The organism is Streptomyces sp. NPDC056361, assembly GCF_042262805.1.
Classification (GTDB): domain Bacteria; phylum Actinomycetota; class Actinomycetes; order Streptomycetales; family Streptomycetaceae; genus Streptomyces.
Genome location: NZ_JBHJQI010000014.1, coordinates 1 through 97,535, shown reverse-complemented (window position 1 = coordinate 97,535; position 97,535 = coordinate 1). Strand labels below are relative to the sequence as shown.

Below are 97,535 nucleotides of genomic sequence, written 5' to 3'. Positions count from 1 at the left end.
CCCCGTGTCCGGGGTGCGGGCCCTCGTGCGTTCCGCGCGGGCTTACGCGTTCGCGCCGGCCTTGCGGCGGCGGGCGACGACCAGCGCGCCGGCGCCCAGGGCGACGGCCCCGGCGGCGGCGAAGCCGAGCGGCAGGGTGTCGTTCGCACCGGTGGCGGCGAGCGTGCCGTTCACCGGCGTGCGGGACGAGCCGCCCTGCTGCGAGGTGTTGCCGTTCCCGGTGGTGGCGCTCGGCGCCGGGGTGGGCGTCGACGGGGTCGGCGTCGGCTTGTCACCCTTGTCGGCGGCGACGATGGCGAAGTCGGCGTCCGGGTAGTCCGTGCCGAGGCCGCACGAGCCGTCCTTGTTCTCGTACTCGGCGTAGGAGAAGAGGACGCCCCGGCCGGCGGACGCCTTGGCGTCGACCGTGAGGCGCAGCTTCACGTCGTACGAGGCGCCCTTGGCGAGCTTGCCGACCTCGATGGACTCGTACTTGTCGGTGAACGGCGTCCACTCCAGGACGTCGGGGGACGACCACTCGATCGGGATGAGGCGGCCCGAGAGGTCCGTCTCCTCGTCGATCTCCTCGCCGGGCTCGGGGAGCCGCACGGCGGTCGCGAAGGCGTCGACGACGTCCAGGGCGTGGTCGGACGTGTTGGTGACGCGCAGCGAGAAGACGGCGGGCTTGCCGGCGGTGACCGTCTTCGGGCCGCTGAGCGCGACCTTGAGGGAGTCGTCCTCCTTGCACTCCCCCTCGATCTCCTCGGCGAACTTCAGCTCTTCCTTGGCGTCGGCGAGCTCCTGCTTGGTGGTCTTCTCGACCTTCTCGGCGAGCTTGACCACGCGGGAGGCGGCGTCCTTGGCTTCGGCGAGGGCCTTGGCGGCCTTGACCGCCTCGTCGTCGGCGGCCTTCTTCAGGGTGGCGGCCTCGGCCGCGGCCGTCTTGGCGGTGACGACGGCGGCGGCGGCGTCCGTCTTCTCCTGCTCGGTGGCGTCGGGCTTCGCCAGCACGTCCTTCTCGGCCTGCACGGCCTTGGCGAGCTTGTCGTCGGCGGCGGCCTTCGCGACGGCGGCGGCGTCGGCGGCCTTCGTGGCGTCGGAGACCTTCACCTGGAGCGGGTGGTCGGCCTTGTCCAGGGCCTTCAGGTCGCCCTTGGCCTTGGCGAGGTCGGCGACGGCCTCGTCGTATTCCTTCTGCGCCGCGGCGACGGCGGCCTTGAGCTCCTCGATCGACGGCATCTCGTCGTCGATGTCGTCCTCGTGCGACGTCGGCTTCTGCGACTGCGGGGCGGTCGGCTTGGTGTCGGCGAACGCGGGGGCGGCCGAGAGGAACACCACCGGGGTGGTCACGGCGGCGGCCACGGCGGTCGCGAGAATGCGGCGGATCTTCACGATGCGGACCTTTTCCTGGTCAGAGAAAGAGTGCGAAGTGTGGTGGCGGGCGTGCGCCTGCGGCTACTTCACGCGGCGCGACACCGGCTTGATCGTATGACCGGAAAGGCCCTGGCGGGAGCCCTGTTTCCGCGGCTCTCGGAGGTTTCCCGAGGCGCCGGGAACACAAAGCGCGCGAAGCCGGACAGTTGCTCACGGAGGCCGCGGTTTCTGTGTGATCCATGTCATCCGCGCCCGGCGGCCCGGCCCGTAACGTGTCCCCCACACACCTGGAAAGCGAGGCACGTACCGATGTCCGAGCACAGCCCGCTCGACCTGGCCGAGGGCGATCCCTTCGGCCCGCACAACCTCCCGTACGGCGTCTTCTCCACCGCGGACGAGCCCGGCCGGCGCCGGCTCGGCGTCCGGATCGGCGGGTACGTGCTGGACGCGGGCGCCGCGGCCCACGCCCTCGGCTCCCCGTACGCGAGCCTGCTCGCCCAGCCCTCCCTGAACCCGCTGCTCGCGGCCGGGCGGACCGCCTGGCGCGACGTGCGCCGGGCCCTCACCGCGTGGGTGACCGTGCCCGCGCACCGCGCCGACGTCGAGCCGCTGCTGCACCCGCTGGACGCGGTGACGCTGCACCTGCCGTACGAGGTCGCGGACTACGTCGACTTCTACGCGAGCGAGCACCACGCGACGAACGTGGGCCGGATCTTCCGCCCGGACGGCGACGCGCTCACCCCCAACTGGAAGCACCTGCCGATCGGTTACCACGGCCGCGCGGGCACCGTCGTGGTCTCCGGCACCGACGTCGTGCGCCCCTCGGGCCAGCGCAAGGCGCCGTCGGACCCGACCCCGGTCTTCGGCCCGTCGATCAAGCTGGACATCGAGGCGGAGGTCGGCTTCCTCGTCGGCACCCCGTCGGAGCTCGGCCGGCCCGTGCCGCTCGGCGACTTCCGCGAGCACGTCTTCGGCCTGACGCTGCTCAACGACTGGTCGGCGCGGGACGTGCAGGCGTGGGAGTACGTGCCGCTCGGCCCGTTCCTCGGCAAGTCGTTCCAGACCTCGGTCTCGGCGTGGGTGACGCCCCTGGAGGCGCTGGACGCCGCCCGGACCGCGCCGCCCGCGCGGGACTTCCCGCTGCTCCCCTACCTGGACGACGCGGACGCGGAGGAGCAGGGCGGCTTCGACCTGCGGATCACCGTGGAGATCAACGGCGAGGTCGTCGCCGAGCCGCCGTTCTCCTCCATGTACTGGACGGCGGCCCAGCAGCTCGCCCACATGACGGTGAACGGCGCCTCGCTGCGCACCGGCGACCTGTACGGCTCCGGCACGGTCTCCGGGCCCGAGACGAACCAGCGCGGCTCGCTCCTGGAGCTCACCTGGAACGGGCGGGACGCGATCGAACTGGCGGGCGGCAAGCGGACGTTCCTCGAGGACGGCGACGAGGTCGTCCTCACCGCCTGGGCGCCCGGCCCGGACGGCACCCGCGTGGCGCTGGGCGAGGTCCGGGGCCGGATCCTTCCGTCCTCCTGACTAGCGGACCCGCCACAGCGCGGGGACGTTCGGCGGCTCCCAGCCGGCCTGGGCCGTGTGCGCCTGGAGGCACACGTAGCCCAGGCCGCCGTAGGTGACGGCGTCATCCGCCCGGTAGGCGGTCCCGGCGGCCCAGGTGCCGCCGGGGGCGCCCGTGGACGTCGGGGTCGGCGTCGGCGTCGGCGTCGGCCCCGGGTCCTGCGGCACGTTCAGGACGAAGTCGAAGGCGGCCTCCCGGCCGCCGCCCGCGTCCCGGACGGTCATCAGGAGCCGCGGGTCGAAGATGGTGTCCGTGTTGTTGCGGGGCTCGTTCGGGAAGTACAGCTGAGTGGTCAGCACCGGCCTGCCCGGGGCCTGCAGCTTGACGTGGATGTGCCGGGTGCGGCCCGGGTAGAGGCCGGGCACGATCGTGGTGAGCTTGAAAGCGCCGCTCGCGTCGGTGAACTGGTGGCCGCGGAACCGGTATCCGGAGTTGTCGTAGGCGCCGTTGGTGTCGGCCTGCCAGAAGTCCAGCAGGACGCCGGATATCGGCTTGCAGGCCAGTCCGAAGACGTAGCCGCTGACGGTGAGCCGGACGCCGGCGGTGCCGGCGTCGACCAGGCTGGACCGCAGGGGCGAGTTGGGCTTGAAGTACGGGCCCTCGGTCTGCGGCGGGGTGGGGTCGTCGCCGTCGTCGCACGCCGGGGTGAGCGCGGGCGGCGCGTCGGTCGGGCCCAGGGTGCGGGCGAGCGCGGGGACGCCCATGAGGACCGTGGGCGCCGCGATGCCGGCCGCGAGCGCGGCGCGGAGCACCGCCTTGCGGCTGACGTGCCCGGTGCTGGTCTCGTTGTCCATGCCTGCTCCTCGGATGTGGGGGGCTGCGCGATCGGCACGAACCTAGGCGCGGGGGCCGTCGCCTTCGAGGGACGGAGCACGGCGGTCGTGGTGTTTTCGGAAGTCCCCCGGGCTCCGTCCGGTCTCGCGGCGGAAGAAGCGGCAGAAGTACGCGGGGTCGTCGAAGCCGACCCTGGTCGCCACCTGACGGATCGACAGCCTGGTGCCGATCAGGAGCCGTTGGGCCTCCCGGGTGCGGGCCGCGCGCAGGAGGTCGCCGGGGGTGCGGCCGGTGGCGGCCCGGACGGCCTCGGTGAGGTAGCCGGGGGTGACCCCGATCAGCTCGGCGCACTCCCGCACGGTCCTGCCCTCCGCTCCGGCGCGGGCGGCCAGTCCGGCGAACTCCTCGGCGACGGCTCCGGGCCTGCCCGGCGGGGGGCCGGACGGCGGGGCCCCGGCCTGCCCGGCGGGGCCCGGCAGGCGGGCCGTGCGGACCAGGAGGACGTGCAGCAGGGAGCGCAGCACGGTCGCGAAGCCGTCGGCGCCGTGCCGGTACTCCTCGACGAGTTCGGCCATCAGCCGGGTGGTACGCGCGTGCGTGGGCCCGTCGAGGGTGTGCCAGGGGTGTTCCCCGAGGCGGCGCAGGAGGTCCCGGTCGCCGAGGTGGCCGAGGAGGAAGTCCTCGGTGAAGAGGACGACGGTGCCGTCGAGGCCGTGCGCGTCCTCCCAGCGGTGCACCTGTCCGGGCAGGATCACGCCCAGGTGGGGCGGGCGGAGCGGCCAGCGGGCCAGGTCGACGACGTGGGTGCCGGTGCCGGAGGTGACGTGGACGATCTCGTGGAAGGTGTGCCGGTGCGGGAAGGCCGCCCGGGACAGCGGGCCGACGGCGTCGAAGCTCCCGGCGGCGAAGGGCACGTCGTCGGGCAGGCGCAGTTCCAGGCGGTGCATGGGCGGCTCGCCGGCTCTCGCGGCGGCGCAGGGGGTGCCGGGTAAGGAGGTGGTGCCACGCATCGTGCCGCTTCCCTCTCGACGACTGGTACAGACCATTCGGGGCGGCTCCCACGATGGCACGGGCACCTCCGACGGGTCACCCCCCGGTCGGCCCCTTCGCCCGCTGCCACCCGCGAAGGCCACCTGCCACCCGAAGGCCCGCTGCGCCCGAACACGGCGGAGGGGCCCGGCTCGCAGCGAGCCGGGCCCCTCACGCGTACGACCGCCGCTACCGGACGAACACGCTCGCCTGGTTCGCCAGGTTCAGGAAGTACTGCGGCGCGAGGCCGAGCACCAGCGTGACCGCCACGCCCACCGCGATGGTGAGCGACGTCAGCGCCGACGGCACGGCGACCGTGGGGCCGTCCGCCTTCGGCTCGCTGAAGAACATGAGCACGATCACCCGGATGTAGAAGAACGCGGCGATCGCCGACGAGATCACGCCGACCACGACGAGCGCGCCCGCGCCGCCCTCCGCCGCCGCCTTGAAGACCGCGAACTTGCCGGAGAAGCCGGAGGTCAGCGGAATGCCGGCGAAGGCGAGCAGGAAGACCGCGAAGACCGCCGCGACGAGCGGCGAACGGCGGCCGAGACCGGCCCACTTGGAGAGGTGGGTGGCCTCGCCGCCCGCGTCCCTGACCAGGGTGACGACGGCGAACGCGCCGATCGTCACGAAGGAGTACGCCCCCAGGTAGAAGAGGACGGACGAGACCCCGCTCGGCGTGGCCGCGATGACGCCGGCGAGCAGGAAGCCCGCGTGCGCGATCGACGAGTACGCCAGGAGCCGCTTGATGTCGGTCTGGGTGATGGCGACGATCGCACCGCCCAGCATGGTGACGATCGCGATGCCCCACATGACCGGCCGCCAGTCCCAGGTGAGGCCCGGCAGCACCACGTACAGCAGGCGGAGCAGCGCGCCGAACGCGGCGACCTTCGTCGCGGCGGCCATGAAGCCGGTGACGGGGGTCGGGGCGCCCTGGTAGACGTCCGGGGTCCACATGTGGAACGGCACGGCGCCGACCTTGAAGAGCAGCCCCGCGAGGACCATGGCGAAGCCGATGAGGAGCAGCGCGTCGTTGCCCATGGTGTCGGCGAGCGCCGGGTCGACGGAGGCGATCGTGCCGTCGACGACGTCGGCGATGGTGGCGTACGAGACGGAGCCCGCGTAGCCGTAGAGCAGGGCGATCCCGAAGAGCAGGAAGGCCGAGGAGAAGGCGCCGAGCAGGAAGTACTTGACGGCCGCCTCCTGCGACATCAGCCGCTTGCGGCGGGCGACGGCGCAGAGCAGGTACAGCGGGAGGGAGAAGACCTCCAGGGCGACGAAGAGCGTCAGGAGGTCGTTGGCCGCCGGGAAGACCAGCATGCCGGCGATGGCGAACAGCGCGAGCGGGAACACCTCCGTGGTGGTGAACCCGGCCTTCACGGCCGCCTTCTCCTGCTCGCTGCCGGGGACGGCGGCGGCCTCGGCGGCGAAGGAGTCGACCTTGTGGCCGTGGTCGGCCGGGTCGAGCCTGCGCTCGGCGAAGGTGAAGATCGCGACGATCGAGGCGAGGAGAATGGTGCCCTGCAGGAAGAGGGCGGGGCCGTCGACGGCGATGGCGCCCATGGCCGCGATGTGGGCCTTGGTGGAGCCGTAGCCGCCGGCCGCCAGGCCGACGACTGCGGCGAAGGCGGCGGCGAGGGCGAGGACGGACAGGAAGACCTGGCCGAGGTAGCGGCCCTTGCGGGGCACGAAGGCCTCGACGAGGACGCTGACGATCGCGGCGCCGATCACGATGAGCACGGGCGAGAGCTGCGTGTACTCGATGTGAGGGGCCGGGATCTTGTTCAGCGGATCGGCCGCTGTCGTCCACAAGCTGTGGACAGCCATGGAACTCACTTGGCGGCCTCCACTTCGGGCTGGGGGTCCTTCTGCTGGACGTCGGACATGGTGTGCTGCACCGCCGGGTTGACGACATCCGTCAGCGGCTTCGGGAAGACCCCGAGGAAGATCAGCAGGGCGATCAGCGGAACGACCACCGCCAGTTCCCGCGGCCGCAGGTCCGGCAGCGTCCGGACCTCCTCCTTCACCGGCCCGGTCATCGTCCGCTGGTACAGGACGAGGGTGTAGAGCGCGGCGAGGACGATGCCGGTGGTGGCGATGACACCGGCCACCGGGTAGCGGACGTACGTCCCGACCAGGACCAGGAACTCGCTGACGAACGGGGCGAGTCCGGGCAGCGACAGGGTCGCGAGACCGCCGATCAGGAACGTGCCGGCGAGCACCGGGGCGACCTTCTGCACACCGCCGTAGTCGGCGATGAGCCGCGAGCCGCGCCGGGAGATCAGGAAGCCGGCGACGAGCATCAGGGCGGCCGTCGAGATGCCGTGGTTGACCATGTAGAGCGTGGCGCCCGACTGGCCCTGCGTGGTCATCGCGAAGATGCCCAGGATGATGAAGCCGAAGTGCGAGATCGACGCGTAGGCGACCAGGCGCTTGATGTCCCGCTGGCCGACGGCGACCAGCGCCCCGTAGACGATGCTGATCAGGGCGAGGACGACGATCGCGGGGGTGGCCCACTTCGAGGCCTCGGGGAAGAGCCCGAGGCAGAACCGGAGCATCGCGAAGGTGCCGACCTTGTCGACGACGGCGGTGATGAGGACGGCGACCGGGGCGGTCGCCTCCCCCATCGCGTTCGGCAGCCAGGTGTGCAGCGGCCACAGCGGCGCCTTCACCGCGAAGGCGAAGAAGAAGCCGAGGAACAGCCACCGCTCGGTGCTGGTCGCCATCTCCAGCGAGCCGTTGGCCCGCGCCTCGGCGATCTCGGTGAGCGAGAAGTTCCCCGCGACCACGTAGAGCCCGATGACGGCGGCCAGCATGATCAGGCCGCCGACCAGGTTGTAGAGCAGGAACTTGACCGCCGCGTAGGAGCGCTGGGCCGCCGCGTTCTCGTCGGAGCCGCTGTGAGCGCGGTCGCCGAAGCCGCCGATGAGGAAGTACATCGGGATGAGCATGGCTTCGAAGAGGATGTAGAAGAGGAAGACGTCGGTGGCCTCGAAGGAGAGGATCACCATCGCCTCGACCATGAGGATCAGGGCGAAGAAGCCCTGCGTCGGCCGCCACCTCTTCGAGGAGGTCTCCAGCGGGTCGGCGTCGTGCCACCCGGCCAGGATCACGAAGGGGATCAGCAGGGCGGTGAGCGCGATGAGCGCCACCCCGATGCCGTCCACCCCGAGTTCGTACCGGACCCCGAAGTCCTTGATCCAGGAGTGGGATTCGGTCATCTGGTACCGCTCGCCGCCGGGCTCGAAGCGCCCGAAGACGACGCCGGCGAGCACCAGCGTGGCGAGCGAGACCAGCAGCGCCAGCCACTTGGCGGCGGTGCGGCGGGCGGCGGGGACGGCGGCGGTGAGGATCGCACCGACCGCCGGCACCGCGGCCGTCGCCGTGAGGAGCGGGAAGGACATGAGCGTTACACCGCCCTCATCAGCAGGGTCGCGGCGATCAGCACCGCAGTACCTCCGAACATGGAGACCGCGTAGGTGCGGGCGTAGCCGTTCTGGAGTTTGCGCAGCCGGCCGGAGAGTCCGCCGACGGAGGCCGCGGTGCCGTTGACGACACCGTCGACCAGGCTGTGGTCGACGTACACGAGCGAGCGGGTGAGGTGCGTGCCGCCCGTGACGAACACGGCGTGGTTGAAGTCGTCCTGGAGGAGGTCGCGGCGGGCGGCCCGGGTGAGGAGCGAGCCGCGCGGGGCGACCACGGGCACGGGCCGGCGTCCGTACTGGAGGTACGCGATGCCGACGCCGACCACCATGACGGCGACGGTGGCGGTGGTGATCGCTCCGGCGCCGATCGGCGGGTGGCCGTGCTCGAAGTTCGTCACCGGCTCCAGCCAGGCGACGAACCGGTCGCCGATCCCGAAGAAGGCGCCCGCGAAGACCGAGCCGAAGGCCAGCACGACCATCGGGACGGTCATCGACCTGGGCGACTCGTGCGGGTGGGGCTCGTGGCCCTCCGCGTCGGGCTGCCAGCGCTTCTCGCCGAAGAAGGTCATCAGCATCACGCGGGTCATGTAGAACGCGGTGATGGCCGCGCCCAGCAGGGTGACCGAGCCGAGGATCCAGCCCTCGGTGCCGCCCTTGGCGAAGGCCGCCTCGATGATCTTGTCCTTGGAGAAGAAGCCGGACAGGCCGGGGAAGCCGATGATCGCCAGGTAGCCGAGGCCGAAGGTGGCGAAGGTGACCGGCATGTACTTCCGCAGGCCGCCGTACTTCCGCATGTCGACCTCGTCGTTCATGCCGTGCATGACCGAACCGGCACCGAGGAAGAGACCCGCCTTGAAGAAGCCGTGGGTCACCAGGTGCATGATCGCGAAGGCGTAGCCGATGGGGCCGAGGCCGGCCGCCAGGATCATGTAGCCGATCTGCGACATCGTCGAACCGGCGAGCGCCTTCTTGATGTCGTCCTTGGCGCAACCGACGATCGCACCGAAGAGGAGCGTGACCGCGCCGACCACGGTGACGACCAGCTGGGCGTCCGGGGCGGCGTTGAAGATGTCGGCGGACCGGACGATCAGGTAGACGCCGGCGGTGACCATGGTGGCCGCGTGGATGAGGGCCGACACCGGGGTCGGGCCCTCCATCGCGTCCCCGAGCCAGGACTGCAGCGGCACCTGGGCCGACTTGCCGCAGGCCGCGAGGAGCAGCATCAGGCCGATCGCGGTCAGCGTGCCCTGGCCGGCCTTGTCGGTCTCCGCGAACACCGGCCCGAAGGCGAAGGTGCCGAACGTGGTGAACATGATCATGATGGCGACCGAGAGCCCGATGTCGCCGACCCGGTTGACCAGGAACGCCTTCTTCGCGGCGGTGGCCGCGGAGGGCTTGTGCTGCCAGAAGCCGATCAGGAGGTACGAGGCGAGGCCGACGCCCTCCCAGCCGAAGTACAGGAGCAGGTAGTTGTCGGCGAGGACGAGCAGCAGCATCGCCGCGACGAACAGGTTGAGGTAGCCGAAGAACCGGCGGCGGCGCTCGTCGTGCTCCATGTACCCGATGGAGTACACGTGGATGAGCGTGCCGACCCCGGTGATCAGCAGGACGAACGTCATCGACAGCTGGTCGAGCTGGAAGGCGACGTCCGCCTGGAAGCCCTCGACGGGGATCCAGGTGTAGAGCCGCTGGTACATGGCCCGGTCGTCGGCGCTCTTTCCGAGCATGTCGACGAAGAGCGCCAGGCCGATGAAGAAGGAGACGGCCGCGAGCAGCGTGCCGAGCCAGTGCCCGGACTTGTCGAGCCGACGGCCGCCGCAGAGCAGGACCGCCGCCCCGAGCAGGGGCGCCCCGACGAGCAGCGCAATGAGATTTTCCACGGTCAGCCCCTCACAGCTTCATCAGGCTGGCGTCGTCGACCGAGGCCGAGTGGCGGGCACGGAAGACGGACACGATGATCGCGAGCCCGACGACGACCTCCGCGGCGGCGACGACCATCGTGAAGAACGCGATGATCTGGCCGTCGAGGTTGCCGTGCATGCGGGAGAAGGTGACGAACGCGAGGTTGCAGGCGTTGAGCATCAGCTCGACGCACATGAAGACCACGATCGCGTTGCGCCGGATCAGCACCCCGGCCGCACCGATGGTGAACAGCACGGCGGCGAGGTACAGGTAGTTGACGGGATTCACCGGGTGGCCTCCTCTTCGTCCCGGTCCCGGCCGAGCCGCTCCTGGGAGCGCTGCTCCAGGGCCTTGAGGTCGGCCATCGCCTCGGTGGACACGTCCCGGATCTGGCCCCGCTTGCGCAGGGTCGAGATGACGGTGAGCTCCGACGGGGTGCCGTCGGGCAGCAGACCGGCGACGTCCACGGCGTTGTGCCGGGCGTAGACGCCGGGCGCGGGCAGCGGCGGCACGTGCTTGCCTTCCCGCACGCGCTGCTCGGAGAGCTCGCGCTGGGTGCGGGCCCGCTCGGTGCGCTCGCGGTGGGTGAGCACCATCGCGCCGACGGCGGCGGTGATGAGGAGCGCGCCGGTGATCTCGAAGGCGAAGACGTACTTGGTGAAGATGAGGGCGGCGAGGCCCTCGACGTTCCCGCCGTACGCCGAGTTGGCGGCGCCGAGGCCGGCGAACTCGGTGAGCGAGGCCTGGCCGATGCCGGCGATCAGCAGGATGCCGAAGCCGAGGCCGCAGGCCGCGGCCCACCAGCGCTGTCCCTTGATGGTCTCCTTCAGCGAGTCCGCGGCCGTGACACCGACCAGCATGACGATGAAGAGGAAGAGCATCATGATCGCGCCGGTGTAGACGACGATCTGGACGATGCCGAGGAAGTACGCGCCGTTGGCGAGGTAGAAGACCGCGAGGACGATCATCGTGCCGGCCAGCGACAGGGCGCTGTGCATGGCCTTCTTCATCAGGATCGTGGCGAGCGCGCCGACGACGGCGACGGTGCCGAGGACCCAGAACTGGAAGGCCTCACCGCTGGAGGTCGCGTAGGCCGCGAGGGTGGCGTTCATGCGTCCGCCCCCTCCGGCTCGCCCTTCTCGCCCTTGGAGGCGGCGACCTGCTGGACGGTGCCGGGCGCGGCCTCGGTGACGAGGCCCCGGTAGTAGTCCTGCTCGGTCATGCCGGGGAAGATCGCGTGCGGGGAGTCGACCATGGTCTCCTCCAGGCCCGCGAGCAGCTGCTCCTTGGTGTAGATCAGGTTCTCGCGGGAGGAGTCGGCCAGTTCGAACTCGTTGGTCATCGTCAGCGCGCGCGTGGGGCACGCCTCGATGCACAGCCCGCACAGGATGCAGCGGGCGTAGTTGATCTGGTAGACGCGGCCGTACCGCTCGCCGGGCGAGTAGCGCTCCTCGTCGGTGTTGTCCGCGCCCTCCACGTAGATGGCGTCGGCGGGACAGGCCCAGGCGCACAGCTCGCAGCCGACGCACTTCTCCAGCCCGTCGGGGTGACGGTTGAGCTGGTGCCGGCCGTGGAAGCGGGGCGCCGTCGTCTTCTGCTGCTCCGGGTACTGCTCGGTCAGCCGCTTCTTGAACATGGCCTTGAAGGTCACGCCGAAACCGGCCACCGGATTCTGGAAGTCAGACACCGTCCGTCTCCTTTCCATCATTCGCAGTAGCGGTATCGGGGGCGCCACTGGCAACGAGGTCCCGGTCGCGCCGGGGCCTGCGCCGCGGCACGGGCGGCAGCGTCTGCCCGGGCTTCGGCGGTACGGGGAAGCCGCCGGCCATCGCGTCGAAGGCGGGCGCGGCCTCGGGGGCGGCCTCGGCCTTCGCCTTCCGGTCGCGGAACAGGTCCACGAGGAAGGAGAGCAACAGCAGTCCGAGGACGGCGCCGGCCACGTACAGGACGATGTTCGAGAAGGCGATGTTCTCGTTCCGCATCGCCCGGACGGTGGCGACCAGCATCAGCCAGACCACGGAGACCGGGATGAGGACCTTCCAGCCGAGCTTCATCAGCTGGTCGTAGCGGACGCGGGGCAGGGTGCCGCGGAGCCAGATGAAGAAGAACAGCAGCAGCTGCACCTTGAGGACGAACCAGAGCATCGGCCACCAGCCGTGGTTCGCGCCCTCCCAGAAGGTGGAGACCGGGTACGGGGCCCGCCAGCCGCCCAGGAAGAGGGTCACCGACACGGCCGAGACCGTCACCATGTTCACGTACTCGGCGAGCATGAACATCGCGAACTTGATGGACGAGTACTCGGTGTTGAAGCCGCCGACGAGGTCGCCCTCGGACTCCGGCATGTCGAACGGGGCGCGGTTCGTCTCGCCGACCATCGTGATGATGTAGATGATGAACGAGACCGGCAGCAGGATCACGAACCAGCGGTCCGCCTGCGCCTCGACGATCTTCGAGGTCGACATCGACCCGGAGTAGAGGAAGACCGAGGCGAAGGCCGCGCCCATGGCGATCTCGTACGAGATCATCTGCGCGCAGGACCGGAGTCCGCCGAGCAGCGGGTACGTGGAGCCGGAGGACCAGCCCGCGAGGACGATGCCGTAGATGCCGACGGAGGCGACCGCGAGGACGTACAGCATCGCGATCGGCAGGTCGGTGAGCTGCATCGCGGTCCGGTGGCCGAAGATCGAGACCTCGTTGCCGGCCGGGCCGAAGGGGATCACGGCGATCGCCATGAACGCGGGGATCGCGGCGATGATCGGGGCGAGGACGTAGACGACCTTGTCGGCCTTCTTGACGATCACGTCCTCCTTGAGCATCAGCTTGATGCCGTCCGCGAGGGACTGGAGCATGCCCCAGGGGCCGTGCCGGTTGGGGCCGATGCGCAGCTGCATCCAGGCGACGACCTTGCGCTCCCACACGATGGAGAAGAGCACGGTGATCATCAGGAAGGCGAAGCAGAAGACGGCCTTGATCAGGACGAGCCACCAGGGGTCCGTGCCGAACATGGACAGGTCTTCGGCCGCCAGGACGTTCGCGGTCATGCCTGCGCCTCCTGCGGGGTCGCCGGGCCGATGCGGACCACGGCGCCGGGGCGGGCGCCGGTGTCGGAGAGGACGCCGCGGCCGGTCGAGTTGAGCGGCAGCCAGACCACGCGGTCGGGCATCTCGGTGACCTGGAGCGGGAGCGTCACGGAACCGGCGGGGCCGGTCACCTCCAGCGCGTCGCCGTCCTTGACGCCGGTGTCGGCGGCGGTGGCGGCGGAGAGCCGGGCGACGGCCGCGTGCCGGGTGCCGGCGAGCGCGGTGTCGCCCTCCTGGAGCCTGCCGAGGTCGAGCAGCAGGCGGTGTCCGGCGAGGACGGCCTCGCCGTCGCCGGGCCGGGGCGCCGGCTGACCGGGCTCGCCGGGCTCGGTGGCCCGCTCCTCGGTCCAGCCGCCGAGCCGGTCGAGCTCGCGCCGTGCGGACCGCAGGTCGGGCAGGGCCAGGTGGGCGTCGAGGGCGTCGGCGAGCATGTGGAGCACGCGCGCGTCGGACGGCGCGAGGGGCCGGGTCATCTGCTCGGGCTTGAGCGCCGCCTCGAAGAGCCGCGCCCTGCCCTCCCAGTTGAGGAAGGTGCCGGGCTTCTCGGCGACGGCGGCGACCGGGAGGACGACGTCCGCCCGCTCGGTGACCTCGGAGGGCCGCAGCTCCAGGGAGACCACGAAGGCGGCGTCGAGGGCCTCGCGCGCGCGGGCCGGGTCCGGCAGGTCGGCGACCTCGACGCCGGCGACGAGCAGCGCGCCGAGTTCGCCGGTGGCGGCGGCCTCCAGGATCTGGCCGGTGTCGCGGCCGTAGCGGTGCGGGAGTTCGCGGACGCCCCAGGCGGCGGCGACCTCCTCCCGCGCGCGGGGGTCGGTCGCGGGCCGGCCGCCGGGCAGCAGCGCCGGGAGGGCGCCCGCCTCGACGGCTCCGCGTTCGCCGGAGCGGCGCGGGATCCAGACGAGCCGGGCACCGGTGGCGGTCGCGGCGCGCAGGGCGGCGGTCAGCGCGCCGGGCACGCCCGCGAGGCGCTCGCCGACGGCGATGACGGCGCCCTCCTGGCGGAGGGCCTCGGCGGCGGCGAGTCCGTCGCCCGCCAGGCCGACCCGGGAGGTCAGCGCGTCCAGCCACTCGGTCTCGGTGCCGGGCGCGGCCGGCAGCAGGGTGCCGCCGGACTTCTCCAGGCCCCGGGTCGCGAAGGCGGCGACCGCGTACGTCTTCTGGCCGTGCTTGCGCCAGGCCTTGCGGAGCCGCAGGAAGACGCCGGGGGCCTCCTCCTCGGACTCCAGGCCGACGAGGAGCACGGCCGGCGCCGCTTCGAGCGAGGTGTAGGTGACGCCGCTGCCGTCCAGGTCGCGGCCGCGGCCGGCGACGGCCGAGGCCAGGAAGTCGGCCTCCTCGCCGGAGTGGATCCGGGCCCGGAAGTCGATGTCGTTGGTGTCGAGGGCGACCCGGGCGAACTTGGCGTACGCGTAGGAGTCCTCGACGGTCAGCCGGCCGCCGGTGAGGACGCCGGTCCGGCCGCGGACGAGGCCGCGGGCGGCTGCCTCCAGGGCCTCGGGCCAGGACGCCGGCTCCAGTTCACCGGTGTCGGCGTTGCGGACCAGCGGGGTGGTGAGCCGGTCGCGCTGCTGGGCGTACCGGAAGCCGAAGCGGCCCTTGTCGCAGATCCACTCCTCGTTGACCTCCGGGTCGTCGGCGGCGAGCCGCCGCATGACCTTGCCGCGCCGGTGGTCGGTGCGGGTGGCGCAGCCGCCGGCGCACTGCTCGCAGACCGACGGCGAGGAGACCAGGTCGAAGGGGCGGGACCGGAAGCGGTAGGCGGCCGAGGTGAGGGCGCCGACGGGGCAGATCTGGATGGTGTTGCCGGAGAAGTACGACTCGAAGGGGTCGCCCTCGCCGGTGCCGACCTGCTGGAGCGCGCCGCGCTCGATCAGCTCGATCATCGGGTCGCCCGCGACCTGGTTGGAGAAGCGGGTGCAGCGGGCGCAGAGCACGCACCGCTCGCGGTCGAGCAGCACCTGGGTGGAGATCGCGACCGGCTTCTCGTACGTCCGCTTGACGCCCTCGAAGCGGGACTCGGCCTGCCCGTGGGACATGGCCTGGTTCTGCAGGGGGCACTCGCCGCCCTTGTCGCAGACGGGGCAGTCCAGCGGGTGGTTGACGAGCAGCAGCTCCATCACGCCGTGCTGGGCCTTCTCGGCGACGGGGCTGGTCAGCTGCGACTTCACCACCATGCCGTCGGTGCAGGTGATGGTGCAGGAGGCCATCGGCTTGCGCTGGCCCTCGACCTCGACGATGCACTGGCGGCAGGCGCCCGCGGGGTCGAGGAGCGGGTGGTCGCAGAAGCGCGGGATCTCGATGCCGAGCTGTTCGGCGGCGCGGATGACGAGCGTCCCCTTGGGGACGGAGATCTCGGCGCCGTCGATGGTCAGCGTCACGAGGTCCTCGGGCGGCACCGGCGCGCTGCCGCCGCCACTGGGGGTGGACGCGATGACGGTCATGCGGTCACCTCCTTGTGGTTGTCCGCCCAGGCGGTCGACTTGGCCGGGTCGAAGGGGCAGGCCCGGCCGGTGATGTGCTGCTCGTACTCCGCGCGGAAGTACTTCAGCGAGGAGAAGATCGGCGAGGCGGCGCCGTCGCCGAGGGCGCAGAACGACTTGCCGTTGATGTTGTCGGCGATGTCGTTGAGCTTGTCGAGGTCGGACAGCTTGCCCTTGCCCGCCTCGATGTCGCGGAGCAGCTGGACGAGCCAGTAGGTGCCTTCGCGGCAGGGGGTGCACTTGCCGCAGGACTCGTGGGCGTAGAACTCGGTCCAGCGGGTGACGGCCCGGACGACGCAGGTGGTCTCGTCGAAGCACTGGAGCGCCTTGGTGCCGAGCATGGAGCCGGCGGCGCCGACGCCCTCGTAGTCGAGGGGCACGTCGAGGTGCTCGTCGGTGAACATCGGGGTGGAGGAGCCGCCGGGGGTCCAGAACTTGAGGCGGTGGCCGGGTCGCATGCCGCCGCTCATGTCGAGGAGCTGGCGCAGGGTGATGCCGAGCGGGGCCTCGTACTGGCCGGGCGAGGCGACGTGCCCGCTCAGCGAGTACAGCGTGAAGCCCGGGGACTTCTCGCTGCCCATCGACGTGAACCATTCCTTGCCCCGGTTGAGGATCGCGGGAACGGACGCGATGGACTCGACGTTGTTCACCACGGTGGGGCAGGCGTACAGACCGGCGACCGCGGGGAAGGGGGGTCGCAGTCGGGGCTGGCCGCGGCGTCCTTCGAGCGAGTCGAGGAGGGCGGTCTCCTCGCCGCAGATGTACGCGCCGGCGCCGGCGTGCACGGTGAGTTCGAGGTTCAGGCCGCTGCCGAGGACGTTCCGGCCGAGGTAGCCGGCGGCGTAGGCCTCGCGGACGGCCTCGTGGAGGCGGCGCAGGACGGGGACGACCTCGCCCCGCAGGTAGATGAACGCGTGCTCGGAGCGGATCGCGTAGCAGGCGATGATCATTCCCTCGATGAGGGAGTGCGGGTTGGCGAAGAGGAGCGGGATGTCCTTGCAGGTGCCGGGCTCGGACTCGTCGGCGTTGACGACGAGGTAGTGCGGCTTGCCGTCGCCCTGCGGGATGAACTGCCACTTCATGCCGGTGGGGAAGCCGGCGCCGCCGCGTCCGCGGAGGCCGGATTCCTTGACGTACGCGATGAGGTCGTCGGGGCTCATCGCGAGGGCCCGCTTGAGGCCCTGGTAGCCCTCGTGGCGCTCGTAGGTCGCCAGGGTCCAGGAGTCGGGCTGGTCCCAGAAGGCGGAGAGCACGGGGGCGAGGATCTTCTCGGGGCTGCTGTTGTCGATCTCGGCGGCCAAGGTCATCACTCCCCCTCCTGACCGGAGGTCTCACCGCGCGGGTGGACGATTCGGTGGTGCGGCTGCTCGCCCTTGGCGAGGCGGAGACCCACGAGCGAGGCGGGGCCGGCCCCGCCGGTGGCCTCGACGGCGCCGGGGCGCTCGTCGGGGAAGCCGGCGAGGATGCGGGCGGTCTCCTTGAAGGTGCAGAGCGGGGCGCCGCGGGTGGGTTCGACGGTCCGGCCGGCCCGCAGGTCGTCCACCAGCTGCTTGGCGGAGGCGGGGGTCTGGTTGTCGAAGAACTCCCAGTTGACCATCACGACGGGTGCGAAGTCGCAGGCCGCGTTGCACTCGATGTGCTCAAGGGTGATCTTGCCGTCGTCGGTGGTCTCGTTGTTGCCGACGGCGAGGTGCTCCTTGAGCTCCTCGAAGATGGCGTCGCCGCCCATGACCGCGCAGAGCGTGTTGGTGCAGACGCCGACCTGGTAGTCGCCGGAGGGCTTGCGCCGGTACATCGTGTAGAAGGTGGCGACGGCGGTGACCTCGGCGGTGGTGAGGCCGAGGAGGTCGGCGCAGAACGCCATGCCGGTACGGGTCACATGGCCTTCCTCCGACTGCACGAGGTGCAGCATCGGCAGGAGCGCCGAGCGGGAGTCCGGGTAGCGGGCGATGATCGCGCGCGCGTCGTCCGTCAGGCGGGCGCGGACCTCGGCCGGGTAGGCGGGGGCGGGGAGCTGGGGCATCCCCAGGCTGACGTTCTCCGTCATCGGTCGACGCCTCCCATCACGGGGTCGATGGAGGCGACGGCGACGATGACGTCGGCGACCTGGCCGCCCTCGCACATCGCGGCCATGGCCTGGAGGTTGGTGAAGGACGGGTCGCGGAAGTGGACCCGGAAGGGGCGGGTGCCGCCGTCGGAGACGACGTGCACGCCGAGCTCGCCCTTGGGGGACTCGACGGCCGCGTAGGCCTGTCCGGCGGGGACCCGGAAGCCCTCGGTGACCAGCTTGAAGTGGTGGATCAGGGCCTCCATGGAGGTGCCCATGATCTTCTTGATGTGGTCGAGGGAGTTGCCGAGGCCGTCGGGGCCGAGCGCGAGCTGCGCGGGCCAGGCGATCTTCTTGTCGCCGACCATGACGGGGCCGGGCTCCAGGCGGTCGAGGCACTGCTCGACGATCCGGAGGGACTGGCGCATCTCCTCCAGGCGGACGAGGAAGCGTCCGTAGGAGTCGCAGGTGTCGGTGGTCGGGACCTCGAAGTCGTAGTCCTCGTAGCCGCAGTACGGGTCGGTCTTGCGCAGGTCGTGCGGGAGGCCCGCGGAGCGCAGGATCGGTCCGGTGGCGCCGAGGGCCATGCAGCCGGTGAGGTCGAGGTAGCCGACGTCCTGCATGCGGGCCTTGAAGATGGGGTTGCCGGTGGCGAGCTTGTCGTACTCCGGCAGGTTCTTCTTCATGGTCTTCACGAACTCGCGCACGGCGTCGACGGCGCCGGGCGGGAGGTCCTGGGCGAGGCCGCCGGGGCGGATGAACGCGTGGTTCATGCGCAGGCCGGTGATCAGCTCGTACAGGTCCAGGATCATCTCGCGGTCCCGGAAGCCGTAGATCATGATCGTGGTGGCGCCGAGCTCCATACCGCCGGTGGCGATGCACACCAGGTGGGAGGAGAGCCGGTTGAGCTCCATGAGCAGGACCCGGATGACGCTGGCGCGGTCCGGGATCTGCTCGGTGATGCCGAGGAGCTTCTCCACGCCGAGGCAGTACGCCGTCTCGTTGTAGAACGAGGTGAGGTAGTCCATGCGCGTGACGAAGGTGGTGCCCTGCGTCCAGGTCCGGTACTCGAGGTTCTTCTCGATGCCGGTGTGGAGGTAGCCGATGCCGCAGCGGGCCTCGGTGACGGTCTCGCCGTCGATCTCCAGGATGAGGCGGAGCACGCCGTGGGTGGACGGGTGCTGGGGGCCCATGTTGACGACGATCCGCTCGTCGTCGGCCTTGGCCGCGGACTGGACGACCTCGTCCCAGTCGCCGCCGGTCACCGTGTAGACGGTGCCTTCGGTCGTCTCGCGGGGAGACGCTTCTGAGGTGGACATCAGCTGTACGACCTCCGCTGGTCCGGAGCCGGGATCTGGGCGCCCTTGTACTCGACCGCGATGCCGCCGAGGGGATAGTCCTTGCGCTGCGGGTGGCCCTGCCAGTCGTCCGGCATCATGATCCGGGTGAGGGCGGGGTGGCCGTCGAAGACGATGCCGAAGAAGTCGTACGTCTCGCGCTCGTGCCAGTCGTTCGTCGGGTAGACGGCGACGAGCGACGGGATGTGCGGCTCGCTGTCGGGGGCCGAGACCTCCAGGCGGATCAGCCGGCCGTGGGTCAGCGAGCGCAGGTGGTAGACGGCGTGCAGCTCGCGGCCCTTGTCGCCCGGGTAGTGGACGCCGGAGACGCCGGTACAGAGCTCGAAGCGGAGTGCCGGGTCGTCGCGCAGGGTGCGGGCCACGCGGACGAGGTGCTCGCGCTCGATGTGGAAGGTGAGCTCGTCGCGGTCGACGACCGTCTTCTCGATGGCGTTCTCGGGGAGCAGTCCCTGCTCCTCCAGGGCGCCTTCGAGTTCGTCGGCGACCTCGTCGAACCAGCCGCCGTACGGGCGGACGGCCGGGCCGGGGAGGCGGATGGAGCGGACGAGGCCGCCGTATCCCGTGGTGTCGCCGCCGTTGTTCGCGCCGAACATGCCACGCTGGAGGCGTACCTCCTCACCGTGGTCCCCGCGCTGGCCCGGCAGGTTCTGCGCGCTCAGCTCCTTCTCGGGGTTCGGAGTTTCGTCACTCACCGGAGCAGACCCTTCAATTCAATGGTCGGCAGCGCCTTGAGCGCCGCTTCCTCCGCCTCGCGGGCCGCCTCCTCGGCGTTCACGCCGAGCTTGGAGCCCTGGATCTTCTGGTGGAGCTTGAGGATCGCGTCGAGCAGCATCTCCGGGCGCGGCGGGCAGCCGGGGAGGTAGATGTCGACCGGCACGATGTGGTCGACGCCCTGCACGATCGCGTAGTTGTTGAACATGCCGCCCGAGGAGGCGCAGACGCCCATCGAGATGACCCACTTGGGGTTGGGCATCTGGTCGTAGACCTGCCTCAGGACGGGCGCCATCTTCTGGCTGACCCGGCCGGCGACGATCATCAGGTCGGCCTGGCGCGGTGAGCCGCGGAAGACCTCCATGCCGAAGCGGGCCAGGTCGTACCGGCCGGCTCCGGTGGTCATCATCTCGATGGCGCAGCAGGCGAGGCCGAACGTCGCGGGGAACACGGACGCCTTGCGCACCCAGCCCGCGGCCTGTTCGACCGTCGTCAGCAGAAAGCCGCTCGGGAGTTTCTCTTCGAGTCCCATAGGTGCCCCTCAGCCCCTCAGTCCCATTCCAGGCCGCCGCGCCGCCACACGTACGCGTAGGCGACGAAGACGGTGAGCACGAAGAGCAACATCTCCACGAGCCCGAAAAGCCCCAGGGCGTCGAAGGTGACGGCCCAGGGGTAGAGGAAGACGATCTCGATGTCGAAGACGATGAAGAGCATCGCCGTCAGGTAGTACTTGATCGGGAAGCGACCGCCTCCGGCGGGAGTGGGCGTCGGTTCGATGCCGCACTCGTACGCCTCAAGCTTTGCCCTGTTGTACCGCTTTGGCCCGATAAGCGTGGCCATGACCACGGAGAAGATCGCAAACCCCGCACCCAGGGCACCGAGCACGAGGACGGGCGCGTACGCATTCACGCTCCTCGCTCCTTCCAGTCGTCCTTGACCGTTGGACCGCACCGCCGGCGTGAAAGATCGCCCCCATGTGAGGCAGTTCACAAGCCCGGCTGCCCCGCATCTTATGCCCGCCCCTCTGTGATCTGCGACACGGGGTGCAGCAAGGACTTTGTGATCTCCACCACCTGACGAAGGATCATGAAGTCGGATGAGCGGTGATCTTGTCGCGCGAAGCGCCCAGGTGATCACCAGATGTGACATCCGGACCGGAAGTCGCTGCTCGGAGGGGGTGTCGCACTATCAAGTGTTGGCCCATGCAAGCAAATTGGTGGTGGACGCATCCGGGTGATAAAGGAACCGCCCATCGCCCGGTCGGGGGGTCCGGCGTACGAAGATGGACGCGTGCGCGCATTCACGAGCGTTCATGAGACGGAAGTGTGACCTGCACCACACCTCGAAGGCTCCGAAAAAGCGGGGCTTGGCCATCCGCGTCAAGAGGTGGTAAGCGTCGGGCAATTCGGACGTTTCATTGAAAACCCTTGATCAAGGGCCGGATGGGCCATGCCCGATTTGCCCGTTACGGCGTCAATAAGGGCGTCAGGGAAGCGGATTGGGTGGTTCCGAACGTAACTGTGGCGCAACCCACGTTTCTTGATGGGAACCACGAACCCCTGATAGCGGTTGTTCCCATGTCCCACACCGCTCACATACCCAGCCACCGGAAGCCCCGCCGCAGCGCCTCGAAGCTCGCCCTGCGGGCAGGAGTTGCCGGTGGCGTCCTCGGCACCATCGCGGTGGCCGGTGCTGCCGGGCCGGCCAATGCCGAGCCGGTGACCGAGACCATCGAGATGCCCACCCTGGGCTCGCTCGACGACGGCTCCGGCCTCGCGAGCGCCGTCGCCGCCTCCGCCGAGGCGTCGCAGCAGGAGGCCCTCGACCAGAGCCTCCAGTCGCAGGAGGACCAGGCCCTGCAGAAGGCCGCCAAGGACGCCAGGACGGCGAAGGCCGAGGCGGACCGCAAGGCCGAGGCCGAGCGCGCCGAGAAGGCCCGCGCCAAGGCCGAGCAGGAGCGCAAGGACGCCGCCGCCCGCGCGTCCCGCGACAACGTGCGCACCCAGCTCACCAGCACGGGCGGCGACTCGTCCGGCACCGGCTCGTCGACGAACGACGCCCCGACGCAGGCCCCCTCCGGCGCCGCCGCCGCGATCGTGGCCTTCGCCCGCGCCCAGGTCGGCGACGCCTACGTCACCGGCGGCACCGGCCCCAACTCGTGGGACTGCTCCGGCCTCGTCCAGGCCGCGTACCGCCAGGCCAACATCGACCTGCCCCGCATCTCGTACCAGCAGTCGAGCATGGGCACGTCCGTCTCCCTGAGCAACCTCCAGCCGGGCGACATCCTCTACTGGGGCAGCCGCAGCGGCTCGTACCACGTCGCCATCTACGTCGGCGGCGGCAAGTACGTCGGCGCGCAGAACTCCGCGACCGGTGTCGTCGAGCGCTCGCTGGACTGGGACATGCCCTCGGGCGCCGTCCGCCTCCTCTGATCGCTTCCGCATCCGCACGACGAAGGGCCGTCACTCCTCGGGGGAGGGACGGCCCTTCGGCGTGTCCGGGGGCGGTCGGAGGCGCCGCCCCCGATCGCCCAACAGGCAGTGAATTCAGGCCAGTTGCGGGTCGGATGGTTTGGGTTCTCTGTCCCAAAGAGCCGTAGACCGAAATCTCTTCATGACGTGTACTTCTCAATCTCGGTTCTCGGCCCCGAAAGGCAACGTCATGCAGAGCACGGTCATCCGGCGCGCCATCGGCACGGCGGTCGCCCTCACCGCCCTCGGCGCCGGCGTCGTGGCCGGCGGCGGAACCGCCGCCGCCGCGACCAAGGACGGCGAGCTGGAGTACCGCGAGTTCGGCCTGTTCTACAACTCCTCCCTGATGGGATCGATCTTCGACCTGTACCTGGCGGACTCCAACCTCGCCGACGACCGCTTCCCCGGCTACGGCTCGGGCCAGGGGGAGGTCGTGGACAACAACGCCGCCTCGTACTTCAACCGCGACCGCGTCACCTGGTACGTCTACACCGGCTCGTTCGCCGGCGGCATCGAGGGCAGCATCCCGGCGAACTACTACGGCAACGCCTCCACGACCTTCAAGAACCAGGTCTCCTCGGCGTACCACTACAAGGCCCGCTGACCCCATGCGTCCACCCACCCCGCGCCCCGCGGCCGCCGCCCTGCTGCTGGGCGCGGCCCTCCTCACCGCCTGCGGCGCCGGCGCCGGCCCCACCGGCCCCGGCGGCCCGCCCGCCCCCGCCGCGCCGCCCGGGGCGACGGACGCCGCACGGCTCGCGTACCCGCTGGACGGCTACAAGCCGACGGACGAGGAGAGCCGCGGCATCGAGCGGGCACAGGCGCTGCTGACCGCCGACTGCATGAAGCGGTTCGGCTTCGCGTACCGGCCGCCGGAGCAGCCGCGGCCCGCCCGCGCCGGCACCGGCTCCCGCTACGGGCTCACGGACGCCGCGAACGCCTCCCGGTACGGCTACGCCCCGCGCGGCGGCGCCGAACCGCCCGGAAAGGCCCCCGAGGCCGACCTCGGCCCCGCGGGCGAACTCGCCCTGGGCGGGCCACCGGTCAGGGGACCGCTCCCGATGAGCCTCGCGGAGTCGGAGCGCACCGACAGCGGCAGGAAGGTCAACGGCCGGAAGGTGCCCGTCGGCGGCTGCGGCCGCGAGGGCTTCCTGCGGATGTACGCGCCCCGGGACGGCGCCGTCGACGCCCTGTTCGTCTTCCGGCTGGAGGCGGAGGCCTTCGCCAAGGCCCGGCAGGACCCGCGGGTCGCCCGGGTCGTCGCCGAGTGGTCGCGCTGCATGGCCGAGCAGGGCTACCGGACCGACGACCCCGTCAGCCCCCAGGAGGACCTCGGGCTGGCCCAGGACACGACCGGCGGCCCCCGGGCCGTCGCCGCCGCCGTGCGGGACGTGGCCTGCAAGGAGCGCACCGGCCTCGTCGGCGTCTGGTACGCCGCCGAGGTCGGCTTCCAGAAGCAGGCCGTCGAGCGGAACGCCGAGACCCTGACCCGGACGAGGTCCGAACTCGACGCCCGGATCAGGCTGGCGGCGTCGCGGAACGACTGACCGCGCCCGCGCCCGGGACCCCGGGCGCAGGACCCCGGGCGCGGGACCCCGGCTCAGGCCTTCGGCGCGACCTTCGACAGGCCGTTGATGATCCGGTCCATGGCGTCGCCGCCCGTCGGATCCGTGAGGTTCGCGAGCATCTTCAGCGTGAACTTCATGAGGAGCGGGTGCGTGAGGCCGTGCTGGGTGGCGATCTTCATGATCTTCGGGTTGCCGATGAGCTTCACGAAGGCGCGGCCGAGCGTGTAGTAGCCGCCGTAGGTGTCCTTGAGGACCTGCGGGTAGTTGCGCAGGGCCAGTTCGCGCTGGGCCGGGGTGGCGCGGGCGTGGGCCTGGACGATGACGTCGGCGGCGATCTGCCCGGACTCCATGGCGTACGCGATGCCCTCGCCGTTGAACGGGTTGACGAGGCCGCCCGCGTCGCCGACGAGCAGCAGGCCCTTGGTGTAGTGCGGCTGGCGGTTGAAGGCCATCGGCAGCGCGGCGCCGCGGATCGGCGTCGTCATGTTCTCCGGGGTGTAGCCCCACTCCTCCGGCATGGACGCGCACCAGGCCTTGAGGACCTCGCGCCAGTCCAGCTCCTTGAACGCGGAGGAGGAGTTGAGGATGCCGAGGCCGACGTTCGACGTGCCGTCGCCCATCGGGAAGATCCAGCCGTAGCCCGGCAGCAGCCGGTCCTGCGGGCCGCGCCGGTCCCACAGCTCCAGCCACGACTCCAGGTAGTCGTCGTCGTGGCGGGGGCTGGTGAAGTACGTCCGCACCGCGACGCCCATCGGGCGGTCCTCCCGCCGGTGCAGGCCCATGGCCACCGAGAGCCGGGTGGAGTTGCCGTCGGCGGCGACGACGAGCGGCGCGTGGAAGGTGACCTCGCGCTTCTCCTCGCCGAGCTTGGCGTGCACGCCGGTGATCCGGCCCGTGCGGTCGTCGATGATCGGGGCGCCGACGTTGCAGCGCTCGTACAGCCGCGCACCGGCCTTCTGCGCCTGCCGGGCGAGCTGCTCGTCGAAGTCGTCGCGCTTGCGCACGAGTCCGTAGTCCGGGTACGAGGCGAGGTCCGGCCAGTCGAGCTCCAGGCGGACGCCGCCGCCGATGATCCGCAGGCCCTTGTTCCGCAGCCAGCCGGCCTCTTCGGAGATGTCGATGCCCATCGCGACGAGCTGCTTGGTGGCGCGCGGGGTGAGCCCGTCGCCGCAGACCTTCTCGCGGGGGAAGGCGGTCTTCTCCAGGAGCAGGACGTCGAGCCCCGCCTTGGCCAGGTAGTACGCGGTGGTGGAGCCGGCCGGGCCCGCCCCGACGACGATCACATCTGCGCTGTGCTCGGAGAGGGGCTGCTCGGTCACGGCGGGGTCTCCCGAAGATTCGACGATGAGGACGTATCGCAGTCTATGGCGGGCGGACGCGGCCGAAACGGAGGGTCGGCCGCCCGCCCGCCGACCCGGTGTGCGTCCCCGCGGACCGCCCGCGGACGGCGCTCCGTCAGGCGGCCTTGAAGCCCCGGTGGAGCGCGACGATCCCGCCGGACAGGTTCCGCCAGGCCACCTTCGACCAGCCGGCCTTCTGGAGCATGGCCGCCAGCGTCGGCTGGTCGGGCCACGAGCGGATCGACTCGGCGAGGTACACGTACGCGTCGGGGTTCGAGGAGATCGCGCGGGCCACCGGCGGCAGCGCGCGCATCAGGTACTCCTCGTAGACCGTGCGGAACGGCGCCCAGGTGGCGTGCGAGAACTCGCTGATGACGACCCGGCCGCCGGGCTTCGTCACGCGGTACATCTCGCGCAGCGCCTGCTCGGTGTCCTGGATGTTGCGCAGCCCGAAGGAGATCGTCACCGCGTCGAAGACGTCGTCGCGGAAGGGCAGCTTGGTGCCGTCGCCCGCCGTGAACGGCATCCACGGGTGGTTCTTCTTGCCGACCCGGAGCATGCCGAGGGAGAAGTCGCACGGCACGACGTACGCGCCGGCGCGGGCGAACGGCTGCGAGGAGGTCGCCGTACCGGCCGCCAGGTCGAGGATCCGCTGCGCCGGGCGCGCGTCGACCGCCTTCGCGACCTCCTTGCGCCAGCGGCGGTCCTGCCCGAGGGAGAGCACGTCGTTCGTGAGGTCGTAGTTCGCCGCCACGTCGTCGAACATGGTGGCGACTTCGTGCGGCTGCTTGTCCAGGGTTGCGCGGGTCACTGGCGTTCGGCCTCGCAGAATCGGGGGTGACGGGCGGGCGGGTTCATTGTCGCAGCGGCGGTGCCGGAAACCGCTCAGCGGGCCCGGTGGACGAGTCGGCCGCCGAGGACGGTGGCGACGCACGTCGACGCGCCGAGGCGGACCAGCGCCGCCCGGTCGGGCACGTCGAAGACGGCGAAGCGGGCCGGGGCGCCCGGGATCAGGCCGGGCAGCAGGATCAGCGGCACCGGCGAGAACGACGGGGGGCCCGGGACCTTCTCCGGGCGGCGGCCGATGGCGAGACCGGCCCGGCGCACCGCGTCCACGGCGGCCCGGTCGCGCAGTTCGCCGGCGACCGCGACCGTCCCGTGGGCGAGCAGCCGCTGCACGCCCCGGCGCGCGGACGCGCCGCGCCGCGAGGCGTCCATGCGGAAGATGCGCTGCGCCCGCTCCCCGGTGATCGGCTCGGTGCCGAACCCCTCGGCCTCCCGCGGGTCCGGGTGGTACATGCCTTCGAGCAGCTCGGGCGCGAACGGGTTGAGCAGCCCCGGGGTGAGGATGCCGGGCCACCGTCGCACCCGCGCCTCGGGCCGCACGGCGACCAGGTCGTCGAAGGGGCCGACGGCGGCGACGCGGTCGCCGTCGACCAGGACCGCGGTCTCGGGCGTCGCCTCGGCGACGTGGATGGTCAGCACGACGGCCTCAGTTCGCGTCCAGGAGCTTCAGCTCGGGGTGGGCCGTGCCGCCCTCGATCGCGGTGGACGAGATGTGCGAGGCGACGCGCTCGTCGACCGGGTCGTTCGCCGGGTCGTCGTGGACGACGATGTGCTCGTACGTCGTGGTGCGCTGCGCCGGGACGCGGTCCGCGGTGCGGATCATGTCGATCATCTCGCGCAGGTTGGAGCGGTGCTTCGCGCCCGCCGAGGAGACGACGTTCTCCTCCAGCATGATCGAGCCGAGGTCGTCCGCTCCGTAGTGGAGCGTCAGCTGGCCGATCTCCTTGCCCGTGGTGAGCCACGAGCCCTGGATGTGGGCGACGTTGTCGAGGAACAGCCGCGCGATCGAGATCATGCGCAGGTACTCGAAGAGCGTGGCCTGCGTGCGGCCCTTGAGGTGGTTGTTCTCGGGCTGGTACGTGTACGGGATGAAGGCCCGGAAGCCGCCCGTCCGGTCCTGCACGTCACGGATCATGCGCAGGTGCTCGATCCGCTCGGCGTTGGTCTCGCCGGTGCCCATCAGCATGGTGGAGGTGGACTCCACGCCCAGCTTGTGGGCGATCTCCATGATCTCCAGCCAGCGCTCGCCGCTCTCCTTCAGCGGGGCGATGGCCTTGCGCGGCCGCTCCGGGAGCAGCTCGGCGCCGGCGCCGGCGAAGGAGTCGAGACCGGCCGCGTGGATGCGGGTGATCGCCTCCTCCACGGAGACGCCGGAGATGCGGGCCATGTGCTCGACCTCGGACGCGCCGAGGGAGTGGATGACCAGCTGCGGGAAGTCCTTCTTGATGGCGGCGAAGTGCTTCTCGTAGTACTCGACGCCGTAGTCCGGGTGGTGGCCGCCCTGGAACATGATCTGGGTGCCGCCGAGCTCCACGGTCTCCGCGCAGCGGCGCAGGATGTCGTCGAGGTCGCGGGTCCAGCCCTTCTTGGTGTCCTTCGGCGCGGCGTAGAAGGCGCAGAACTTGCACGCCGTCACGCAGACGTTCGTGTAGTTGATGTTCCGCTCGATGATGTACGTCGCGATGTGCTCGGTCCCCGCGTACCGGCGCCGGCGCACGGCGTCGGCGGCGGCGCCCAGCGCGTGCAGCGGCGCGGAGCGGTAGAGGTCGAGCGCCTCCTCGGGGGTGATCCGGCCACCCGCGGCGGCGCGGTCGAGAACGGACTGGAGTTCGGCCTTCTCGGTCACCGGGTGCGTCCCTTTCGGAGGGGTTCTGATCGACCGAACCAGCCTACGCCAGCGCTCTTCGCCGCTTCAGCAGGGTGCCGTGCGAGGTTCCGCGCCGGGGCAACCACCCGGGCACCGGACCCCTCTCTCCCTTCGGAATCACCCGATCCGCCCCGAAGGAACCGGAGTCGCACCATGGCACGCCCGTCGTCCTGGAGGTCCCTCCGCCGCGAGCCCGGCGCGTCCGGAAAGCCCGGCGCGTCCGGACCACCCGGCGCGTCCGGCGGACGGCCCGGCGCGTCCCGGGCCGTCCGCTCCCTGGCGGTCGCCCTCGCGCTCGCCGCGCCGCTCGCCCTGCTCGGGGCGCGGGACGGCGGCGGGGGCGAGCCGCTCGTCTTCGGCGGTCCGCTCTCGGGTCCGAGGGCGGCGCCGGGGCAGCCCGTCACCGTGTACCCGACGGGCCCCCTGGCGCGGTTCACCGTCGCCGGGTCGGTGGACGACGGCACGCGCATCGGGGTCACGACGCTCACGGGCCGGAAGTCCGGATTCACGGGCAAGGTGTGGGTGTGGGCGCCGCCGCAGTATTTCGACCCCCGGTACGCGCACAGCGGGTTCCCCGTCCTCGTGGCGCTCCCGGGCGGGCACGGATATCCGGGGAATTACTGGCGCGGGACGGATCTCGGGCTCCAGGCGGGCATCTCCCGGTGGTCCCGGGCGGGAAAGAGCCTTCCGTTCATCGTCGCGATGCCCGTCCTCAATCCGGACTTCGACCACTACTACGACGGCAGTGATATTCCGGGCCGCCCGAGAATGGGGACGTGGATCGCGGAGGACGTGCCGGATTTCGTCCGCGCGAATTTCCGGACGTTCGCGTCGCGCGACGGCTGGGCGTTCATGGGGTCGTCGTCGGGCGGTTTCGTGGGCCTCAAGTCGGTGCTCCAGCACCCGGACCGCTTCAAGGCCGTCATCGCGTCGGGGCCCGACACCGTGCCGGACTCCCCGCTGTGGCGGGGGCACGAGCGCGAGCGCCGGGCGAACGACCCCGGGCGCCTCGCGGCGGCCCTGGGCCGCCGCCCGGACCTCCCCCGCAACGTCGTGTACCTGGCCTTCCAGCTCGGCTCCGGGGAGACCGGCCTCGGGCCGAAGGTGAAGCGGTTCATCCGTACGTACACCAAGGGCCCGGTGAAGAGCAGGCTCCAGGTGATACCGGGCGGCGGGCACAACGCCCGCACCTACATGAGGGGCCTGGAGGCCGGCTCGATCGAGTGGATCAGCAGGCATCTGCAGCCCCCGGTGCCGGACCGGGGCACGTCGTGGCGGGGCGACGCGTAGGCGGGCCCGGCCCTAGCGGTGGGCGGGCGGCAGGAGTTCGACGGTGACGTCCGCGGGGTAGCCGGTGGTGGCGCCGGTCCTGCGGGCGAACTCGCGGACCCCGGCGAGCTGCTCGGGGCCGAAGCGGAAGTCGAGCGTACGGAAGTACCGCTCCAGGAGTTCGGCGTCGAAGGTCTCCCAGCGGGCGGCCTGCTCCGCGACCTTGGCGACCTCTTCGAGGGAGAGGTCGCGGGAGGCCAGGAACGCCTGGTGCACGTCGTGGACGGTCTCCGGCTCGCGCGCGAGGAAGTCCTTGCGGGCCGCCCACACGGCGAAGACGAACGGCAGGCCCGTCCACTCCTTCCACATGAGGCCCAGGTCGTGGACCTGGAGGCCGAGCCGGGGCGCGTCGTGCAGCGAGGCCCGGAGGGCCGCGTCGCCGATCAGGACGGCCGCCTCCGCCTCCTGCATCATCAGGCCGAGGTCCGGCGGGCAGGTGTAGTAGGCGGGCTCGACCCCGTACCGCTCGGAGAGCAGCAGCTGGGCGAGGCGGACGGAGGTGCGCGAGGTGGAGCCGAGCGCCACGCGCGCGCCGTCCAGCTCTTCGAGGGGGCGCTGGGACACGATCACGCAGGACATGACCGGGCCGTCGCAGCCGACGGCGATGTCCGGGAGGGCGACGAGGTCCTCCGCGTTCCTGAGGTACTCGACGAGGGTGATGGGCCCGATGTCGAGGTCGCCCCGGACCAGCCGCTCGCTGAGCTTCTCCGGGGTGTCCTTCGTCAGCTCCAGGTCGAGGAGCGTGCCGGTGCGTGCGAGCCCCCAGTACAAGGGGAGGCAGTTCAGGAACTGGATGTGTCCGACGCGGGGCCGGCTGCGCTGGTGGTCGTCGGTTGCATTGTCCACATCGTGAGGCTAGACCCGTCTCGCACCGTGGGCATCGCCGGGGCGCCGCCGGGGCGTCGCCGGGGCGTCGCCGGGGTTCCGCGGGGGTCTCTCCGGAGGCATGTGCGTCAGCACGCGGAAGAAGATCAAACATGTGGGTGAAGTGATCTTTCCCTCTACCGCCCCGAGCGTCCTGCGTGCTACGCTCAACGCAAGTTGCAGTTTGGTTTCCCTTGCAGTACAGAGCCTGCGGAGCATGTGACCCGCAGGCTTTTGTAGTTTTCAGACTTGTTTGCAGGTTCTGGAGCAGGGCGACCCTTTGGCCCATAGGAGGGCTCATGGCTACCGGAACCGTGAAGTGGTTCAACGCTGAAAAGGGCTTCGGCTTCATCGCCCAGGACGGCGGCGGCCCGGATGTCTTCGTCCACTACTCCGCGATCAACGCGAACGGCTTCCGTTCGCTCGAGGAGAACCAGCTCGTGACCTTCGACGTCACGCAGGGCCCGAAGGGCCCGCAGGCGGAGAACGTCTCCCCGGCCTAAGGTGCCTGGGTCGGCGAACACGCACGACTAGAGCAGTACCCAAGGAGCCCCGCTCCGTGCCGCACGGCACGAGCGGGGCTCCTGCCTTTCCGCCCCCGCGCGGGGCCCGGTCAGCAGTTCGGGATCACGGTCCCGTTGTTGTCGCGGGCCTCGTCGTTGCCCCAGCGCGACAGGTAGTAGGCGGAGACGTACGCTCCGTTGCCGTTCTTCCCGGCGTAGACGGTGTCGAGGTCCGTCCTGAGCCACCAGTGGTTGTAGTTGCCGGAGCCGTCCCGGATCTCCTTGCCCCAGACCTTGCAGTAGACGTAGTTCGTCCCCGCGTTCAGCACGCCCTGCGGGGCGTTGGTGTTCGCCTGGGCGTAGCCGGTGGCGTTGGCGAACGTGTCCACCCAGTACTTGCCGCCCCCGCCGCCCGAGCAGCCGTTGTCGCTGGTCAGGGACTTGGAGCCGTACGAGCCCGGATAGGGCGCGAGGGAGGCTCCGTTGATCACGATCGACTGCCCGACGCCGTTGTAGAGCTGCTCGTAGTGGATGTGGGCGCCGGAGCTGTTGCCCGTGGTGCCGGTGGTGCCGATCTGCTGGCCCTGGGAGACCTGGGCACCGTCGGCGACCGCGTACGCGTTGAGGTGGAAGTAGTACGTCTTCCAGCCGCCGCCGTGGTCGATCACGATGTAGTTGCCCGCGCCGCTCGGCTGCGCGTAGCGGTAGGCGGTGCCGGACGCCGAGGCCAGGACCGGGGTGCCGGCCGTCGTACCGCCGTCGGACCGGATGAAGTCGAGCGCCTGGCGGACCTCCGCCGAGTGGTGGCTGTACGTCCAGGTCTGGCCGCACGGGAACGGCGCCTTGAACAGCGGCGCGGCCTGTGCGGGCGCCGCGGTGACGAGCGCGGTGAGCAGCCCCGCGACGAGCGCGAGGAGGGTGCCGAGCGGGGTGATCCGTGCACGCATGCGTCCTCCGGTGGGGGTGTGGGGCGAGACGGGACAAGGGGCGACGCGCGTTGAACGCACCACAGCGTGCCGGAAGATCGCAGGTCGCAGTAGCCCGCAAAGACCACACTCGTACCACCCCGGTTACGTAGGCTGAACACATGACCGAACGGAAACCGCCCGGCGTCGACTTCGAATCGTTCGTGGACCGGCAGATCCGCGAGGCCGCCGAGCGCGGCGATTTCCGGAGCCTCTCCGGCTTCGGCAAACCCCTCCCCGACGACTCCGCCCCCTACGACGAACTGTGGTGGATCAAGGGCAAGATGCACCGCGAGGGCGCCTCCGTCCTCCCGCCCTCCCTCACCCTCCGCAAAGAGGCCGAGGACGCGGAGGCCGCCGTCGCCTCCGCCGTGTCCGAACGCCAGGTCCGCCGCATCCTCGGCGACATCAACACCAAGATCGCCGAAGCCCTCCGCCGCCCGCCGGCCGGCCCGCCCCTGAACCTGACACTCTTCGACGTCGACGCGGCGGTCGAGCGGTGGCGGCGGGAACGGGCTTAGGGCTCTATGGAGGGGGCCGGGTCCATGGAGAGATCCGGCCCGGCGGAGCCTCCACCGAGGCCCCCCGCCCGGACGGCCTCCACCCAGAGGAGCCCCCATGAACAGCGCCGCCCTGCTGGTCGACTCCTTCGGCCGGATCCGCGAGGTCGTCCACGAGGTCGTGGACGGCCTCACGGACGAGCAGCTCGCCGCCCGCGTCGACCCCGACGCCAACACGATCGCCTGGCTCGTCTGGCACCTCACCCGCATCCAGGACGACCACCTCTCCGACGCCTTCGCCACCGACCAGCTCTGGACCTCCGACGGCTGGTCCACCCGCTTCGACCTGCCCTTTCCCCCTCTCGCCACCGGCTACGGCCACACCAGTGCCCAGGTCGGCGTGGTCCGGGCCCCCGCCGACCTCCTCCTCGGCTACCACGACGCCGTCCACGCCCGCACCGCCGACCTGGTCGCCACCGTCACCAACGCCGACCTCGCCCGCATCGTCGACACCTCCTGGGACCCCCCGGTCACCCTCGGCGTCCGCCTCGTCTCCGTCGTCGCCGACGACCTCCAGCACGCCGGGCAGGCGGCGTACGTGCGGGGTGTGGTGGAGCGGCGGGGCTGACCCCCCGGCCCGGCGTGTCGCGGCGTGTCGCGGCAGCCGACAGGCCCGGTCATCCCCCTGACGCGTGTCAGCAGTGGCTGGTAACCTCCGGTCGATCTTCATGCGAGGCGATGCTCCGGCGGGGGGTACCACCGGCCGCCTCCACGTGTCACGGCCGCGCGTCCACGACGCCGCGGCCGCCCCTGGGGAGGGACCGCTCGATGGACCGCTCGACGAACCGTTCACGCCTGTCCGGACGCCGCCTCGGCGTCGCCGTCCTCGTCTCGCTCGCCGTCACGGCGGGAGTACCGAGCGCCCTGCCGGCGGTGGCCGCGCCGTCGGCGGAGGCCGGAGCGGCGAACGCGACGGCGGCCGTGCCGTACGGGGCGGGTGACCGTCTCTGGGGCCTGGGCCGGACGGGCTTCCTCACCCTGGACGGAACCGATCCGAACACCGTTCGTTGGACCCGCCTCGTCGACGGCTCGGTGAGCACGTTCCCCGCGGGGCACTTCCTGCGCCGTTCCGTCGATTCGGACATCGTGGTCGACGAGTGGCGCGGGGACGGTTACACGCTCAAGGACATGGCTGCCGGAGGCAAGAACCTGCTCTCGGTCAGCCTGAGCCAGGTGGGTTCCGGCGCGCGGTACGTCGGGGCCGTCCGCTCGACCCTCCTCGTGTCGACCGCCAACAGCACCGGGGGCAAGGACCTCCACCTCTACGAGCCCGGCGAGGGCGCGCCGGCGAAGCGGACGGTGACCGGCCTGCCGGCGGACTTCACGGGGATGTACCCCGCAGGGGCGGCGGGCGACGACGTCGTGCTCTCGTACACGACCGGCTCGGGCGGGACACGCCATCACTGGGCGATCCTGAACCTGAAGAGCGCCACCGTCACCACGCACCGCGACCTCCCCGGCGCGAGCTCCGCACCGGCCGTGTCCGCCACCCACATCGCCTGGACCGAGTCCAACGCGAGCGGAGTCGCGACCGTGGTCGTCCAGGAGCGCGCCACCGGCAAGATCGTCCAGCGCACCCCGATGGCCGAGCCGGGGCAGCTCTCCGTCCATCTGGTCGGCAACTGGGTCACGTACTCCCGCCACGGCGGCCTGGAGGACTTCCCCGCCAGCCCGCTGCACGCCCTGACGGCCCGCAAGCTGACCGACGGCACGACCCGCAGGCTCCTCGACCACACGGTGTCGGACATCGACGCCCCCGACGGTGCGTTCGGCGTCCGAGGCGGCACGGTGGCGGGCGGCGAGGGCCTCTACAAGATCGCCCCCGGAGCCGACGGGGCCCCGGTCGTCACCCGCCTGGCCGCCACGGGCGAGCCGACGAAGGTCGCCCTGGTCAGCCACGACATCCCGACCGTGGTGGACCTCGACCGCAACGGCGGCCGCCTCGACATGGCGTGGCAGCTGAGCCGGAACAACGTGTCCATGACGGTCACGATCCGCAACACGCGCACGGGGGAATCCTGGACGGAGAACGCCCTGCCGTCCCTCCTCGGCGAGGACTACCCCCAGCCGATGCGCGCGACCTGGACCGGCGCCCTCCCCTGGAACGGCGTCCCCGACATCTGGACCGCCGCGCCCAGCGGCCCGTACACCTGGGAGATCACCGCCCAGCCGGCCAACGACATCGGCCCGGCCCTCAAGGCCTCCGGCTCGTTCACCGTCACCCGCAAGACCGGCCTGCACGACTACGACGCCGACGGCTCGCCCGACGTCCTCGCGCGGGACACCTCCGGGCGGCTGCTGATCGGCGACGCCTTCTACTCGCCGTACGGGGGACAGCTCGACCAGGCCCCGTTGCGGCAGGTGGGCACCGGCTGGCAGGTCTACGACCGGATCGAGGCCGCAGGGAACCTCGGCGGCTCGGCGGTCAGCGACGTCGTGACCCGGGACAAGTCGGGTGGCCTGTGGCTCTACAAGGGCACGGGTGTCGCCAAGTCCCCGCTCGCGGCCCGGGTGCGGATCGGCACGGGCTGGCAGGTCTACGACCAGTTCACCGGCGGCAGCGACCTCACCAACGACGGCCGCCCGGACGTCGTCGCCACCGACAAGACCGGCGGCCTCTGGCTCTACCCCGGCACCGGCAACGCCAACACCCCCCTCGGCGCCCGCAAGAAGATCGGCACCGGCTGGGGCACCTACAACCAGATCACCGCCACCGGCAACATCGCCGGCGCCCCCGCCGGCGACCTCGTCGCCCGCGACAGGAACGGCGACCTCTGGATGTACCTCGGCCTCGGCAACGGCACCTTCGCGCCCCGCACGAAGATCGGCACGGGCTGGGGTCCGTACGACCAGCTGGTCGGCATCGGCGACGCGAACCGCGACGGCCGTCCGGACCTGTACGCCGCCGGGCCGTACAACGGTGGCCCGGAGGCGTACCTCTACAACAGCACCGGATCCTGGAAGACCCCGCTCCGTGCACGGGAGATGGTCAGCGCGCTCGGATACGACCCCGAGCGCTTCTTCAACCTCTTCGCCTGACCGTATCGCTGTGACCGCACAGCCCACCCCGTACAACCACCTCGGCTGGTCATGAGTCTGACTACGCGATACGCACATGCGTCCGTATCGCTCGGTCCGTTGAAGGGAACACTTTGCCTTCCGCACGCCCCTCGCGTCGCCGCCTCGTCGCCGCCGCCACCGCCGTCCTCGCCGTCACCGCCGGCATCCCGGCCGCCGCCCCGGCCGCCTTCGCCGCCACCCCGGCCCTCGCCACCGTCACCACCGGTGTGAACGAGTCCGCCCCGGTCCCGTTCCCGGCCGACGCGAAGATCACGGGCGCCGGGACCACCGGTTTCCTGTCGCAGGGGCCCAACGACCAGTACGGCGATCAGCAGCTGCGCTGGACGCCGTACGACGGCAGCGCGCCGACCGACTTCACGTCGGCGAACGCCGGATACGACACCACGGGGACGGACGTCTTCGTGCGCGGGGACATGTCCCCGGCGCGGCAGTTCCGTTCGGTGACGCTGAGGGACCTCGGGAACCCCGGCGCCGGCTCCGTCTCCTTCGACCTGGGCTCGCTGTTCGCCACGTACGTCAAGGCGGTCGGACCCCGAACGGTCCTCGCCAAGACGAAGCCGGATGACCTCGGCAAAGAGCAGCTGCTGATCGTCACCGACGAGAACGGGACCAAGCACAGCCGGGCCGTCACCGGACTGCCCGGCATCACACACAGCTTCTTCACCAACGCGCCCGCCGTCGACGGCAAGGTGATCGTCGGCTACGCCGCCGGCACCTTCGAGGAGCCCACGGCCGGACGGGCCGTCATCGACCTGGAGACCGGCGCGGTGGTGGAGACGTACCCCGCCGCCACGGTCGGCTACCTGAGCAGCGCTCTCGCCCTGTCGGCCACCCATGTCGCCTGGATGGACTCCGACCCGAGCGGGACCGCCGTCGTCACGGTGAACCGCGCGACGAAGAAGGCCAGCCGGATCGCCGTGAACGCCGCGAGCGCCTCCGACGGGTACCACCTCGGCCTGGTGAAGAACTGGCTGGTGTACGGCGTGCCCAGCAAGCTCACCGAGCCCGGGAAGTTCCCCGACACACAGCTGACGGCCCTCAACCTGGCGGCCGGGGAGCTGGAGCCCGGCGATCCGGTTCCCGTCAACGACCCCGTCCAGCTGACGGACTACGCCTCCTCCACGGCGGCCGCGGCCGACGGCACCCTCCTGGTGCGCGGCGGCACGGTCGCGAAGGGCGAGGGCCTCTACCGGGTCTCGCCGGGCACGAGCCAGGAGCCCACCGTCGAGCTCGTCGCCACGACGAACCAGCCGACCGCGCTCACCTACCTCGACGCGCAGGTCCCGGCCACCATCGACCTCGACAGCACCCGCCAGATCGACCTCAAGTGGCAGCTGTCGCGCGGCAACGCCGACGTCACGGTCACGCTCACCCACCAGCGCACGGGCCGGACCTACACCCGCAAGCTGGCCGTCGCCCCCGGGACCGCCGGTACCTTCGGCATGCGCTGGGCGGGCGTCTTCGACGCACCGGTGGGGGAGGCCGCGAAGTCCGCCTACAACGGCGACTACACCTGGTCCCTCCAGGCGAAGCCGCAGAACGGCATCGGCCCCGACGTCGCCAAGTCGGGCTCCTTCAAGGTCACCCGCACCGTCAAGTCCCACGACTTCGACGACAACGGCTCGCCCGACCTCTTCACCCGGGACGGCGCCGGCGTCCTGCGCCGCATCGACACCGCCTACGACCCCGGCACCAAGCGCCTGCTCGCGGCGGGTCAGCCGGTCGTCGTCGGCACCGGCTGGCAGGTCTACGACCGGATCGAGTCCGTCGACAACGTGGCGGGCACGTCCGCCCCCGACGTCCTCGCCCGGGAGAAGAACGGCAACCTCTGGCTCTACCAGGGCAAGGGCGACGGCGGCTTCGCCACGCGGGCGAAGATCGGCACCGGCTGGCAGGTCTACACCCACATCGCCGGCGGCTCCGACCTCACCAACGACGGCAAGTCGGACATCCTCGCCACGGACACCACCGGCGGCCTCTGGCTCTACCCCGGCACCGGCAACGTCAACACCCCCCTCGGCGCCCGCAAGAAGATCGGCACCGGCTGGGGCATCTACAACTACATCGGCGCCACCGGCAACATCGGCGGCACGGCCGCCGGCGACCTCATCGCCACGGACACCACCGGCGCCCTCTGGCTCTACCCCGGCAAGGGCGACGGCACCTTCGCCGCCCGCACGAAGATCGGCACCGGCTGGCAGTCGCAGGGCGAGCTGGTCCCCCTCGGCGACGCCACCCAGGACGGACTCAACGACCTCTTCACGTTCCGCTCCGGCTTCTACGCCGGCACGGGCAACCTGAACGCCCCCCTGGCGCCGAACACCGGCACCGAAGTCCTGAACAACACCGGCGTGAACACGATCGTCTTCTGATCTGACCCGGGCGCGGCGGATCAGCCGCCGCGCCCGTACCCCCTGGAGAGGAACACCGCTTTGTCCCGAACCCGTACGACCAAGCGCCGTCTCGCCTTAGCCGTCACCGCCGCTCTCGTCGCCACCGCGGCTCCCCTCGTGGTCGCCCCCGCGGCCCTGGCGACCACGGCGACCGCCGCGACGACGCAGCAGGACGCCCTCACCGTGCCGGTCGGCACGGTGGTGCTCAGCAGTGGCCCCACGGGCTTCCTGACGCGCCACAGCGAGGCGTCGACGAGCGTCTACACCTGGACGCGGCGCGAGGACGGGGTGCGGACCAGGCTGCCGGGACAGTTCTACGCGGGAAGTCCCGGCACGGACATCGTCGTCAGGACCGACGGCGGCGCCTTCACGTACGTCGACATGGCCACGGGCGCCGAGCTGGTCAGCTACGACGAAAGCGCGCTCGGCGTGACCGCGTACCGGCACGAGTTCGCGGGCACGACGCTCGTCGTGTCGGAGGGTGGGGCCAACCGCCGGGCGATCCACCTGTTCAGCAAGGACGACCAGGGCCGGCTCGTCGACCGCAGGCCGACGGGCATACCCGAGGACGCCTCGTTCGGGCACTTCTCGGCCGGCTCGCCGGGCACGCTCGTCGTGCAGTACGACACCCGCGTGGACGGCACCTACCGCAGCCGTATGGCCGTCGTGGACGTGGCCTCGGCCACCGCGGTCGAGACGTTCGACGCCCTCCAGGTGAGGGCCGTGACCGTGTCGGCCGTGTCGGCGACCCACGTGGCCTGGATCGAGGGGCTCGGCGCCACCGGGCCGGACACGCTCGCCGTCGCCCGGCGAGGCGGGACGGACGTCGAACGCGTACCGCTGGAGTCGACCTCCGCCACGTACGTACGACTCCTCGGCGACTGGGTCCTCTACGGCGCGACCAACGGCGCCACCGCCACGCGCCCCGACCCCCTCCACCAGGTGACCGCCCGTTCCCTGAAGACCGGCGAGACAGTCAAGGTCCTCGACCAGGTCTCCACCGTCACCCAGGCCGACGACGGCACCCTCATCGTGACGGGCGGCGCCCTCGGCCAGGACAGGGGCCTCTACCGGATCACCCTGGACGAGACAGGCACCCCCACCGCATCCCTCCTCGCGACCACCGGCGTCCCGACCGCGCTCACCCTGACGGACGAGATCGTCCCCCCCGCGGTCGACTTCGACCGCAACCACGGGATCCAGCCCCTGACCTGGACGTTCAACCGCTCCCAGGTGGACTTCGCCCTCACGCTGACCCACACCGCGTCCGGGAAACAGCGCACCCGCTTCACGCCGCCCCCGCCCGGAACGGACTTCACCGTCGGCTGGGACGGCACCTTCGACGACGGGACCGGCGTCCCCAGCGGCACCTACACCTGGAAGATGACCGCCGAGCCCGCCAACGGCATCGGTCCCGCCGTCGAGCGGTCCGGCACCTTCACGGTCACCCGGACCCCGAAGCCCCACGACTTCGACGACAACGGCTCCCCCGACCTCCTCGCCCGCGACGGCGCCGGACAGCTCCTCGCCTACGACACCTCGCAGGCCCTCGCCGACGCCACCCCCACGCCCCTGAAGCCCACCATCCTCGGCACCGGCTGGAACATCTACGACCGCGTCCTCGCCCCCGGCAATCTCGGCGGCACACCTCACGCCGACGCCCTCGCCCGCGAACGCAACGGCAACCTCTGGCTCTACCCTGGCAGCGGCAAGGCCCTCGCCCCGCGCATCAAGGTCGGCACCGGCTGGCAGACCTACGACCTGATCACCGGCGGCAGCGACCTCACCAACGACGGCCGCCCGGACGTCGTCGCCACCGACAGGACCGGCGGCCTCTGGCTCTACCCCGGCACCGGCAACGCCAACACCCCCCTCGGCGCCCGCAAGAAGATCGGCACCGGCTGGGGCACCTACAACCAGATCACCGCCACCGGCAACATCGCCGGCGCCCCCGCCGGCGACCTCGTCGCCCGCGACACGAGCGGCGTCCTCTGGCTCTACCTCGGCAAGGGCGACGGCACCTTCGCACCCCGCACCAGGATCGGCGCCGGCTGGAACGCCTACAGCCACATCGTCGCCCCCGGCGACACCGACCACGACGGCCGCAACGACCTCGTCGGCTACGGCGACGCCGACGGCCAGCTCTACTCCTACAAGGGCACTGGCGACTGGCGCCGGCCCTTCACCGGCCGCACCCACCACTTCAACAGCACCCTCGGCAGGCAGCCCGTCACCCTGTTCTGACCCCCACCGGCACGGTCGCCCAGACCGTCTTTCCGACACACCGACCCTTCACCCCCCACGCGGTGGCGAGGGCGGCCACGAGCAGCAGCCCGTAGCCGCCCTCGTCGGGCTCGTGTGTCGGCTCGGGCCGCCGTTCGCCCCGCGCGTCGGACAGCTCGATGTGTACGTGCCCCTCGCCCCGTTCCAGCCGCACCTCGAAGTCTCTGCCCGCCACCCTGCCGTGGAGGGCCGCGTTGTTCGCGAGCTCGGCGACCACCAGCTCCGCCGCCTCCGCGGCGGGGCCGGTCACGCCCCAGTCGTGCAACTGCTGTACGGCCAGTAACCGCGCCAATCGCGCGCCCCGGCGCGTCGCCGAGAGCCGGAGCGTGAACTCACCGGTTGGGGTGGAGGTTTCGGATTTCATGCCCCCGACCCTGGCCCCCCAGCCGTACCCTGACCAGCAGCGACGCGACGACGCTGGGTAACTGTACGGGTGCGCCACGAGGGCGGTACGGATGTCGGGGAACGAGGAGGAGCGGCCGGAACGGCCCTCCGAGGTGGACGGGACGGCGCACCTCTTCCGTGCGCTCGGGAAGATCATCAAGGTGCTGCGGAGGAACGCGGGCCTGAGCCAGGCGGAGCTGGCCGAGATCACGCATTGCAGCGAGGACTTGGTGTCCTCGATCGAGCGGGGGGTGCGGACGCCGCAGCCGGACTTCTTGCAGCGGGCCGACCTGGCGTTGGGGGCAGGGGGCGTGCTGGCGGCGGCGGTGGATGACGTGCGGGAGGCGTTGGCGCGGGTGCGGGTGCGGCATCCGGATTGGTTCCAGGACTTCGCAAAGGCGGAGGCGGCAGCAGTGGCGCTGCACTACTACGCCGTGCAGGCGGTGCCGGGGATTCTGCAGACGCCCGCCTACGCCCGCTCGCTCTTTGAGCACCGTCGCCCGATGCTGGACGAGACGACCGTCGAGAAGCGAGTAGCCGACCGTATCTCCCGTCAGGCACTCCTGGATAAGTGGCCCGCGCCGACGATCAGCTTCGTTCTGGAGGCGGCCGTCGTGCTTCGCCCGTTCGGTGGGCCCGAGGTTCACCGCGAGCAGCTACGGCGCATCCTGGACGTTGCGCGGAGACGCACAGTCGACTTCCAGATCATGCCCTTGGATCGACATCAACACCCCTATCTTGATGGCACGTTCACCCTGCTCACACCCAAGGGTCGGCGAGAAGCCGCGTACACCGAGATCTACGGACACGCTCGACTGATCACCGACCCCGAAGAGGTCCGCCAGTACACCGAACGGTATGGAATCATCCGGTCGCAGGCACTCACGCAACACGAGTCGCTGACGTGGATCGAGAAACTGCTGGGAGAACGATGAACACCGAGCATCTGGCCTGGTTCAAGAGCAGCTACAGCGACGCCGAGGGCGGCAACTGCATCGAAGTCGCCTACGACTGGCGCAAGTCCAGCTACAGCAGCGCTGAAGGCGGCGAGTGCGTCGAGATCGCCGCCCACCCCACCCTCGTCCACATCCGCGACTCCAAGAACCCCCACGGCCCCCAGCTCGCCGTATCCCCCACCTCCTGGGCCAAGTTCCTGGACGTAGCATCCGGGGCGTGATCTCCAAGAACTTCGTTCTCTTCGACGTCGACGGCACTTTGATGGACGCCGTCGAGAACCAGCACCGCATGTGGCACGAGTGGGCCGCGCGGTACGGGCTCGATGGGGACGACGTGTACGCGGTCGCGCTGCGGACGCGGCCCGTGGAGACGTTCGCGACCGTCGTGCCGGACGCGGACCCGGACAAGTGCCTCGCCCTCCTGCACGAGTTGGAGGACGAGGACGTCCGTACGGGGACGTACGGAGCCTTCGAGGGGGCCGCCGAGCTGCTCGCGGGCCTGCCGGAGGACCGGTGGGCGCTGGTGACGTCGAACTACGAGCACCGGGTGCGGGGGCGGTTCGAGCGGACCGGGCTGCCGCTTCCCGGGCTGATCATCGACGCGGCTTCGGTGACGGAAGGGAAGCCGTCGCCGGTGCCGTATCTGATGGCGGCGGAGAAGTTGGGCGCGGATCCGGCGGACTGTCTGGTGATCGAGGACGCGCCGTCGGGCGTGCGGTCGGGGCTGGCTGCCGGGATGACGGTGTGGTCCGTGAACGGGACCGCGGACGTGGGCGCGCACCGGCACTTCGCGTCCCTGGCGGAGGCGGCACCGCACATCCTGGAGCGGGCCGGCGCCGTCTAGGTTTCCCTGGCGGGAGTCGCCGGTGGGCTTCTGGTGCGACCGCCCTCTTTCCGAGAGTCGCAGCTTCCACCACCGCGTCAAGGGCGAGTCGGCTCCGCCGATGGCCTACGACCACCCTTGACCCGGCGCCGGAAGCTGCGGCGACAACTCTCGGAGGGCGGTCCGGGGCCGGGGTCGCCGGGGCTCCGGGCAGTGTCCGGGGCCGGAGTGCGCCCGCCGGGCCGGTGGGTGGGGGCTTGGTTCGTGGCGGGGCCGGGTGGGACTCTTCGGTGAGTCCGGGGTACGCGGCCGTCGTGCGGGGCGGTCGGCTCGGCTTGGCGGCGATCCGCCGGGCGGGGGCTGGGGCGTGGATGTCCCCGCTCGACTCCGCGTACGGGATCGAACGCGTGGGAGGCGGCATGCAGTACGTGGTGGCGGGGGCGCTCTTCGCGTTGTCTCTGGCGGTGGCGATCAGCGGGGTGGTCGAGCTGCTCACGGGGTGGATTCACCCCTGGGAGCGAGCACGGGTGCTGCGGCCCGTGCCTCACGGGGTCGGTCAGGTACTGGTGGGGAGCGGCTTCTGCTGTCTCATCGGCGTTCTCGCCTTCGCACCGTCGGGAAGCGTCTTCGCGACGCTCATGGCGGTGGGCGGTGGGGTCTTCCTCGCCGGAACCGTCCTGGTCGGCGTGTCGCGGTTCCCGGATCGCTGAGGTCGGGCGGGGTGCGATCCGAGGTGGTCGGATCGTCAGTAAGTGCCGCGCCAGATGGTCAGTTTGAGCTGGACGAAGCCGGCGTCGCGACCGCCTCCGGTGAGTTCGGCCAGGGCGATGAGGCCGTTGGGGGCGATGACGCAGAAGCGGTCGCCCACGTCGCTCCAGACGCTGAACCGGTTCGTGAACCGGGTGACGGTGCTGCACGTCTCGTAGGTGCCGGGTTCCTTGCGGTCCAGGACGACGAACTGGGCCGTGTCGGTGTTCAGCCAGCTTGAGTACCAGTAGATCTCCTTCTGGTCGTCGCGGCTGACGGGGCGCGGCTTGTCGAGGGCGAAGCCGTAGTCCTCGGTGAGCTCCACGGTCTGGATCTTGTAGACGTCGGACGGCTTGCCGGTCGGCGTCGGCGTGGCGCTGGGGGTCGGAGCGGCCGTCGTCGTGGGGGGCGGCGTGCTCGCTGTCGTCGTCTCCGCAGCGGGTGTGGTGGTGGTGACCGTCGGCGCCGCTTTCGGGGCGGCCGTGGGCGAGTGGACGAAGACCGGCAGGCCGAGGAATCCGAGCAGGAGGCCGGCCACACCGGTGGCGGCGGAGATCCAGGCGGGGGCGTCGGAGAAGCGGCGGCGCCGAGGCGGATCGTCGGCGGGGACCGGCGGCGAAACCGGCGCCTGTGCCGGTGGCTGCGTGGGCGGTTCGGGCGTTGCGGTCATGGCTCTCCCCCCGGAGTCCGTGTGATCGTGCCGCATTCTCTTCCGGTTGAATCCGCACGGCGCCGCGAAAGTGCGACGTCGGCCGGATCGTTGCCGTCCGCGCGTGTCCGGGCGATCCCGGCTGGGTCGCGACCGCGCATGCCCGGAAAGCAGCGACAGGCACGTGCCCCACCCACCCCCGCCACAAACCCACACCCCGCAGAACCCACGGGCGCCCCTCCCCCACGGCCGCGCCGAGGCAGGAGCCCCCCACCCCCGGGAAGTTACTGCGGGAAACCCTCCCTTCCACCCACCGGGAGTGACCAGCGGGGCCTGAAGTCCGGCCAGGCGGCCGCCCCGAGACGCTCAGCGCCGCCGGGCCACCCCATTCAACGACCGCGCACCGCAACCAAGGGGAACGGCCCCACTCACCCCGCCACGAACCAAGCCCCCACCCACCCCGCCGCACACATCACACACACGCCCGACCGATGCCCGGCCTCGCCTTTCCCCGCCCACCGGCCGACGGCCGCCGAACCAAGCCACGCCGCCCTCGGTGCCCCCGCGCGGACCCGTCCCCCGGGCCGCCCTCCGAGTGTGAAAAGGCGGCCTCCGCCGCCGGGTCAAGGGTGGCCGTAGGCCATCGGCGGAGCCGACTCGCCCTTGACGCGGTGGTGGAGGCCGCCACACTCGGAAAGAGGGCGGCCGAACCAGAAGCCCGACAGACACGGCCGCATTGGGGCCCTCTTTCCACTGCCGGGGCGGCGCCCGGCGCCCGTCGCCCGGCGCCCGTCGCCGGAACGGGTAATTGATCTCCGTACAACCCCTGGTCACCCTCGTATGTCTGTTTGGGTGTGGCGCGCCTCGCGCCCTCACTCGACCACAGAGGAACCACGCCTTGTCCATCACGCGCCAGACCCTGGCCGCAGCCGCCACCACCGCCCTCGCGCTGACCGTCGCTGCCGTGCCCGCGACGGCCGCGACGGCCGGTGTGCCGGCCGCTGGTGTGCGGGCCGCCGTTGTGCCGGCCGCCGGTGTGTTGACCGCCGTGGCCGCCGTGTCGGCCGAGTCGATCCCGTTCCCGAAGGCGTCGGAGATCGTCAGCGCGGGTGAGACCGGTTTCCTCAGCGAGGGCGCCGGCCGCGAGTACCGCTGGACCCGTTACGACGGGACCTCGACGGTGCTGGCCAGTCCGGGAGGGCCGGTGCTCGGCGCGGCCTCGGACGTCGTCGCGACCACGACCGCCGACTACGTCCTGCAGATCCGGGACATGGCGACCGGCGCGGCCCCCGTCGAGGTCGATCTGAGGAAGCTCGGCCCCGGGGTCGACATCGCGATCGGTCTGGTCGGTTCCACCGTCCTGACCAGCGTCCACAGCATCACCGGTGCCGAGTTCCTGCACGTCGTCTCCCACGACGCCGAAGGCACCCTCCTGGACCAGGCCGTCACCGGGCTGCCCGCCGACGCCTCGCACTTCCGGGTCCGCTCCGCCGTCCCGGGTGCCGCGCTCGTCGCCTACTGGTCGGGGGGCAAGACCCGGTACGCCGTCGTCGACCTGGCGGCGCACGCGGTCGTGGAAACGTACGAGAACCCGAAGCCGAGCGGCGACTCCCCCTCCCTCGCCCTCTCCGCCACCCACGTGGCCTGGGTCGAGCAGACCACGGGCACCGACGGCCGGCCGGCGAAGGCCGTGGTCGTCGCCGACCGGACGCGGCCGGGCGTCATGGAGCGCTTCACCGTCGGGGACGCCACCGGGGTCACGGTCGGACTGACCGGGTCCTGGGTGGTGTTCGGGGAGGACGCCACGGGCCCCCTCGGCGAGCGCCTGCCGCTCGTCGCCAAGTCCCTTGCCGCCGGCACCGGCACCGGCACCGACCCGGGCAAGGAGCTCCTGGAGCACGCCACCAGCCTCACCGGCGCGCCCGACGGGACGCTTCTCGTCCGGGGCGGGTCGCTCGTGGAGGGTGAGGCGGAGGGCCTGTTCCGCGTCACGGCCGGCGCGGACGGTGTGCGCCGTGAGCAGGTGGCGCGCAGTGGTGAGGCGACGCAGCTCGCGGTCACCGAGTACGACGTCCCCGAGGTGCTCGACCTCGACAAGAACCGCCCCACGGCCGACTTCACCTTCAAGGTGAACAGGCCCAACGTGGCCGTGGACATGGTGATCTCGGGGGAGGGGCAGATCGACCACCACCTCTTCATGTGGAGGGGTGGCGGCAGCGACCACGGCAAGGAGCCGGGCACGCTCGTCACCAAGTGGGACGGCACCTACGACTACGGCAACGGCGACTACGGGCAGAGCGGGGTCACGCCGAACGGGACGTACGAGTGGCGGGCGCAGATCAGGCCGACCGACGGCGTGGGGAAGCAGGTGGAGCTGCGGGGCAAGCTGACCGTGACCCGCGCGCCCCGCACGCACGACTGGGACCACGACGGCGACCCCGACGTCCTCAGCGTCAACGCGAAGGGCGAGCTGATCTGGAACGAGGACGGGAACGGCTGGGACATCCCCTGGGGGACCGGCTGGAACGTCTACGACCGCGTCTCGGTCCCGGGTGACCTCGGCGGCACGAACCAGCCCGACATCGTCGCCCGGGACCGGAACGGCTACCTCTGGCTGTACCAGGGCGGCACGTGGGAGCAGGAGCTCTCGCCGCGCAGCCGGATCGGCACCGGCTGGCAGATCTACGACAAGCTCGTCGGCGGCAGCGACGTGAACGCCGACGGCAAGGCGGATCTCCTCGCCACCGACAAGACCGGCGGCCTCTGGCTCTACCCCGGCACCGGCAACGCCGACTCCCCCTTCTCCGCCCGCAAGAAGATCGGTACCGGCTGGGGCACGTACAACCAGATCGTCGCCACGGGCGACATCGGCGGCGCCCCCGCCGGGGATGTCGTCGCCCGCGACAAGGACGGCGTGCTCTGGCAGTACCTCGGCAAGGGCGACGGCACCTTCGCGCCCCGCACCAGGATCGGCGGCGGCTGGAACGCGTTCAGCCGGATCCTCGCCGTCGGCGACCACGACAACGACGGCCGCAACGACCTCATGGCGTACTCCCCGACCCCGATCGCCTACGGCAGGAACGTCTACATCTACAAGGGCACGGGCGACTGGCGCGCGCCCTTCGGGTCCCGGCTCGTGCAATGGGCGGGCGGCGAGAAAGCACCCCTGCTCTTCTAGCGCCCCCGCCCCCGCCCCCGCCCCGGCCCCGGCCCCGGCCCCATCGCACCTTCCCGCACTCTCCTGACGAAGGAATCAGACTTTGCCTCGTACACAGCACTACACGCCGTCCCGGTCGCGACTCCTCACCGCCGCCATCGCCGCGTCCCTGGCCGTCACCGCCGGGACCCTCGTCGCGGCCCCCGTGGCCGTCGCCGGGACCCCGGCCGTGGTGTCGGCGGTCACCGCCGAGGCCCCGATCGCCTTCCCGCTCGCGTCCGAGGTCGTGAGCGCGGGTGAGACCGGCTTCCTCAGCAAGAGCGACGCCGGGGAGTACCGCTGGACGAAGCTGTCCGACGGCACGACGAGCGACCTGGGGTCGGAGGAGGTGCTCGGTGCCGCTTCGGACGTGGTCGTGACGCGGCCCGGGATCAACACGGTCCGGCTCAGGGACATGGCGACGGGCGCCGCGCCGGTCGACATCTGGATCAACATGCTGGGCGGGGGTACGCACACGCCGATCGGCGCGGTGGGCGGCACCGTCCTGACGAGCGTGGCCCCTGCCGACGGCGGGACCCTGCTGCACCTCGTCACGCACGAGGCGGACGGCAGCACCGGGAACCACGCCGTCACCGGGCTGCCGGCGGACGCGAGCTCCCTCACCTTCGCCGCGGGCATCCCCGGTACGGCGCTCGTCGGCTACAAGTCGGCCGGGACGAGCCACTTCGCGGTGGTCGACCTGGCGGCGCGCGCGGTGACGGGGACGTACGACAACCAGGGTCCCGTCGCGTACGCGCAGTCCGCGGCGGTGTCCGCCACGCACGTGGCGTGGGTGCAGCACAAGCCCCGCTCGGACGGCTACTTCGACGAGCAGCTGATCGTCGTGGACCGGGCTTCGGGTCAGATCAAGACGCTGAACACCGGCGGCGGCGCGGTGAAGGTCGGTCTCGTCGACGGCTGGGTCGTCTACGGGGAGGACGAGACGGACCCGTTCCAGTACCGCGAGCGGCCCCGGGCCGTCAGCCTGACGGGGGCGTCCAGGTGGACGCCGTGGATCGACCACGTGACCAGCTTGACCGCCGCCCCGGACGGTTCGGTGCTCGTGCGCGGCGGGTCGGTGACCGCGGGCGAGGGCGAGGGGCTGTACCGGGTGCGGGGCGGCGCCTCGGTCACGCGGGAGTTCGTGGCGGGGACCGGGGAGAAGACCGGTGTCTCCGTGACGAGCGGCCCGGACATCCCGGCGGTGCTCGACCTCGACAAGAACCAGGGCGTCGTCCCGTTCACGATCGGCGTGAGCCGCCGCAACGTGCGGGTGACCGTCATGATCTCGAAGGCGGAGACGCCCACGGTCACGGAGTGGACGAGCGAGCTTCGCCCCACGGAGGGCCCGACCGGCCCCGGGACGATGACCCTCACGTGGCAGGGCAACCGCTCGGCCTGGGAGGGTGGGCTCACCCCGTGGGGCGACGTCCCGAACGGCGACTACGTCTGGCAGATCGGCGTCCGCCCTCTCGACGGGGTCGGACAGGGCGTGGGGCTGAGCGGCACGATGAAGGTGGTCCGCGCCCCGAAGTCGCACGACTTCTCCGACAACGGTTCGCCGGACCTGTTCGCGGTCGACTCCGTGAACGGCGACGTGTCGGTCTTCGAAGGCTCCTACCTGCCGCTCCAGCAGGGCTTCAACTGGTTCAAGGGCGCCACGCTCTCCGGCTGGGGAGGCGTCTACGACCGGTTCGTCACCCCTGGTGACTTCGGCGGGATGAGCACGGCACCCGAGCTGATCACCCGCGACAAGAGCGGCGGCCTGTGGATGCACCCGGGTACGGGGAGCCTCGCGTTCGCCCCCCGGGTGAAGATCGGGACCGGCTGGCAGATCTACGACAAGATCGTCGGCGGCAGCGACCTGACCGGTGACGGCAAGCCCGACGTGCTCGCCACGGACACGGCCGGCGGCCTGTGGCTCTACCCCGCCACCGGCAACTACAACACGCCGCTCGGCCCCCGCAAGCAGATCGGCACCGGCTGGGGCATCTACAACGAGGTCACGGCCACCGGGAACATCGCCGGAGCCCCCGCCGGGGACCTCGTCGCCCGCGACAAGGACGGCGTCCTCTGGCAGTACCTCGGCAAGGGCGACGGCACCTTCGCGCCCCGCACGAAGATCGGCACCGGCTGGAACACGTACGCCCGGCTCGTCGGCACCGGGGACATCGACCGCGACGGCCGCAACGACCTGGTGGCGTTCGACAAGTCCGACCCGACGGCGCGCATGTACTGGTACGGGGGGACGGGCGACTGGCAGGCGCCCTTCAAGCCGCGCGTCGAGAACTACTTCCAGAACTCGATGACCGACCGGGACTGGTTCTAGTTCCGGAAGGTTCCAGGACAACCCCCGCCAACTCGGCCCGTTTGATGTGAAGTTGATGTCGAGCCCCCTTCACCTGATCGATATTCAGATCGGAAGGGGGCTCGGCTACTGTGTGGCCCATGGGGGAACTGGAACAAGACTCTAGTTTTGACGGTCTGACCGGCAGCGGGGCCATGCCGCTGGAGCCGGGGGATCCCCGACGGATCGGGGCGTTCAGGCTGCTCGGGGTACTCGGGTCCGGGGGGATGGGCCGGGTGTACCTCGGCGCCGTGCCGGGCAAGTTCGCGGCGGTGAAGCGGGTGCTTCCCGTGCTCGCCGAGGACCCCGACTTCCTGAGCCACTTCGGGCACGAGCTGGACAACCTCGCCCGGCTGCCCGCCGGGGCGAACACCAAGCTCCTCGCGAGCGACCGGACGGCCAAACCCCCGTGGTTCGCCACCGAGTTCATCCCGGGCATCACCCTCAACGAGGCCATCCGGCTCAACGGCGGCCCGCTCACCGGCGCCGCCCTCTGGCGGCTCCTCCGGGACGCGGCGGCCGGGCTGCGGGTGGTCCACGGCGCCGACATGGTGCACCGCGACCTCAAGCCGTCCAACATCATGCTCACCGACGACGGCCTGTCCCTCATCGACTTCGGCGTCGCCCGGGCCGCCGACCAGAGCCGGCTGACCAAGACCGGCATGGTCATCGGCACGCCCGCCTACATGGCCCCCGAGCAGGCCGTCGCCGACCGCCGCCTCACCGGCGCGGCCGACGTCTTCGCCCTCGGCAGCCTCCTCCTCTACGCGGCGAACGGCCGCCCCCCGTTCGGCGACGGCTCCGGCCCCGACCTCCTCTACCGCGTCGTCCACGGCGAGCCCGACTTCGGCCGGCTCACCGACGACGAGCCCGAACTGGCGGAGCTCGTACGGAAATGCCTCGCGAAGGACCCCGAGGACCGACCGACGGCCGAGGAGCTCGTCGGGCTCACCGAGGAGCGGGCCGCGGGCGCCGCCTGGCCCGCGGCCGTGGCCGAGCGCATCGGCGAGCGCGCCGCCTTCGCCGCCGAGACGCCGACCGCCGAGCACCTCACGGAGCTGGAGGAGGCCGAGCCCTCCCAGGACGTCGCCACCGCCTCGCTCACCCCGCAGCTCGGGAAGGAGCCCGCGACCGCCTCGCCCGACCCGCTGGCCGCCACCGGCCCGTCCGCCCCGGGCGGGCAGCGCAAGCGCCGCAACCGCTTCGTCATGCTCGCCGTCCCCGTCGTCGTGGCCACCGGCACCACCCTCACGGTCGCCCTCGGCCCGTACGAGATCGGCCGCCTCGGCGCGGGCCCCAGCACCTCGCCCTCCGCCTCCGCGACCGTCTCGCAGCCGGCCGCCGTGCCGCCGTCCAGCGCCCCCGGCTCGCCCTCCTCCAAGACCCCGTCCTCGAAGCCGCCGACCTCCACCCCGCCCGGCTCCTCCCCCGGCGCCCCCGTCCCGCCCCCGCCCGGCGACGGCGGCGCGGTGGGCGGCGGGGCCGTGGGCGGTGGTGCCGGTGCCGGTGGCACGGGGACGCTGCCCGGGGGATCGGGATCCGGCTCGGGTTCGGGTTCGGGTTCGGGCTCCGGATCGGGCTCCGGCGGTGGCTCCGGCTCCGGCTCCGGCGGTACGACGACCAACCGGCCCGCACCCCCGCCGACGCAGACGACCACGAAGCCCGCACCCCCGCCGTCCACCGGCAGCCCGACGCCCTCGGGGACGTACTCGCTGGAGAACGCGAACACCGGCAACTGTCTGGCGGAGTACAACGCGGGCTTCGGCGACATCGTCACCTCGGCCGAATGCGGCTCCAAGGGCAACGGCGGCACGACCTTCTGGTACGCCTGGACCTACTCCCCCGGCGCGAACGGAACCTTCCGGCTCGTCAACAGGCACTCCGGGCGCTGCCTCCAGCCCGGCGGCAACACCGCCGTCACCACCGCCGCCTGCAACGGCGCGAGCGCCCAGGCCTGGAAGGTCGCCTCCAGCACCTCGTCCGGGCGGACCTTCAAGAACATGAGCAACGGACAGTGCCTGACGGCGGGCAACTTCGCCATGACCTACGCCTGCGGCTTCGGCAGCACCCAGCAGCTCTGGCGGAACATCTCAGCCCTGTGAGCCCGGCGGGCCGAAGACGGGGACGGTGACCTCCCCGTCCGGGCCCTCCGGCCGGAAGGCGACCTCCAGATCCATGCCGATCCGGAGGTCGCCCTCCGCCACGCCCACGACCTCCGTCATCATGCGCGGGCCCTCGGCGAGGTCCACCACGGCGGCGACGTACGGGACGCGCTCGCCGAACGGCGGGAGGTCGTTCCGGTGGACGACCGACCAGGTGTAGAGGGTGGCCCGGCCGCTCGCCGGCTCCCAGCGGACGTCCTCGCTCCAGCAGTGCGGGCAGAACTCGCGCGGGTAGTGGTGGGCGCGGTCGCAGGCGGCGCAGTGGCGCAGGAGGAGTCGGCCCTCGGCCGCGGCGTCCCAGTAGGGGCGGGTGAAGGCGTCGATGTCGGGGGTGGCGGCCGTCGTGGGTTTCGCCGTCATCAGAAGAGTCCGATCGCGTGGTCGAGGGACCAGGTCTGCCAGGACACGGCGAAGAGGGCTACGAGGGAGATGAGCGCCATCATCGCGTTCTGCCCCTGCTCGGCCCAGTCGTGGATCATCAGGACGAGGTAGAGGAGGTTGAGGAGGAGGCCGCCGACGAGGGCGACCGGGGTGAGGAAGCCGGCGATCAGACCGAGGCCCAGGGCGAGTTCGGCGTAGACGACGACGTACGCCATGAGCTTGGGGCGGGGGGCGACGACGGTGTCGAAGCCCTTCTTGACCTGGGGCCAGCGGTGCTTGCCCGCGACGTCCGCGGCCCAGGCGATGCCGGTGCCGCGCTCGAACCAGCCCTTCTTGTCCTTGTGGCGCCAGCTCTCCAGCCACCACAGGCCGAGGCCGATGCGGAGGACGGCGAGCCATTCGGCGCCGGTGAGCCAGACGGTCTGCATGAGCGCCCCCTCGGAGAGCTTGATCTGACGGTACGTCAGTTCAGCGCAGGGTGGGCGCGGAGCGCAAGAGGCGGGGCACGGAGGGGTGCGGCCCGCGCGGACGTGACCGATTCGCAACCGAAATCCCTCTTGACCGAGACCCACTGCGTGTACACGTCATTACGCTCAGCATTCATGGCCATCACCACCCCCCATCAACCCCCCGTGCACCCCGTGTACGTCATCGGCGGCGGACCCGGCGGACTCGCCGTCGCCGCCGCCCTGGGCGCACGCGGAGTCCGGGCCGTCGTCCTGGAGAAGTCCGACGCCGTCGGCGCCTCCTGGCGCGCCCACTACGACCGGCTGCGGCTGCACACCACCCGGCGGCTCTCCGCGCTGCCCGGCCTGAAGATGCCCCGCTCGTTCGGCCGCTGGGTGGCCCGCGCCGACGTCGTGCGCTACCTGGAGAAGTACGCCGAGCAGCACGAGCTGGAGGTCGTGACCGGGGTCGAGGTCCACCGCGTCGAGCGGGACGGCGCCGACTGGATCCTGCACGCCACGGGCGGACGTCGGCTCACCGGCCGCGCGGTGGTGGTGGCGACCGGCTACAACCACACCCCGCACGTCCCCGACTGGCCCGGCCGCGACGCGTACGAGGGCGAGCTGAACCACGCGCGGTCCTACCGCAACCCCGGGCCGTACGAGGGCAGGGACGTCCTCGTCGTCGGCGCCGGCAACACCGGTGCCGAGATCGCCGCCGACCTCGCCGAGGGCGGCGCCGCCCGCGTGCGCCTCGCGATCCGCACCGTCCCGCACATCGTCCGCCGCACCACCGCCGGCTGGCCCGCCCAGCGCACCGGCATCCTGGTCCGCCGGCTCCCCGCCCCGCTCGTCGACCGCATGGGCGCCCTGATGGCCAAGGTCGCCGTGCCCGACCTCTCCGCCCACGGCCTCCCCCGCCCCACGACCGGCCTCGCCACCCGCCAGCGCGAAGGCGCCGTACCCGTCCAGGACGTCGGCCTCATCGACGCCGTCCGGGCGGGCAAGGTCGAGGTCGTCGCCGCCGTCGAGGCCTTCGACGGCGCCGAGGTCGTCCTCGCCGACGGCACCCGGATCGCCCCGGACGCGATCGTCGCCGCGACCGGCTACCGGCGCGCCCTCGAACCGCTCCTCGGCCACCTGGACGTCCTCGACGAGCGCGGACGGCCGGTCGTCCACGGGGCGCGCTGCCCGCGTGAGGCGCCGGGTCTCTACTTCACCGGGTTCACGAACCCGATCAGCGGCATGTTCCGGGAGCTGGCGATCGACGCGGAGAGGATCGCGCGGCGGATCGCGAAGTCGAAGTAGGCCCGCTTCCCCCCGGGGGAAGGCCCCCCGAGGGAAAGCCCCCGGGGGGAAGGGGTCAGAACAGGTTCAGGCCCTTCCAGCCCCAGCCCGCCTTGATCCTGGGCTTCATGCCGCCCTTGCCGTCGCCGTCGTACCGCCACAGGACGCCGTTGGTGTCGAGGGCGAGGACGTCGGTGACGCCGTCGCCGGAGAGGTCGCCGGCGCCGGTGAGGGTCAGGCCCTTCCAGCCCCAGCCGACCTTGTAGGCGGCGCCCCGCTCGTACCGGTAGAGGGTGCCGTCCGGGAACAGGCCGAGGTGGTTCTGGTAGCCGCTGGACGTGAACGCGCCGACGCCCGTCAGGCGCTGGCCGGTGTAGCCGGTGCCGACCCGCTGGCGGGCCTGGAGGCCGCCGCGGCCGTCGCCCGGGTACTGCCAGACGGCGCCCACGGCGTCGACGGCGAGGATGTCGGCGTAACCGTCCTCGGTGAGGTCACCGACGCCGGTGACCTTGAAGTCCTTCCAGCCCGTGCCGACCTTCACCTTCGGCGCGAAGCCGCCGCCGGTGGTGCCGTCGAGCCGCCAGAGGCCGCCGGTGGCGTCCTGGGCGAGGGCGTCGGGGCGGCCGTCGCCGTTGAGGTCGCCGGCGGCGGTGAAGCGGTAGCCCTTCCAGCCCCAGCCGGTCTTCTGGCGGGGCTGGAAACCGCCGGTGCCGTTGCCGTCGTAGCGCCAGAGGACGCCGTCTGTGCCGGCGGCGAGGAGGTCGGGCCGGCCGTCGCCGCCGTAGTCGCGGCGGAAGGAGCCGTGGGGGTTCCAGCCGCGCGGCGGGGCCCAGGAGACGGCGAGGGCTCTGGTGCCGGGGGCCGAGAGGAGTTTGGGGGTGGCGCCGGGCGTGGTGGCGCTCACGACGTAGAGCGCGTCGCCCCCCGATTCGGTGTACACGAGCTGCGAACCGTCCGGAGACCAGTCGAGCTGGGAGGCGTTCACACCCTCGGACAGGGTGTACTCGCCGCCGGCGTCCAGGACACGGATGCCGCCCTGGCTGCCGCGGAACGCGATCCGCCCGTCCGTCGGCGAGAACGTCGGGGAATAGCCGTCGGCCACGACCTCCGGCTCGCCTCCCTTGCGCGGGTCCCAGACGCTGATGTGGGTGTTGGTACCGAAGGCGATGCGCCCGTCCCAGGCCACGTCGAACTCAGCGCCCGGGAGGCGCGCCTGGTCGAAGACGAAATCGAGCCCGGAGCCGTCGACTCCGACCCGCATCATGAAGCTCGTGTCCGTGTGGGGGTACGACTCGTTCCAGAGGCCGAAATAGAGCGCCCTGCCGTCGGGGGTCCACCCGATCATGTCGTTGGGACGGCCCTCGGGGTAGTAGAAGCCCTGGTGGACGAGGCGCGCGTTGCGTCCGTCCGCGTCGGCGATCCAGATGCTGTGGTTGTCGCTGTTGATGAAGGCGATGTGCGTGCCGTCGGGCGAGAAGACGACCTCGTTGATGTCGGGCGCGTTCAGGCCCGGGCCGGTGGGCGTGAGGACGCGCCGGTCGGTGCCGTCGGCGTTGACCGTGACGAGGGCCCTCTGCCCGACGCCGTCGACGTCCTTGTACTCGGTGAAGACCAAGCGGGGCTTCGACGGACCCTCGGCGGCCTGGGCCGGGGCCGTCGTCGCCGTGGTGAGCGCGGCGGAGGAGGCGAGGACGGCCAGGGCGGCGCCGAGTGCGCGGCGGCGGCCCCGGAGGCGGGTGGAGCGGGTCAAGGGATCCCCCATTGCGGTTGACGTCGGACGTTTCGGGCACGTCCCCCGAGAGGTGAGACCCGCCATCGGACCGAAGGGTTGTACGGGTCCCGGCGGCCGGTTCCGGGACGGGCGCCGCACACCCATTCCTGACTGGCCGTCAGTTCTGTAATCTGACTAAGCGTCAGCTGTATACGGATGGGCGAAGGGGCGGGCGGAACACATGCTTGGATCGACTCACGGCACCTTCACCACCGATCTCCGCGCCCGCGTGGTCGCCTGCGGCGAATCGCCCAGGACCGCCGTGCACGGCGTCACCGCCGCACCCGGCGACCACGACGTCAGCGGGCGCCCGCTGCACGCCCTCGTCCCCGACCTCGACCGGTTCTTCCGGCCCGAGTCGGTCGCCGTGATCGGCGCCTCGGACGCCGAGGGACGGCCGAACACGGGGATCACCCGGCAGCTGATCGCCTGGTCGGAGCGGGTGGGCGCGCGGCTGGTGCCGGTCCACCCGACCCGGGAGAGCGTGTTCGGGATCGACTGCGTGCCCTCGGTCGGCGCGCTCGCCGAGCCCGTCGACCTGGCGGTCCTCCTGGTCGCGGATCCGCTGCCGGTGATCGAGGAGCTGGCCGAGGCGAAGGTGCGGTTCGCCGTCGCGTTCGCCTCCGGGTTCGCCGAGACCGGGGAGGCCGGCGCCGAGGCACAGGAACGTCTCGCCGCCGCCGTGCGCCGCTCCGGGCTGCGGCTGCTCGGCCCCAACACCAACCTCAACGCCTTCGAGCGGTTCCGCGAGGACCTCGACGGACCCGCCGTCGCGCTCATCACCCAGTCCGGCCACCAGGGGCGGCCCGTCTTCACCCTCCAGGAACTCGGGGTCCGGCTCTCGCACTGGGCGCCGACCGGCAACGAGGCCGACCTGGAGACCTCGGACTTCATCTCGTACTTCGCGGGACGGCCCGAGGTCGGGGCCATCGCCTGCTACGTGGAAGGGCTGAAGGACGGCCGGTCCTTCCTGCTCGCCGCCGACCGGGCCGCACGCCAGGGCGTGCCCGTGGTCGCCGTGAAGGTGGGACGGACCGAGACCGGGGCCCGCACCGCCGCCTCCCACACCGGGAAGCTGACCGGCGCCGACCGGGTCGTCGACGCGGCCATGCGCCAGTTCGGCGTCATCCGGGTCGACGGACTCGACCAGCTCCAGGACACCGCGACGCTCCTCGCCCGCGCACGGCGGCCGGTCGCGGACGGCGTCGTCGTCTACTCGATCTCCGGCGGCACGGGCGCGCACTTCGCCGACCTGGCCACGGCGGCGGGGCTCGGACTCCCCACCCTCCCGCAGGCCAAGCAGGACGAACTGCACCAGTGGATACCGGAGTACCTGAGCGTCTCGAACCCCGTCGACAACGGCGGGCACCCGGTCGGCGACTGGCGGGGCCGGAAGATCATCGACGCGATCCTCGCGGACCCGTCGGTCGGCGTGCTGATCTGTCCCATCACCGGCCCCTTCCCGCCCATGAGCGACAAGCTCGCGCAGGACCTCGTCGACGCGGCCGAGGCCACCGACAAACTGGTCTGCGTGATCTGGGGCTCACCGCTGGGAACGGAGGACGCGTACCGCACGACTCTCCTGGGCTCCTCGCGCCTCGCCACCTTCCGCACCTTCGGGAACTGCATCGGAGCCGTCAAGGCGTACCTCGACCACCACCGCTTCACCACCGGCTACCGCTCCCCCTTCGACGAGGCCCCCCGCACCCCCTCCCCGTCCTTCCGCAAGGCCCAGGCCCTCATGCGGCCCGGCCGGCGGCTCAGCGAGCACGCGGCGAAGCAGCTGCTCCGGGCGTACGGGATACGGGTGCCGCGCGAGCAGCTCGTCACCAGCGCCGCGGCGGCCGTCCGGGCCGCCGGGCTCGTCGGCTACCCGGTGGTGATGAAGGCGTCGGGCGCCCAGCTCGCCCACAAGACCGAACTGGGCCTCGTGAAGGTCGGCCTCACCTCCGCCAGCCAGGTGCGGGACGCCTACCGCGAGCTCACCGACATCGCCCGCTTCGAGTCGATCGACCTCGACGGCATCCTCGTCTGCCAGATGGTCGGACGCGGCGTCGAGATGGTCGTGGGCGTGACCCGCGACGACCTGTTCGGCCCGACCGTCACCGTCGGCCTCGGCGGCGTCCTCGTCGAGGTCCTGAGCGACACGGCCGTCCGCGTCCCGCCGTTCGACGAGCACGAGGCCCGCTCCATGCTCGCCGAGCTCCGCGGCCGGGCCCTCCTCGACGGCGTGCGCGGCGCCCCGCCCGCCGACGTCGACGCCCTCGTCGAGGTCGTCCTCCGCGTGCAGCGCATGGCCCTCGAACTCGACGGCGACCTCGCCGAACTGGACATCAACCCGCTGATGGTGCTGCCGCGCGGCCAGGGCGCGGTCGCCCTCGACGCCCTCGCGGTCTGCCGATAGGAGCCCCCCGTTGTCCGACGTCCTCCACACCGTCGAGAACGGCGTCTCGTGGATCACCCTCAACCGCCCCGAGGCGATGAACGCCGTCACCTGGGACCAGCGCGAGCGGATCATCGCCCTCCTCGCCGACGCGTCCGCCGACCCGGACGTCCGGGCGGTCGTGGTGACCGCCACCGGCCGCGGCTTCTGCGCCGGCGCGGACCTCCGCGGCGCCCCGGCCACCGGCGAACGGGTCGCGGGGGACGTGGCCCGCATGATCCGCCTCGGCGCCCAGCGCTTCATCGGAGCCGTACTGGACTGCGAGAAGCCCGTCATCGCCGCCGTCAACGGCACCGCCGCCGGCATCGGCGCCCACCTCGCCCTCGCCTGCGACCTGGTGATCGCGGCGGACTCGGCCCGCTTCATCGAGGTCTTCGTCCGCCGCGGCCTCGTCCCCGACGGCGGCGGCGCCTACCTCCTCCCCCGCCTCATCGGCCCTCAGCGCGCCAAGGAGCTCCTGTTCTTCGGCGACGCGGTGGGCGCGGCCGACGCGAAGGACCTGGGCCTGGTGAACCGGATCGTCCCGGCGGCCGACCTGGAGAAGACCGCCCGCGAGTGGGCCGAACGCCTCGCCCAAGGGCCCACCCGCGCCCTCGCCCTCACCAAGCAGCTCGTCAACGCCTCCCTCGACTCCGACCGCACCACCGCCTTCGCCGCCGAAGCCGCCGCCCAGGAGCTCAACATGACCACCCGCGACGCCCAGGAGGGCGTGGCGAGCTTCGTCGAGCGCCGGGAAGCGCGGTACGAGGGGCGCTAGCCGGGCCTGTCCCCCCGGGGCCCTATGGTGTGCCGTGCATATGCCACACCGTGCCGCTCCGGGGGGAACGGAATGCTCAACTCCGCGCGCTCGCGCACAAGAACCCGAAGATCCGAAAGATCGGGAAGATCCGGAAGACCCGGAAGATCCCTCTTCCTGATCCCCGCCCTACTGACGGCCCTCATGGGCCCCCTGCTCCCGACGGGCACGGCACTGGCCGCGACGCCCCCGCCGTCCGCGAGCGCGGCACCCGCCCCTGACCCGACACCGCCCGCGCCCGAGCCGTCGGCGACGCCGGACCCGACACCGGATCCCACGACGGACCCGACGCCCGCGCCGACCCCGACGGTCGAGCCGACCCCGGACCCGACCGCCGGCACCTGTCCCGTGCTGCCGCTCGCTCCCTTCGGCGACCCGGGCGACGCGGTCGGGCGGGTGACGCTGGGGCCGCGCGGCTCCGCCTGCTTCACGGTGACGGTGGAGAAGCCGGGCCTGCACCAGGTGCAAGGCGGTGAAAACCTGTCCCTCTCGCTCTCCTCAGGCGGGACGCCCGTCGGGTGCAACGCCCTGAGCCACGCCCAGCCCTGCGACCTGGCCGTCGGCACGTACAGGCTCGACGTCGTCCGCCCCGACGACTACTCGGGCGAGGCGGCGATCACCGTCATCCCGCTGATGACGGGCCCCGGCTGCACCGGCCCCGACAACACCGACATCGGAGCGGCCCCGGCGACCGGCACCGCCGCCGGCGAGCTCGGCATCGTCTGCCACTCCTTCACGGCCCCGCCCGGCGCGCTGGTCAAAGCGGATATCCGGCCCACCGCGTTCGCCAACGTCCATGCGTGGATCACCGACGGCACCGGCAAGTGGCTCTGCAACACCGGCTACACCTGCGTGCTGCCGGACGGGACCGACGACTATCGCGTCCTCGCAGACCTGGACGCCCCCGTCCCGTACACCCTGAAGGTCCGGCGCCTCTCCGATCCCGTCGGCTGCGCGGTCGCGTCGGTGACGGCGTACGGCTCCGCGCCCGTCAAGGCCTCGCCTCCCTGCAGTACGTTCACGCCCGCCACCACCGGCTCGTACGAGGTGAAGGCCGTCAGCGCGAACGGCGGCAGGGCACCGGTCGAGACGTACTCGCCGGACGGTCAGGTCTGCAAGTACTACGACGCCTGCACGTTCACCGCCGGCATCACGTACACCCTGATAACCGACGACGCCCTGCAGATCCTCGACCTGCGCTCCCCCGAGGGCTGCGCGGACGTGGTGCTCGCGCAGCCGCGCTGGACCTCCCTCGCCGCACCCGGTGTGATCGACTGCGTGAACCTGCCGGTGCCCCAGGGCTCCCAGGTGGCTGTTCTGACAGGTCCCTCCGCCGGCGAGAGCGTGTGGACGAACGTCAGGGTTCTGGACGCGACGGGCGCCCTGCTCTGCTGGACCGAGGAGGAACTTTCCGCGGGTGCCTGCTCCCTCGGCGGCACCGCCCCCTACCGCGCCCTGGTGGAGCGGGGAAGCACGAGCGGCACCGGCTCCTACGGGCTCATCGTCCACCGCACGGACGTCGCGAGCGACTGCCGGACCTTCCCGGCCGGTGGTTTCGGCGTGAACCCGGCCGGAGCGGCGGTGACCACCGAGAGCGACTCCTTCGCCGACTGCCTGACGATCCCGGCGGACAGCCACTCCGGCCGCGAGCTGCTGCAGATCGACAGCGCCTCGGGAGGCAACTCCCTCGGATTCGCCGTCCTCGACGAGAACGGCCACCGGGCCTGCCGGCTGGGCGCCTTCGCCGACGACGTGGTGGACTGCGCCCTGACGCCCGGCCTGTCCCACACCGTCCTCCTCCGCGGCAAGAGCAGGCCCACCGAGCACACCCTCGTGCGCCGTGACGTCACCGGCACCGCGCGCGGCTGCGTCGAGACCCCGGCCACCCGGGTCGGCGACCCGGCCCTGGACGGTGTTCCGGCCGAACCCGGCACGCTCCTGTGCCACCGGGTGACCACCGCCGACGCGCGGGACACGCTGCACCTGAACGCCCGGTACACGGCGGCGGGGCTCGCGACCGGGTTCAACGCGTACTCCGCGAACGGCGAAGTCGCGTGCACCGAATTCGCCGCGGGCTGTGCCGTCACCGGCTCCACCGCCTACCAGGCGATCGTCCGCGTCGAACGCGGCGACACCACCGCCCCCGCCTACCGCTTCGACGCGCTCCGGATCGGCACCGCCGCCGGGCCCGCACCGGAGTGCCTCAAGGGGCCCGACGTCACCTACGGCTTCGGCCTGTCCGTCGGCACGCTGACCGAGCAGAAGCCCGCGCTCTGCGTCGTGCTGCCGACCGGTGCGGGCGACTGGTTCCGGCTGGCGTTCACGCCCAAGCTGGACCTCAAGAGGTCGCCGACTCCCTGGTTCTACGACCCGGCGACCCGCCGGAACGGCTGCCCCCGGGCCGGGAGCTACTCCTCCTACACCTGCAAGGTGCCGGAGGCGGAAACCTACGGGCGGTACTCCCGGCCGACGACCCTCGTCATCGGGATGCCGTCGCTTCCCACGCAGGCCCCGACCGAGACGAGTGCCACGGCCACCTGCCAGTACCGCTGTGGCCCCGTGCTCCGAAGCGTCACGTCCGTGAGCCCCGGGACCGTGGGCGCCGGGAAGATCACCATGGAGGTCACCGGAGCCGCGCTGCACGAGAACGACGTGGTCGAGGTCTCGGGCGGGACCTACCGTGCCCGGTCGACGACGGTCTCCATCGCCCCCGACCGGCAGAGCATGGAGGTGTCGCTCGACCTGACGGGCGCCCCGCGCACCGCGCTCAGCCTGAGCGTGCTCACGCACGACAGCGTGCGGTACCCCCGTGGCACCGTCACCGTCGTCGCCCCGCTGAGCGCCACCGTCGCCCCCTCCGTCACCGGCACCGCCGTCCTCGGCGGCACGGTGGCGGCGTCGGTCGGCACGTGGTCACCGGTACCCGACGCGTACGCGTACCAGTGGCGGGCGAACGGCGTCGCCATCGCGGGCGCCACGGCCGCCACGTACGCACTGCCGCCGGAGCTGTTCGGCAAGCAGCTGTCGGTGGAGGTGACCGCGCGGAAGGTGGGGCACCCGGTCGTCGCGGCGACGAGTGGCGGTGTGGTGGTGAAGGGCGTCGCGCCCAAGCCCGTCAAGGTCCCGGCGATGTCGGGCGCCACCCGGGTCGGCGGCAAGGTGACGGCCGTGGTCGGCACGTGGTCGCCGGCGCCGACGTCGTACGCGTACCAGTGGCGGGCGAACGGGGTGGCCATCGCGGGGGCGACGGGGTCGTCGTACGTGCCGGTCGCGACCGTCCTCGGCAAGAAGCTCACCGTGACGGTCACCGCGCTGCGGACGGGGCATCTGAACGGGGCGTACACGACGGTGGGGTACACGGTCGCCGCGGGTCTCGCGCCGAAGGCGACGAGCGCGCCGTACGTCTCGGGCACGGTGCGGGTCGGGCGGACGCTGACCGTGGGCAAGGGCGTGTGGACGCCGGCGCCGGGCTCGTACACGTATCAGTGGTACGCGAACGGGCGGGCGATCGGCGGGGCGACGAAGTCGTGGTTCACGCTGACGAAGGCGCAGCGGGGGACGCGGATCACGGTGAAGGTGACGGCCTACCGGACGGGTCACGCGGCGGGGGTCGCGTGGACCCGGTCGACGGGGGTCGTCGCCGGCTGATCCTCGCGGGTGGTACGACAGGGAGCCCCCGGGGCGACGGTGTGTCCGTCGTGTCGGGGGCTTCCCATCTGACGAACCGTCAGTTTCAATGGGCGGTGTGATGGGACACGCGGGGATGGCGGCCACCGTCGTCCGACACCTGAGAGCGGCCGGTTCGCCGACGGCCGTGGAACCACTGCCGAGGCCGGTGCTGCGCGCGGTACGGGAGGACGAGCGGCCACCCGTCGATCCGGCGGAGTTCCGCCGGGTGCTGGGGCACTTCGCGAGCGGGGTGACGATCGTGACGGCGCGGGACGCGGAGGGGCCGGCGGGGTTCGCCTGCCAGTCGTTCGCGTCGCTGTCGCTCGATCCGCCGCTGGTCGCGTTCATGGTGGCCCGTACGTCGACGACGTGGCCGAGGATCGCGGGGGCGGGCGGCTTCTGCGTCAACGTGCTGGGGGCCGACCAGGGCGGGCTGTGCCGGTCGTTCGCCGTGAGCGGCGCCGACAAGTTCGCGGGGGTGGAGTGGGAGCCGGCGCCGGTGACCGGCTCGCCGCGGCTGCCCGGTGCGCCGGCGTGGATGGACTGCGTGATCAGCGCCGTGCACACCGGCGGCGACCATCTGATCGTGGTGGGGCGGGTCGACGCCCTGGGCGCGGCGGAGGACGGGGATCCGCTGCTGTTCCACCGGGGGCGGTTCGGGCGGTTCAGCGCGTAGGGACGCGTCCGGGGCTCGGCGCCCCGGGCGGTTCGGCGCGTGAGGAAGCGTCCGGGGCTCGGCGCCCCGGGCGGTTCAGCCGCCCGTCGCCGGCGCCTTGGTCCGGTGGCGGGTGAGGCGCGGGAGGCGGGCCGCGCGTCGGGTGGCCAGGGCGGCCACCGTCAGGACGACGATGCCGGTCAGCCAGGCGCCGGCCGCGCCCACGGGGCCGGCGAGCTCGGAGAGGGCGCGGGGAAGGACGGGGACGGACGCGGCGAGGGCGGCGACGGCCGGGATCCAGGCGTCGGCACGGCCACCCAGGCGGCGTTCCAGCTCTTCGCTGAGCCAGACGGTGGGGAGGACGAGGAAGACGGCGGCGAGGAGCAGGCCGAGGACGCCGATCGTCGCCAGCGTCGGGTGGGTGAAGATCGGCAGGAAGCGGGCCGGGCCGTCGTCGGGCCCGGCGAGGACGGCCTGGGCCGCCATGGTGACGGCCGCCTCGACGACCAGGACGAGTACCGCGACCCGCAGCATCCGGGCGGTGCTCCGCCCGCTTTCAGGACCGCCCATCTGCGATCACCCCCTGGCGCTCATCATGCTCCTGCCGGGGAGGGTGCTTCCGTCCGGGGTCGCCTGATGACGAGGGCCATCAGGGCGGCGGCGGCGCACAGGGCGCCGGAGGCGTACCAGACGACGTCGTAGCTGCCGAAGAGGTCGCGGGCGACGCCGCCGGCGAAGGCGACGGCGGCGGCGCCGACCTGGTGGGAGGCGAGGACCCAGCCGAAGACGATCGCCGAGTCCTCGCCGTAGTGCTCGCGGCAGAGGGCGATCGTCGGCGGGACGGTGGCGACCCAGTCGAGGCCGTAGAAGACGATGAAGAACAGCATCGGCGGGTGGACGGCGGGGGCGAGGAGCATCGGCAGGAAGAGGAGGGAGATCCCGCGGAGCGCGTAGTAGACGGCGAGGAGGCGGCGGGCCGCGAAGCGGTCGGTGAACCAGCCGGAGGCGATGGTGCCGACGACGTCGAAGACGCCGATGACGGCGAGGAGTCCGGCGGCGGCGGTGACGGGCATGCCGTGGTCGTGGGCGGCGGGCACGAAGTGGGTCTTGACCAGGCCGTTCGTGGAGGCGCCGCAGATCGCGAAGGTGCCGGCGAGGAGCCAGAAGGGGCCGGTGCGGGCCGCCTTGAGGAGGACGGTGACGGCGCGGCGGGCGGCGCCGGTGACGGGCGCGGGCTTCTCGGCGTACTCACCGCCGTACGGGGCCAGGCCGACGTCCGCGGGGTGGTCGCGGAGCAGCAGCCACACGAAGGGGACGACGGCGAGCGCGGCGAGGGAGACGGTCACGGCGGCGGGGCGCCAGCCGTGGTGCTCGACCAGCCAGGACAGCAGCGGCAGGAAGACGAGCTGGCCGGAGGCGCCGGCGGCGGTGAGGATGCCGGTGACCAGGCCGCGGCGGCCGACGAACCAGCGGTTGGTGACGGTCGCGGCGAAGGCGAGGGCCATGGAGCCGCTGCCGAGGCCGACGAGGACGCCCCAGTAGAGGACGAGTTGCCAGGCGGCCGTCATCCACACGGTGAGGAGCGACCCGGCGGCGATGACCGTCAGGGCCATGGCGACGACCCGGCGGATGCCGAACCGGTCCATGAGCGCGGCGGCGAAGGGGGCGGTGAGCCCGTAGAGCGCGAGGTTCACCGAGACGGCGAAGCCGATCGTCCCGCGTGACCAGTCGAACTCGCCGTGCAGCGGCTCGATCAGCAGGCCCGGCAGCGAGGCGAAGGCCGCGGCGCCGATGATCGTGACGAAGGTGACCGCCGCGACGGACCAGGCGCGGTGGACGCGGGGCGTGCGGGCGGGAGGACGGACGGGGGGACGGTCGGGTGCGTGACCGGCGGGGCGCTCGGTTGTCTGGGCCATGCCACTGAGCATCCCGTCCGGGCCGTGCCCCGACCATTGGCCCGAACGACAGCTTTCCAAAGGATCGGGACACGCCTCCGTGTCCCGGGCCGCGCCCCCGGGCCGCACCTCGGACGTCCCCCCCGCACCCCGGACGCCCCCACGCCCCTACAGCCGCGGCAGTGTCCTGATCGGCCGTACGGCGAGCAGCGCGGCCACCACCAGGACCGCGATGCCCGCGCCCGTGAGCAGCACCTGCTGCGCGCCGACGGCGGCGGCGACCGGGCCCGACAGGGTGCGGCCGACGCCCATCATCAGGAGGGAGCCGGCCACGTCGTAGGCGTGCATGCGGTTGAGGGCCTCCTGGGGGACGTGGGTCTGGACCGAGGTGGACCACATGACGAGCCAGAAGGCGAAGGCCGCGCCGGCGATGAACTGGCCGGCGCCGAGGAGGGCGACGGGTGCGCCGAGGCCGAGCAGGGCGAGGTTCACGGGGAGGCCGAGGAGTGCGACGGCGCCGGAGGCGAGGGGGCGGCGGGGGCGGAGCCGGAGGGCGAGCAGGCCGCCGACGGCGCTGCCGGCGCCGTTGACGGCCATGAGCACGCCGTACGCGGCCGAGCCGTGGTCCTCGGTGACCAGGCTCGCGGTGAGCGGCACCATGGGCCCGGCGACGGTCAGCCCGTACACCGTCCAGATGGATATGACGCCCCACAGCCAACTCCGGGACCGGAACTCGCGCCAGCCGCCCGCGAGTTCGGCGCCGAGGGAGTCGCGGCGCGCGGAGTCGGACGGGAGCGGGGCGATCCGCAGGAGGGTGAGGCAGAGGGCGCTGACCGCGAACGTCACGCCGTTGACGGCGAAGGCCGCGCCCGCGTTCCAGACGGCGACGAGCAGGCCGGCGGCGGCCGGTCCCGCCATGGTCATGAGGGCCTCGACGACCCGCAGGACGGCGTTGGCGCGCTGCACGTCGGGGGCGATGCGGGGGATGGTGGAGGCGACGCCGGGCTGGAAGAGGGCGGCGCCCATGCCGGCGGCGACGGAGAGGGCGTACACCGCCCAGAGCGGCGGGCTGCCGAGGGTGAAGGAGACGGCGAGGACGGCGGCGCCGGGCAGTCGCAGGAGGTCGGCGAGGATCATCATGCGGCGGGCGGTGAACCGGTCCGCGAGGACGCCGCCGAAGAGCACGAAGAGCGCGAAGGCGGCCGTCCAGCCACCGAGCGCGTACCCGACGGTGGAGCCGGGGTGGCCGGCGCCGAGGAGTCCGGCGGCGAAGGCGACCGGGACCATGCCCTCGCCGAAGACGGCGACCGCGCGGGCGACGAAGAAGAGCCGGAAGTTGCGGTTCCAGAGTGCGGGCGGCTCGACCGGGGCGGGAATCCGCTCGGCGGCCTCAGACTTGTACGTGTTGTCCGTCACGGACAAGCAGAACTACCGGAAAGTGGTCTGGACCACCAGTCCTTTTTCTCCGCCGCCCGCCGAAGGGAGCACGCCCGTGCCGTCGCAGTCCGGCCCCACCCCCCACCGCGTCGCCGTCCTCGCGCTGCCCGGGCTCCTCCCCTTCGAGCTCGGCATCCCGCACCGGATCTTCGGGCGCGCCAAGGACGCCGAGGGACGGCACCTGTACGAGATCGTCACCTGCGCGCCGGCCGCGGGCGCCGTGCCCACCGACGCCGACTTCTCCGTGTACGTGGAGCACGGGCCGGAGGTCCTCGCCACCGCCGACACGGTCGTCGTCCCCGCCTCGTACGAGCTGGGGCCCGTCCACGAGGAGGGCAGGCTCACCGAGGAGCTGGCCGCCGCGCTGGCGCACATCCGGCCCGGCACCCGGCTCGTCTCCATCTGCACCGGCGGGTACGTGCTGGCCGCCGCCGGGTTCCTCGACGGGCGCCCGGCCACCACCCACTGGTCCTCCGCCGAGCACTTCCAGCGGCTCTTCCCGTCCGTACGGGTCGACGCGGACGTCCTCTTCGTCGACGACGGCGACGTCCTGACGTCGGCGGGCGTCGCCGCCGGGATCGACCTGTGCCTGCACATCGTGCGCCGCGACCACGGCACGGCCGTCGCCAACGACGTCGCCCGCAGGACCGTCGTGCCGCCGCACCGCGACGGCGGCCAGGCCCAGTACATCGAGCGCCCGGTGCCCGAGGCGGGCACCCACACCACGACCACCGCGCGGGCGTGGGCGCTGGCCCACCTGGACGAGCCGATCCAGCTGCGGGACCTGGCCGAGAAGGAGTCGATGAGCGTGCGGACGTTCACCCGCCGCTTCCGCGACGAGGTCGGCATCAGCCCCGGCCAGTGGCTCACCCAGCAGCGCGTCGAACGCGCCCGGTACCTCCTGGAGTCCACCGGCCTCCCCGTCGACCGCGTCGCCCGGGACGCCGGCTTCGGCACCGCCCAGTCCCTGCGCGTCCACCTGATGACCGCGATCGGCGTGACCCCGACCGCCTACCGCCGCACCTTCCGCACGGGCGCGGACGCCGTCTGAACGTCCCCCGCCACCGCGGCGCGGCGGATCAGCCGCCGCTCCCCCACGAAACCGGCCCCGGTGAGCAGCACGGTCAGGACCACCCCGCACAGGATCGCCGTCGACGGCGCCACCACCTTGAGCAGCGCGCCCGCGAGGGTGCCGCTGACCGCGTAACCGGCGCCCACCGCCGCGTACATCACCGAGTACCCGGCGGCGAGCGCGGACGGCGGCAGGACCTCCCGCAGGGCGAGGTTCCGGGACAGGCCCGAAGGCGCCTGAAGGATCCCCGCGGCGACCAGCGCCACCGCTATCGCGGCGGTCCACGGCAGTACGGCGACGAGCGCGACGCCCGAGGCCACCGCGAGCACGAGCACCGTCGACTGGGCGGACAGCGACCCCGGCCAGTGCCCCCGCAGGCCGTACACGAACCCGCCCGCCGCCGAGCCGATGGAGAACCCGGCGAGCAGCGGCCCCGCCCACCCGATGCCGATCCCCCGCTGTTCGAGCAGGGCGGGCAGGACCAGCTCGGCCAGCGCGAGCAGCGTCAGGCCGGCGGCCCCCAGGACGTACACCGGCCAGGCCCGCAGCAGCATCCGCCGCATCGACGCGCCCTCCTCCTGCGGCTCCGCCGCCCACCCGGCCGGCAGCATCCGCAGCCCCGCCACCGACACGGCCAGCAGCGCCCCCATGAGGAGCAGCGGCACGGCCGGGTCGACGCCGAGCGCGAGTCCGGTCGCCAAGGCGGGCGCGGCCGCCCAGATGGCGAAGGTCAGCACCGACTCCATGCTCATCGCCTGGGTGACGGCCCGCTCCGGCACGAGGCTGGTGAGCAGCGCCCGCAGCCCCCCGGGCACGGCGGCGGGCCCGACGCCCGCGAGCAGCGCGAGGGCGCCGAGCACCACCGGGTGGGCGCCCGGCAGCAGCCCTAGTCCGGCGAACCCGGCGGCGCCGACGGCGAGTCCGGCGGCCAGCTGCGGCCTGGCCCGCTCGGCGTTCATCCGCAGGCCGAGCACGGGCGCGCCGACGATCTCCCCGAGCACGTACACCGCCGCGAGCACCGCCCCGAGCGAGTACCCGCCGGGTCGCTCCCGCACCAGGAACACGACCGCGAGCGGCGCCATGGCGATGGGCAGCCGGCTGGTGACCATGACGGTCGACCAGGCCAGGACGGGTCGGGTGGCGAGTTCGCGGTAGGACATGGCCGTGACCGTAACCCGCCGACGGTCCTGTCCCCCAGGGAAATACGGCGGGCTCGCACGCCCCCGCGACCCGCCGTGTTTCCGCCCCCCCCTGCCCGCTGTTCCGTACGGCTCAGAACGTGAGCACGCCCCTGGCCACCTTCCCCCGCTCCGCGTCCTCCACCGCGCGCGCGAAGTCCTCCACGGGGTAGGTGGCGGTCACGAGCTCGTCGAGGAGGAGGCCGCCCGTCCGGTACAGCTCCGCGTAGAGGGCGATGTCCTTCTGCGGGCGGGAGGAGCCGTAGCGGCAGCCCAGGATCGACTTGTCCAGGAACATGGCGGCGGGCAGGAACGTCGCCTCCGCCTTGGGCGCGGTCATGCCGAGGAGGACCGCCTGGCCGTGGCGGTCGAGCAGGTCGACGGCGGTACGGACGAGGCCCGTGTGCCCGACGCACTCGAAGACGTGGTCGGCGCCGGTGGGCAGGACCTCCCGGACGCCGTCCGCGGAGTCGAGGAAGTGGGTGGCGCCGAACCGCCGTGCCACGGCCTCCTTCTCCGGGTTGGTGTCGACGGCCACGATCGTCAGGGCGCCCGCGATCCGGGCGCCCTGGATCACGTTGAGCCCGATCCCCCCGGTGCCGATGACGACGACCGTCTCGCCCCGGCCGACCTTCGCCCGGTTCAGCACCGCGCCGACGCCGGTGAGGACGCCGCAGCCCATCAGGGCGGCGGAGGTGAGCGGGATGTCCTTCGGGATCCGTACGGCCTGGACGGCCTTGACGACGGTCCGCTCCGCGAACGACGAGTTCGACGCGAACTGGTAGACCGGCCGCCCGTCCCGCGAGAACGGCTGCCCCGGCATCCCGATCGCCTTCTGGCACATCGTCGGCCGTCCCCGGTCGCAGTCCGCGCACGCCCCGCAGTTCGCCAGCGTAGAGAGGGCCACGTGATCCCCGGGCACGACGTGCGTCACGCCGGCCCCCACGGCCTCCACGACCCCCGCGCCCTCGTGGCCGAGGACCACGGGCGGGGGGAACGGGATCGTCCCGTCCACCACCGACAGGTCGCTGTGGCAGAGCCCCGCCGCCGCGATCCCGACCAGCACCTCGCCCGGCCCCGGGTCCCGCACCTCCAGGTCGTCGACGACCTGCACCGACTTCCCGTCGAACACGACGCCCCTCATGACCCGTTCTCCTTCGCGGCGTTGGGGCGGTCGCCCGCCGCGGCGGCGCGCGCCATCTCCTCCAGCCGGGCGAGCATCGGCATGGGGTCGGTGCCGACGGTCCCGGGGAGGAAGTCGGCGATGCGTTCGGGGGTCCAGGCGGCGCCTTCGGCGTAGCCGGCGCGCAGTTCGCGCGGCTGGGCCCAGACGGCGATCTTGGGTCCGGCGATCGTGTAGACCTGGCCGGTGATCTTCTCGGCTCGGGCCCGCTCGGAGAGGAGGTAGACGACGAGGGCGGCCACGTCCTCGGGCTCGCCGATCTCCTTGAGCTCCATGGGGACGTTGGCGGACATGCGGGTGCGGGCGACCGGGGCGACGGCGTTCGCGGTGACGCCGTACTTGTGGAGGCCGAGCGCCGCGGAGCGGACGAGGGAGATGATCCCGCCCTTGGCGGCCGAGTAGTTGGCCTGGGCGACGGAGCCCTGGTGGTTGCCGCTGGTGAACCCGATGAGCGTGCCCGTGCCCTGCTTGCGCATGACGGCCGACGCGGCGCGGAAGACGGTGAACGTGCCCTTGAGGTGGGTGGCGACGACGGGGTCCCACTCCTCCTCGGACATGTTGAAGAGCATGCGTTCGCGCAGGATGCCGGCGACGCAGACGACGCCGTCGATGCGCCCGTACTCGGCGAGGGCGACGTCCACGATCCGCTGTCCGCCCGCCATCGTCGAGATGTCGTCGGCGACGGCGACGGCCGCGCCGCCCGCCGCCTCGATCTCCTTCACGACGGCGAGGGCGACCTCGGAGGTCGGTTCGCCGCCCTCGATCGACACCCCGTAGTCGTTGACGACGACCTTCGCGCCCTCCGCCGCGCACGCGAGGGCGACGGCGCGGCCGATGCCCCGCCCCGCCCCCGTCACCGCGACGACCTTGCCAGCCAAGAAGTTCCGCACGCCCGGCCCCTTCCCGCACTTTCTGACGGTCCGTTAGATTCGTTCGTCGTCAGGATTCTACGGTCCGTCAGATACCGGAAAACAAGACCCCGGAGGCCCCGATGTCTCTCCCCGCCGCATTTCACGAGATCGCCAAACGCGTCAACAACTGGGGCCGCTGGGGCCGGGACGACGAGATCGGCACCCTCAACCTCGTCACGGACGAGGTGGTGCGCGAGGCCGTCGCCACCGTCCGCACCGGACACCGCGTCCCCCTCGCCGTCGACCTGAAGCAGGACGGCGTGCAGACCGGGATGATCCCCGGCCGGGTGAACCCGCTACACGTCATGGTCCAGGTCAACCAGGAGCTCTTCGGCCCCGGCACGGTCGCCACCAGCGACGACGCCGTGACCCTGGGCCTCCAGGCCGGCACCCACTGGGACGCCCTGACCCACGCCTCGCACTCGGGCCGCATCTACAACGGCCGCCCCGCCACCACCATCACCCCGCACGGCCGCTCCGAGTTCAGCGGCATCCACACCGCCCGGCACCTCGTGAGCCGCGGGGTCCTCCTGGACGTCGCCGCGGCGAAGGGCGTCGACCGGCTGCCCGGCGACCACGCCGTCACCCCGGAGGATCTCGACGAGGCGGCCGACTTCGGCGGCGTCACGGTCCGCGCCGGCGACATCGTGCTCGTGCGGACGGGTCAGATGCGGGCGTACCTGGCCGGGGACAAGCACGGGTACGCCTTCCCGTCACCGGGGCTCTCGATCCGCACGCCGGAGTGGTTCCACGCCCGTGACGTCGCCGCCGTCGCCAACGACACGCTCACCTTCGAGATCTTCCCGCCGGAGATCGACGACCTGTGGCTGCCGGTGCACGCGCTCGACCTGGTCGAGATGGGGATGCTCCAGGGGCAGAACTGGAACCTCGAAGGCCTGTCCACAGCCTGTGCACAAGAACGGCGCTACGCCTTCCTGCTCTCCGCCATGCCCGAACCCTTCGTCGGCGGTACGGGCACGCCGGTGGCACCGGTCGCCATCCTCTGAGGCACGGGGTCACGGGCGGCGGCGCGCTCGCGCGCGCCCCGAGCACGGCACGGCCGCCGCCACCCGGCCACGACCCGCACACGCCGAGGGCACACGGCCCTCGGCTCCCCTCGCCACGAATCGCTCACACCAGAGTGGGCAAAACGCCACGAACCGTCAACAGTGCACCCGACCGGGCGACACCGCGGCCTGCCCGTGCGACGGGCCCACCGGAGCCCGGTCCACCTCGCACCAGATGCTCTTGCCGGCGCCCTCCGACTGCCAGCCCCACCGGTCCGCGAGGCCGTCCACCAGCTCCAGGCCGCGCCCGTTGGTGTCGTCGCCCTCGGCGTGCCGGGGCCTCGGCGGACGGTCGCTCGTGTCGGCGACCTCGACCCGCACCCCGCCCTCCGCCGCGAACAGCATCCGCAGCACCGCCGGGCATCCCGTGTGCACCACGGCGTTGGTCACGAGCTCGGAGATGAGCAGGACCAGCGTGTCGGTCAGCGGCTCGTCATCCCCTATGCCCGATCCGGCGAGCCGCGAGCGGGCCCACCTCCGAGCTCGCCCCACCTCGGCCGGGTCGGGCCCGACCTCCAACTGCACCTGAAGCACCTGCACCGCTCACACCATCCGAACCGGCGGACAACACACCTTCACGGAACGTGATTCCCTTGTGGGACAGCATGGTTGACGTACAGTCACCGCAACAAGCGCTTCGGGCATATTCCAGCGCGAAGGAGTACGCATGGTCCATACTGTGCGACGCACGCTGCGGGTAGTCGAACGCCGGGTGCGAGCGGCGGGCATTCCCGGACACGGGGTCGCCTCAGGGGCGACACCGGGACGATCCGGGCCAACGAGCACTCGCATCCCACGGAGAGTACCGGAGCCGGAGGCCGACTCCGGGCCGTGACGACCCCGCCGAAGGACACAACCCGGTATCGACATTCCGTCACCCTTCGAACACGCAGCGCTACAGCGCCGCCGCCACCACCTCCTCGGCCCGCGCCCCCGTCATCCCCAACCGCGCCCGCACCCACGCCCGCTTCAGATGCAGGTGCACGTCCGCCTCCCAGGTGAACCCCATCCCCCCGAACACCTGCAGGCAGTCCCGCGCGTTGCCCGTCGCCGCCTCGTCGGCCAGCATCTTCGCCCCCGCGATCTCGACGGGATCCCCGGTGACGGCGGCGGCCCACACCGCCGCCCGCGCCAGCTCCGTCCGCACGAGCATCCCGGCACACAGGTGCTTCACCGCCTGGAACCCCCCGATCACCTGCCCGAACTGCTCCCGCTCCCGCGCGTACGCCACCGCCGCGTCGGTAGTGGCCCCCGCGCTCCCGACCTGTTCGGCGGCGAACAGGAGGGCCCCGGTCGTGGGCGATCGCTCCTCCCCCGGACTTCGTCCGGGGGGACCCCCAGGGCGGAACGGGTGGGCACCACGGACGGCGCCCCCTGCCCGGCCGAGGCTCCCCGCGCCCCCCGCGCCCGCCGGCCCCGGCACCCTGTGCAGCGGCGTCAGCGGATCGACCGACCGCAACGGCACGGCGCCGGTGACGTCCCCCAGCACCACGTCGGCCTCGTCCATCCACGGCACCAGCCCCTCCGACGCGGACGTCACCACCGCGGCCCCCTCCGCCGCCCCCGGCACCACCCCCGCCGCGAGATGCGTCGCCACCACCGGCCCCGGCAGCAGCACCCTCCCCGCCTCCTCGAAGACGAGCACCGCCTCGGGAAGCCCGAGCCCCACCCCGCCGTCCTCCTCCGGGAGCCGCAGCGAGAAGAACCCGGCGGCGCCGAGCTCCCGCCACAGCGCCCGGTCCAGCCCCGGCGAGTCCACCGCCGCCCGCAGCGCCGCCCGGTCGAAGAGCCGCGCGAGCAGCTCCCGCACGCCCTTCCGCAGGGCCCGCTGGTCCTCGGTGAGTCGGAAGTCCATGGCGGGGGTCACCGGCCCTTCGGCAGGCCGAGGATGCGCTCGGCGACGATGTTGCGCTGGATCTGCGAGGTGCCGGCGGCGATGGTGTACGAGAGGGAGGACAGCCGGTCGAGGGTCCAGTCGCGGTCGAGGTCGAGCGCGTCGGGACCGAGGACGGTGGCGGCGGCCTCGTACAGCTTCTGGCGGGCGTGCGAGTAGTGGAGCTTGAAGACGGACCCGCCGGCGCCCGGGACGCCGCCGGTCGCCTGGGCCTCGCTGACGTTGGCCTGGGTGAGCCGCCAGAGCGCCTGGAACTCGGCGGCGAGCCGGCCGAGCCGGCGGCGGAGGACGGCGTCGTCCCAGGTGCCGTTCTTCCGCGCCGTGCGGGCGAGTTCGCCGAGCAGGCGGCGGCAGGCGACGACCTCGCCGACGAAGGCGGTGCCGCGTTCGAAGGAGAGGGTGACCATGGTGACCCGCCAGCCGTCGTTCTCGTCGCCGACCCGGTTCTCGACCGGGACGCGCACCTCGTCGAGGAAGACCTCGGCGAACTCGGTGGAGCCGGCGAGGGTGCGGAGCGGCCGCACGGTGACGCCGGGCGCGTCCATGGGCAGGGCGAGCCAGCTGATGCCCTTGTGCTTGGGGGCCGCCGGGTCGGTGCGGACGAGGAGTTCGCACCAGTCGGCGACCTCGGCGTGCGAGGTCCAGATCTTCTGCCCGGTGACGACGTACGCGTCCCCGTCCCGCACGGCGCGGGTCCGGAGGGAGGCGAGGTCGGAGCCGGCACCGGGTTCGCTGAAGCCCTGGCACCAGACCTGGTCGCCGCGGAGGATCGGCGGCAGCCAGCGTGCGCGCTGCGCGGCGGTGCCCTCGGCGGCGATGGTCGGTCCCGCGTGGAGGAGGCCGACGAAGCCGGCGCCGACGTAGGGGGCGCCGGCGAGTTCGGTCTCCTCCAGGAAGATCAGCCGCTGGGTGGGGGACGCGTCCCAGTGGACGCCGGCGTATCCGGCGTCGTGCAGCCTGCGCTGCCAGCCGCAGTCGTACGCCCGCCGGGCCGGCCAGTCGAGCGGGTCGGGTCGCGGCGGGAGGGCGGGCAGGGTGGCGGTGAGCCACGCGCGCAGCCGGGCGCGGAACTCCTCCTCCTCGTCGGTGCAGGTGAGGTCCATCAGGCGCGTCCGCGGTCGAGGTCGAGGTCGAGCATGCGGATGGCGTTGCCGCGCATGAGCTTGTAGACCGTCTCGTCGTCGAGGCCCCGGACGTGGTCGAGGGCGACCTCCTTGGTGTGCGGGAAGGTCGAGTCGACGTGCGGGTAGTCGGTCTCGAAGGTGGCGTTGTCGCGGCCGACGACGTCGAGCGAGGCGATGCCGTGCTTGTCGCGGAAGAAGCAGCAGAAGATCTGCCGGTAGTAGTACGTGGACGGCGGCTCGGGGACGATGTCCCGCACGCCGCCCCAGGCGCGGTGCTCCTCCCACACGTCGTCGGCGCGTTCGAGGGCGTACGGGATCCAGCCCATCTGGCCCTCGCTGTAGGCGAGCTTCAGCCGCGGGAACTTCACCAGCACCCCGCTGAAGAGGAAGTCCATCATCGAGGCCATGGCGTTGTTGAAGCTGAGCGAGGCCTGGACGGCGGGCGGGGCGTCGGGGGAGGCGGCGGGCATCTGGCTGCTGGAGCCGATGTGCATGTTGACGACGGTGCCGGTCTCCTGGCAGACGGCGAAGAAGGGGTCCCAGTAGCCGGAGTGGATGGAGGGCAGTCCGAGGTGGGTGGGGATCTCGGAGAAGGTGACGGCCTTGACGCCGCGGGCGGCGTTGCGCCGGATCTCGGCGACGGCGAGGTCGATGTCCCACAGCGGGATGATGCACAGCGGGATGAGCCGGCCCCCGCTGCCCCCGCACCATTCCTCGACCATCCAGTCGTTGTAGGCGCGGACGCAGGCGAGGGCGACCTCCTTGTCGTGCGCCTCGGCGAAGGTCTGGCCGCAGAAGCGGGGGAAGGTGGGGAAGCAGAGGGAGGCCTCGACGTGGTTGAGGTCCATGTCCTTGAGGCGGGCGGCCGGGTCCCAGCAGCCGCGCCGCATCTCCTCGCGGGTGATGCCCTCCAGGGTCATGTCGTCGCGGTCGAAGCCGACGGCGGCGATGTTGCGCTTGTACGGGAACTTGAGGTCCTCGTAGATCCACCAGTCGGTGGGCGGACCCTCGGGGTCCATCGTGATCTGGTACTTGCCGGCGACGTAGGCCAGCTCGCCGATGCCGGCGGTGAGCGGCCGGGGGCCGCGGTCGCGGTACTTCTTCGGGAGCCAGGTCTCGAAGAGGTGGGCCGGCTCGATCACGTGGTCGTCGACGCTGATGATGCGGGGCAGTTCCGTCATGGAGCCTCTCCCGGATTGGGCGGACCGCTCCCGGCCCGTTTCTGATGACCCGTCAGATCTGACGGGATCAGGCTAGCTCCGCACCCCTGGACCGACAAGCGTCGGACCTCTACGCTCACCGGACTATCTGACGGAACGTCAGCCATGAGGAGTACGGGATGAACGAGACCGCACACGCCCTGGGCGAGTCCCGCACGCTCTGGGAGCTCGTCGAACACCGCGCCGCACTCACTCCCGACCGGCCCATCCTGCTCCAGGGCGACCGCGTCCTCACCTTCGGCGGCCTCCGGGACCGGGCCGAGCGGTGCGCCGCCGGACTCCACGAGAGGGGCGTGCGCGCCGGAACGGTCGTCGCCTGGCAGCTCCCCACCCGCATCGAGACGGCCGTGCTCTCCTTCGCGCTCGCCCGCATCGGAGCCGTACAGACGCCGGTGATCCCCTTCTACCGGGACAAGGAGGTCGGCTTCGCCCTGCGCGCCTCACGCGCCGAGCACTTCGCCGTCCCCGGAGTCTGGCGCGGATTCGACCACACGGAGATGGCCCGGCGGCTCGGCGCGCACGGGATCCTCGAAGCGTACGAGGACCTTCCGGACGGCGACCCCGCCGTCCTGCCCCCACCGCCCTCGTCGGGGACCGACGTCCGCTGGATCTACTGGACCTCCGGCACCACCTCCGACCCCAAGGGCGTCCTCCACACCGACCGCTCGCTCCTCGCCGGCGGCTCCTGCCTCGCCCACGCCCTGCAACTCACCGAGGCGGACGTCGGCTCGATGGCCTTCCCGTACGCGCACATCGCCGGACCCGACTACACGGTGATGCTGCTCCTGTACGGGTTCCCCGCCGTCATGTTCGAGCAGTTCGCGCTGCCCGACGCCCTCGACGAGTACAACCGGCACGGCGTGACCGTCGCCGGCGGCTCCACCGCCTTCTACTCCATGTTCCTCGCCGAGCAGCGCAAGCAGCCCGACAAGCCCGTCATCCCCACCCTCCGGCTGCTCGCGGGCGGCGGCGCGCCCAAACCGCCCGAGATCTACCACGCCGTGCGCAAGGAACTGGGCTGCCAGCTCACCCACGGGTACGGCATGACCGAAGTCCCCATGATCACCATGGGCGCGCCCGACGACACCCCCGAGAACCTCGCCACCACCGAAGGCCGCCCGCCCGCCGGCATGGAGATCCGCATCACCGGCGACGGCGAGGTCCGGCTCCGCGGCGAAGCCGTCTGCCGCGGCTACCTGGACCCGGCGCAGACGGCCGCCGCCTTCGACGAGGACGGCTTCCTGATCACCGGCGACGTCGGGCACCTCACCCCGACCGGGCACCTCGTCCTCACCGGACGGATCAAGGACATCATCATCCGCAAGGGAGAGAACATCTCGGCCAAGGAGATCGAGGACCTCCTCCACCGCCACCCGGACGTCGGCGACGCGGCCGTCATAGGCCTCCCGGACGCCGAGCGCGGCGAACGCGTCTGCGCCGTCGTCGAGCAGCCCCCCGGCGCCGCCCCGCTGACCCTGCCCGCGGTGACGGCCTTCCTGCGGGAGGCGGGCCTCTCCGTCCACAAGCTGCCGGAGCAGCTGGAACTGATGGACGCGCTCCCCCGCAACGAGACCCTCCGCAAGGTGCTCAAGTACCGGCTCAGGGAACGCTTCGGTCCGGCCCCCCGGTGAGCGCCTCCGGCACGTCCTCGTACACCTCGAAGAGGCGCCGCACACCGAGCGCGGACAGCACCCGGTCGACGTGACCGTCCCCGACGCCCTCGTCCTCCCCGACCCGCCCGGGGAGGATCAGGCGCAGCCGGCCGCCGCACGAGCGGAGCAGGCGGCGCGCCGCGATGAGGACGCCGACGCCGCTCGAGTCGCAGAACCGCACGCCCGACAGGTCGACCACCAGGTCGTGCCGGCCGCCCGCGACGGCGTCGTGGACGCTGCGGCGTATCCGGGGGGAGGTGACCAGGTCCAGTTCTCCCCGGACCCGCAGAACCGTCCAGGAGCCGTACTCGTCCTCATCGACCTCGATCGCTGTCACGGACGCCGCCTGCCCCACCGGGACGTGCCGAAACCCCGGGATCCGGGGATGACGCGTTCCTTACCATCCACACCGGCGTCAAGGGCGTACTTGCGGCAAACGGGCGTGCGTCCCCGGTGCCGCGCACTACTTTGGACGGGGAAGGGGCTGGACCGGAGACCGGGAGGGGCGGAGGGCCGGATGGCGACGGACACACCACTGCGCTGGGACCGCAAGATGCAGCAGCGGCTCGCGCGCGGGGAGGCCGCCGCGCTCGGCGAGCTCTACGACCGGTTCGCCGCCCTGGTGCACAGCCTCGCCCACCGCGTCCTCGACGACGACGCGGCCGCCGACCAGATCACCCGCGAGGTCTTCGGCTACATCTGGGAGAACCCCGACGCCTACGACCCCAAGCAGGGCAGCATGCGCTCCTGGGTCGCCCGGCTCACCCAGCGCCAGGCCGTCCACCGGCTGCGGCAGGCCGAGACGACGGCCTACGCGGAGACCGGACTCGGCTCCGCCGAGGAACTGGAACAGAAGGTCCGCCGCGCCAACGTCGCCGCCCGCGCCGACTACATCGTCACCTCCATGCCGGCCCCCCTGCGAGCCGCCCTCGAACTCGCCTACTTCCAACGGCGCGACTACCGCCAGACCGCCGCCGACCTCGGCGTCACCGACGACGAGGCCCGCCGCCGCCTCCGCCTCGGCCTCCAGCTCCTCTCCAACGCCAACACCCGCCCCCTCGGCGGCTCCTCCCCGCCCGGCTACGGACCAGCCCTGTGAGCGAGGCCGACAACGACGCCGACGACGTCGCCCGCACCCCCTGGATACCGGGCCCCCGACAGTCGGCCGACGACCACGCGAACCTGGACACGCCACCACGCCCGTGGCCGAGCACACCCGAGGACGAGACGGGACGCGAGGCGGGCGAGCCGGAGCTTCGTGCAGGTGGGCCCGAGCCCGAGCCCGAGGTGCTCGTCCTGACCCACGCGGTGCTCAAGTCCCTCCTCGGGGCTTGGGCGCTCTCGGCATGCTCCAGCGGGGAGACCAAGGCCGTGGAGGACCACCTCACCGCGTGCGCGCCCTGCGCCGACGAGGCACTTCGGCTCCGCGACGCGGTCGCACTGCTCCACGAGGACCGCGACCTCGACCTCGACCCGCTGCTCCGCTCCCGGGTCCTGGAGAACTGCCTCGGCCGCCGCCCCGCCCGCATCCCCGTCCCCGACTGGGTGACCCCGTACGACGCCGAGACCGCCCGGCTCGACGCGCTCCTCCGGGACATCGGCGAGTCCGAGTGGCACGCGCCGGTACGGCTCAAGTGGTACGAGGAGGACCGCGTCGTACGGCGCAAGGCCACCGTCGCCGGTGTCATCGGCCACCTCTTCGCGGTCGACGGCCTGGTGTCGGCCGCACTGGGCCTGGACGACCCGCTCGGCACGGGCGTGCCCGAGCTGTCGCCCGCCGAACGCACCGAGGCGTTCTGGACGGGGCTCGACCGGCCCCCGAACCGGGCGCTGCGCGACCCCTGGCGTGAGCAGAGCCACACCCTGATCCGCACGGTCTCCTTCGCGGGGCGGGGCGTCGCCGACCTCACCGTCACGTACAAGGACTTCGCGCTGCCGCTGCGCGACTCGCTCCTGGAACGGGCCTTCGAGTGCTGGGTCCACGCGGACGACATCGCCAACGCGATCGCCTACCCGTACGCCCCGCCCAGCGGCGCCCACCTCCACGGCATGATCGACCTCGCGGCCCGGCTCCTCCCCGCGGCCCTCGCCACCCGGCGCCGCACCGGGCTCGCCTCCCCGGCCCGCCGCCTCGTCGCCGCGGGCACGCCCGGCCGTTCCCTCCACCTCGAAGTCGAGGGCGCCGGGGGCGGCCACTGGTACATCCCCCTCGACTCCCCCGCCGCGATCGGCTCCCCCGACCAGTCCGTTGCCCAGGTCGCCATGGACGGCGTCGAGTTCTGCCAGCTCGTCGCCGGCCACATCTCCCCCGAGGAAGCCGCCGCCGGGCAGGACGGTGACCGCGAAGCCATCCGCGACGTCCTCTCCGCCGCCGCCTCCCTCAGCCGCCTCTGACCCCACCCGCCACCTTTCGCAGGCTTCCGCGGCCGCGCCACCCGTTGCAGGTACCCGTTCCACTGGGACGGTGCCCACCCTGTTGTGGGCATTCGTTCCTCCCCCAGACTTCGTCCGGGGGGACCCCCAGGGCGGAACGGGTGGGCACAACGGACGGCGCCCCGCCCGTTGTGGGCAATCGTCCGCCAGGGGCGGAACGGGTGGGCACAACGGACGGCGCCCCCTGCCGGGCCTAGGCATCCGCGCCCGAACCCGCACCGGATGCACGCCGAGCAATGGGTGCGGGTCCAGGCACAAGGGGCGGAGGCGCCGCCAAGGGCGCCGTCCCGTGTGCCCACCCGTCCCGCCCTGGGGGTACCCCCGGACGAAGTCTGGGGGAGGGACGATTGCCCACACGGCGGTGGGGGCGACGGGTGGCGGCCGGAGCCGCGGCGACGGCGGGGGGTCGTGTTGGGGGTCAGGCGAAGACGACGGTGCGGCGGCCGTTGAGGAGGATGCGGCGTTCGGCGTGCCATTTGACGGCACGGGCGAGGGCCTGGCACTCGACGTCGCGCCCGACGGCGACGAGCTGGTCGGGCGTGACCTCGTGCCCGACGCGCTCGACTTCCTGCTCGATGATCGGACCTTCGTCGAGGTCGGCGGTGACGTAGTGCGCGGTGGCACCGATGAGCTTGACGCCCCGGGCGTGCGCCTGGTGGTACGGCTTGGCGCCCTTGAAGCTGGGGAGGAAGGAGTGGTGGATGTTGATGATCCGGCCGGACAGCTGCTTGCAGAGGTCGTCGGAGAGCACCTGCATGTAGCGGGCGAGCACGACGAGCTCGACGTTCTGTTCGCGGACGAGTTCCAGGAGCTCGGCTTCGGCGGCGGCCTTGGTGTCCTTGGTGACGGGGATGTGCCGGAAGGGCAGCCCGTAGGAGCCGACGAGTTCCTCGAAGTCGGTGTGGTTGGAGACGACGGCGACGATCTCGACGGGCAGCGCGCCGATGCGCGAGCGGAACAGCAGGTCGTTCAGGCAGTGCCCGAACTTGGAGACCATGAGCACGACCCGCATGGGCTGGTCGGCACGGTTGATCTGCCAGTCCATCTCGTACGCGTCGCCGACCGCCGCGAAGCTGGCCCGCAGCTTGTCCACGTTCACCGGCGCCTCGGCGGAGAAGTGGACGCGCATGAAGAACAGCCCCGTGTCCCGGTCTCCGAACTGCTGGCTGTCCTCGATGTTGCACCCGGTGATGAAGAGGTAGCTCGACACGGCGTGCACGATGCCCTGCTTGTCGGGGCACGAGAGGGTGAGGACGTACTGATCGGTCATTCCGGCAGCCTGCCACACCCGGATGCGCCGGGTGTGCCTCTGTCCGTCAGGCGGAACGGCTCGCGGACGGTTCGCGAGCACCGCGCGGGCGGTGCGCGAGCCGGGGCGCGAGCGGTGCGCGAGCCGGGCGGCAGCGGGTCAGGAGCGGGTCATGATGCGGAGGACGTCGAGGGTGCGCGGGGGCGCGTCGGGGTCCTCGCCGTCGGCCTGCGCCATCCGCACGTGTGCCTCGCGGGCGGCGCGTACGGCTTCGGGCCAGCCGTGGTGTTCGAGGTAGGCGGAGACGGGGGCGTCGGGGCCGACCTGGTGCATGATCCGGAGGACGCGGAGGACGGCGACGTCGACGAGGGCGGCCTCGCCGGTGTCCCGGAAGACGGCGCCCACGTATTTCTCGGCGGACCAGTTGTCGAGCCAGGTGTCCTCGACCAGGCGGTAGACGGCGTCGGTGACGTCGCCGTACCCGTCGAGGCCGGCCAGCCAGGTCGTCTCGTGGAACCCGGGGTCGGAGAGCATGTGCAGCGCCGAGCGCACGTTGATGCGCCAGCGCCACCACGGCATGTCGTTGAGCGGCATGCCGCCCATGGTGGAGGAGCGACGGCCGCGACGGGAAGAGTTAACCGAACCGGAGACTGGACTGGACACGTTTCGATCGTACGTTCCCGTGCGGCATAAGCGGACTCGACCCCTCCTCATCTGGGCCCGGCCCCCGTAATTCACCTTCACGTCACCCATCGTTGAACCGTGCTCACTCCCGCGTTACCCGTGAGGCGGAAATGTGCATGCCCATGACCGGTAGGCGACTGACCTCACTCCTCGCGTACGTCACGACCGCGGCGACCGGAGCGTCGCTGCTCACCGGGTGCGGCGTGCTCCCTGGGGCCACGGGGGGCTCCAGGGAGCCCCTCACGGTGATGACCTGGGCTCCCGACCAGACCCGAGCGACCAACATGCCCGGCATGCCCGCCATGGCACAGGCCTACGCACGGTGGGTCAACTCCCAGGGCGGCCTCGACGGCCACGAACTCCGCGTCCTCACCTGCAACGAACAGAACACCTCCGCCGGCGCCGCCGACTGCGCCCGCCGGGCCGTCCGCGAGAACGCGGTCGCGGTCGTCGGCTCGTACAGCCAGAACGGCCGCGCCTTCATGGCCCCCCTCGAAGCCGCCGGCATCCCGTACATCGGCGGCTACGGCATCTCGGAGGACGAGTTCACCAGCCCGCTCTCGTACCCCGTCAACGGCGGGCAGGCCTCCCTGATCGCCGGGCACGGCATGCAGCTGGCCGAGTCGTGCCGGAAGGTCTCGCTCGTCCGGCCCGACACCATCGCCGGGGACAAGCTGCCCGGGCTCCTCAACTCCGGCCTCCGCAAGGCCAGTCACCGCAGCGCGATCGACATCCCGGCCCTGGAGGACGCCGCGGAGTACTCGAAGCAGGCGGACCGGGCCCGCAGCAAGGCCGGCCACGAGGACGGCTGCGTCACCGCCGTGCTCGGCGAGCGCACCCAGACCTTCTTCGACTCCTTCCGCCGCCTGCCGGACGGCGGGCGGCGGGACGACGCGAAGGGCGGGGACGAGGCCGCCGTCCGCATCTCGTCGGTCCTCGGCAGCGTCGGCCAGCCCGTGATCGACCGGACCGGCGGCGCCCACAGCCCCTTCGAGGGCGCGTACGTCACCGGCTGGTACCCGGAGGCCGGCGACAAGAGCTGGGCGCCGATGCGCAAGGTCATCCAGGAGCACGCGTTCGCCGACAACCGGGTCGACCCGGCCGACGCCGGCGTCCAGACCACCTGGATCGCGTACACGGTCCTGAGGGAGGTCGTCGAGGGCCTCGACACGGACACGGTCACGGCCGCGAAGATCAGCCACGCCCTCGACCGGGGCGCGCGCATCGACACCGGCGGCCTGACGCCCGTCCTGCGCTGGAAGTACGAGGACCTGCTCGGCGCCCCCGGCTTCCCCCGGATCGTCAACCACGAGGTGACGTTCCAGGTGGTCCGCCAGGGACGCCTCGTGGCGCAGAAGCCCGGCTTCGTCGACGTCGGCGAGACCGTCCTCAGCGCCCCGTAAGCCCGCTCAGAGCTGCGTGTAGGTCCGCTTCTCCAGTCCGTACTTCGCGGCGGTCGGGTTCCACAGCCCGGCCGCCGTCTTCTTGGCGGTGGTGGCCTCGCCGCTCTTCGCGTCCCCCGCGACCCGGTTGCTGGTCGAGCGGGCCTTGCCGCCCTTGCAGGCCTTCTTGCCCTTCATCTGGTCGGCCCAGGCCGCGTAGTGGTCGTCGGCGGCGGCCGAGGCCTGCCAGGCCTTGGTGAGTGCCGCCGTCAGCGCCGCGTTGTCCGGGATCTTGTCGACCGAGAGCGCCTGGAGCTTGGTGATCAGCCCGCGGCGCTGCTCGGCGGCGCCCCGCAGATCGTTCGCGGCCTGGTCGAGGTTCTTGCACTGGTTGATGGAAGCGACCGAGCTGATCACCGTCTCACGGCTGCTGCTGCTGGTCGCGAGCAGCTTGCCGAGCTCCTGCGCCTGCGCCTCCGCCGGGTCGGCCGGCTTCTCCGCGGGCGCCCCGGTGGAGGGCGCGGCGGAGCTCGCCGCCACGTTCTGGCCGCCCCCCTTGGGGTCCTTCTTCTCGTCCCCGCCGCTGAGCAGCGCGCCGGCGCCGAGGCCGACGACCGCGCAGCCGATGACGACGGCGGCAATCAGCGCGACCGGCGACTTGCGGCGCGGCTCGGGCTCCTCGTCGTAGTAGGCGTCCTGGTAGCCGTACTGCTGGGACTGCGGCGGCTGCGGCGGCTGGAAGCCCTGCTGCTGGTGCTGCGGGGCCTGCTGCTGGTGCTGCTGCTGGTACGCGGGCGCCGCCGGCTGCTGGTAGCCCTGGGGCGGCTGCGGGTGCTGCGGGGCCCTGGGCGCCTGCGGGGCCTCGGTGCGGAAGAGGCTGTCGAACTCCGCGGGAGGCTGCCGCTCACCGGACGCCTGCCCCGGTACGGGGGCGATGAACTGGGTCGCGTCCGACGCCCCCGCCGGCCCGCCGCCCTGCCCGCCGCCCTGCTGCGGCAGCGGGCCCGTGCCGAGGAACTGGGTCGCCGAGCCCCCGCCCTGCTGCGGCGGCACCGGGGCGATGAACTGCGTGGCCTGCATGTCGCCGGCGGCCTGAGCGGCCGGCGGCGGGTACCCGTAGCCGGGCTGCTGCGCCTGCACCGGCGGCATCGCGCCCGGGACCGGCGCGATGTGCTGGGTAGCCTGCATGTCCGCGCCGGCCGGACCGCCGGGCTGCGGGTAGCCGTACCCGGGCTGCGGCGGCGCCTGCTGCGGGAAGGCCTGGGGAGCCTGCGGGGCCTGGGGCGCCTGCTGCGGCGGGATCGGCGGGAGGTACTGCGTCGACTGCATGTCCGCGGCACCCGGCGCCGCCTCCGGGGGCAGCGGCTGCGCGGGCGGCAGCGGCTGACCGCCCGGCTGACCGCCGGCGGGACCCCAGGCGCCGCCCCACGGCTGCGCTCCCCCGTGGGCACCGTCGTGCGCGGGGGGCACCGCCGGGTACTGCGGCTCCGGACCCTGTCCGTTCTGCGTCACCGGGACTCCTACTGATAAACCTACGGAATCGTCGGCTCACGCTACCGGGTGCGCCCAGGGCTCCGCACACACGTGTGAGCCCGGTTACACAACCTTCTCGACGCAACCTTCCCGACCTGGCCTCCCCGACGCAACCTTCCGACGTGGCCTCCTCGCCGCAGTCTTCCGAAGCGGCCTTCCCGACCTGGCCTCCTCGCCGCAGTCTTCCGACGCAGCCTTCCCGACGCAGCCTTCCCGCGCGACCCGCGCAATCGACTCCCCGACCCACGAGCCGGACGGCCCCACGAGCCGGACGAGCCCGCGAGTCGGACGGTCCTACAGGCCGGACGGGCCCGCCGGCCCGACGGGCCTACGCCGCCGCGAGGTCCATCCGCGCCCCGAACTCCCGCACCACCGCCTCGCCCGCGTACGGCTCCAGGCGCTCCCTCAGGTCCTCCAGGTACTCCGCGCCCCGGGACGACCGCAGCGTGCCGAGCAGTTCGAGGGCGCGCGTCCCCGTGCGGCAGGCCTGCTCGATCTCGCGCTGCTGGACGCGCGCCGAGGCGAGGAGCGCGAGGCCGATGGCGCGCCGCCGCGTCCGGGTCTCCGGGTGCCCGGCGATCGACTCCTCCGCCGCCCGCGCCGCCGCGTCCGCCTGCCCCAGGTCCCGGTGGCAGTGCGCCAGTTCGTCCGCCAGGTAGGCGTGGTCGAAGTGGGCGATCCACGCCGGGTCGTCGCCCGCCTCAGGATCGGCCTGCTCCAGGGCCCGTACGGCCCGGCCGGCCGCCGCCTCGAAGGCACCGACGTCGCCGAGCAGGGCGTGGCCGCGCGCCTCGGCCGCGAAGAACATCGCCTCGGCCCGCGGCGGCACCTTCCCGCGCGACCCCTCCTGCGCGGCCCGCGCCAACTGGGCGATCTCCCGGGGGTTTCCGAGCTGGGCGGCGAGGTGGCTCATCGACGCGGCCAGGACGTATCCGCCGTAGCCCCGGTCGCCGGCGGCCTGCGCGAGGCGCAGCGCCTGGATGTAGTAGCGCTGGGCCAGGCCCGGTTCGCCCGTGTCGACCGCCATGTACCCGGCGAGTTCGGTGAGTCGCGACACCGCCGCGAACAGCTGCCGGCCGACGGCCTCCCGGTAGGAGCCGGACAGCATCCCCGACACGACGCTGTTGAGGTAGTGGACGACCACCGGTCTGACGTGCCCGCTGCCGAACCGCCGGTCGAGGTCGACGAGCGCGCTCGTCATCTCCCGTACGGCCGCCACGTCCGCGACGCCGACGCGGGCGCCGGCGAGCCGGGCCACGTGCGTGTCGGGGACGGTGATCAGCCAGTCCCTGCTGGGTTCGACGAGCGCGGAGGCCGCCACCGCGGAGCCCGAGAGGAAGTCCCGGCGGCCCACGTCGCTGCGCCACAGCTCGCAGACCTGCTCGATCGCCCCGGGCACGGTCGGCGCGAACTGGAGGCCCACCCCGGCGGCGAGGTTCCGGCCGTTGGCCATGCCGACCTCGTCGATCGTGACCGTGCGCCCCAGCTTGCGGCCCAGCGCCTCCGCGATGATCCCGGGCGCCCGGCCGCGCGGCTGCTGCCCGCGCAGCCAGCGCGCCACCGACGTCTTGTCGTACCGCAGGTCGAGGCCGCGCTCCGCGCCGACCATGTTGACCCTGCGGGCGAGGCCGGCGTTGGAGCAGGCCGCCTCCTGAATGAGCGCCTGGAGCCGTTCGTTGAGCTGACGCGGAACGAGTGGCCTGGCTGCCATGTGTACCCCCTGAGGCCGTGCGGTGATCACCGGAGAAGTGATCACTGCCCGGTGGATATCCGGTCAATGCCGATGTGAACACGCGAAACCGGACACGTCTGCCGCGAGGATGAGCCACCCCGCCGCCGACGCCCCCACCTGTGCGTACCCACCCCCGCTCCCCGGCCCTCCGCGCGCCCCCGCGAGTGCACCGATGCGCCCCACATGCAGGATCGATGCGTCAACACGCCCGCCACCGCGCCCGTAACCCCAGGTGGCGGGGGCAGTTGTGCTCACCGTGGAAGAGACCATGGGAGTCACGGAAGCCGCACAGATCCCCCAGCAGCGAGGCGAGCAGCTACTGGACAGCGCCGTGCGGTACGCGGAAGAGCGGCACTGGGACGTGTTCCCCGGGACCTGGCTTGAGGCCGTCGAGGGCAGGGAGCGCTGCTCCTGCGGCGCGGAGGCGTGCGCCGTCCCCGGCGCCCACGCGGTCAAGCCCGACTGGTCGACCCAGGCCACCGGGAGCGGGGTCGGGGCTCGGCGCATGTGGTCGAAGACGCCGAAGGCGTCGATCCTGCTGCCGACCGGCCGGACCTTCGACGCGATCGAGGTGGCCGAGTCCGCCGGGTTCCTCGCGCTCGCCCGCATGGAGCGGATGGAGCTGACGCTCGGCCCGGTGACCTGCACCCCGGACCGCCGGATGTACTTCTTCGTACTGCCGGGTGCCGCCGCCAAGGTGCCCGACCTCGTCCGCAAGCTGGGCTGGACACCGGCCGCCATCGACCTCGTGACGCGCGGCGAGGGGCACTACGTGGCGGCCCCGCCGACCCGGATCGGCGGCTGCGGCGCCGTGCAGTGGGCGCGCCGCCCCACCCCGGCCAACCGCTGGCTCCCGGACGCCGAGGAACTGATCAGCGCCCTCGCGTACGCGTGCGGCCGGGAAGCGGCGGAGGCGAGGAGCCGCACGTCGTGACCCTGGGGGCCGATCGACCCCGCCCTTAGGGTGGTGCCCGTAAGGATGACGGGGACGACCGAGGGGTTGACGTACATGCCTGACCAGGCATTTGACGGAGCGTTCGACAAGGCGGGTGCCGCACCGGGCACCGCACCGGAAGCCGGTGCGGTGCCCGCGGTGCGCATCGAGGGACTGTGGAAGCGTTTCGGCCAGCAGATCGCCGTGAACGGGATCGATCTCGTCCTGCCCGCGGGGAAGTTCATCGGGCTCGTCGGGCCCAACGGAGCCGGCAAGACCACCACGCTCTCCATGATCACCGGCCTGCTCCGTCCCGACCACGGACGCATCCTGGTCGCCGGGCACGACGTCTGGGCCGACCCGGAGTCGGTCGCCGAGGTCAAGGCGCGCATCGGCATCCTCCCCGAGGGCCTGCGGATGTTCGAGCGGCTCTCCGGCCGTGAACTCCTCGCGTACAGCGGGCGGCTGCGGGGGCTGCCCGGTGCCGAGGTCGACAAGCGGGCCGCGCAGCTCCTCGACGTGCTCGACCTGACAGGTTCGCAGAACAAACTGGTCGTCGACTACTCGACCGGCATGCGGAAGAAGATCGGCCTCGCCGCCGCGCTCCTCCACAACCCCGAGGTCCTCTTCCTCGACGAGCCCTTCGAGGGCGTCGACCCGGTCTCCGCGCAGACCATCCGCGGCGTCCTGGAGCGGTACACCTCCTCCGGCGCGACCGTCGTCTTCTCCAGCCACGTCATGGAGCTCGTCGAGTCGCTCTGCGACTGGGTCGCCGTCATGGCCGCCGGCCGGATCCGCGCCCAGGGCCCGCTGTCCGAGGTGCGCGGCACGGCCCCCTCGCTCCAGGCCGCGTTCCTGGAGCTCGTCGGCGCGAACGGCCGCACGGCGGCCGGCGACTCGCTGGACTGGCTGGGCGGCGGTGCGGTGCCGGGCGCGACGGGCGCCACCGGTTCCACGGGCGGCGCGAACGGGGCCGCGGGATGAGCGCCGCCACCTCGACCACTCCCGCACCCCCGGTGTCCCCCGCCCCCCCCGTACCGTCGCTCACGTCGGTCTTCGTACGGCTCAAGCTGTCGCTGCTGCGCAACGGGCTGCGGCAGTCGGGCGGGCGGACCGCCGCGTACCTCTCCACGATCGTCTTCGGCACCGTCTTGGCCGCGGCGATACTCCTGGCGTTCGTCCTGATGAGGGGCAGCGCGGACGCCGACAGCATCGCGATCCTGGTCACCGGGTTCCTCGCGCTCGCCTGGACGGTGATGCCGCTGTTCATCCCGAGCGGCGACGAGACCCTCGACCCGTCCCGGCTCGTGATGCTGCCGCTGCGGCCCCGGCCGCTGGTCCGGGCACTGCTCGTGGCCTCCCTCGTGGGCATCGGCCCGGCCCTCACCCTGATCCTGGTCCTGGGCGCCGCCCTGGCCGTCGCGCACGGCGCCGCCGCCACCGTCCTCGCCGTCCTCGCCGTACCGCTCTCCGCGGTGACGTGCGTGGCCCTGTCCCGGTCCGTGGCCGCCGCCAACGTCCGGCTGCTCACCTCCCGCAAGGGCCGCGACCTCGCCCTGCTCAGCGGCCTGGTCATCGCGGTCGGCATGCAGCTCGTGAACTTCGGCGCCCAGCGCCTCGGCCAGGCCGGCGGCCTGGAATCGCTCGAACCCGCGACGGCCGTCGTCGCCTGGCTGCCGCCGGCCGCCGCGATCGGCGCGGTGGACGCGGCGAGCAACGGCGACTACGCGGTGGCCGCGGCCCGGCTGCTCCTGACGGCGGCCACGCTCGCCGGGCTCGTCCACTGGTGGCAGCGGAGCCTCGTGCGCCTGATGGTCGAGCCCGACGGCTCCACCATCGGCGCGGCCGCCGACGCGGGCGTCCGCGAGAAGGCCGACGGTACGGGCCGGCTCGCGCGGCTCCTGCCGGGCGGCCGCACGGGCGCCGTCATGGACCGCAGCCTGCGCTACATCTGGCGCGACCCGAAGACGAAGGCCGCCTGGGTGACCTCGCTCGCCATCGGCCTGATCGTCCCGCTCTTCAACGCCTTCCAGGGCGCCGGCTCGATCTACTTCGCCTGCTTCGCCTCCGGCATGCTCGGCATGCTGATGTACAACCAGTTCGGCCAGGACGGCTCGGGCTTCTGGATGGTCGCGCAGACCATCTCGACGACCGCCGACGCCTACGCCGAACTCCGCTCCCGCGCCCTGGCCATGCTCACCATCACCCTGCCGTACACGGCCCTCGTCACCGCCGTCACCGCCGGCGTCCTCGGCGACTGGTCACGGCTCCCCGAAGCCCTCGGCCTCGCCTTCGCCCTGCTCGGCGCCATGATGGGCACCGGCGCGATCACCTCGGCGAGCTTCCCGTACTCCATCCCCCAGGACAGCGGCTACAAGAACGTCGCCCCCGGCCAGGGCGCCCTCGCCTGGATGTCGATCCTCGGCGGCATGCTCGCCGGCGGCCTCATCTGCGCCCCCCTCATCGCCGCGACGGTCTACCTCCACCTCTCCGACCACCAGTCCCTCCTCTGGCTCGTCCTCCCCCTCGGCGCCCTCTACGGCGGACTCCTCGTCCTCGCGGGCCTGAAGCTCGCCGCCCCGCGCACGGCGAAGCGCCTGCCGGAGATCCTCGCGGCGGTCAGCAAGGGCTGACCCGCCCCCGCCCGACAGCCCGGGCTCGCCCGTTCCTCCGCACGACCCCGATGGCCCGCTCGCACCGCCCGAGCGGGCCATCGGCGTACGGCCCGCGGATCCGGTGCCGGCGACGGGGTCCCTCAGTGCCCCCCGAGCCCCGGAATGCACGTACCGTCCAGGGTGCGTCCGGTGACCTCGGCCGTGGCGACTCCCCGCCTGTCGATACGGCCGATGACACAGACCTTGCCGTGACCGCCACCGACAAGGAGGCCCGGCCGGGCCTCCGCCCGGTACTCGATCCTGTCCGGCGCCAGGCCGAGTGCCGCGGCGGCCGCCGCCCGGACCTCCGCCTCGCCGGCCCCCTCGCCGGTCGGCTCCCCTATCGGCTCTCCGGTCGGCTCTCCGGTCGGCATTTCTTTCGGTTCGCCTTCCGGCTTGCCCTCAGGCCTGCCCCCCGACAGGGCCCGCAGGGCCTTGGCGAGGGCCTCCGCCTTGCCTTGCGCACCGGCGCGCTGCTCGTCGGTGATCTCCATCTCCTGCTGGAACGCGTGGTTCTCCCGATACCTGTCGTTGGGGTCCTGCGAGATGCACGGCGTACCCGGCGGGAGCCTCGGCTCCTCGGGGCTCGGGCAGTACCGCATCGTGTCGCGCGGCTCGCCGCCGACGGCCACGGCGTAACCACCGGCCAGTACGGCGAGGGTGACGAACACGAGCGAACCGACGACGGTTTTACGGGAACGGTGACGGCGCATGCCCCTCATCCTGTGCGACGGAGCCGAACTCCCGGCCGGCCGGACGGAGATGTGACCGAGCCGTAGCCGCGCGCGCCGGCCCGTCGTGGACGCGTACGGATCGTCGCCGACGACCGTGCCGACGCCACGGTCGAGGTCCGGCCGGCGGAACCCGGCAAGAAGCGGGACGTCCGCGCCGCCGAGCTGGCGGTCGTCTCGTACGCCGACGGAGTCCTGGGGATCCACGCCCCGCAGCCCGACGGCCAGTTGACCGGCTCCTTCGGGGCCGTGGAGGTCACCGTCCACCTGCCCGCCGGCTCCAGCGTCGCGGCCAAGGCCGCCGCCTGCGAGTTCAGCGGCGTCGGGCCGCTCGGCGAGATCGCCTTCGAAGGCACGTACCGCCGGATCACGCTCGACGAGGCCGCCGCCGTCCGCCTCACCGCGGTCGAGGGCGACGTCGAGGTCGGCCGGCTCACCGGCCCCGCCGACATCTCCACGACCCGGGGTGACATCCGCATCGCCGAGGCCGTGCGCGGCACGCTCGTGCTCTCCACCCAGAGCGGCGACATCACCGTCGGCGTCGCCGCCGGAGCATCCGCCGTACTGGACGCCGGCACCACCCTGGGCCGGATCACCAACTCCCTCCGCAACAACGGCACCACCGACCTCGACATCCGCGCCACCACCGCACACGGCGACATCACCGCCCGCAGCCTCTGAGCGACCACGACCGTCGGCGGTGGACCGCAGCCCACCGCAGCATCGTCGAGGATCCCCGCCGACCACCGATGAGTTCGGCGGGGCAGCCACGTCCTACTCAGTGAAGCAAGTGCGACGCACGACCCACGGCCCACGGCCCACGGCCCACGAAGAAGGAAACCCAGATGCGCACCCTGATCAGCACCGCCTTCATCTCGCTCGACGGTGTCGTGGAAGGCCCAGGCGGCGAGCCCGGCTACCGCAACTCCGGCTGGACCTTCAAGGACATCGACTTCGTCGCCGAGGCCTACGACATCAAGGCCCGCGAACAGAAGGAATCCGCCGCGATCCTGCTGGGCCGCGCCAGCTACGAGGCGTTCAGCCCCGTCTGGCCGGACATGGCGGACTTCGCCGACTACAAGGTCATGCCCAAGTACGTCGTCTCCACCACGCTCTCCGAGGACGACCTGGTGTCGAACTGGGGCGAGACCACGATCCTGCGCTCCCTCGACGACGTCGCCGCCCTCAAGGACACCGAAGGCGGCCCGATCATCGTCCACGGCAGCGCCGCCCTGAACCACAGCCTCTCGGACGCCGGCCTGATCGACCGCTACCACCTCCTCGTCTTCCCGCTCCTCCTCGGCGCGGGCAAGCGCCTGTTCAGCACCACCGACAAGGACACCCAGAAGCTGAAGCTGGTCGAGCACGAGGTGTACGCCAACGGCCTGCAGAAGAACGTCTTCGACGTCGTCCGCTGACGCGCGGCCGCAGCCCCGCGAGGGGCTTACCCGTCCGCCAGTACGCGCGCGAGTGCCGCCCGGCCCGCCGGACCCCAGGTCGGTTTGCCACCGGGCAGGCCCTGGTCCCCGGCGCGGCCGATGTCGATGAGCCCGGCGGCACGGAGGAGGGCCCAGCCCCGGGCCCGGCGGACAGTGGCCTCGTCCAAGTCCACGCCCACGGCGCCGTCCACGGTGCCGTCGTCACGGGCGCGGTCGCCGGCGCCGTCGCCGTCGCCGTACGCCTCGAAGAAGCGCGAGGCCGCTCCGGCGGGGAGGAGGAGCCACGCGGCCGAGAGGTCCGTGGCCGGATCGCCGGAGCAGAGCTCGCCGAAGTCGAGGACGCCGGAGAGCGTCCCGTCGGTCACGACGACGTTCGCGGGGTGCAGGTCCCCGTGCAGCCACACCGGCGTTCCCCGCGCCTCGGGCGCGGCGAGGGCGTCCTCCCACACCCGCCGTACGGCCGCCGCGTCGGCGAACTCGGACAGGAGCCGCAGCCCCCGCTCGGCCTCACCCGCATGAGCGGACAGGGGCACCCCCCGGTGCGGGTTGACGGGCGCATCCTCCGGCGCCGCACGGTGCAGAACCCGCAGGAAGCCCGCCAACGCCTCGGCCGCGTGCTCGCCCCGCGTGACGGGCGCCGCATCGGCGGGCTCTCCGGCAACCCACCGGGCCACCGTCCAGAACCGCGGGAAACGCTCGGACGGCTCCCCCGTACGCACCGGAACGGGCACGGGCAGCGGAAGCGGCGGCGCCAGGACGGGCAGCCAGCGGTACTCCTTGCGCAACAGGTCCGGGGCCCGTTCCGTACGGGGCATCCGCACGGCCAACTCATCGCCTACCCGCCACAGTTGGTTGTCCCATCCGCCCGGCACCTCCCGAATGGGCAGCTCCGCGAGATCCGGATGCTGCTCCCGGAGCAGCCCTCGGATCAATCCCTCGTCGATCTCGATCCGCACGTCCATGGCATCACCCGTCCTGTTCCGGCGGACCTTCGGACCGAGGCCCCGGGGCCGCTCGTGTCAGCCGTCTTTCGGCAGTGGACCCTCGTCGCCGCGTCTCGGGCCATACGATCACGATCGCGCTCCCGCTCGCGTCGGGAACGCCGGGACGTCGGGACGTCGTCGGAACGCCGGGGGGCGCCGCAGGTTCGGTCCCCACTCCTCCGTGCCGCGCCGCCCCCGCGCGTCCCCCCGGCCCGCTTCTCGGCCTGACGGAAATCCCTTGCGGCGCGGCGACCACGCGAACGATCCTCGCCGCATGGACCTTCCGCAGCCGCAGCCGCAGCCCGAGCCTCTGCTCCGGGCCGAGTCCCGACTCCCGGACGAGTCACCGGACCTGCCGCAGACCCGTATCGAGCTCGACGGCGGCCTGACGCTGCGCGCGTTCGAAGGCGAGGCGGACCTTCCGGAGTTCTTCCGGGTCATCGAGGAGTCGCTGGAACACCTGCGGCCATGGATGCCCTGGGTCTCCCAGCACAGCCTCGCCAGCACCAGCGCCTTCCTCACCGGTCGCGCCGAACTCTGGGCCGACGGCGTCCAGTACAGCTACGCGATCGTCCTCGACGGCGCCATCGTCGGCAGCTGCGGACTGCACCGCCACGACGAGGAAACCCCCGCCGACACCCTCGAAATCGGCTACTGGCTCCACCCCGCCGCCACCGGCCTCGGCATCGCCACCCGCGCCGCCCGGGCCCTCATCTCCCAGGCCTTCCGCCTCCCCACCATCCACGCCGTCGAAATCGTCCACGATTCCGCCAACCACCCCAGCGCCGCCGTCCCCACCCACCTCGGCTTCACCCTCCACCTCCACCGCCCCCACACCCCCACCGCCCCCGCCGAAACCGGCACCGACCACATCTGGCGCCTCACCCGCACCACCTGACCCTCCCCCCCTGTAACCCGCCTCCCCTAGCTGCTTGCACGGCCCGCACGGCCTGCACCTCCCGCCGCCGCGCGCCCGCGCCGTGTACTGCGCCTGTGTCGTGAGCTGGGCCCGCGCCGTGCTGCGCCCGCGCCGTGAGCGGCGCCCGTGTCGGCATAGCGCCCGCCGCGTTAGCTGAGCCTGTGCCCGTCTGACCTGACACGTGGGCTGCGCCCCACCGCCGTGTGAGCCCGCGCGGCCATCCGCGGCCCTGCCACCCACCGTCGACTGAGCCCGCGCGCCCGGCCGTCGCCCTGGCCCACCGCCGTGTGGGCAATCGTCCTGCTGGGGCGGGACGGGTGGGCACACGGGACGGCGCCCTCGGCGGCGCCCTCGCCCCTAGTGCCTGGACCCGCACCGGTAGTGAGCCGTACCTGTGGTGCGGGTTCAGGCGCGGAAGCCTAGGCCCGGCAAGGGGCGCCGCCGCACCGGTCGCGCACACCCCCCACCCGATCCCCCCTCGGGTCGTGTCATCCGCCCCGGGTCAGTTCCGTCGGGCCGTAGAGGGCGGAGGGTGCGTCGGTTGTCAGGGCCCAGTAGCGGTCGCCGTAGGACCAGTGCCACCACTCGGTGGGGTAGTTGACGAGGCCGGCGGTGGTGAGGGCGGTGGAGAGGAGGTGGCGGTGGGTGCGGGCTTGGGGGGTGATGTGGGGGGCGTGGGTGTAGCAGGCGCCGTCGCTTTCCTCGGGGTCGGCGTTGATGCGGGTGCCGAGGTCGAGTTCGCGGCCGGAGGGGTCGGCGAGGGTGAGGTCGACGGCGGCGCCGGCGCTGTGGGGGGCGATGGCGGGGGGTGAGACGTAGCGGCTGGTGGCGGTGTGGAGGCGGTCGTCGGACCAGGTGGGGTGGGCGGTGCGGAGTTGTCCGGCGTACTCGTCGAAGTACGCGCGCTGGAGCGAGGGGGGTCGGTAGCCCTCGACGAAGAGGAGGCGGAGGCCGTCGGGGAGGAGGGTCTGTGCGGTGAGCAGCCGTTCGAGGACGCCTTGGCGGAGGTGGGCGTACGCGTGGTCCGGGTCCTGCTTGCGCGTGTCGACGAGCAGCGAGCTGTCGCGGACGTCCACGAGCGGTTCGCCGCACTCCAGGACGGGCAGGGCGGCGACTTTCGGGTCGGCCATCAGAACGATCTCACTCATGGGTCGATCATGCCTCCGCCGTGGTGCATGATGGGCGCCGGAGGGGATTTGAATGCGTTCAGAAATGACGGTTCCGGAGTCGGAGTCCGACCGGATCCAGCCCCAGGACCCGGTCCAGGCGCGCCCGAAGGACAGGTTCGGCGCCGTGGTGACGGCCTCCGTCTCGGTGATGTTCGTCGAGGCCGCGATCGGGATGATCGCGAACCACGTGCGGGAGAGCGCGATCGAGGGCCCGGTACTGCCGTACAACGCGCTGGGGTTCGTCGTGATGGTGATCGCCGCACCCTTCGCGGCCTTGGCCGGGGCCGTCCTCGGCGCTTTCCTCACCGTCTCCGTGGTGATGCCCGTGCTGACCTCGGCCGCCTGGCTCGGCCGCAGGCTCTCGGGGCGCGAGGCGTGGGGGTGGGTTCCTGCGGTGACGGCCGTCGCGGCCGGCCCACCGGTCGCCGCCCTGGCGATCCTCGCGGAGGCCGGGCTCCTTGCGGGGCTCGCCGGATGGCTCGCGGCGACGGCGGCGCTCACCGCGCCCGCCCTGGTCGCCCGCAGGCTCCTGCTGCCGGACCGGCCGCGGCTCACGGGCCGCGCGATGTTCGGCCGGGTGGCGGTCCACGGCACCCTCGCCGTCGTCACCGCCTTCGCCGCCGCCGGCATCGCCCTGTTCGCCGGGGTCGGCTACGAGCCTCCGCAGCTGAACGCCGAGCAGATCGCGGGCACTTACTCCGACGGCCAGGGCGGCACCCTCACCCTCGCCCCGGACGGCAGGGCCACGGCGTCCCGCGTCGACACCTTCGACTTCCACGACACCGTCGACCCGTCCGAACCCCGGATCCGCGAGTGCTCCGGCATAGGCACCTGGTCGTTCGACCCGGTCGACGGCCCCGACTCCCAGCTGGTCACCGTCTCCGTCGACTCCTGCCCCGTCGACATGGACGACTGGGGCGTCTACGGCACCCGCGAACACCCCAAGCTGTACGTCTTCGTCGGCGACCCCGACTCCTGGGAGCTGTACACCCTGCGACACGACTAGGAGTGCCGTCGGGCGCCGCCCATTTCCCCTGTCCACGGGTGCGCACACCTCCGAGGCGAAGATGGCCACCTTCGTGTGAACCTCCACGGTGATTACCGTCTGTGACGACATATGACTCCATAAGGTGCCATACGAGGTCAGCCGTTCGGCGAACCCGTGAACCCCCCAAGGAGCCAACCGATCATGCCTACCCCTGTCGTCGACCTCTGGAGCCAGGTCTCCCCCGCACCCCGCGCCGCGACTCCCCCCGCGCCGGAGCCGCATGACGAGTGGTCACTCAGCGGAGGGACCGCCTGGGTCTACTACAGCCCGCTGAACCGACGACAGCTCATCAGGCCCGTCATCCTCTCCGACGGCTTCTCCGGTGGGGCGAGCAACCTCGACACGCTCTGGAACGGGCTGGAGGAGAACGGCGACTTCCGCTTCATCTCCGAACTCCACGCGACCGGCCGGGACGTGATCATCCTCGGCTACAACGACCGGACCGCGTCGATCAAGGACAACGCCGACACCGCCATCGACTGCATCCGCCGCGCCCTCGGCGAGCGGGTGGGGCGTTCGAAGCTGGTCGTGGGCGGCTTCAGCATGGGCGGCATGGTCACCCGCTACGCGCTGGCGAAGATGGAGCAGGACCCCGCCCTTCCCGACCACGAGACGTCCCTCCACCTGTCCTACGACTCCCCTCACCACGGCGGATGGCTCCCCGTCTCCCTCCAGGCGTTCATCCACTTCGCGACGGACAACTGGAGCGAGGACCCCGTCGTCGGGGAAAGCCTCCGCCAGTTCTCCGCGCTGCTGAACAGCCCCGCCGCGAAGCAGATGGCGCGCTGGTACATCGCGAAGACCGACGACACCCCGGCGCCGGCCCCGGAGCGCGTGCAGTTCCTCAGGGAGCTCGACGAGCTCGGGGGATGGCCGCGGAACGTACGCAAGATCGGTGTCGCCAACGGCGTGGACACCGGCAAGGGCAACGGCGTCCAGGCCGACGTGACCGCGGTCAGGGGCGACGGCGAAACGCTGAAGGACACCTGGCTCAAGACGCAGGCCCAGGGCGACCAGGTCGTCGCGCGGCTGCAGAAGAGCGGCGGAGCGGCGATCCAGGTCCGCACCAGCGGACTGCCCGAGATCGACGGCGCTCCCGGCGGCGTCTTCACCCTGCCGACCCCAGAGGGAGACCCCGGCAGCTTCGGCCTGGCCGGCCTCCTCATGGCGTTCCTCCGCAACACCGTGGACGAGGACGTCATCCGCACGTCCTGCTTCATCCCCAGCATCAGCGCCGTCGCCGCCGGCGACATCGACGACCCGAAGGCGCTCTACAAGCCGATCACACCCGACAGCAGCGCACTCGACGCGTTCCTGTGCGCCGGCCGCAACGAAGGACACACCACCATGACCGAGGAACTCGGCGCGTGGATCGTGAACGAGATCGTCTCCACCGATTGACGCTCCGCCCCGGGGCGGGCGGGCCGAACCGACGCGAGCCCCCCCCCCCCCGGGCCCCAGGACCCCGGGCACGTATAAACAAATACGCTCC

82 protein-coding genes and 1 pseudogene are annotated in these 97,535 nt (G+C 72.1%); 37 read left to right on the top strand and 46 right to left on the bottom strand.

Annotation, left to right across the window (positions count from 1 at the left end; genetic code table 11):
* Window positions 1-42: 42 nt before the first annotated feature.
* On the bottom strand, window positions 43-1,371 hold the full coding sequence (locus ACFCY7_RS07225) for a peptidase (protein WP_376482108.1): 1,329 nt from the start codon (window positions 1,369-1,371) through the stop codon (window positions 43-45).
* 291 nt (window positions 1,372-1,662) lie between these two features.
* Here ACFCY7_RS07225 and fahA point away from each other — a divergent pair, with 291 nt between their 5' ends.
* Window positions 1,663-2,889 carry a fumarylacetoacetase gene (gene fahA, locus ACFCY7_RS07220; protein ID WP_376482106.1) on the top strand — a complete coding sequence of 409 codons (1,227 nt, stop codon included), beginning with the start codon at window positions 1,663-1,665 and terminating at the stop codon, window positions 2,887-2,889.
* Here the strand turns inward: fahA and ACFCY7_RS07215 are convergent, their stop codons facing one another.
* From ACFCY7_RS07215 to ACFCY7_RS07140, 16 genes are all read right to left on the bottom strand, one after another.
* The gene (locus ACFCY7_RS07215; RefSeq protein WP_376482104.1) at window positions 2,890-3,723 is read right to left on the bottom strand and encodes a carbohydrate-binding protein; all 834 of its coding nucleotides are present in this window, start codon (window positions 3,721-3,723) and stop codon (window positions 2,890-2,892) included.
* 42 nt (window positions 3,724-3,765) lie between these two features.
* Entirely contained in the window at window positions 3,766-4,713 is a 948-nt protein-coding gene (locus tag ACFCY7_RS07210; protein WP_376482102.1) for a helix-turn-helix domain-containing protein, read from the bottom strand.
* A 208-nt stretch (window positions 4,714-4,921) separates the two neighbouring features.
* Window positions 4,922-6,571 (bottom strand): NADH-quinone oxidoreductase subunit NuoN, encoded by a 1,650-nt coding sequence (gene nuoN / locus ACFCY7_RS07205; RefSeq protein ID WP_376482100.1) that lies wholly within the window; start codon window positions 6,569-6,571, stop codon window positions 4,922-4,924.
* Complete coding sequence (locus ACFCY7_RS07200) at window positions 6,568-8,139, bottom strand: NADH-quinone oxidoreductase subunit M (RefSeq protein WP_376482099.1); 1,572 nt, start codon at window positions 8,137-8,139, stop codon at window positions 6,568-6,570. The genes nuoN and ACFCY7_RS07200 overlap by 4 nt, the downstream gene beginning before the upstream one ends.
* Before the next feature lie 5 nt (window positions 8,140-8,144).
* Window positions 8,145-10,040, bottom strand: coding sequence for an NADH-quinone oxidoreductase subunit L (nuoL, locus tag ACFCY7_RS07195; RefSeq protein WP_376482098.1), 1,896 nt, complete (start codon window positions 10,038-10,040; stop codon window positions 8,145-8,147).
* Window positions 10,041-10,050: 10 nt separating this feature from the next.
* Window positions 10,051-10,350 carry an NADH-quinone oxidoreductase subunit NuoK gene (nuoK, locus tag ACFCY7_RS07190; protein WP_376482097.1) on the bottom strand — a complete coding sequence of 100 codons (300 nt, stop codon included), beginning with the start codon at window positions 10,348-10,350 and terminating at the stop codon, window positions 10,051-10,053.
* Window positions 10,347-11,174 (bottom strand): NADH-quinone oxidoreductase subunit J, encoded by an 828-nt coding sequence (locus tag ACFCY7_RS07185; protein WP_376482096.1) that lies wholly within the window; start codon window positions 11,172-11,174, stop codon window positions 10,347-10,349. Before ACFCY7_RS07185 ends, nuoK begins: the two co-directional genes overlap by 4 nt.
* Window positions 11,171-11,770, bottom strand: a complete 600-nt coding sequence (gene nuoI, locus ACFCY7_RS07180) for an NADH-quinone oxidoreductase subunit NuoI (RefSeq protein WP_376482094.1) — start codon at window positions 11,768-11,770, stop codon at window positions 11,171-11,173. The genes ACFCY7_RS07185 and nuoI overlap by 4 nt, the downstream gene beginning before the upstream one ends.
* On the bottom strand, window positions 11,742-13,103 hold the full coding sequence (gene nuoH, locus ACFCY7_RS07175; RefSeq protein WP_376482092.1) for an NADH-quinone oxidoreductase subunit NuoH: 1,362 nt from the start codon (window positions 13,101-13,103) through the stop codon (window positions 11,742-11,744). The genes nuoI and nuoH overlap by 29 nt, the downstream gene beginning before the upstream one ends.
* Complete coding sequence (locus ACFCY7_RS07170; RefSeq protein WP_376482090.1) at window positions 13,100-15,583, bottom strand: NADH-quinone oxidoreductase subunit G; 2,484 nt, start codon at window positions 15,581-15,583, stop codon at window positions 13,100-13,102. Before ACFCY7_RS07170 ends, nuoH begins: the two co-directional genes overlap by 4 nt.
* On the bottom strand, window positions 15,580-16,932 hold the full coding sequence (gene nuoF, locus ACFCY7_RS07165; RefSeq protein ID WP_376482088.1) for an NADH-quinone oxidoreductase subunit NuoF: 1,353 nt from the start codon (window positions 16,930-16,932) through the stop codon (window positions 15,580-15,582). Before nuoF ends, ACFCY7_RS07170 begins: the two co-directional genes overlap by 4 nt.
* Window positions 16,929-17,669 (bottom strand): NADH-quinone oxidoreductase subunit NuoE, encoded by a 741-nt coding sequence (nuoE, locus tag ACFCY7_RS07160; RefSeq protein WP_376482087.1) that lies wholly within the window; start codon window positions 17,667-17,669, stop codon window positions 16,929-16,931. The genes nuoF and nuoE overlap by 4 nt, the downstream gene beginning before the upstream one ends.
* Window positions 17,666-18,988, bottom strand: a complete 1,323-nt coding sequence (locus ACFCY7_RS07155; RefSeq protein WP_376482085.1) for an NADH-quinone oxidoreductase subunit D — start codon at window positions 18,986-18,988, stop codon at window positions 17,666-17,668. Before ACFCY7_RS07155 ends, nuoE begins: the two co-directional genes overlap by 4 nt.
* Complete coding sequence (locus tag ACFCY7_RS07150) at window positions 18,988-19,719, bottom strand: NADH-quinone oxidoreductase subunit C (protein WP_376482083.1); 732 nt, start codon at window positions 19,717-19,719, stop codon at window positions 18,988-18,990. The genes ACFCY7_RS07155 and ACFCY7_RS07150 overlap by 1 nt, the downstream gene beginning before the upstream one ends.
* A complete protein-coding gene (locus ACFCY7_RS07145; RefSeq protein WP_319310819.1) occupies window positions 19,716-20,270 on the bottom strand; it encodes an NADH-quinone oxidoreductase subunit B family protein in 555 nt (184 codons plus the stop codon). Before ACFCY7_RS07145 ends, ACFCY7_RS07150 begins: the two co-directional genes overlap by 4 nt.
* A 17-nt stretch (window positions 20,271-20,287) precedes the next feature.
* Window positions 20,288-20,647, bottom strand: coding sequence for an NADH-quinone oxidoreductase subunit A (locus ACFCY7_RS07140; RefSeq protein ID WP_019888619.1), 360 nt, complete (start codon window positions 20,645-20,647; stop codon window positions 20,288-20,290).
* A 668-nt stretch (window positions 20,648-21,315) separates the two neighbouring features.
* Here ACFCY7_RS07140 and ACFCY7_RS07135 point away from each other — a divergent pair.
* The 3 genes from ACFCY7_RS07135 (at window position 21,316) to ACFCY7_RS07125 (ending at window position 23,756) form a co-directional block, all read left to right on the top strand.
* Window positions 21,316-22,170 (top strand): C40 family peptidase, encoded by an 855-nt coding sequence (locus ACFCY7_RS07135; protein WP_376482081.1) that lies wholly within the window; start codon window positions 21,316-21,318, stop codon window positions 22,168-22,170.
* 229 nt (window positions 22,171-22,399) lie between these two features.
* Window positions 22,400-22,813 carry a hypothetical protein gene (locus ACFCY7_RS07130; protein ID WP_376482079.1) on the top strand — a complete coding sequence of 138 codons (414 nt, stop codon included), beginning with the start codon at window positions 22,400-22,402 and terminating at the stop codon, window positions 22,811-22,813.
* 4 nt (window positions 22,814-22,817) lie between these two features.
* Window positions 22,818-23,756, top strand: coding sequence for a hypothetical protein (locus tag ACFCY7_RS07125; protein WP_376482077.1), 939 nt, complete (start codon window positions 22,818-22,820; stop codon window positions 23,754-23,756).
* Window positions 23,757-23,809: 53 nt separating this feature from the next.
* Here the strand turns inward: ACFCY7_RS07125 and ACFCY7_RS07120 are convergent, their stop codons facing one another.
* From ACFCY7_RS07120 to mqnC, 4 genes are all read right to left on the bottom strand, one after another.
* A complete protein-coding gene (locus ACFCY7_RS07120; RefSeq protein WP_376482075.1) occupies window positions 23,810-25,096 on the bottom strand; it encodes a geranylgeranyl reductase family protein in 1,287 nt (428 codons plus the stop codon).
* A gap of 136 nt (window positions 25,097-25,232) precedes the next feature.
* Complete coding sequence (locus ACFCY7_RS07115; protein WP_367827612.1) at window positions 25,233-25,928, bottom strand: demethylmenaquinone methyltransferase; 696 nt, start codon at window positions 25,926-25,928, stop codon at window positions 25,233-25,235.
* Between the two features lie 74 nt (window positions 25,929-26,002).
* A complete protein-coding gene (locus ACFCY7_RS07110) occupies window positions 26,003-26,602 on the bottom strand; it encodes a hypothetical protein (RefSeq protein ID WP_376482073.1) in 600 nt (199 codons plus the stop codon).
* Between the two features lie 7 nt (window positions 26,603-26,609).
* Entirely contained in the window at window positions 26,610-27,809 is a 1,200-nt protein-coding gene (mqnC, locus tag ACFCY7_RS07105) for a cyclic dehypoxanthinyl futalosine synthase (protein WP_376482072.1), read from the bottom strand.
* A 174-nt stretch (window positions 27,810-27,983) separates the two neighbouring features.
* On the opposite strand from mqnC, the gene ACFCY7_RS07100 reads away from it, so the two are divergent.
* The gene (locus tag ACFCY7_RS07100; RefSeq protein WP_376482070.1) at window positions 27,984-29,120 is read left to right on the top strand and encodes an alpha/beta hydrolase; all 1,137 of its coding nucleotides are present in this window, start codon (window positions 27,984-27,986) and stop codon (window positions 29,118-29,120) included.
* 12 nt (window positions 29,121-29,132) lie between these two features.
* On the opposite strand, the gene ACFCY7_RS07095 is transcribed toward ACFCY7_RS07100, so the two are convergent.
* Window positions 29,133-30,005: a menaquinone biosynthetic enzyme MqnA/MqnD family protein gene (locus ACFCY7_RS07095; protein ID WP_376482068.1), complete on the bottom strand. Its 873-nt coding sequence runs from the start codon at window positions 30,003-30,005 to the stop codon at window positions 29,133-29,135.
* 317 nt (window positions 30,006-30,322) lie between these two features.
* On the opposite strand from ACFCY7_RS07095, the gene ACFCY7_RS07090 reads away from it, so the two are divergent.
* Window positions 30,323-30,526 (top strand): cold-shock protein, encoded by a 204-nt coding sequence (locus tag ACFCY7_RS07090; protein ID WP_015035453.1) that lies wholly within the window; start codon window positions 30,323-30,325, stop codon window positions 30,524-30,526.
* A 110-nt stretch (window positions 30,527-30,636) separates the two neighbouring features.
* On the opposite strand, the gene ACFCY7_RS07085 is transcribed toward ACFCY7_RS07090, so the two are convergent.
* Window positions 30,637-31,473, bottom strand: coding sequence for a M23 family metallopeptidase (locus ACFCY7_RS07085; protein ID WP_376482066.1), 837 nt, complete (start codon window positions 31,471-31,473; stop codon window positions 30,637-30,639).
* Window positions 31,474-31,613: 140 nt separating this feature from the next.
* Here ACFCY7_RS07085 and ACFCY7_RS07080 point away from each other — a divergent pair, with 140 nt between their 5' ends.
* The 5 genes from ACFCY7_RS07080 to ACFCY7_RS07060 all read left to right on the top strand — a co-directional run bounded on the left by ACFCY7_RS07080 (window position 31,614) and on the right by ACFCY7_RS07060 (window position 39,769).
* Window positions 31,614-32,012: a DUF1992 domain-containing protein gene (locus tag ACFCY7_RS07080; RefSeq protein WP_376482064.1), complete on the top strand. Its 399-nt coding sequence runs from the start codon at window positions 31,614-31,616 to the stop codon at window positions 32,010-32,012.
* Window positions 32,013-32,109: 97 nt separating this feature from the next.
* The gene (locus tag ACFCY7_RS07075) at window positions 32,110-32,619 is read left to right on the top strand and encodes a DUF664 domain-containing protein (protein ID WP_376482063.1); all 510 of its coding nucleotides are present in this window, start codon (window positions 32,110-32,112) and stop codon (window positions 32,617-32,619) included.
* A 200-nt stretch (window positions 32,620-32,819) separates the two neighbouring features.
* Window positions 32,820-35,090, top strand: a complete 2,271-nt coding sequence (locus ACFCY7_RS07070) for an FG-GAP repeat domain-containing protein (RefSeq protein WP_376482062.1) — start codon at window positions 32,820-32,822, stop codon at window positions 35,088-35,090.
* A 113-nt stretch (window positions 35,091-35,203) separates the two neighbouring features.
* Window positions 35,204-37,504 (top strand): FG-GAP repeat domain-containing protein, encoded by a 2,301-nt coding sequence (locus tag ACFCY7_RS07065; protein ID WP_376482060.1) that lies wholly within the window; start codon window positions 35,204-35,206, stop codon window positions 37,502-37,504.
* Window positions 37,505-37,564: 60 nt separating this feature from the next.
* The gene (locus ACFCY7_RS07060) at window positions 37,565-39,769 is read left to right on the top strand and encodes an FG-GAP-like repeat-containing protein (protein ID WP_376482058.1); all 2,205 of its coding nucleotides are present in this window, start codon (window positions 37,565-37,567) and stop codon (window positions 39,767-39,769) included.
* Here ACFCY7_RS07060 and ACFCY7_RS07055 read toward each other — a convergent pair.
* Window positions 39,756-40,172, bottom strand: a complete 417-nt coding sequence (locus tag ACFCY7_RS07055; protein WP_376482057.1) for an ATP-binding protein — start codon at window positions 40,170-40,172, stop codon at window positions 39,756-39,758. The two genes, ACFCY7_RS07060 and ACFCY7_RS07055, sit on opposite strands and share 14 nt — an antisense overlap.
* 91 nt (window positions 40,173-40,263) lie before the next feature.
* Here ACFCY7_RS07055 and ACFCY7_RS07050 point away from each other — a divergent pair, with 91 nt between their 5' ends.
* The 4 genes from ACFCY7_RS07050 to ACFCY7_RS07035 all read left to right on the top strand — a co-directional run bounded on the left by ACFCY7_RS07050 (window position 40,264) and on the right by ACFCY7_RS07035 (window position 42,681).
* Window positions 40,264-41,127, top strand: a complete 864-nt coding sequence (locus tag ACFCY7_RS07050; RefSeq protein WP_376482055.1) for a Scr1 family TA system antitoxin-like transcriptional regulator — start codon at window positions 40,264-40,266, stop codon at window positions 41,125-41,127.
* On the top strand, window positions 41,124-41,369 hold the full coding sequence (locus ACFCY7_RS07045; RefSeq protein ID WP_376482054.1) for a DUF397 domain-containing protein: 246 nt from the start codon (window positions 41,124-41,126) through the stop codon (window positions 41,367-41,369). The genes ACFCY7_RS07050 and ACFCY7_RS07045 overlap by 4 nt, the downstream gene beginning before the upstream one ends.
* The gene (locus ACFCY7_RS07040; RefSeq protein ID WP_376482052.1) at window positions 41,366-41,992 is read left to right on the top strand and encodes an HAD family hydrolase; all 627 of its coding nucleotides are present in this window, start codon (window positions 41,366-41,368) and stop codon (window positions 41,990-41,992) included. Before ACFCY7_RS07045 ends, ACFCY7_RS07040 begins: the two co-directional genes overlap by 4 nt.
* 350 nt (window positions 41,993-42,342) lie before the next feature.
* Complete coding sequence (locus ACFCY7_RS07035) at window positions 42,343-42,681, top strand: hypothetical protein (protein WP_376482050.1); 339 nt, start codon at window positions 42,343-42,345, stop codon at window positions 42,679-42,681.
* A gap of 35 nt (window positions 42,682-42,716) precedes the next feature.
* Here ACFCY7_RS07035 and ACFCY7_RS07030 read toward each other — a convergent pair whose 3' ends face one another.
* Window positions 42,717-43,388, bottom strand: coding sequence for a hypothetical protein (locus ACFCY7_RS07030; RefSeq protein WP_376482048.1), 672 nt, complete (start codon window positions 43,386-43,388; stop codon window positions 42,717-42,719).
* A gap of 877 nt (window positions 43,389-44,265) precedes the next feature.
* Between ACFCY7_RS07030 and ACFCY7_RS07025 the strand changes: the two genes are divergently transcribed.
* The 3 genes from ACFCY7_RS07025 to ACFCY7_RS07015 all read left to right on the top strand — a co-directional run bounded on the left by ACFCY7_RS07025 (window position 44,266) and on the right by ACFCY7_RS07015 (window position 51,012).
* Window positions 44,266-46,545, top strand: a complete 2,280-nt coding sequence (locus tag ACFCY7_RS07025) for an FG-GAP repeat domain-containing protein (protein WP_376482047.1) — start codon at window positions 44,266-44,268, stop codon at window positions 46,543-46,545.
* 82 nt (window positions 46,546-46,627) lie between these two features.
* Window positions 46,628-48,892, top strand: coding sequence for an FG-GAP repeat domain-containing protein (locus tag ACFCY7_RS07020; protein ID WP_376482045.1), 2,265 nt, complete (start codon window positions 46,628-46,630; stop codon window positions 48,890-48,892).
* Between the two features lie 119 nt (window positions 48,893-49,011).
* Window positions 49,012-51,012, top strand: coding sequence for a protein kinase (locus tag ACFCY7_RS07015; protein WP_376482044.1), 2,001 nt, complete (start codon window positions 49,012-49,014; stop codon window positions 51,010-51,012).
* Here the strand turns inward: ACFCY7_RS07015 and ACFCY7_RS07010 are convergent.
* Both ACFCY7_RS07010 and ACFCY7_RS07005 read right to left on the bottom strand, forming a co-directional pair.
* Window positions 51,001-51,432 (bottom strand): Zn-ribbon domain-containing OB-fold protein, encoded by a 432-nt coding sequence (locus ACFCY7_RS07010; RefSeq protein ID WP_376482042.1) that lies wholly within the window; start codon window positions 51,430-51,432, stop codon window positions 51,001-51,003. The genes ACFCY7_RS07015 and ACFCY7_RS07010 overlap by 12 nt on opposite strands.
* Window positions 51,432-51,881, bottom strand: coding sequence for a DoxX family membrane protein (locus tag ACFCY7_RS07005; RefSeq protein WP_376482040.1), 450 nt, complete (start codon window positions 51,879-51,881; stop codon window positions 51,432-51,434). The genes ACFCY7_RS07010 and ACFCY7_RS07005 overlap by 1 nt, the downstream gene beginning before the upstream one ends.
* A 174-nt stretch (window positions 51,882-52,055) precedes the next feature.
* On the opposite strand from ACFCY7_RS07005, the gene ACFCY7_RS07000 reads away from it, so the two are divergent.
* A complete protein-coding gene (locus ACFCY7_RS07000) occupies window positions 52,056-53,207 on the top strand; it encodes a flavin-containing monooxygenase (protein ID WP_376482038.1) in 1,152 nt (383 codons plus the stop codon).
* Between the two features lie 55 nt (window positions 53,208-53,262).
* On the opposite strand, the gene ACFCY7_RS06995 is transcribed toward ACFCY7_RS07000, so the two are convergent.
* Window positions 53,263-54,936, bottom strand: coding sequence for an FG-GAP-like repeat-containing protein (locus ACFCY7_RS06995; protein WP_376482036.1), 1,674 nt, complete (start codon window positions 54,934-54,936; stop codon window positions 53,263-53,265).
* A gap of 202 nt (window positions 54,937-55,138) precedes the next feature.
* Here ACFCY7_RS06995 and ACFCY7_RS06990 point away from each other — a divergent pair, with 202 nt between their 5' ends.
* The 4 genes from ACFCY7_RS06990 (at window position 55,139) to ACFCY7_RS06975 (ending at window position 62,541) form a co-directional block, all read left to right on the top strand.
* Window positions 55,139-57,361, top strand: a complete 2,223-nt coding sequence (locus tag ACFCY7_RS06990; protein ID WP_376482034.1) for an acetate--CoA ligase family protein — start codon at window positions 55,139-55,141, stop codon at window positions 57,359-57,361.
* Window positions 57,362-57,437: 76 nt separating this feature from the next.
* Window positions 57,438-58,157, top strand: coding sequence for an enoyl-CoA hydratase/isomerase family protein (locus ACFCY7_RS06985; RefSeq protein WP_376482110.1), 720 nt, complete (start codon window positions 57,438-57,440; stop codon window positions 58,155-58,157).
* A gap of 183 nt (window positions 58,158-58,340) precedes the next feature.
* Complete coding sequence (locus tag ACFCY7_RS06980; RefSeq protein ID WP_376482033.1) at window positions 58,341-61,844, top strand: hypothetical protein; 3,504 nt, start codon at window positions 58,341-58,343, stop codon at window positions 61,842-61,844.
* A gap of 88 nt (window positions 61,845-61,932) precedes the next feature.
* Entirely contained in the window at window positions 61,933-62,541 is a 609-nt protein-coding gene (locus ACFCY7_RS06975; protein ID WP_376482031.1) for a flavin reductase family protein, read from the top strand.
* 75 nt (window positions 62,542-62,616) lie between these two features.
* On the opposite strand, the gene ACFCY7_RS06970 is transcribed toward ACFCY7_RS06975, so the two are convergent.
* From ACFCY7_RS06970 to ACFCY7_RS06960, 3 genes are all read right to left on the bottom strand, one after another.
* Window positions 62,617-63,090 (bottom strand): hypothetical protein, encoded by a 474-nt coding sequence (locus ACFCY7_RS06970; RefSeq protein ID WP_376482029.1) that lies wholly within the window; start codon window positions 63,088-63,090, stop codon window positions 62,617-62,619.
* Between the two features lie 23 nt (window positions 63,091-63,113).
* A complete protein-coding gene (locus ACFCY7_RS06965; RefSeq protein ID WP_376482028.1) occupies window positions 63,114-64,436 on the bottom strand; it encodes an MFS transporter in 1,323 nt (440 codons plus the stop codon).
* Window positions 64,437-64,583: 147 nt separating this feature from the next.
* On the bottom strand, window positions 64,584-65,837 hold the full coding sequence (locus ACFCY7_RS06960) for an MFS transporter (RefSeq protein WP_376482026.1): 1,254 nt from the start codon (window positions 65,835-65,837) through the stop codon (window positions 64,584-64,586).
* A gap of 70 nt (window positions 65,838-65,907) precedes the next feature.
* Here ACFCY7_RS06960 and ACFCY7_RS06955 point away from each other — a divergent pair, with 70 nt between their 5' ends.
* A complete protein-coding gene (locus ACFCY7_RS06955) occupies window positions 65,908-66,903 on the top strand; it encodes a GlxA family transcriptional regulator (RefSeq protein WP_376482024.1) in 996 nt (331 codons plus the stop codon).
* Here ACFCY7_RS06955 and ACFCY7_RS06950 read toward each other — a convergent pair.
* From ACFCY7_RS06950 to ACFCY7_RS06940, 3 genes are all read right to left on the bottom strand, one after another.
* A complete protein-coding gene (locus tag ACFCY7_RS06950) occupies window positions 66,864-68,084 on the bottom strand; it encodes an MFS transporter (protein ID WP_376482022.1) in 1,221 nt (406 codons plus the stop codon). The two genes, ACFCY7_RS06955 and ACFCY7_RS06950, sit on opposite strands and share 40 nt — an antisense overlap.
* A gap of 112 nt (window positions 68,085-68,196) precedes the next feature.
* Window positions 68,197-69,246, bottom strand: coding sequence for a Zn-dependent alcohol dehydrogenase (locus ACFCY7_RS06945; RefSeq protein WP_376482020.1), 1,050 nt, complete (start codon window positions 69,244-69,246; stop codon window positions 68,197-68,199).
* Window positions 69,243-70,175 (bottom strand): SDR family oxidoreductase, encoded by a 933-nt coding sequence (locus tag ACFCY7_RS06940; RefSeq protein ID WP_376482018.1) that lies wholly within the window; start codon window positions 70,173-70,175, stop codon window positions 69,243-69,245. The genes ACFCY7_RS06945 and ACFCY7_RS06940 overlap by 4 nt, the downstream gene beginning before the upstream one ends.
* Window positions 70,176-70,276: 101 nt before the next feature.
* Between ACFCY7_RS06940 and ACFCY7_RS06935 the strand changes: the two genes are divergently transcribed.
* Window positions 70,277-71,203, top strand: a complete 927-nt coding sequence (locus tag ACFCY7_RS06935) for a cyclase family protein (RefSeq protein WP_376482017.1) — start codon at window positions 70,277-70,279, stop codon at window positions 71,201-71,203.
* A 156-nt stretch (window positions 71,204-71,359) separates the two neighbouring features.
* On the opposite strand, the gene ACFCY7_RS06930 is transcribed toward ACFCY7_RS06935, so the two are convergent.
* From ACFCY7_RS06930 to ACFCY7_RS06915, 4 genes are all read right to left on the bottom strand, one after another.
* A complete protein-coding gene (locus tag ACFCY7_RS06930; protein WP_376482016.1) occupies window positions 71,360-71,803 on the bottom strand; it encodes an ATP-binding protein in 444 nt (147 codons plus the stop codon).
* Window positions 71,804-72,158: 355 nt separating this feature from the next.
* The gene (locus ACFCY7_RS06925; RefSeq protein WP_376482015.1) at window positions 72,159-73,118 is read right to left on the bottom strand and encodes an acyl-CoA dehydrogenase family protein; all 960 of its coding nucleotides are present in this window, start codon (window positions 73,116-73,118) and stop codon (window positions 72,159-72,161) included.
* Window positions 73,119-73,126: 8 nt separating this feature from the next.
* Window positions 73,127-74,260: an acyl-CoA dehydrogenase gene (locus ACFCY7_RS06920; protein ID WP_376482013.1), complete on the bottom strand. Its 1,134-nt coding sequence runs from the start codon at window positions 74,258-74,260 to the stop codon at window positions 73,127-73,129.
* Window positions 74,260-75,462, bottom strand: a complete 1,203-nt coding sequence (locus ACFCY7_RS06915; RefSeq protein WP_376482012.1) for an amidohydrolase family protein — start codon at window positions 75,460-75,462, stop codon at window positions 74,260-74,262. Before ACFCY7_RS06915 ends, ACFCY7_RS06920 begins: the two co-directional genes overlap by 1 nt.
* A 158-nt stretch (window positions 75,463-75,620) precedes the next feature.
* Between ACFCY7_RS06915 and ACFCY7_RS06910 the strand changes: the two genes are divergently transcribed.
* Entirely contained in the window at window positions 75,621-77,132 is a 1,512-nt protein-coding gene (locus ACFCY7_RS06910) for a class I adenylate-forming enzyme family protein (RefSeq protein WP_376482010.1), read from the top strand.
* On the opposite strand, the gene ACFCY7_RS06905 is transcribed toward ACFCY7_RS06910, so the two are convergent.
* Window positions 77,101-77,490 (bottom strand): STAS domain-containing protein, encoded by a 390-nt coding sequence (locus ACFCY7_RS06905; RefSeq protein WP_376482008.1) that lies wholly within the window; start codon window positions 77,488-77,490, stop codon window positions 77,101-77,103. The genes ACFCY7_RS06910 and ACFCY7_RS06905 overlap by 32 nt on opposite strands.
* A gap of 180 nt (window positions 77,491-77,670) precedes the next feature.
* On the opposite strand from ACFCY7_RS06905, the gene ACFCY7_RS06900 reads away from it, so the two are divergent.
* On the top strand, window positions 77,671-78,252 hold the full coding sequence (locus tag ACFCY7_RS06900) for a sigma-70 family RNA polymerase sigma factor (protein WP_376482007.1): 582 nt from the start codon (window positions 77,671-77,673) through the stop codon (window positions 78,250-78,252).
* Window positions 78,249-79,547 (top strand): maleylpyruvate isomerase N-terminal domain-containing protein, encoded by a 1,299-nt coding sequence (locus ACFCY7_RS06895; protein WP_376482005.1) that lies wholly within the window; start codon window positions 78,249-78,251, stop codon window positions 79,545-79,547. Before ACFCY7_RS06900 ends, ACFCY7_RS06895 begins: the two co-directional genes overlap by 4 nt.
* A 457-nt stretch (window positions 79,548-80,004) precedes the next feature.
* Here the strand turns inward: ACFCY7_RS06895 and purU are convergent, their stop codons facing one another.
* Window positions 80,005-80,856 carry a formyltetrahydrofolate deformylase gene (gene purU / locus ACFCY7_RS06890; RefSeq protein WP_367827568.1) on the bottom strand — a complete coding sequence of 284 codons (852 nt, stop codon included), beginning with the start codon at window positions 80,854-80,856 and terminating at the stop codon, window positions 80,005-80,007.
* A gap of 138 nt (window positions 80,857-80,994) precedes the next feature.
* Complete coding sequence (locus ACFCY7_RS06885; RefSeq protein WP_376482002.1) at window positions 80,995-81,438, bottom strand: hypothetical protein; 444 nt, start codon at window positions 81,436-81,438, stop codon at window positions 80,995-80,997.
* 203 nt (window positions 81,439-81,641) lie between these two features.
* Here ACFCY7_RS06885 and ACFCY7_RS06880 point away from each other — a divergent pair, with 203 nt between their 5' ends.
* Window positions 81,642-82,922, top strand: coding sequence for an ABC transporter substrate-binding protein (locus tag ACFCY7_RS06880; RefSeq protein ID WP_376482001.1), 1,281 nt, complete (start codon window positions 81,642-81,644; stop codon window positions 82,920-82,922).
* A gap of 6 nt (window positions 82,923-82,928) precedes the next feature.
* On the opposite strand, the gene ACFCY7_RS06875 is transcribed toward ACFCY7_RS06880, so the two are convergent.
* Window positions 82,929-84,413: a hypothetical protein gene (locus ACFCY7_RS06875; RefSeq protein WP_376481999.1), complete on the bottom strand. Its 1,485-nt coding sequence runs from the start codon at window positions 84,411-84,413 to the stop codon at window positions 82,929-82,931.
* Window positions 84,414-84,762: 349 nt separating this feature from the next.
* Entirely contained in the window at window positions 84,763-86,145 is a 1,383-nt protein-coding gene (locus tag ACFCY7_RS06870; protein ID WP_376481997.1) for a transcriptional regulator, read from the bottom strand.
* Between the two features lie 289 nt (window positions 86,146-86,434).
* Between ACFCY7_RS06870 and ACFCY7_RS06865 the strand changes: the two genes are divergently transcribed.
* The 3 genes from ACFCY7_RS06865 (at window position 86,435) to ACFCY7_RS06855 (ending at window position 89,733) form a co-directional block, all read left to right on the top strand.
* Window positions 86,435-87,100 carry a bifunctional DNA primase/polymerase gene (locus ACFCY7_RS06865; protein ID WP_376481996.1) on the top strand — a complete coding sequence of 222 codons (666 nt, stop codon included), beginning with the start codon at window positions 86,435-86,437 and terminating at the stop codon, window positions 87,098-87,100.
* Between the two features lie 75 nt (window positions 87,101-87,175).
* A complete protein-coding gene (locus ACFCY7_RS06860) occupies window positions 87,176-88,084 on the top strand; it encodes an ABC transporter ATP-binding protein (protein WP_376481994.1) in 909 nt (302 codons plus the stop codon).
* Window positions 88,081-89,733 (top strand): transporter, encoded by a 1,653-nt coding sequence (locus ACFCY7_RS06855; protein WP_376481993.1) that lies wholly within the window; start codon window positions 88,081-88,083, stop codon window positions 89,731-89,733. The genes ACFCY7_RS06860 and ACFCY7_RS06855 overlap by 4 nt, the downstream gene beginning before the upstream one ends.
* Before the next feature lie 122 nt (window positions 89,734-89,855).
* Here the strand turns inward: ACFCY7_RS06855 and ACFCY7_RS06850 are convergent, their stop codons facing one another.
* On the bottom strand, window positions 89,856-90,467 hold the full coding sequence (locus ACFCY7_RS06850) for a precorrin-3B C(17)-methyltransferase (RefSeq protein ID WP_376481991.1): 612 nt from the start codon (window positions 90,465-90,467) through the stop codon (window positions 89,856-89,858).
* An 87-nt stretch (window positions 90,468-90,554) separates the two neighbouring features.
* On the opposite strand from ACFCY7_RS06850, the pseudogene ACFCY7_RS06845 reads away from it, so the two are divergent.
* Window positions 90,555-91,166, top strand: a pseudogene (locus ACFCY7_RS06845) (DUF4097 family beta strand repeat-containing protein); the annotation flags it as partial.
* A 164-nt stretch (window positions 91,167-91,330) separates the two neighbouring features.
* The gene (locus ACFCY7_RS06840; protein WP_376481989.1) at window positions 91,331-91,903 is read left to right on the top strand and encodes a dihydrofolate reductase family protein; all 573 of its coding nucleotides are present in this window, start codon (window positions 91,331-91,333) and stop codon (window positions 91,901-91,903) included.
* A gap of 26 nt (window positions 91,904-91,929) precedes the next feature.
* Here the strand turns inward: ACFCY7_RS06840 and ACFCY7_RS06835 are convergent, their stop codons facing one another.
* Complete coding sequence (locus ACFCY7_RS06835; RefSeq protein ID WP_376481987.1) at window positions 91,930-92,886, bottom strand: aminoglycoside phosphotransferase family protein; 957 nt, start codon at window positions 92,884-92,886, stop codon at window positions 91,930-91,932.
* A gap of 295 nt (window positions 92,887-93,181) precedes the next feature.
* Between ACFCY7_RS06835 and ACFCY7_RS06830 the strand changes: the two genes are divergently transcribed.
* Window positions 93,182-93,805 carry a GNAT family N-acetyltransferase gene (locus ACFCY7_RS06830; RefSeq protein WP_376481985.1) on the top strand — a complete coding sequence of 208 codons (624 nt, stop codon included), beginning with the start codon at window positions 93,182-93,184 and terminating at the stop codon, window positions 93,803-93,805.
* Window positions 93,806-94,314: 509 nt separating this feature from the next.
* On the opposite strand, the gene ACFCY7_RS06825 is transcribed toward ACFCY7_RS06830, so the two are convergent.
* Complete coding sequence (locus ACFCY7_RS06825) at window positions 94,315-94,974, bottom strand: M15 family metallopeptidase (RefSeq protein ID WP_376481984.1); 660 nt, start codon at window positions 94,972-94,974, stop codon at window positions 94,315-94,317.
* 52 nt (window positions 94,975-95,026) lie between these two features.
* On the opposite strand from ACFCY7_RS06825, the gene ACFCY7_RS06820 reads away from it, so the two are divergent.
* Window positions 95,027-96,001, top strand: a complete 975-nt coding sequence (locus ACFCY7_RS06820) for a hypothetical protein (RefSeq protein WP_376481982.1) — start codon at window positions 95,027-95,029, stop codon at window positions 95,999-96,001.
* A gap of 183 nt (window positions 96,002-96,184) precedes the next feature.
* Window positions 96,185-97,444 carry an esterase/lipase family protein gene (locus ACFCY7_RS06815; protein WP_376481980.1) on the top strand — a complete coding sequence of 420 codons (1,260 nt, stop codon included), beginning with the start codon at window positions 96,185-96,187 and terminating at the stop codon, window positions 97,442-97,444.
* Window positions 97,445-97,535 lie beyond the last annotated feature (91 nt).

What these genes read in the sequence shown, in the direction of transcription:
- fahA (WP_376482106.1), top strand. Translation starts at nt 1,663, where the DNA reads ATGTCCGAGCACAGCCCGCTCGACCTGGCCGAGGGCGATCCCTTCGGC.
- ACFCY7_RS07215 (WP_376482104.1), bottom strand. Translation starts at nt 3,723, where the DNA reads ATGGACAACGAGACCAGCACCGGGCACGTCAGCCGCAAGGCGGTGCTC.
- ACFCY7_RS07210 (WP_376482102.1), bottom strand. Translation starts at nt 4,713, where the DNA reads ATGCGTGGCACCACCTCCTTACCCGGCACCCCCTGCGCCGCCGCGAGA.
- ACFCY7_RS07200 (WP_376482099.1), bottom strand. Translation starts at nt 8,139, where the DNA reads ATGTCCTTCCCGCTCCTCACGGCGACGGCCGCGGTGCCGGCGGTCGGT.
- ACFCY7_RS07185 (WP_376482096.1), bottom strand. Translation starts at nt 11,174, where the DNA reads ATGAACGCCACCCTCGCGGCCTACGCGACCTCCAGCGGTGAGGCCTTC.
- nuoI (WP_376482094.1), bottom strand. Translation starts at nt 11,770, where the DNA reads ATGATGGAAAGGAGACGGACGGTGTCTGACTTCCAGAATCCGGTGGCC.
- nuoH (WP_376482092.1), bottom strand. Translation starts at nt 13,103, where the DNA reads ATGACCGCGAACGTCCTGGCGGCCGAAGACCTGTCCATGTTCGGCACG.
- ACFCY7_RS07170 (WP_376482090.1), bottom strand. Translation starts at nt 15,583, where the DNA reads ATGACCGTCATCGCGTCCACCCCCAGTGGCGGCGGCAGCGCGCCGGTG.
- nuoE (WP_376482087.1), bottom strand. Translation starts at nt 17,669, where the DNA reads ATGACGGAGAACGTCAGCCTGGGGATGCCCCAGCTCCCCGCCCCCGCC.
- ACFCY7_RS07155 (WP_376482085.1), bottom strand. Translation starts at nt 18,988, where the DNA reads ATGTCCACCTCAGAAGCGTCTCCCCGCGAGACGACCGAAGGCACCGTC.
- ACFCY7_RS07145 (WP_319310819.1), bottom strand. Translation starts at nt 20,270, where the DNA reads ATGGGACTCGAAGAGAAACTCCCGAGCGGCTTTCTGCTGACGACGGTC.
- ACFCY7_RS07135 (WP_376482081.1), top strand. Translation starts at nt 21,316, where the DNA reads ATGTCCCACACCGCTCACATACCCAGCCACCGGAAGCCCCGCCGCAGC.
- ACFCY7_RS07130 (WP_376482079.1), top strand. Translation starts at nt 22,400, where the DNA reads ATGCAGAGCACGGTCATCCGGCGCGCCATCGGCACGGCGGTCGCCCTC.
- ACFCY7_RS07125 (WP_376482077.1), top strand. Translation starts at nt 22,818, where the DNA reads ATGCGTCCACCCACCCCGCGCCCCGCGGCCGCCGCCCTGCTGCTGGGC.
- ACFCY7_RS07100 (WP_376482070.1), top strand. Translation starts at nt 27,984, where the DNA reads ATGGCACGCCCGTCGTCCTGGAGGTCCCTCCGCCGCGAGCCCGGCGCG.
- ACFCY7_RS07090 (WP_015035453.1), top strand. Translation starts at nt 30,323, where the DNA reads ATGGCTACCGGAACCGTGAAGTGGTTCAACGCTGAAAAGGGCTTCGGC.
- ACFCY7_RS07085 (WP_376482066.1), bottom strand. Translation starts at nt 31,473, where the DNA reads ATGCGTGCACGGATCACCCCGCTCGGCACCCTCCTCGCGCTCGTCGCG.
- ACFCY7_RS07080 (WP_376482064.1), top strand. Translation starts at nt 31,614, where the DNA reads ATGACCGAACGGAAACCGCCCGGCGTCGACTTCGAATCGTTCGTGGAC.
- ACFCY7_RS07075 (WP_376482063.1), top strand. Translation starts at nt 32,110, where the DNA reads ATGAACAGCGCCGCCCTGCTGGTCGACTCCTTCGGCCGGATCCGCGAG.
- ACFCY7_RS07070 (WP_376482062.1), top strand. Translation starts at nt 32,820, where the DNA reads ATGGACCGCTCGACGAACCGTTCACGCCTGTCCGGACGCCGCCTCGGC.
- ACFCY7_RS07055 (WP_376482057.1), bottom strand. Translation starts at nt 40,172, where the DNA reads ATGAAATCCGAAACCTCCACCCCAACCGGTGAGTTCACGCTCCGGCTC.
- ACFCY7_RS07050 (WP_376482055.1), top strand. Translation starts at nt 40,264, where the DNA reads ATGTCGGGGAACGAGGAGGAGCGGCCGGAACGGCCCTCCGAGGTGGAC.
- ACFCY7_RS07045 (WP_376482054.1), top strand. Translation starts at nt 41,124, where the DNA reads ATGAACACCGAGCATCTGGCCTGGTTCAAGAGCAGCTACAGCGACGCC.
- ACFCY7_RS07035 (WP_376482050.1), top strand. Translation starts at nt 42,343, where the DNA reads ATGTCCCCGCTCGACTCCGCGTACGGGATCGAACGCGTGGGAGGCGGC.
- ACFCY7_RS07030 (WP_376482048.1), bottom strand. Translation starts at nt 43,388, where the DNA reads ATGACCGCAACGCCCGAACCGCCCACGCAGCCACCGGCACAGGCGCCG.
- ACFCY7_RS07015 (WP_376482044.1), top strand. Translation starts at nt 49,012, where the DNA reads ATGGGGGAACTGGAACAAGACTCTAGTTTTGACGGTCTGACCGGCAGC.
- ACFCY7_RS07010 (WP_376482042.1), bottom strand. Translation starts at nt 51,432, where the DNA reads ATGACGGCGAAACCCACGACGGCCGCCACCCCCGACATCGACGCCTTC.
- ACFCY7_RS07005 (WP_376482040.1), bottom strand. Translation starts at nt 51,881, where the DNA reads ATGCAGACCGTCTGGCTCACCGGCGCCGAATGGCTCGCCGTCCTCCGC.
- ACFCY7_RS07000 (WP_376482038.1), top strand. Translation starts at nt 52,056, where the DNA reads ATGGCCATCACCACCCCCCATCAACCCCCCGTGCACCCCGTGTACGTC.
- ACFCY7_RS06990 (WP_376482034.1), top strand. Translation starts at nt 55,139, where the DNA reads ATGCTTGGATCGACTCACGGCACCTTCACCACCGATCTCCGCGCCCGC.
- ACFCY7_RS06985 (WP_376482110.1), top strand. Translation starts at nt 57,438, where the DNA reads ATGAACGCCGTCACCTGGGACCAGCGCGAGCGGATCATCGCCCTCCTC.
- ACFCY7_RS06980 (WP_376482033.1), top strand. Translation starts at nt 58,341, where the DNA reads ATGGGCCCCCTGCTCCCGACGGGCACGGCACTGGCCGCGACGCCCCCG.
- ACFCY7_RS06975 (WP_376482031.1), top strand. Translation starts at nt 61,933, where the DNA reads ATGGGCGGTGTGATGGGACACGCGGGGATGGCGGCCACCGTCGTCCGA.
- ACFCY7_RS06970 (WP_376482029.1), bottom strand. Translation starts at nt 63,090, where the DNA reads ATGGGCGGTCCTGAAAGCGGGCGGAGCACCGCCCGGATGCTGCGGGTC.
- ACFCY7_RS06965 (WP_376482028.1), bottom strand. Translation starts at nt 64,436, where the DNA reads ATGGCCCAGACAACCGAGCGCCCCGCCGGTCACGCACCCGACCGTCCC.
- ACFCY7_RS06950 (WP_376482022.1), bottom strand. Translation starts at nt 68,084, where the DNA reads ATGTCCTACCGCGAACTCGCCACCCGACCCGTCCTGGCCTGGTCGACC.
- ACFCY7_RS06945 (WP_376482020.1), bottom strand. Translation starts at nt 69,246, where the DNA reads ATGAGGGGCGTCGTGTTCGACGGGAAGTCGGTGCAGGTCGTCGACGAC.
- ACFCY7_RS06935 (WP_376482017.1), top strand. Translation starts at nt 70,277, where the DNA reads ATGTCTCTCCCCGCCGCATTTCACGAGATCGCCAAACGCGTCAACAAC.
- ACFCY7_RS06925 (WP_376482015.1), bottom strand. Translation starts at nt 73,118, where the DNA reads ATGGACTTCCGACTCACCGAGGACCAGCGGGCCCTGCGGAAGGGCGTG.
- ACFCY7_RS06920 (WP_376482013.1), bottom strand. Translation starts at nt 74,260, where the DNA reads ATGGACCTCACCTGCACCGACGAGGAGGAGGAGTTCCGCGCCCGGCTG.
- ACFCY7_RS06915 (WP_376482012.1), bottom strand. Translation starts at nt 75,462, where the DNA reads ATGACGGAACTGCCCCGCATCATCAGCGTCGACGACCACGTGATCGAG.
- ACFCY7_RS06910 (WP_376482010.1), top strand. Translation starts at nt 75,621, where the DNA reads ATGAACGAGACCGCACACGCCCTGGGCGAGTCCCGCACGCTCTGGGAG.
- ACFCY7_RS06900 (WP_376482007.1), top strand. Translation starts at nt 77,671, where the DNA reads ATGGCGACGGACACACCACTGCGCTGGGACCGCAAGATGCAGCAGCGG.
- purU (WP_367827568.1), bottom strand. Translation starts at nt 80,856, where the DNA reads ATGACCGATCAGTACGTCCTCACCCTCTCGTGCCCCGACAAGCAGGGC.
- ACFCY7_RS06885 (WP_376482002.1), bottom strand. Translation starts at nt 81,438, where the DNA reads ATGGGCGGCATGCCGCTCAACGACATGCCGTGGTGGCGCTGGCGCATC.
- ACFCY7_RS06880 (WP_376482001.1), top strand. Translation starts at nt 81,642, where the DNA reads ATGACCGGTAGGCGACTGACCTCACTCCTCGCGTACGTCACGACCGCG.
- ACFCY7_RS06870 (WP_376481997.1), bottom strand. Translation starts at nt 86,145, where the DNA reads ATGGCAGCCAGGCCACTCGTTCCGCGTCAGCTCAACGAACGGCTCCAG.
- ACFCY7_RS06865 (WP_376481996.1), top strand. Translation starts at nt 86,435, where the DNA reads ATGGGAGTCACGGAAGCCGCACAGATCCCCCAGCAGCGAGGCGAGCAG.
- ACFCY7_RS06860 (WP_376481994.1), top strand. Translation starts at nt 87,176, where the DNA reads ATGCCTGACCAGGCATTTGACGGAGCGTTCGACAAGGCGGGTGCCGCA.
- ACFCY7_RS06855 (WP_376481993.1), top strand. Translation starts at nt 88,081, where the DNA reads ATGAGCGCCGCCACCTCGACCACTCCCGCACCCCCGGTGTCCCCCGCC.
- ACFCY7_RS06850 (WP_376481991.1), bottom strand. Translation starts at nt 90,467, where the DNA reads ATGCGCCGTCACCGTTCCCGTAAAACCGTCGTCGGTTCGCTCGTGTTC.
- ACFCY7_RS06840 (WP_376481989.1), top strand. Translation starts at nt 91,331, where the DNA reads ATGCGCACCCTGATCAGCACCGCCTTCATCTCGCTCGACGGTGTCGTG.
- ACFCY7_RS06835 (WP_376481987.1), bottom strand. Translation starts at nt 92,886, where the DNA reads ATGGACGTGCGGATCGAGATCGACGAGGGATTGATCCGAGGGCTGCTC.
- ACFCY7_RS06830 (WP_376481985.1), top strand. Translation starts at nt 93,182, where the DNA reads ATGGACCTTCCGCAGCCGCAGCCGCAGCCCGAGCCTCTGCTCCGGGCC.
- ACFCY7_RS06825 (WP_376481984.1), bottom strand. Translation starts at nt 94,974, where the DNA reads ATGAGTGAGATCGTTCTGATGGCCGACCCGAAAGTCGCCGCCCTGCCC.
- ACFCY7_RS06820 (WP_376481982.1), top strand. Translation starts at nt 95,027, where the DNA reads ATGCGTTCAGAAATGACGGTTCCGGAGTCGGAGTCCGACCGGATCCAG.
- ACFCY7_RS06815 (WP_376481980.1), top strand. Translation starts at nt 96,185, where the DNA reads ATGCCTACCCCTGTCGTCGACCTCTGGAGCCAGGTCTCCCCCGCACCC.